Genomic DNA, 108,518 nt, shown 5'->3' on the forward strand with positions numbered 1-108,518 from the left:
CGTCTTTCAGCGCGGACTTCGCCACGTTCCGGGCCACGGTCGCCGTTCCGTTCACCTCCGACCGAGGCGGCCCCGCTACGCCCTGCCGGACCGATTCGACCGCCAACTCGGTCCGAACCCGCACCCAGTCGCGCCGGTCGGGTCGCCGAAGAGTCGACCGACGACGAACTGCGGCCGCCGCGATGGCCTCCGCGGCAGAGCCGTTCGCCACCGCCAACGCTCGCCCGGCGGTCGTGTTCCACCGCGCCAGCCCCGACGCGACGGCCGCCCGTCGCTCCGCCTCGGTCGTGTCGAAGCGCGGCATCGCCAACTCCGCGACCAGACCGTCTCGCACCTCCCGCATCGACCGCGCGAGCGAGGCCTGGAGGGCGTCCCGACGACGCGCGAGACTCCGGTTTTCCTCCTCGGCGAGCGTCCGGTTCGCGGCCCGGAGCGCCAGCGCCGCGGTCCGGAGGTCGGCGTGTCCGGACTCGCTCTCCCCGACGAGCTCCGAGGCCACCGTCTCCGCGGCGTCGCCGTAGGGCACCGCGAAGACGTTCCGGTTCCGGGCCGAGAGCGGATGGGTTTGCTCACCCTCGGGTATCGCGGCCACCTGCTCGTGGTCGAGCGCCGCCAGCGTGAGATACGGCGGCGCACCCGCCACGCTCAGGTCGACCGCGCGTCCGGGGCCGTCGGCGGGCATCGGCCGCGGCGGTGTGGTCCGTGGCGTCGTCCGAGCGCGCAGAATCCGGCGCACCCGTTCGAGGGAACTCCCGGCGTCGTCGAGCGCCTGCTCGACGCCGGTCCGGGTCGCCGTCTCCCGGTCGGCACGCGAACCCAGTCGCGCCACCACGCGGTCCACGTACGCGGCCCGCGCCGCGACGCGCGCCCGGTCGGCCGCGCCGTCGTACCGACCGGGCGCCCCGACGAGTTCGGCGCGCCGACTCCGAATCGCCCGGGCCAACTCTGCGGCGGGCGGGTCGCCATCGACGGCCCGCGTTCGGGAGACTTCCACCGAGAGGTTCCGGACGCGCTCGCGGAGCGCCGCGAGGTCCCGGTAGACCCACGGCCGGAGGTCCGACGGACGCCGACCCGCGACCTGTTCGGTCCGGGTGTCGACCGTGCCAGCGACCGCCCGCCGGGCCAGCGCGTCGAATCCGCCGCGGTCCGTTACCAGTCGCTCGGTCGCCGCTCCGGCGAGGTCTCGCAGATTCGGACCGCCGAGTGCCCCGCCGCGCTCGTGGACTTCCGCGACTGGCCGTGCTGGTGCGAACCTGTTCTCGGTGCTACCGGCCGACCCGGCGCTGTGGTCGCCAGCGACACCGACGCGCACGTCGAACGTCTCGGTCCACTGCTGGACGGTCTGGCGAGTCTCGTCGCCGCCATTCACATCGCGGCGATTCCCATCGTCGCGGGTCCACTCGGAGACGAGCGAATGCGTCCGGACGACCCGGCGAGACTCGTGGCGAAGCAGATGCGACCCCTGTGGCGTCCCCGGAGGCGACCCCGTCGTGGCTTCGACCGCCGTCGTCGTCCGGACCTCGCTCGACTGCAAGGTCCAGTTCGCGCCGGGCGAATCGGGCGACGGACGTGGCTCGCTCTCGGATTGCACCTTCCGTACGGCGGCCACGAGGCGCACGTCGGCGGTGTAGGCCGACCGAAGGATTCCGTCGAGACCCGGTCCGTTTTCGCTGGCGACGACATCGGAGAAGGCCCGGTCCGCAGTCCGATTGACGCCGACGCGAAGCGTGGATCGCGAGGCGTCGGTGTCGCTCGTCACGCCGCCGGGCATGGGGTTCTCGCGCTGGTAGCGTCGGGCGACCGCCAGCAGTTGCTCGGTCCGTCTCGTCCCGCGATGCTCGTTGGCGGCCACGAGCATGTCCGTCGCGCCGACTCTGGCGGTCGCCCAGCCGAGCGCGCGCCGACCGCGCGGGTCGCTTCGCCCGAAGGCGACGCGTTGCTCCCGCAGAATTGCACCGTTCGCGGCGAGTTCGACGTGGCGGTTCGCCACCACGTTCTGAATCGGCGCTCGACCGTACTGGGCGTACCCCCGCGCCCACGCCACGGCGTACAGGCGGCCCGTGAGTCGACGACCCAGACCCGATGCGAGCGGTCCGCGATTCAACCGCGACTCGAATCGCTGGACTCGCTCGTGAAGCGCCAGTGCGGGCGTCGCCACGACCAGTTCGGGCGAGAACTGCTCGCGCTCGACGACGCGTCCACCGCGTGTCGCGGTGACGGTGACGTTCTCGATTCGGACGCGGAGACCCGCGTTCTCGGCGCGGTCGGCCCCGCCCGCCGGTTCGATTTCGACTCGGCGCTTGGCGGCCCGGAGGTCCGAGGCGTTCCGAATCGGCGGGAGCGAGACCGAGGCGCGGACGCCGTCGGTCCGGGTGACTCGGGTCCTGGCGTCCACCGAATCGAGGGCGTCACGGGCCGCGAGGTAGACCCGGATTCGGAGGGCGTCTCGGAAGGGCGTCGACTCGTTCAGAACCCGGCCCGCGGTGGTGTTCGCGGTGTCGGTGACTGGTGCGCGCGCCGCCTGCCGTCCGGCGCGAGCGACTGCTCCGCGGAGGGCGGTGTTCGTGGCGGCGGTGGCCCGGTCCACGGCGAGGCCGACCGACTCGTCGGTCGTGGGCGTCGGACCGCCCGCGAGAGTCGCGCTGAGTCCCGCGCTTCCGACCAGCAGGAGGACGCCGACGAGCGCGAAGGGGACCCGCGCCCGGCGGTCTTCCGCGAGGTTCACTTCGACCACGTCCTGACGGTCAGTTCGACTCCCCGGACCTCGAAGGTCGCCGCGTGAACGTCGGCGGCCGGAGGCGGGGTGTCGCCCGCGACGACTCGACCGCGCGTAGTCGAGTTCGCTGTCGAGGAACTGCGGCGGGCGACGACCTGCACCCCGACCGCAGGGTTTCGGACCGCGGCGTGTTGGGTTGCGGCCTGTCGGACTGCTCGACGCCGAACAGCACGGCCGACTCTCGTCGTGGCGGCCTGTACGAAACCCGTGCGAGCAGTCCGCCGAGCGTCTGCGACTGCCGCGCTGGCGAGCAGACCCGCGAGGGTATCGTGGGCGGTCCGGGTACGATTCCCGGCGTCGTAGGTCACGCGGGCGGTACTCGCCGCCAGTTGTTCCGCGATCTCGTCGGCGGTGTCCGGACCGAGAGTCGCGCCCGACTCGCTGGCGAGAGGGGTTCCCGCGGACGGCGTGCCCGCGAGCGTCAGTGCGCTCGCGGAGACGAGCAGGAGACAGAGCGAGACGTCGAGGACGGTGCTGATGGCCCTCACGACCACACCTCCGCGCGGAGTCGACCGGGGCGTATCCGGCCCGGCCCGACTCGGACGCTCACCGCGAGGTCGGCGGCGTCGGCGCTCGGCGGCGGGGTCGGTCCGGCGTGCCACGTTCGCCCGGCCGACCGGAGCGTGAGATTCAGGTCGTAGCCGTCGGGTCCGGCGTGTAGACCCGCGGGGAGTGCTTCGGGGTCCGCGACGCCCGTATCTCCGACTGCGCGCTCGGCGCGCTCGACGGTGGGACCCGCGAGATTCCGGTCGGGCGTCGGGAGCGTGGCGTCGAGGACTCCGGTGTAGGTCGTCAGTGCGACTCCCACCGCGAAGACGGCGACGAGCGCGGCCAGCGGTTCGACCTGCGCTCGGTCTCGTAGTGGGAGTCTACCCGACCAGCGTGACATCGACGCCCTCCCACGTGACTCGCCGGGCGGTCAGTTCGTCGTGCGAGCGCCACGCTGGCGTCCGGTCGCGCGCGTCGGCCGCGACCTGCCGGAAGTCGGTCGGAGTTCCGAAGACGCTCTCGGGCGGCGCGCCCCGCAACACGTCCCAGAGCGCGGTGTCCCGGCGGACCGGAGTTACGGGACCGTAGGCGAACGTCGCGTGCCCGGTCACGCCGCCGTCTCGGAGCCAGATTCGATACGGGCCGACTCTCACGGCGTCGGCCGACAGCGGGTGGACGCCGGTCGTCGGGTGGGCGCTCGCCGCGACGGAATCGACGGTCTCGGCCGCGCTCGCGGCGTCCGGCGGGGGTGAGCGCGGGAGCGTCGCGGCGAGACCGACCGCGGCGGTACTCGCCACTGCGAGGCCGACCCAGAGATACCACGTCTCGACTGGTGCGTCGAACATGGCCCGGGTTCGTCCCGTCCTCGGATTTAAACCTTCGTGGGGAAAGTCGTCGTCTCGTATCTCCCTCGGCGCGCTGGTCGTGACCGCTCCAGTCCGGCGTGTGCTGGCGCGCGCAGTTCGGCGCGCGCCAACCGCGCGAGGGACGAGTAGCGCAGCGAAGCGAGCAACGCAGGCGGTTGGGGTGGTGTGAGGCTGTCGCGGTGCGGTGCTGTTGCGGTGTGGTCGCGCTGCGGTGCAGGGCGGTGCGGTCTTCCGAGACTCAAGGAGTAGGTAGCTACTCGTGTCCTCTCCTGTTGCTCGAACTGAGGGCTTCGTGTCCAGATTGTTCTTCGATCCCAGAGCTTCGGGCCAACCTCGAGAAGCCGTAAACCGGACGCACAAACCGAATACACGAACCGGAGCCACTTCGTCGATCCATCCGAAAACAAAAGTCGAAATCGCCGATCGCTCAGACCAGACTCTGACCGTCGAACTCGGCCGCGTCGTACTCCATCTCCATCAGGTCCAGAATCGTGGGTGTGATGTCGAAGAGGTCCACGTCGCGGACGGTCGCCTCGGGGTCGTCCACAAACAGCGAGGCGTTGTCGAAGCTGTGCATCCCGTTGCGGGGACCGTGGCCGAACACGTCGTCGTGGCCCTTGAACCCGGCCTTGAGGTCGAAGCCGTAGTTCGGGATGGCGACGAGGTCGGGCGCGATGTCGTCGTGGTCGCCGTGGAAGGCCTCCTCCTTCTCGACCACGCGGTCACAGACCTTCCGGCCGTCCGGCCCTTCGAGGTTTTCGAGGGCTTCCTTGAGTTGGTCGCGCTTGGCCTCGTACTCGCTCTCGGGGACGCTCCCGCGCGGTTCGCGGCCTTCGAGGTTGATGTAGAACCGGCCGGGGATGAGCGAGTAGGCTTCGGTGTCCTCGCTGATGTCGCCGAGTTCGTCGTGGTCGTCGTCCTCGTAGGAGAGCCAGCCCTCGTCGGCGAGCCACTGGTTGAAGTGGACCTCGTAGTCGAGGCTGGTGAACCCGTGGTCCGAGGCGACCATCATCGTCACGTCGTCCGGGAGGTTCTTGCGGATTTCGCCGAGGTAGCGGTCGACCTTCCGGTAGAAGTCGAGGAACTCCTCCTTGTACTCCATGTCCTCCTCGTAGTGCTTGTAGAGGAAGTGGTTCACGCGGTCGGTCGTCATGAAGACGCCGAAGAAGAGGTCCCAGTCGTCCTCCTGGAGGTAGTGCTTGAACGCCTCGTAGCGGGCGTCGAGGGTCTCGTGGGCGTTCTCGATGAACTCCGACTTGTCCTCGTCGTGGCCCAACTTGGCGTTGGCGTCGATGCGGTAGTCGGTCGACTGGAGGTACTCGCGCATCTCGTCGGGATAAGCGGCCTTGTCGACGCCGGGAGAGAGGAATCCCGAGACCATCCGCTGGACGTTGCGCTGCGGCGGGAACGTGACGGGGACGTTCATCACGGTGGCGTCCCGGCCCGCGTCCTGCACGCGGTCCCAGAGTCGGGTCGCCTGCACGTCGCGGCCCATCGGGACGTAGGTGTCGTAGGAGCCGACTTCGCGGTCTTGGAAGCCGTAGACGCCGGTCTGGCCCGGGTTCACGCCGGTCGTCAGGGCGGGCCAGCAGGCCGACGACTCGGGCGGGACGATGCTGTCTATCGCGCCCGACGACCCCTCGTCGGCGAGCGCGCCGAGATGTTCGAACTCGTCGAAGTTGTCCTCGAGAAAACTATACGGTACGCCGTCGATTCCGAAGAAGGCAACACGCGGCTTGTCGTCACCACGGAGCCTATCGAAGAGACCCATGTACCACGATACGAGAACGGCCTACAAGAAATTTCTTTTCGTAGGGGCCGCCTTCGACGTGAACGATAATGAAGGATTCGGAGGTCGGGATACGTCGTCGGTGGTCGGGGCACTGGCAGGTGTTTCGGCCGGTGGAACAGTCCACAGGCTTCGACCGGTGGAACGTCCGGCAGGATTCGGCCGCTGACACGAGTCGTCGGCTTCGGGGATAGCCTCATCGTCATCCCCGTCGGTTCTTCGCCTGCCATTCCATCCGAAACTTTCGCACCGAGGAACGGAAACAGTATACTAAAGAAATAAAAATAATGCTTAAACATTCCTATATATTCCTCAATCGACTACGAACTCTCGAACGCCTCGAACAACGCCTTCCGGGTGCTGGCGTCGATGAGCATGTCGAGCGTCTCCTCGTGGTCGCCGTCGACCTGCGCGAACAGGCCGAGGGGGACGCGCGCGGTCGCGGCGTCGGTGTTCCCTCCGGTCGTCTCGCTGGTGCCGAAGGCGGAGTCGAGGATGTCGAAGGCGTTGGTTCGCACGTCCTCGGCCCGGCAGGAGACCACGATGGTCTCCTCGTGGATGCCGAACACCGCGGCGGTCGAGACGCCCTCCAGTCGGAGCATGGTGTCGGCGGCCTCCTCCAGCGACGACACCGAGGGGACCGCCCCGACGTTCGTCACGGCGAAACTCGCGCGGCGCTCGCGGTTGGCGATGGCGTCGCTGATGACGTCGAAGGTGTCGCCGCTCATGCCCGGCGACCGGAGGTCCTCGATGCGCCCGAGGTCGGCGTAAGTGTGGAGGAATCCGGCGGCCTCGTAGTCGTGGGTCCCGTTCGCCCGGCGGAACTCGTAGGTTCCGGCCCGAATCCCGTGGAGGAGCGCGGTTGCGACCCGCTGGTCGGGGACCACGCCCTCCGCTTCGAGCAGGCGCGTGACCGTGGTCGAAGTCGCGCCGTCGTCGGTCGGCGTCACCGTGAGGATGTTCTCCTCGGCGGTCGGTCGGTGGCGCACGACCGCGACCACGGGCGGATTGTTCGAGAGTTTGGGGACGCCGCCGCCGCCACCGACCGCGACTGCGGCGTCGGAGTCGGTCAGTTTCTCGGCCCCGTCGCCGATGACCTCGAGTTCGAGGTCGAAGATGTTGCAGAACGTCTTGCTGTCCTCGCCCGTGACCGGGCCCTCTGCGAACAGTTGGGCCGTGACGCCCCACTCCGTGCAGAGCGCCTGGAGACCGATCGCCGCGGCCAGCGCGTCGATACTCGGCCCTTCCGGAATCACCAGCGCGACGCGATTCTGTCCCGCAACCGTGGTCCGAAGTGCGTCTACCGGTTCCTCTCTATCGTCTCGCCGCCAACCGTTGACCGACTGGGCGGCGTAGAAGACCAATCCACCCGAGAGCAAGAGCGTCGCTGCTACGACGACCATCTCAGCACTGCTGAACGCGGACCCGAGAGCCATCGATTCGGCTTTGTTCAGGCCAACTTCAAATAGTTTCGGGGAGGTATCCTACGGCTGAGACTGTCAGAAAAAGTTCGTAGAGAGGCTAGGCGAAGTTCTCTTCGTAGAGGTCCATCGCGTGTTCGACGGCGTCCATCGCGGACTGCTTGTCCTCCCAACCGAGGGTCTCGGTCTCTTTGCCCGCTTCGAGGTTCTTGTAGGTCTCGAAGAACTCCGAGATTTCGGCTTTCTGCTGGTCGGTAAGGTCGTCCACGTCTTGGACGTCGTCGTACCGGGGGTCCTCCGAGGGGACGGCGATGACTTTGTCGTCCTGCTCGCCGTCGTCGTCCATCTTCATCAGCGCGACCGGACGGGCCTCGATGACACAGCCGGGGAACGTCTGGTCCTCCACGAGGACCAGCACGTCGAAGGGGTCTTCGTCGTCGTAGTAGGACTGCGGAATAAAGCCGTAGTCGCTCGGGTAGTGAACGTTGCTGTGGAGGACGCGGTCGAGCACGACGCCCGGAATGTCCTTGTCGTACTCGTACTTGTTACGCTCGCCTTTGAGACACTCCACGACCGCGTAGATCTCCTCGGGCGGGTTCGGTCCAGTCTCTAAATCTTCCCAGAGGTTCGCCATGTTGCAGTCCGAGAATCCGTCCGAAGTCCGGAAAGTCCTTTCGGCATCGGTTTGTGGATTCTACCGGAATAAAGAGGAAGTTCGCGTGACACCTAGAAGCGATTTCGGGCCCTCACTTTAAGTTTCGTAACAAGTAGTGGTACAACCGGCGGATGAACCGTGGACCCTCCGACCGAGTGAGGAAGGATTAAATACCATCGTGACAAATCGCAGGGTGTCAGAGTCTATGTCAGAGGCACAGACACTCACAGAGACGAGTACCGCACGCAATCTTACCGCTTTCCAGAAAAACATCTTGACCATCCTCTCGGAAGAGGCGATGTACGGCCTCGCCATCAAGCGAGAACTGGAAGACTACTACGGGGAAGAGGTCAACCACGGCCGTCTGTACCCCAACCTCGACACGCTGGTCGAAAAGGGGTACGTCGAGAAGAGCGAACTCGACAAGCGAACTAACCAGTACGAACTGACCGACGAGGGACTTGCTGTGGTCGTAGACGTTCTTCAGTGGACCCTCTCCAAGTTCGTGAACGACGACGAGCGTGCCGAGCAGATTCGAGAACTCGTCGCAGACAACGAGTAACCTCGACTCTCGAGGACGAAGTGACGATTACTCGTCGGCAGCCTCGAAGACGAGGTCGATAGACTCCTCGACGACCGCACGTTGTTTTTCGGTCGGCCACGCGTTCCGTGGGAAATACTCCGCGAGGAACTCCTCTATCTCCCCGCTACTCGCCGACTCCATCGGCCGGGCGTAGTGATTTCCCATGAAGTCGGCGAACGCGGCCGCGTTGTCGCCGTGGACTGAACCGTGTTCGCGTCGCACCTTCTCGGCGAGTTCGCGGTTGTGTTGCTCGACCGTCTCCCAGTCGTCGGGGTCGCCCGGCCCGGACAGGGATATCTCGACTGCGCGGTCGGTGTCCTCGATTCGGTCGGTCCGAATCGTACCGTCTTCGGTCCACTCGTCGGGATGGAGGACGAGCGTCGAACCCGCGTCCTCGTTCCGGACGCGAGCCGTGAAGTCGTGGTCGGCGAGCAGTTCGGCCCGCTCTTCGCGGTAGGCGTCGGCCTCCGCGTCGTCCACGGCCTCGCGCGCGAGACGAGTCAGTCGCTCGGCGCGTTCTACCGTCGCTTCGGGGAGTTCGGTACCGGCCTCAGGAGCATCGTCTGAACTGTCGGTATCAGGCATCGTCGAGGGCCTCGTTGGCCAGTTTGTCGGCGCGTTCGTTTATCTCTCGCGGAACGTGGCTGAGTTCCCAGTCGTCGAACTCGGTCAGCAGTTCCCGGACCGTGACCCGCCGTTCGCGCAACTCGGGGTCGTTGGTCTGCCACGCGCCAGTGACCTGCTTGACGATGAGTTGGGAGTCGCCTTTCACCTCCACGGAGTCGAAGCCGTAGTCACGGGCCGCCCGGAGCGCCCGAATCAGCGCCTCGTACTCGGCCTGGTTGTTCGTCGCGCGCCCGATGGTCTCGCTCCCCTCGGCGGCGATGCCGTCGCTGGTGACGATGACCCAACCGACGGCGGCAGGACCGGGGTTGCCGCGACTGCCACCGTCGAAGTAGACGTAGGCGTGGCCGCCTTCCTCGCGCAATAGAGACTCGATATCTTGGGGATTGGCCCCCTGAACCACGACTTTCTCGTCGTACGCGACGGCGTTCGCGTCGCCGTACTCCGCGCGCCACTCCTCGTGTTCGGAGTTGCCCGCCGACACGTCGGCACCCGCGTCGACTAGCTTCTGGCGCGCGGCGTCCACGTCGCATTCGATGACGGGCATGAACGTTCCTCCTCGATAGCCGCATAAACGCTTTCCGATGGTGGTTTCCGGTAATCAGTTTAAGTATCGCCGGGATTCGGAACGAAGGCCGCGCGACGCGTTTTCTGACCTTCGAGTAAGGTGTTATTATCGCCCAAGGGTTTAAGTGCGTCGACGCTACTACTATAAAAGTGCGATGACACGGTCCACTCGCCAGCGGGAGCGCCAAGCCGAGGCGGAGCAAACGGAGGACGAGTCAGAGGGTGTACGGGAATGTCCCGAGTGCAACTCTGATAACCTCGTTAAGAGTTCCGACAGGGCGGAACTCGTGTGTGAAGACTGCGGGCTCGTCGTGGAGGAGGAGCAAATCGACCCCGGTCCTGAGTGGCGCGCGTTCAACCATCAGGAGCGCCAGGAGAAGTCGCGCGTCGGTGCCCCGACCACGCAGACGATGCACGACAAGGGCCTGACGACGACCATCGACTGGAAAGACAAAGACGCCTACGGTCGATCCATCTCCTCGAAGAAACGAAGCCAGATGCACCGCCTGCGCAAGTGGCAGGAACGCATCCGGACCAAGGACGCAGGCGAGCGCAATCTCCAGTTCGCACTCAGTGAAATCGACCGCATGGCCTCGGCACTCGGCGTCCCGCGGTCGGTCCGCGAGGTGGCGAGCGTCATCTACAGGCGTGCGCTCAAGGAGGACCTGATTCGGGGACGCTCCATCGAGGGCGTCGCCACCTCCGCGCTCTACGCCGCCTGTCGAAAAGAGGGCATCCCGCGAAGCCTCGAAGAAATCTCGGAAGTATCGCGCGTCGAACGAAAGGAAATCGGTCGAACCTACCGCTACATCTCTCAAGAACTCGGCTTGGAGATGAAGCCGGTGGACCCGAAGAAGTACGTCCCGCGATTCTGTTCCGAACTCGAACTCAGCGAAGAAGTCCAGACCAAGGCCAACGAAATCATCGAGACCACCGCCGAGGAAGGACTGCTCTCCGGCAAGTCGCCTACGGGGTACGCGGCCGCGGCAATCTACGCCGCCTCCCTGCTCTGTAACGAGAAGAAGACCCAGCGCGAAGTCGCCGACGTGGCGCAGGTGACGGAGGTCACCATCCGGAACCGATATCAGGAACAGATCGAAGCGATGGGCATCCACAGCTAACCCGCGCGTTCCTCGACCGACTCCCTGCGGTTTCTGACAGTAGTGGCGACCAGCGTCGGATACGGTAGTCGCTCGACAACGACGAGTAACGATACTGACTCTTTCTAGACTTCGAGGAGAACGGAATCGAAGAGTCGGACTCGTTAAATCAGGTCTTCGAGTTCGTCGCTTCGGAACTGTTCGGCCGGGTCTTCGTCGGGTTCGTCGGCCTGCTGATTCGCTCGCTTGGCGCGTTCGAGGAACTCGTCGATTCTCTCCGAGCGTTCGACGCCGCCGAGCAGGATGAGCGACGCGAGACGACCGCTGTCGAGCGGGAAGTCTCCGCCGCGGACCTGCAAGCTATCGGTCTCGTCTTCGACCCACTTCCGGGCGCGTTCGACTCCTTTCCGCGGAATCGCTTCGGGGCGGCCAGCCACGACCAGTAGTCCCGAGTCGGCTTCGACGGCGTTCGGGAGGCTGAGGTTGCTGAGGAGGGCGCGGCGGGTCGTGGAGGTCACGGTGTTGATGTTCTCCTCGGCGTCCTCGGCGGCCTCGGCACTGGCGAACCCGAGGGTGGCGATGCCACCCGAGCGGAGGGTGTTGATGACTTCGCTGGAGTCCACGACGCTCTCGCCGACGCCTTCGACGGCCTCGCCCGAGGCGAACAGCAGGCCGACGCGCTGGGCGATGTTCTGGTTTATCTTGTCGAACGCCTCTCCCATGCTCTCGCCCGAGGTGTGCCACGCGTCGTTGTCGATGAGGAGGGTCGCGTCGGCCTCTCGAACGAGGGTCTTGAGCGAGCGTCCGGCGTTGGCCTGATACATCGCGCCCTCGCCGCGGCCCGGCAGGATACCGAGACCGTAGACAGGAATCTCGTAGACGCGGTTGAGTTCACGCGCGAGGACGGGCGCGCCGCCCGACCCAGTGCCACCGCCGAGACCGGCGACGACGAAGATGGCTTCGGCCTGCGCGGTGATGCGACCGTCGAGGGCGTCCATCACCTCCGTCGCGTCGCTCTGCATCACCTCCGCGCCGAGTTCGTTGTCGCCGCCGACGCCGTGACCTTTCACGCGGTCCTGTCCCACGAGGACGGTATCGAGGTCGAGTTCGCGGAGGTCTGCCTCCGCCGAATTGACCGCGAGAGCTCCCTGTACTGCTCCGAATCCCATCTGCTGGTCGTACTCGGCCAGTCGCTGGGTGAGTTTACCCCCGGCCTGTCCGACACCAATCAGGACGACTTTCATGCACGTTGGGTCTAATTGATGGTTAATCAACCTTCCGGCGTACGAGCCGTCTCGTGGTTGTCACCTCCGAGATCAGGTATTTCGCTCGGTTCACCGTCTCGAACTGCAGTTGTCGTTTAGAACGCCGTCTCGCGAATCGACCGTACGCTTAAGTACGAGAACGCGACGAATTCGGGCCATGTCCGACCCGGACGCACTCGACCAGCGACTCCGCGCCGTGGAGCGCGCCCTGACCGACGACGAGAGCGACCTGACCGACCTCGCCGACGCCGCGGAACTGACGCGCGAAGTCGAACGACTCTCCGCTCGACTCGACGACGTGGAGGGCCGCCTCGACGAACTCGACGCCGCGACGCAGGCGCTCCGAGGCTACGTCGGCAACGTCAGAGGCGTCAACGAGACCGTCGAGCGCCGCGCCGACGCTGCGCTGGCGAAGGCCGAAGCGCTGGAAGCCGAACTCGACGTCGACGGTCGACGGGGCGACCACGGTGAACGGCGAGGGGGTCCCGGCGAACGCCGAGGAACCCTCGACGAGCAACCGCCTCGGTCGACCCGACCGTGCGATTGCGGATCGCCGCGATCTGCCGGGTCGAACCGGACGGAAACCGAGTTCGAGGCTGGCGACGATGGCTCTGTCACCGACGACGACTCCCACTCCGACGACTCCGGCCTCCTCGCCCGCATCGGAGAGGCGTTGTAGTGTTGCGGGTGGTCCTCGGCGTCGCGCTCGCGGTGGCGGTGGTCGCGGCCGCGACGCCCGCGCTCGAAGACGCGCGAACGACCCGGACCGAACGCCTCACCGAGCGCGAACTCGGACGCGTCGAGACGGCCGCGGCGACCCTCGCCCGCGAGGAGGCCCCCGGCGCGCGCCGGACGCTCACGCTGTCGCTCCCCGACGATTCGCCGACTGCGGCCGGGTTAGCGTTCGTCGCGCTCGGTGGACTGCCGAGCGGGGAACCGACCGCGACCGACACCGCCGACCGCGACGTGTTCGCCTTCCGGGTACGGGGTGGCCGCCGCCACGTCCACCGCGTCGGGACCGACCTGCGCGTGATTCGAGACGGCGCGATAGCCGAGTCGGATTCGGAGGCGTCGATTCTCCGCGGCGGTGAGACCTACGCAGTGACGCTCCGGGTCGTTCGCTCGGCCGAGCGTCGGACGGTGGTCGTGTCGGTCCGGAGAGCTGAACTAAATAGATGATTCTTTTGGCGGTGGTTTTAATTATTCTGTAACTATATGCATTGTTATTAACAATCACTAGCCATGTTCAGTCACTTGTTGATGTATTGAGCGAGCGTGCTACTTCTTGAGCCACTGAAGACCGTAACCACACCGTACTGCACAGCACCACGACCGCCTCCACACAGCACCACAACCGCCTCCGCACAGCACCACGACTGCCTCCACACCGCCACCGCGAGGACCTCACACCTCCCCAACCGCCTGCGGTCCTCGGTCGCAAAGCTCCCTTCGGTCCTCACCCCTCGCGCGCCGTGGTGCGACCCAAACCGCGAGTCGCACCAGCACGCGCCGAAATGAAAGCGTTACCGGTCCGAGCAGGGTGAAAACGGCATCCCCGAGCCAATCTATCTACCCACGCGAGGGTTTAAACCCGAGGACGGGACGAACCCGGCCCATGCGAAACCCACTGGCGCGTTTCCGCGACCCCGACCCGGACTGCGCCTGCCACCCCACCTTCGAGTGCGACCGCCTCCTGCTCGACGCCACGGACTGCCCGGGCGCGGGCGACCTCGCCGCCGAACCGGCCTGCCGCGGGACGGCGATTAGCGCCCTGGCCGACCGCGAGGCCGAGGCGGTCGTGACCCGGACCGACCACCTCGAACGCGCCTACGAGGGCGAGTCGGCCGCGCTCCTCGTCGCTGCCGGACGGTTCGCCGAGCGCGCGGCGTTCTACGACCGGCACCTCGCGGACCGCGCCGAAGGCGACCCGCTCGGTGCCGCCCGCGCCGCGGTCGGGCGCGCGGGGCCGGTCGGCGAACTCGCCGCCGAGACCGGACTCGCGGAGTGTGCTCACCGGGTCGAGGGCTACGCCGACGCACTCCGGCCCTTCGTCGGTCCGCCGATTGCGAAGGCTCGCGTGGCCGCCGAACCCCCACCGGACGCGACCCTCGCCGAGACGCGCAACCTCGCCACGGACGCGACGGTCCGAGTCTACGAGGACGAGAGTGCGCTCCGGACCTACCACCTCGAACCCGTCGAGCACGCCTTCGGGGAGTCCGCTCTCGCGGCCCTCGCGCGGGCCTACGAACTGCTCGCCGAGGGGAACGTCGCCGCTGGCGAGAGCGCGCCCGGTCGGGCGGTCCGGCAGGTCGCCGACTCCGACGCGCCGGTCGAAGCCCTCGCGGCGGCGCTCCACAAGCACACCCGCGGCTACGGCGTGCTGGCAGACTTCTTCGCCGACCCCGAGGTCTCGGACGTGTTCGCCACCGCGCCCGTCGGCGAGAATCCGATTCGCGTGACCGTCGACGGCGAGCGCATGCGGACCAACGTCCGCCTCACCGATTCCGGCGCGGAGGCACTCGCCTCGCGCTTCCGCCGGTCCAGCGGCCGAGCCTTCTCGCGCGCGTCTCCGACCCTCGACGCGATCGCAGCGATGGAGGAAGGCACGGTCCGCGTCGCGGGCGTCACCGACCCCGTGAGCGACGGGCCGGGGTTCGCTTTCCGCGCCCACGACGCGACCCCGTGGACCCTGCCCGCGCTCGTCGCCAACCGAACTCTGCCCCCGACGCCGGCGCGCTACTCTCGCTCGCCGTCGAGCGCGCCGGGGCCGGACTCGTCGCCGGACCTCGCGGTGCGGGAAAGACCACCCTGCTGGGCGCGCTCTGCTGGGAACTCCCGGCCGCCACGAGAACCGTAATCATCGAGGACACGCCCGAACTCCCCGTCTCGGCGCTCCAGCGCGGCGGCCGGGACGTGCAACCGCTCCGCACGGAATCCGGCGACGGGCCGGGTCTCGCACCGCCGGAAGCACTCCGAACCGCGCTCCGCCTCGGCGAAGGGGCCCTGGTCGTCGGCGAAGTCCGCGGCGATGAGGCCGCGGTCCTCTACGAAGCCATGCGGGTCGGCGCGAGCGGAGATGCGGTCCTCGGCACCATCCACGGCGACGGCGGCGCGGGCGTCCGCGAGCGCGTCGTCTCGGACCTCGGCGTCCCTACCTCGTCGTTCGCCACGACCGACTTCGTGGTGACGCTCGAAGCAGTCCAGACGCCCGCGGGAAAGCGCCGCCGGGTGAAGACCGTCGAAGAAGTCGTGGACGGCGACCGGTTCGAGACGCTCTTCGAGGTTGGCGAGGCGCAACGCACCTCGAAAGCGAGCGGTACAACCGCGAGCAAGACCGGCGAAATCACGGCCACGGGTTGCATCGACCGCGGGAACAGCGCGCCCGTCGCCGCGCTCGCCGAGGCCGACGAAACATACGCCGACGTCCGCGAGGCACTCGCCGAGCGCGCGAATCTGCTCGCGGACCTGGCGCGCGAGGGGCGAACGAGTCCGGACGACGTGGTGTCGGCCTACGCCGACCGGAGGGAGCCGTGAGATGCCGGCGCGACGCGCGACTTTCGTCGGCATCGCGCGACTCCTCGCGCGATGTTACCCGTGGCCGGTCGAGACCGTCGACGATGCCGACCTCCGCCGGGCGCTCGCCTATCTCGACGCCGAGGTGGACGCCGAGACCACGGTCCGGGCGGGCCGCGGGACCGCCACACTCGTCGCGGTCTCCGGACTACTCGCGGTAGTGGTCGCACCTGGCCGACTTCGCCTCCCGGTCGCGGTCGCCGTCCTCGCGCTGGCGCTCGGCGTCGTCCACGCCGCCCGCCGTGGGCCGATTGCGGTGGCGACCGCTCGGCGTACCGCCGCGCTTGGGGCCGCGCCCGCGCTCGTCGCGCGAGCAGTTCTGCGAATGCGCGTCGAACCCGCGAGCGAGCGCGCGGCGGCGTTCGCGGCGCGCGGTCAGGGCCGACTCGCGGCCGACCTCTCCGAACACGTCCGGCAGGCCGCCGGAACCCCTCGGTCGGGACTCGCGGCCTTCGGCGCGGCGTGGGCCGACTGGAACCCGCCGCTCCGGCGGGCCGCCCTGCTCGTGGAGTCGGCGGCCGACGCTCCCGCAGGCGAGCGTGGGGCGACCTTGGACCGGGCGATGGAGGCGATGTTGGACGGGACCCGCGACCGGATGGCCGCGTTCGCCGAGCAGGTCCGGGGACCGACCACGGCGCTCTACGCCTTCGGCGTCCTGCTTCCGCTCGCGCTGGTCGCGGTCTTGCCTGCCGCGAGGGTGGCCGGACTTCCGCTCTCGATTCCGGTGCTAGTGGTGCTCTACGACCTGCTCCTGCCGGCAATGCTGGTCGGTGCAGGCGCGTGGTTGCTCGTGCGGAGACCCGCCGCGTTCCCGCCGCCCGAGGTGTCGCGCGACCATCCCGACGTTCCGGACCGGCGCTGGCCGACCGCCGCGGTGGGCGCTGGTGCGGGACTGGTCGCAGTCGTCGCGACCGGGCCGTTCCCGGCGTGGACGCGCTGGCCCGCAGTGGTCGGCGCGGTGGTCGGTTCGGCCCTCGTCGTCCGATTCCGGCCGGTCAAGCGCGTCCGTGACGACGCTCGCGCGGTGGAGGCGAACCTGACCGACGCGCTCTACCTCGTCGGCAGGCGCGTGAGTGACGGCGCGGCAGTGGAGTCGGCAATCGAAGAGGCCGCGCCCGAGGTCGCCGGACGCACGGGCGAGATGCTGGCGGAGGCCGCGGGCGTTCAGCGGCGACTTCGGGTGAGCGTCTGCGAGGCGTTTCTGGGCGATTACGGCGCGCTCGCCGACGTGCCGAGTCCGCAGGCCCGGAGCGTGGCCGCCCTGCTGGCGATCGTGGCCCGCGAGGGTCGGCCCGCGGGACGCGCGGTCGTCTCGATGGCCGACCACGTGGACGACCTCCAGCGCGTCGAGCGCGAGGCCCGGCGCGAACCCGCCAGCGTGACCGGGACGCTCCGGAACACCGCGGGCGTCTTCGGTCCGCTGGTCGGCGGGGCCACGGTCGCGCTGGCCGACGGGATGGCCGCCGGAACGCTCGGAGAACCGCTCCCGACTGCGGCGCTCGGTCTCGCGGTCGGCGGGTACGTCCTCCTGCTAGCGGCGATTCTGCCTGCGCTGGCGACCGGACTGGAACGGGGCTTCGACCGCGCGCTGGTCGGCTACCGGGTCGGACTCGCGCTCCTGTCGGCGGTCGGGGCGTTCTTCGCGGGGTTCGTCGGAGCCGGATTCGCGGCGTGAATCGGCGCTACGGCGGGTTTCGTGGGTCGCCAGCGGCGACTGTAACGTGCTCGGTGAATCAGTCCACCGGGACGCGCTCGGTGCCACACGAACCTCCGGCGCGCGCTGGCGCGATCTAGGGGTTTTGAGGTCGCGCCCATGCGCGCGAGGGCTGAGGACCGAAGGGAGCTTTGCGACCGAGGACCGCAGGCGGTTGGGGAGGTGTGAGGCCCGCGGTTACGGTCGCGGTGCTGTGCGGTTAGGGTGCGGTCGCGATGCTGTGCGGTTGCGGTCGCAGTGCGGTCGCGGGAGATTCCGCGACTCGAGCAGTCGCTGGCCACGTTGCTTCTCTCCTTCTGCTGATGGCGAGAGTCACGTGAACCGGAAAATACGTTCTAAAGAAACGGATAGGAACGCAGAGGCAACGATTTCAGTTACTTAAGAAATGTTTAGATTGTCGAACCGTTCGATGCCGAACTGATCGATGGTATGGTCAGTCTCGCCGTCCGTCACCAAGTCCGCGACGACCGACCCGACGACGCTCGAAAACTTGAAGCCGTGGCCGGAGAAGCCAGCGGCGACGGTCACTTGCGGATGCTCGGGATGCGTGTCGATGACGAACCGCTCGTCCGGCGTGTTGGTGAACATGCAGGTCTCCAACCGCATGGTCGGTCCCGCGGCGTCCGTGAAGTAGTCGTCGGCGTACTCCCGAAGGATTCGCTCGTCCGTCGCCGTCGGTTCGCGGTTCATCTCGTCGGGGTCCACCGTCTCGTGGCGGTGGTTGTACTTGCCGACCTTGAACCCGGGGACGCCGTGAATCGGGAAGCCGTAGAAGTACCCCTCGTCACACCGCATCGAGAACACGGGAAACTCGCCGGGTGCGAACTGGTCGGGCGAATCGGGCTGGAACCAGCCGAGGACCTGCCGTTCGGGTTCCAGCACCGGCGCGAGTTCCGGCAGAAGCTTGCCGGTCCACGCACCCGCCGCGAAGACGAGCGAGTCGGCCTCGTAGGTCGTAGTCTCGTCGGAGTCGGCGATAGCCGACGCGGCTTCGACTTCGACGCCGCCGTCGTCGAGCGCCCGCCAGTCTCGGACCTGCGTCCGGGCGCGAATCTCGGCTCCACGGGCCTGCGCGCCCTCGACGTGTGCGACGATGCACTCCTCGGGCACCAGAAACCCACCGCGGGGCTGGAACACGGCCTGGAACTCCCCGGGTACGTCGTAGCCCGGAAACCGCTCGTTCAACTCCGCGCCCGACAGCACGTCGTGTTCGAGGTCGTGTTCCCGGCAGGCCCGGCGCGCGCCCTCGAAGATGTCGCTGTCCGGCGGGCCGACCGCGACCGACCCGGTTTCGTGGACGAGTCGCTCTCCGTAGTCGTCGCCGAGCGCGTCCCATTCGTCGTAGGCCGACCGGAGGAGCGGGACGTACGAGGGATGCTCGTAGTACGCCAACCGGACGATTCGCGTGTAGCCGTGCGACGAGCCCTGCGTGTGGGGCACGTCGTGGCGTTCCAAGCCCAGTACGTCCGCGCCGCGGTCCGCGAGGTGGTACGCGGCGGCGCTTCCCATCCCGCCGACGCCCACGACGATGGCGTCGTAGCGGTAGTTATCGGGATTCGTGTCGTCGCCCATGTCGAACGCCACGCCCGGCCCGAACCTAAGTTCCGCCGATTCGGGCAATATCCGAACGCGAGACGTGAGACAAGGCCTCCGATCGGTGGCGTCGAGAGGAGCACGTACGGCGGTCGTGGCTGATGGAACTGGACTGATTTCGGAAGTCCACCTGACGAGGGTCGGTTGGCTTGCCACCGCGTCTCCGAACACTCTGTCGCCCGTAGGTTCAAGTACAAAGACGGGACGAACCCCGTCCATGCTCTGAGAGTCGCCGCGGGGGAGGTAAGCGAAATCGGCGGTGCGGCTTCCCCGCGACCGGACAGCACCACCTGTACGCCACAGCGCGAGTAAGGTTCAAATCGCTCGGGTTCCAAGGAGCGACGAATGCGTCTCGACGAGTACATCGAGGGCCTCGGCCCGGACGAAACCGACCGCAAACGTCGCCTCGCCGAGGAGAAGTCCTACGAGATTCTCGACTACGTTGACGACTTCCAGGACCGCTTCTCCGAAGTCACGCAGGGCGACTCGCTGGTCGGCAGCACCTCTCCGTCGGTGTTCGTCGGACGGTCGAACTACCCCGACGTCTCGACCGGCATCCTCTCGCCCGTCGGCGAGGAGGACCGCGCCTCCGAGTTCACCACGAGTAGCGAGTGGTACGAGCGCGGCCTCGACATCGACAACGTGCTCCAGTACCGGACCGGCCTGCTGAACTCCAACCACTCGGCGAACGTGGACAACGTCGACGACGTGTGGGACGGGTTCGTCGGCACCCAGCGCGAGGTCGCCATCGCCGACCGCCCGGTAGACGTGGAAATCGGCCTCTCGGACTCCATCGACCTCGACGTGGACGTGGACGAGATTACGACCCCGACCGGCCCCTCGGCCCGCGCTACCTCGGCGGATCTCACCGAGAACCCCCACGTACCGCGCCCGGTGAAGAAGACCCTCGAAGACGACGACTGGCAGGCACAGGGCGCGATGACCTATCTCTACCGGCGGGGGTTCGACGTGTACGAGATAAACGACATCCTCTCGGCGGGCGCGCTCGGCCGGGGTCAGAACCGGCGACTCGTCCCGACGCGGTGGTCCATCACCGCGGTCGACGACACCATCGGAAAGTTCCTGCGCGGCCAGATTCAGACCCGCCCCAGCATCGATCAAACGCAGGTCTGGGTCAACGAGTACATCGGCAACCGCTACTGGGTCGTACTCACGCCCGGCCAGTGGGAGTACGAACTCGTCGAGATGAAGGCACCGGGGAGCATCTGGAACCAGGACCCGAACGGCGAGACGTGGATGGGGAGCGCCCACGAGGGGTTCGAGGGCCGAACCGGATACGTCGACGAGACGGCGGGCGCGTACTACGCCTCTCGACTCGCGGTCCTCGAACACCTCGAATCGGTCGGACGGCAGGCCAAGTGTCTCGTCCTCAGGGAAGTCTCGGACGACTACTGGGCACCGGTCGGCGTCTGGCAGATCCGCGAGAGCGTCCGCAACGCCTTCGAGGGCGAGCACGGCGAGGCTGAGACGTTCCACGGCGCGGTCCGCGAAATCGCGCCACAGCTTCCGGTCTCGCTGGCCGCACTCCGGCGCAAATCCCACATGCTCTCGGGATTGCAGGCGAACCTCGCGGACTTCTCCTGAGCGTCGTCCGGAGGGCGAGTCGTCGTTCGCGTGAGAAGGCTTATGATGCTACTCGAACCAGTTCCGAACGTGATTCCCCTGCAGGTCGGCGTCCCCGGCGGTATCGAGTTGCTGATAATCCTCCTCGTCGCGCTCCTCGTGTTCGGTCTCCCGGTAGTGTTGATCGGCGGCGGTCTCTACCTCTATCGTCAGTCCCAGTCCGACCGACCCGCCAGCGAGGAAGTCGAGGCGCTCCGACGGGAAGTCGAGCGCCTCCGCGAAGACATCGACCAGTTAAACGACGAGAAGTAGCTACGCGGTGTCGAGGTTCGACCACGCCTCGTCGACGAACTCGCCGGTCTCGTTCACGATCGACTCCCACTCGTCGTCGTCGGGAGCCATCCCGGCGAGTCGCGCGACCTTCATGATGCTGACGTGGTAGACGGTCTGTCTTCCGGGTTCTTCCTCCCAGACGACCACGTTACACGGGAACAGCGCGCCGATTCGGTTGTCGCTCGCGTCGAGCGCCCGGTTCGCCATGTTGGGATTGCACGCACCCAACACGTAGTAGTGGTCGCGGTCCGCGCCGATTTTCTCGGCCAGCATGTCGGAGGCCGAGAACTCGGTGGCGACGCCGAAACCGGCGTCGGTGAACGCCTCGCGGACGTGTTCGACCGCTTCCTCGTGGTCCATTTCGAGCGTCGCTCGCTTCTCGCCGATGTCTTCGCCGCCGAGTTGCGTAGGGTCTATTGGAAGACTCATGCAATACTACCTTCGCGTCGGAGAGTAAAAAGCCCGCGCCCGCCGGCCGTCGTTGCGAGGTAGTCACACCGGAATCGGAAGCCACTGAAGCCACCGGACGACCTGCTCGGGTGGCAACAGCGGCGGGTGAAGTACCAACCAGTCCAACAGGCCCAGTCCGAGGCCGTGGGCCACTACCGAGGGGAGTATCGAGTTGCTCTTGTAGTCCACCGCGCCGAACAGCACGTCGGTCGGTCCCGACAGCATCAGTTCTATCGGGGGTTTGTACATGTGGTGGAAGGCGTACACTACGGGGCTGATGAACACGCTCTTGAACCCGATTTCGCGCACGCCGACGCAGAGCAGGCCCCGGTAGTAGGTCTCGGCCGCCAGCGCGATGAGAAACTGCATGACGGCGTGGGGGAGGAACTGCCCGAGCGCGGAACTCGTCTCCCACATCGGGTAGTAGGTCCGAATCGTCGGTAGCGACGACCCCACGACGTAGAACGGGAGGACGAACAGCGACAACAGGACGGTGTTGCGAATCGCGGTCCGGTCGACCCTGTATCCGAGGTGACGACCGTGCCGAACGCCGAGCGCGAGGGGTGCGAGAATGTAGACGACGGTGTCTCGGACGAGTCGCTCGTTGAGTCCGCGCACCTCCCACGCCATCCAGACCCCGGTCAGGACTGCTCCGGCGAGGAGCGCGCGCTGGACCCAACTCAGCCGGGCGAACCCCCGGCGGACCGACCGAGCGACCGACACGCTACTCGTCGGCCGTCGGGACCGGTCCCGTGCCGGTCACCCCGCGGACCAGTTCGAGAAACTCCTGACGGCTCTCGAAGTAGGACTCGTCGACTTGTTCCAGGAGGTCGGCCAGCTCACGCGGGCCGTCGGGCGTCCGAATGGTCGCCTCCTCCTTCCGGAGGATTTCGCTCTTCTGTACCGGCCAGTGGAGCCGCGAGGCGACGCGCACGAGCGGCGCACCCTCGACAGTTTCGCCTTCGCCGAGTTCGACGGCAGGCTCTGCTTCTTCCTCGTTGTCGTCAGCCATACGCCGCGATTCGAATCCCTCGGGATTAGAGCTTTCGGAACGACCCTTTCGTGCGCTCTATCTCGGCGGGTCGTCGATTCGACGTGACGTGGGCCTCATAGTGGCCACGTCGAGTGCGGTCTGTTCCAGTATCGCAGTCGTCGTGGAGCGTTCGAGCGTCGATCACTCACGGACGACGACGTAGCCGTCACTATAGACGGTAACTTCGTAATCGAGGAGACTGAATACGACGTGCCCGCTTCCGCGGGGCATCCCGTTGTGTTTATCGCTGAAAAGATTATCGAGGGCGTCGGGGTCTATCTGGTCGTAGAGCGGCGTCCCGAGTTCGGCGGGGTCCACGTCGGCGGCGTCAGCGACCGCGTGGATAACCGCGGTGCTGAGCGGCTCGTCTCGGTCGTACATCGCGCTTCCGGTGATATCGTCGGTCTCGTTCGGGTTCTCGGCGGCATTTTCACTCATTTGTCATCTCCCTCGGTTCGATTGACGATACCCAACGTTGGCGTAGCAATCTATAAAAAATCACCGCATCAAATTGAAGAGGTTGCTTTATTGATATCAGCGGCTCGACTACTCTAATCCGTAGTCTCCGCCGTACTTCAAGAAGAAGCAGGCCAACAATACGTTTCGTCGCCAGCGACTTCCCCTTCCGGATAGGCGTCCCGAGCGGCCTGCTCGCTATCGAATCCGGCGGACGCGAAGTGCTCGGCCTCGTCCGGAATCTCGTCCTCGTAGCCGATCACCGAGTGGCCGACGCTCCCGACGTTCTTCCAGACGACGGTCGACCCCGGCGGTATCGTCGTCTCGTCGGGGTCGAACACGAGTCCGTCGGTCACGTCTATCGTGGTTCGGTTCTCCTGCGCTCGCGTTGCCGCTTTGCCCGAGGCGTACGAGGATGCCCCAGTCCCTACGGCCGCGCCGAGGAACTGCCGTCGAGATATCGCGGTCGGACTGTTTCCTCCCATCGATACGTTACTCGGTACCGGCCATCGAATGGGTTACTCTACTCAGGGTCGCTTTGCGGAGATCTCCCGGATTGCTCCCGCGAGCAGTCCGATACCGACGGGAAGAGAGTCCTCGTCTACGTCGAAGGTCGCAGTGTGGTGGCCGCCGGGGTGGTCGGTGCCGACGCCGACGTAGGCCGCCTTGCCGCCGTTTTGCTGGACCGCCCGCATCAGGTAGGTCGCGTCCTCGCTTCCGCCGAGTTCGTCGCGCTCGACCACGTTCTCGACGCCTTCGGTGTCGTCCGCCACGTCGTCGACGACGGAGACGAGTGCCTGGTCGCTCTCGGCGCTCGGGGCCTCGCCGTTGGTCGTTATCTCGACCTCACAGCCGTGCATTTCGGCGGCGGATTCGACGACGCGCTCGGCGCGCTCTTTCATGTAGTCCTTGAGTTCGGTCGTCTCGCCGCGGACCTCGCCCTCCACGAAGGCCTCCTCGGGGACGATGTTGGTCGCGGTCCCGCCGCCGACCTTGCCCGCGTTCACGCGGGTCGCGCCGTCTTCGTGGCGGGCGATAGCGTAGAGGTTCTGGACCGCGGTCGCCATCGCCTGCACCGCGTTCTCGCCCCGGTTGGGTCGGCCGCCCGCGTGGGACGGTTCGCCGGAGAACTCGGCCCGAAAGTGGCTCACCGCGAGGAAGCCGTCCATGCCCGCGACGACTTCGCCGGTCGGGTGGTCGAGACCGATGTGGGCCGCGAGCAGGTAGTCCACGTCGGCGAGGTGGTCGCTCTCGGCCATCGACTTCCCGCCTGCTATCATCTCTTCGCCGGGTTGGAAGAAGACCTTCAGGGTGCCCTCGAAGTCGCCGTCCTTCACGGCCTCGACGACCCCGAGGCCGATGGTCGCGTGGGCGTCGTGACCGCAGGCGTGCATCGCGCCCTCGTGTTCGGAGCGGAAGCCCTCCGCGGCCGGTTCGTGGTCGACGTCGGTCGATTCCCCGCGGAGGAGTCCGTCGATGTCCACGCGGAGGCCGACGGTCGGGCCGTCGCCTTCTTCGAGGACTGCAACTGCGCCCGTGTAACCGCCTTCCAACTGCTCGAGAACGTCGTCGTCCGCGCCCGCCTCGCGGGCCTGCTGGTACCACTCGTCGAGTTCGTCGTCGTCGGGGACCGCCATGCGCTCGTCCTCGGCGATGGCGTCGGGGCCGACGTAGAGGTCGTCTACGCCGATTCGTTCGAGTTCCTCGACGATTCGGGCGGTGGTGTAGAACTCCCGCCACGCGGGTTCGGGGTGGCGGTGGAGGTCGCGTCGAATCTCGACCAGTCGGTCGCGTTCGGCCTGTTGACTCATGTGGGTTCGGAGGAACGCAGAGACCTTAAGTGCTTGAGGGGCGGCAAACCCCGCTTCCGTTCACGTTCGGGTTGCGAAAGTGACGGTTCTCTCATCAAGTGGCTTCTTATACCCAGGTTCGGTAGAACGTACCGAGAGCATGGTAGACACGGGAGACGAAGAGTCACCGGAAGAGTCCGTCGCAGAGGAATTGGCAGACGCCAGAGAGGCCCGGAGCGGACCGCGAATCGAGTTCTATGGCGGACCCGCGGCCAGCACCATCCCCATCGCGCTGTTCATCGGGTGGGCCATCTTCCAGAGCGGGGTACTGCGAATCGGCGACACGACGGGACTGGTCGCCGGGATGCTGGTCTCGCTCGTCGTCGGGATGTTCTTCGCCAAGGGCAACTGGAAGACCTACGCCAACACCATCTTCGAGGGGATGACCCAGCGCGTGGCCGCCACCGCCATCGTGGCGTGGCTCTGGGCGGGCATGTTCGCCAACACGATACAGGCGGGTGAGTTCGTCAGTGGCCTCGTCTGGGCCGCAGACGTGCTCTCGGTCGGTGCAACGCTGTTCCCGGCTATCACGTTCGTCCTCGCGGCCCTGTTGGCGACCGGTATCGGCACTGGCTACGGGACGGTCATCGCGTTCACGGGACTGTTCTTCCCGGCGGGCGTCCTCATCGGTGCGAACCCGATCCTGCTGTTCGGAGCCATCCTGTCGGGCGCGGTGTTCGGCGACAACCTCGCGCCGGTCTCGGACACGACCATCGTGAGCGCGGTCACGCAGGACGCCGACATCGGCGGCGTGGTCGCCTCGCGGTTCAAGTACGCCATCGTCGCGGCCGTCCTCGCGTTCACGGGCTATCTCGTCGCGGGGTCGGTGATGCCCGGCGCGGACGTGGCCGGGAGCGCGGACATCCTCGGCGCACAGACCGAGGCGCTCGGACTGGTCCACCTCGCGTCTATCGGCGTCGTCATCGCCACCGCAATCAGCGGTCGCCACATCGTGGAGGCCATCTCGTGGGGTCTCGTCGTCGCAATCGCGGCGAATCTCCTGTTCGACCTCGCGCCGGTCTCGGAGATGCTGTTGTTCACGGCTCCCGAGAGCGTCGCAATCGCTCGGTCGCTCGACGTGTTGCCGTTCGTGGCGACCGTCCCGGCCACGTCGGACCAGATCGGCGTCTCGGGCACCATCTACTCGGGCGCGGCCGGGTTCTTCCCCCTCATCGTCCTGACCCTGCTCATCGTGGCGGGAGCGCGAATCATGATCCAGGGCGGCGGGTTCGAGGCGATTCAGAACTGGTTGCTCGAACGGGTCGCAACCAACGTCCGGCGGGCCGAGACCACGATGGTCCTCGGCACGGCGTCGGTCAACGCGATGATCACCATCAACACCGCCGCGGAAATCGCCATCGCGCCGTACATCGCGCGCATCGGCGAGCGGTTCAACATCAACGCCTATCGCCGGGCGAACATCCTCGACGCCAACACCGCCGCACTCGGGTACATCTTCCCGTGGGCGGGCGGCGTCCTCGTAGGCTACACCGAGATGCGCGGTCTGGTCGGCGAGTTCGACTGGTTCACGCAGGCCATGCTGGTCAATCCCGCGGAGGTCTGGCCGTTCGTGTTCCACGGCTGGTTCCTCTTCGCGGTGTTCATCATCTCGGCGCTGACCGGGTTCGGTCTGGAGTACACTACCGACCGCGAGTCCGAGGAGGTGGCGCGCGTATGAGTCTCAGAAAGAAGTACTTCGCTGGTCTGGGCTTCCGGACGAACAAGCCCAGCTTCGAACCGGGCGAGGAGATTTCGGCGTTCGTGACGGGCTACCACGGCGGCACGGCGGTCGTGCGCGTCGGCGACACCGTCCTCCGCATCGAGGACGCACCGGAGAACGCGCTCGACACCCGCGTCAGACTCCGAGTCGAGGAGTTCGACGACAACGACCACCAGGGGACGGCGACGTACCTGGAGACGGTCGGCGAGTCGTCGTTCTGACTCCGAGACCATTTTTCCTGTTTTTAGAACACAAATATAACTTCTTGAGAAAGGGGTAGCTATCTCAAGAGCGCTTATCTATTGGCTTCGGCGCGCGGTTGGCGCGGTCTCGAAGTTCGAGACCGCGCCAACCGCGCGAGGTCTGCCAAATCTCAGGAGAGAAGTGACTGAAGGTCTCAGAGCGTGCCTCTGACGGTGGATGTCCGAGCGACTGAAAGGAGCGAAGGAAGAGGGTGAGGAGGCGTGAGGCCCCGGTCGCGGTGTCTGCGCGAGCGAACGCGAGTGCAGTCTCGGAAGGCGCGGGTCGTCTTCCGTCGCGGTGGGGTGCCGTGCGGTACGATTGGCTCACGGAGTAGTTAGCGTCCTCGTTACCCTCCAGCACTTCCGTCAGCGTGTCGTAAGATATCGGTTCGACCAGTAGCCACCGAAGAAGTCGAGACGAATCCGAAACCCATCGAAAGCGACGGGAGGTGGAGAGAGAAAGAGACGATTAGGCCATCTGCTCGACCTGTTTCAGTTCCACTTCGATGTGGACGCCGTCCGGGAAGTCGAATTGAGTGACCTGCCGGGCCAGGTCGTTGTGGCCGACGATTTCCATCTGGCGGGTGTACACCGTGTAGTCCCACGAGCGGAACTGTCGGGTTTCGTCGCCCGCCGTCGATTTGTACTGCGGAACTTCGAGTCGCTCCGGCGGTGCCGAGTGCGGCCCGCGGAGTTCCGCGCCTTTTCGTTCTGCTGTCGAGCGAATCTCGTCTACGACCTGCTCCAGCGCGGGGCGGTTCCCACTCTGAAGCCGGATTTTGGTTACGAAGGTCATGGCTGGGGAGTTCGGTGTCGAACGTCTTCAGCATCGAGGTACGTAAAACGTCTGTTCTTCGCGCGGGCGTTCCGGACGACGACCGGGCCGTCGGGAAGAACTACAGGGGTCAGTTAGTGACCCGACCACCTCGGTTCGGTCGCCCTCGCCCGACAGTTCGCACCGCCGTTCGTCCCCGGTCGCACCGACCACGAACGTGACAACTGCCATCGAGTTCCTCGACAACTGTTAATAAGTTTCGAACTATCTCCCGAAAACCATCCTCCGACATTCTCTTAACGCACCGCCGTATATACTCCAGTAAATGACGGTTGAAGCTACGAGCGCGGGTGCAATCCTCTACCGGGATACCCGCGGTCGCCGGGAATACCTCCTCCTCAAGTCGCGTCCAGGCGACTGGGAGTTCCCCAAAGGCGGCGTGGAGGGGGACGAAGAGCTACAGCAAACGGCTATACGGGAAGTGAAAGAAGAGGCGGGCATTCAGGACTTCCGCCTCCTCGACGGCTTCCGCGACGACTACGACTACGTCTTCGAGGCCAACGGAAACACCATTCACAAGACGGTCCACCTGTTCGTGGCCAAGTCCTACGAGGCGAGTGCGGAACTCTCCCACGAACACCGCGACCATCAGTGGCGCGACTACGAGCAGGCCATCAACACCATCACGCAGGACGGCCCGCGACAAATCCTCGAAGACGCCCACGAGTTCCTGAACGAGAAAGAGGAGAACGGCGACGTGTAATCGCCGCGTCGACCGCACTTTTCGAGACGCTACCGGCGACCAGTCAGCAGTGCCGCCGCGCGGAACAGGGCCACGCGAGCGACGACCGGTCGATTACCGAACTACTTAGGCCGACCCACTTCGAACGCCGACCGTGAGCAACGCGGACGCCGACGCGATCGCCGAGCAGGACCCCGAGTTCGTCTTCGAGTTGCGGGCCTGCCGGTGGGCCGAGCGCAACTGGCCGCCCGGCGTGAACGCCGACGACGCGGACGGAGCAGGTGACGACTGCCCCGCCATCGTCGCCCGCCAACTCGGCACCAAACGCAGGCGATGGGACACCATCGTCATGGAGGTAGACCCCGACGCCCTGCGCCAGCGAGCGAACTTCGGTCCCCGGCGACTCGACTCGGACCTGCTCGACGTGATTCCCCACGCGCCGCCGGACTGGCAGTGGTATCAGGACGCGCTTCCGGACCCCGGTTACCCGTGGCGCTACGTCCGAGAGTCCATCCATCGCGCCGCCGACCGCGGCATCCTCGACACCCGAAAGCGGAACAACCGCATCGAAATCCGCCGGAAGTGGGCCTATCCCGACTGGATGGACCGCATCGTCGCCGTCGAGAACAAGCCCGACCTGGACGCCAGCGCGGCCCGTCACCTCGCCGCGCAACTGGAGTACGACGTGGCGCTCGCGCTGGCCGACGAGGTGTGGGTCGCCACGCGCGCGACCGGCGAGAGCGTCGAACCCGCCCTCCTCGAAAGCGTCCCCGTCGAAGCAGGCATCCTCACGCTCGACCCCGACTCCCGGGGAACCGGCGATGGGCGAAGCGCCGCGGTGGAGTGGTTCCCCCGAAGTCTCGACGCCGACGCCCCCGGCACTCGGATTCTGGAACGCGGCGAGGAGACGAAGTACGGCCAGTCGGCCGCGCGGTTCGAGTACGCCGACCCCGAGTGGAAGGCCCACAAGCGCCTCGAAATCGCCGAGCGCGCCTACGAGAAGGGGTGGCGGGCCTACGCCGAGACGATGCGCCCGGACTGTCGCCACTTCCAGTTGCGCCGGGAAGGTCGGACGCTCCTACCCTACTGCGCCGCCAAGGACTGCCACCAGACGAGTTCGGAGTGTTCGGGGTCGTGCCCCGACTTCTCGCCGGAACCTCCGCAGTGGCGGACGCAGGGCTGGCCGATCGAGGGCGGGCCGGGCAAGGGGATTCGGGAGTTGTTAGAGGATAGGCGGGAGCGGAATCGGCCGGGGTAGTCGTCGGTCTGGCGAGTCGTCAGGCGGAGTCGTCGGCCGGACTACTCCGAGACCGACACCTCGACCGAATCTCGCTCGACGGCCAGTTTGAACGTCGGTACGGTCCGGTAGACGACTTCTACGACGCCCTTGCGCTTGAGGGCTTGCAGGGCACTCCGCACGTCCTCGGCCGCGGGGTTCACGCCGTACTCGTCGCGGAGTTTGTTCAGCACCGAAACCACGCTCTCGGACTCGTCGTCGGGGCCGGCCACGACCGAGAACACCTGTTGCTGGAGTTCCGGCACCCGGATGGCCTCGGGGACGCCTCCGCCCTCGTCGTCCACGACGCCGGGTTCCACGTCCACCATCTCCGCGGCCTCGGAGGTCGCGCGGATGAGGCTGTTGTCGTCCCGGTAGTAGTAGTCTCCGAGTTCGTTCTCGAGATACTGATGGACCTCGCTCCCGCTTTCGAGACCCCATCGCTCCTGTAGTTCCGCGTTCTTGGTCGGCTGTAGCTCCACGAGGTCGGCGAGTCGCTCGCGGGCCTCCTCCGAGAGAGTCATCGGTCGGCGCTACGGCGGGGTGATATTTCCGCTTTCCGGAAGTGAGAAAGTGGTTCGGTGTCGCTGGGACGGGTGGAGTTCGGTGAGTCGGGATGATTGGGGTGGTCTGTCTTTGTGGGACGTGGCGAAGAAGTTCTATCTCTGTTGAAAGTGGTGAAGAAGCTAGCTACTGCCGACGCCAATTAGACCGCAACCGCACTGCACGACGCCGCACAGCACCGCAACCGCGACCGCGACAGCCTCACGCCTCCCCAACCGCCTGCGTTGCTCGGCCACGGGCCTGCGCTACTCGTCCCTCGCGCGGATGGGCGCGGCGCGCAGTTCTGCGCGCCGCGCCCGCACGCGCCGGGATGGAAAGCGAAACTATCGCGTCGAGGTAGAGAGCCAAGAAACGCGCACCCGAGCCTCGGAAAGATTATTCCGCGCGGCGGGTGTCGTGTTCCGTATGTCCGATTGGGAGACCATCACGCTCGACCACGAGAACGGCGTCGCGACCCTGACCGTAGACCGGCCCGACAGACTCAACGCCCTGAACGTCGATACCCTCGAAGCCCTCGACGAGGCGCTCGACGAGGCGGAGGCCGAGGGCGCGGGCGCGCTCGTCCTCACGGGCGCGGGCGACGACGCCTTCGTCGCTGGCGCGGACATCAGCTACATGCAGGACCTCTCGACGCCCGAGGCCCAGGCCTACGCCGAGTTGGGCCACCGGGTCGCCGACAAGATAGAGCAGTTCCCCGCGCCCGCCATCGCGGCCATCAACGGCTACGCCTTCGGCGGGGGTTGCGAACTCGCGCTGGCCTGCGACCTCCGGGTCGCCAGCGAGGACGCCGTCATCGGCCAGACCGAAATCGACCTCGGCATCATCCCCGGCTGGGGCGGCAGCCAGCGACTCCCGCGACTCGTCGGCGACGAAATCGCGCGCCGCCTGATATTCTTCGGCGAGCGCATCGACGCCCAAGACGCCCACGAACACGGTCTCGTCGGCGAAGTCGTCGCGGGCGACCAGATTGACGACCACGTGGCCGAACTCGCCGCCGACCTCGCGGCCAAGCCGACCTACGCGCTGGCCGCCGCGAAGGAGGCCCTGAACCAGGCTCACGAGACCTCCCAGGAGGCTGGCCTGCGCTACGAGCGCCGCCTCTGGAGCGGCCTGTTCGGCACGCACGACCAGCGCGAAGGCATGCAGGCGTTCCTCGAAGACCGCGCGCCCGACTTCGAGTAATCCCCGGAGGCACGGCTGAGGAACCGATACGCGCCACATACTTTTGCCGCCGAGCGTCGTGGACCCCGGAGATGTCCGTCTCCGCGGCGCGTCTCTCGTGGACTGTCGGCCCGGCCGACTCCCGGGCGATTCGAGGCCTGTTCTACCTCGCCGAGGGACTGCTCGGCGGTGCGCTCGTCTCGGCACTCTTCTCGACGGCCGACGACCTGCTCCCGTCCGCAACCGTCGTCGAGCCTTGGACGTCCGGACTCGTCGCGGTGTTCGTCCTCCTCGTACTCGGCCGCCTCGTCTGGTTCTACGCCATCGTCAGGGTCACAGCCGACCAGTCCCGCGATTCGGCGGCGCGGACCCACCAGTCGGCGATGGCGACGTGGACCCGCGACCAGCAGTGGCGGTGGCCTCTGGCGGTCGTAGCCGTCGTCGGGACAGGACTCGCCGCGGTCGTTCCCGACGCGGGGCGACACTCACCGACCATCCGCTCTGGTTCGGCGCGTTACTCCTCGCGGTCGGTTGCTCCGCACTCGGCGAACTGCTGAGTTCCGAGGGCCGAATCGACGCCGACTCGCTGACGCTCGCCACTCCTCGATACCGCGACTGGCGCGAGGTAGACCTCCGGACGCTCACGTCGGTCCGGCAGGTCTCGGCCGGTTCGTTCACGATTTGCTGGCTCTCGGTCGCGCCGGGCGTCGAGAAACGAACTGCGATACAGGGGTTCTACGCGATTCCGACTCGGGTGTTCGAGACGGCGTGGTCGGCCTTCGAGGTGGGACTGGCCGCCGACCCGCCAATCGACGCCGAAACCGCCGAGCGCGCCGCGTTCTTCCGGCGGGTGAATCGGGTCGTCGCTGGCGGCGTCCTCCTGTTCGCGGTCGGCGGTCTGGTCGGTCTCGTCTGGCTCGGCGGCCCGGTCTGGAACGTTCTCGTGTTCGCGTGGCTGATACTCGGTAGGGGTCTCTTCTTCCTGAAACTGGTGGCCTGACGCGCTCGCGGACGACGCCCATTCAGTCCTGCGGTGTCGGCGAGACGAGTTCGTCGGCGTCGGAAACCGTCTCTTCGACCTGCGTGTACACCAGCACGAGTCCCACGGCCGCCAGCGCGCCGCCGAACGCGAAGGGCCAGACGAACCCGAAGATCACGAGGAACCCGGACGCCAGCGGGCCGACGGCGGTCCCCAGACCGAACGCCATCGTGAGAATCGAGAGCTTCGTTCCCGACTCGCCCTCCTCGGCGAGGTCCCCCGCCAGCGCGAGCGACGGCGCGAACACCATCGCCACCGCGACTCCCTGCACGAACCGGGCCGCGACCATCCCGGTCGGCGTGGTGACGACTCCCTGCGTGAGGAGTGCGGGGACGAGCAGTGCGAATCCGGCGACGAGGAAGGGTCGTCGGCCGTAGGTGTCGCTGGCCCGACCGACGGGAACCTGAAAGGCGACGTTGGCGATGACGACCGCCGCGAACTCGACACTGAACAGGACCGACCCCTGCGAGAGTCGGTCCGAGAGTTGCGGTTCCAAGGTCGCAAACAGTCCGATGCCGATGGCCATGAACAGGGTCGCCACGCCGAGGGTGAACACGGGGTCGAGACCGCTGTCCTCGGGGTCGCTGACCGACACGGCGAGTTCGTCGCCCGCCCGGGCCTGCGTCCGTTCGGGGTCCGAGACGAAGACGGCCACGAGCGCGAAACTCGTCGCCGCGCCGAGCAAGGCGACCCCGAAGGCGGCCACGAACCCCGAGACGGTGCCCGCCGGCGTCGAGTAGGGGCCGAGTTCGAGGAGGACGCCCGCCGCGAGCGGGCCGAAGCCGAAGCCGATCAGCCGGAAGGTGTTGAACACGCCGAAGTTACCCCCGCGGGTCGCGTCGGTCGCCAGTTCGTTCACCAGCGCGACCGTCGCGGGGATGGCGAGTGCCGCGCCGACGCCCTGCAACATCCGGAGCAGAAGGACCGCGGCGTAGCTCTCTGCGAAGACGTAGGCCCCGCTGGCGACCCCGAGCAGCGCGAGACCGGCGAGGATGAACGCCCTGCGCCTGCCGGTCCGGTCCGAGAGACGCCCGGTAAACGGCTGGCCGAAGCTGTTGAGGAAACCGAACAGCGAGAGCGCGACGCCGATGAGAATCGACTGAGCGACCGAGATGCCCAGAAATTCGGCCCCACCGCCCGGTGCGTCGAGAATCACCTCGTCCAGAAACTGCGGCAGAACTACGATGAGAAAGGAGTTGCCCACCGCGTCTATCATCCGGGCGAACGCGAGGGTCAACACTCGCCGGTCGGTTCCGAACAGCGCCATTCGCCGGAACGAGGACACGTACGGCCAAGACGGTTGTGGCACCAGCGGTGAGCGTCGGTCGCGTGGACTCGACGCGAAAGGGCGCGTTCCGGACCGTGCGTAAGTTTATCATGCCCGGGGTCGTACGGTGTGATATTCTACACTCGGTCGCGGCGCGGGCCGCCGACCACGGGGACGTGAACGATGACGAAAATAGAATGCGAGAACTGCGGGCGGAAGGCCACCGTCGATAGCGAAGAGCGAGCGTCGAGCGCACCGATGCGGTACTGTCGGCGGTGTGGCGAAGAACTCCCGCCGCGCGATGAGTGGTGAGTTATCCGTCCACTGGATAACCGAAGTCTCGTGCGCACCTGGTTCACCTGAATAGCCGTGGGAGGACGCCTACCGATTCCCTGTGGAACCGACTCGGAGCACTGGTGAGACGGTGGCGGGACTCGTCTTCTGGACCCTGGTCGTGCTGGCGACGGTGACGGGACTGTTCACCGCGTGGGCGCTCGGCGCGAACAGCAACTCCCCGCCCTTCGCTCCGGCCATCGGCGCGAACGCCATCTCGACGATGCGGGCCGCGTTCCTCATCGGCATCCTCGCCGCGCTGGGCGCACTGACGCAGGGCGGAAGTATCTCGGACACCGTCGGGGCGGGACTCATCGACGGCGTGGCTATCACGTCGCTGGCGGCGACGGCGGGCCTGTTGACCGCCACCGCGTTCATGGCGTTCGGCGTCTACACCGGCTACCCGGTTCCGGCCGCGTTCGCCACGACGGGCGCGATGGTCGGCGTCGGACTGTCGCTCGGCGGCACGCCCGCGTTCGACACGTATCGACGCATCGTGACGTTCTGGGCGCTCGTCCCGCCGATATCCGGCGGGTTGGCGTACCTCACCGCCACGGTTCTCCGGCGCGACGACATCCCCGAGACGGTCAGCGTCCCGCTACTGGCGGGGTTGGTCGGCGCTATCGTGGCGAACGTCGAGTTGAGCATCATCCCCGCGCCGCCCGGCGAAGAGCAGGGGTCCGTCGCCGGGTTCCTCGCGGGAGTCGTGAACACCCCGGTCGTCGCGGGGTTCGACGTCGCCGCGGGCGTTGTGACGCTCCTCGTCGCGGCCGCGAGCTTTCGGTTCATCCGGCGACGGACGGAGGTCTCGGTCGACGCGGGCGTCAAGACGTTTCTGGTCGCCCTCGGGAGCGTCGTCGCGTTCTCCAGCGGCGGGAGTCAGGTGGGACTGGCGACGGGACCGCTGGAGAACCTCTACCGGGCCGAACTCGGCCTACCGGGAGTCGTCCTGCTCGCAATCGGTGCGACCGGCATCCTCGCCGGCGCGTGGATGGGCGCGCCGCGTCTGCTGCAGGCGACCTCGCGGGAGTACGCCCAACTCGGGATTCGGCGGTCTATCGCCGCGCTGGTCCCCGGATTCGTCATCGCGCAACTCGCCATCGCGCTCGGCATCCCCATCTCGTTCAACAACATCATCATCTCCGGAGTCATCGGCGGCGGTCTCGCCGGCGGGTCGGCCGGCGTCTCCCGGCGGAAGATCGGGGTGACGCTGGCGTTCTGGCTCGTCACGCTGGTCACGTCGGTCGCGGTCGGATACGGGGTGTACTGGGCGTTCGCGCAGGTCCTCGGTGGGTAGTCCCCGGCGACCGAAACGATTTGTCACCGGTGGCCGAACCGTCGGGCATGGAGAGAGTCACTATCGGCGAGGTCGAACCGGCCGACTTCGGGGACGGCGTGGACCGCCGGAGGCTCTCGGACCCCCTCGGCGCGACCGGCCTCGCGGTCGTCCACTACCGAATCCCGCCCGACGAAGGGTTCCCGAGCGGCCTCCACGCCCACGGGGACCAAGCGGAGATTTTCGTCGTCCTCGACGGCGAGGCGACCTTCGAGACGCTCGCGCCGGAGCGAGACGACGCCGACGAAATCACCCTTACCGAAGGCGAGGCAGTCAGATTCGCGCCCGGCGAGTACCAGTCGGGCCGGAACGACGCCGACTGCGACCTCGTGGCGCTCGCGCTCGGGGCACCCCGCGACAGCGACGACGTGCGGATTCCCCTCGACTGTCCGGAGTGCGGCCACGACTACCTGCGCCCGGAGGCGGACGAGGACGGACCGCTCCTCGTCTGCCCGGACTGCGGAACGGCGAACGTCCCCGGAGGCTGTCCCGACTGCGGAACCGAGATGCGAGTCACGCTCGGCGAGTCCGACGCCGCGGCGTCGGACTCGCCGAGCGAAGACCCTGAAACGCTAGTCGTCTGTCCCGACTGCGGTACCGAGGCCGAGAGTCCGTTCGGAACGTAAGAACGGCACTGTCCGGATGCGCGGTGGCAGGCCGACCGGCCGGACGCGCTCGAACGACCGAACCACGGCACGCGCTCGAACGACCAAATCTCTTGTCTGGGTGGACTGAAAGGGGCCGCCCGGTCGTGCCCGAAGGGCGTGGTCGCCTCAGCGACCGCCGGAAGACCACCCGCGTCTTCCGAGGTCACACTCGCTTCGCTCGCGGTTGTACCGCTCGCATCGCGGCGCGCCGTCCACCGCTCGCGTGACCGCGACCGGGCGGGGCTTTCGAAGCCAACGTCACTCCGATCGTCCCGTCGCTGCTGTCGATTGCTCCGACGTGTAACGACCCCGGACTACCGCACCACCGTCACCGACACGGGGGCCTCGCCGACGACCTTCGTCGCAACCGTCCCGAGAAGCCGACGCGCGAGTTCGTTGCGCTCGCCGCCGTGGCCGCCCATGACGACGTGGTCCACGTCGCGGGCCTCGACGTAGTCGAGGATGGTCTCGGCGGGGTCGCCGGTCTCGACCGCCGTCTCGACGCTCCGGTCGGCCTCCGCGGCGCGGCGCTTGGCGCGGTCCACGAGGTCGGCGGCGCGTTCGCGCGCCGCCTCGCGGCGCTCCTCGCCGGATTCGAGGACGCCGCCCTCGCTCATCGCCGCGTCGAGCGGCGTCACCACGTTCAGTACCGTAATTTTGCAGTCGAAGGTGTCGAGGGCGAAGACCAGCGCGTCGTCGGCCAGCGGCGACCCGTCCAGCGGGACGAGGACGTGCGAGGGTGTCATATCGGTACTTCGACGGCCAGTCCCAAGTAGTTCACAGGGGTCGCGCGGGTGCCGTCGGGCGGTCGAACCGGGAGACGAAGAAATGTGATTGCCTGGCAATCGTATTCGATTGTAAAGGAATTGAATACCTGTCTACACTGCCCCGTCCTCGATTTCGACCACCTCGGCGTCCCCGTCGAGGACGACCCGCATCTCGTCGCCCTCGCAGGTGATGGTCACGACGAGTTCCCACGGGTCTTCCGAGCGGACCTCGACCGCGTCGTCGCTCACGACGAACTCCAGTTCCCAGAGGGGCCGACTCGTCACGTCCACGCCGCGCTCGTAGAAGAACGAGACGACCGCGGGGTGGTAGAGGACGGTCTCACCGGGCGTGGTCCACATGAACCCGCCGCAGTGTTCGCAGTTGCGCGCCACGTAGGGCGCCTCGTCGTCGTCCCGGTAGCGGAGTTCGCCGGGCATCGGTCCCGCACACCAGACGCACACGTCCCGGTTCATCAGCAGGACGTGGTGGCGAACCCACTGGTCGAACGTCTCCAGGCAATCGTCGCCGCGAGATTCGACCGCGCTCGGCGGGAACTCCACGCTCATGTACTCCCGGTCGCAGTCCGAACAGACGATGCGGAGGACCGCCTCGTCGTACGCCATTTCGAGCGGTGCCCCGCAGTCGAGGCACTCGCTGTCGACGTCGCGGGACTCCAGTTCGGTTCGACGGGTGAACAGTCCCGCGACGATGGTCCGGTAGAGCAGTTCTCCGGGGTAGGTCAGACCGTACCCGTCGTCGGTCCGCTCGACGAACTGCCCGACGAGCGTGTCGAGGTGGTAGTTGAACTGGCCGGAGTCTCGAATCCCGGCCCGTTCCCGGAGTTCCGAGAAGGTCAGCGTCCCCTCGTACTCCTCGTAGGGGGCCTCCGCCAGCGCCCGGAGGATGGTCATCCGGGTCTCGTCGGCCACGACCCCGAACACGTCGGCGGGGTTGGGCGAGTCGGAATCGCTCACGGAATCGGTGTCGCAGTCCGCGGGCAAAAATCTACCTCACGAACTCGCGAGTCGCGGCCGAAGGGGCAACGATTAGTCGCTCGGTTCCGAACCCCCGCGCATGGAAACGACCGACGCCTTCGTCGGCCTGACGTGTGTCGATTGCGGCGAGACGTTCGACGCCGAGGAGACGACCCACCGCTGTCCCGACTGCGACGGGATTCTGGACCCCGAGTACGACTACGACGAAATCGACCTCTCCAGAGAGGACCTCCAGTCCCGACCGTTCGAGTCGATGTGGCGCTACGAGGAACTCCTGCCGTTCCCGAAGAGCGCCGCGGTGTCGATGGACGAGGGCGCGACCCAACTCGTGGAGTGCCCGACGCTCGCCGACGAGCTGGGCGTCGGCCGCGTCCTGTTCAAGGACGAGGGTCGCAACCCGACCGGGACGTTCAAGGACCGCGGGCAGACGGCGGCCGTGACCGCGGCCGCCCAACACGGCGCGACCGACGTGGCGCTCAACTCCGCGGGCAACGCCGGACAGGCCGCCTCGGCTTACGCCGCCCGTGCGGGCATCGACTCCCACGTCTTCCTGCCCTCGCGGGCCGGGTTCACCAGCAAGGCGATGGTCAACGTCCACGGCGGTGACCTGACCGTCGTGGAGGGACGAATCGGCGACGCGGGAGCGGCCTACGCCGACGCGATGGCCGAACACGACGACTGGTACTCGGTCAAGACGTTCGTGACGCCCTACCGCCACGAGGGCAAGAAGACGATGCTCTACGAAGTGGTCGAGCAGAACGACTGGGAGGTTCCCGACGCCGTGGTCTACCCGACCGGCGGCGGCGTCGGTCTCGTCGGAATGCACAAGGCCGCCAAGGAACTCCGCGAGTTGGGTCTGACTGACGAACTACCGTCGATGTACGCGGCCCAGTCGTCCGGGTGTGCGCCCGTCGTGGAGGCCTTCGAGGAAGGAAAAGACGTTCACGAGGTCTGGGAGACGCCCGACACCATCTGTGGCGGCATCGAGATTCCCGACCCCGGCGCGAGTCCGCTGATTCTCGACGCCCTCCGTGAGAGCGACGGCGGTGCGGTCGCCACCAGCGACGAAGACATCCTGGACAGCGCCGTCACGGTAGCCCAACACGAAGGGTTGGAGATGGGTGCGACCTGCGCCGCGGCCGCCAGCGGGGCGTGGGAACTCGCCCGACGCGGCGAGTTCGACGACGACGACACCGTGGTCCTGCTCAACACCGGCGCGGGCAACAAGGACGACGACGTGCTCCGAAGCCACCTGATGAGCAAGGGAATCTGATTACCGTTCGACGCTCACCGGGTCTTCGGCGATAATCCACGCGTCGGGCGATTCCTTCGACCGGAGTTCGAGACTCCCGTCGTGGAAGTGGGCGGTGATCCGTTCGCTCGTCTCGGTCTCTGACATCGTGTCGGTCGCTACGCGAGACCCGGCCATTACTATACGGCGTCTACGCGGGCCGTACAGGCGGTCTACACGTCGATACGTCCGGTCTACTCGTCCGTAAGCCCGAACTGGCCTGCGAAAACGGGGCGTCGAAAATCAGTAGTAGTACACTTCGAACTCGTCGCCACAGTTAGTACAGTCCACCGTCGTTCCCGTGAGTCGATCGGCGTCTCGGAACGTCGAGTCGGGGTCGCCGCCGTCGGTGGCGACTTCGACGACTTGACCGTCGCAGTTCGGACACCCGATGCTCATCTCTGCGTTCGACATGGTCTGTCATAGGGCGGCCCGGTGGTTAGTTATAAACCCGCTAGTCGGCCTGTAGACCGGGCGTTTCCGCGAGCAGACGCGACGTAGCCACCGAGTGATTCCCGGGTATCCACCGAGTAATTCTCGGGTAGCTACCGGATGCTTCCGGCTTTCGACCGATTTCAGAGCCTGTACTCCGATACGAGGTTCCTAATCGGGACCGGCGTCGAACCAGCGACGCGTACCGGGACAAATATAAGTTTTAGACGCGGCTAATTCCGAACACGAAATGTTGAGCGACGTGATGGAAGACTACCTGAAGTCGATCTACGCCCTCCAGAAGGAGGACGGCGGGCCGGTCTCGACTTCGGCTATCGCCGACTACCTCGACGTGACGCCGCCGACGGTGACGAGCATGGTCGAGAAACTCGAAGACAGAGGGCTAGTCGAGCGCGAGAAGTACAAGGGAGTCGAACTCACCGCCGAGGGGGAGACGGTGGCGCTCGAAGTGCTACGCCACCATCGCCTGCTGGAGTCGTACCTGACCGAACACTTGGACTACTCGTGGAGCGAGGTCCACGAGGAGGCCGACACCCTCGAACATCACATCAGCGAGGAGTTCGAGGAGCGTGTCGCCGAAGTGCTGGGCGACCCCGAGGTGGACCCCCACGGTGACCCCATCCCGAGCGCCGACCTCACGCCGCCCGAGGAGGACGACACCACGCCGCTCTCGGAGTACGACCCCGGGGACCGACTCGTGGTCGCGCGGGTGAGCGACCGAGACGAGGAGGAACTGCGCTACCTCGCGGACGCGGGCGTCGCGCCCGAGACGGAACTCGAAGTCGTGGACGTGGCCCCGTTCGGGATGGTGACGGTGCGACTCCACGACGAGGACGGTCCCGAACAGAGCCTCCCCGAGAACGTCGCCCGCTCCATTCGGGTCCGACCCGCGGGCGAGTACGACGAAACAGGCGACGACGACGCCGAACCCGGACCGAACGGGAGCGCGCAGGGCGTCGAACCCTGAGACTCCCCTGCGGTCCCGATAACGACCCGCCCACCGCGGTCCTATCGGAGAGATAGCTTTTTCTCGGCCCGAGTCCCTACCTTCGAGCGATGCTTCAGGAAGTCGCCTCGGCGCTGGCCGGGGTCGCCCTCGGCCTCTCGCTGGCGGCCCCGCCGGGACCGATGAACGCCATCATCGCCGAAGAGAGCGTCCTCCGCGGGTGGGGGTCGGGCTTCCGAGCGGGCCTCGGCGCGATGTCGGCCGACGCCTGCTTCTTCGTCCTCGCGCTCCTCGGCGTCGTCACGGTCGTCCGCGACGTACCCGTCGTCCAGCAGGTGCTGTTCGGTCTCGGCGGCCTGCTGATGCTCTACTTCGCCTACGGCGCGGCCAGCGACGCCAACGCCGCGTTCGGCGGCGACGCCGCGACGGACGGGGCCGGCGAAGCGACCGACGAGGAGAGCAAGGGCTTCCGGAAGGCGTTCGTGCTGGCGCTCACCAACCCCTACCAGATTCTCTGGTGGCTCACGGCCGGCGTGGGTCTGCTCGACCCCGGCACGTTCGCCCTCGACGCGCTCGGCGGCCTGACCGTCTCGACGGGAAGCCCGGTCATCGTCGTCGGCTTTTTCGCGGGTATCGCGCTCTGGATTACCGGATTCCCGGCCGCGCTGGTGACGGTCGGGCGGCGCGTGGACGCCTTCGCACCGGTCGTCGCCTACCTCAGCGCTATCGTGTTGGCGCTGGCCGGTCTCTCCTTCCTCTCGAAGGCGACCGAGATTCTGGCGTAGAACGTAACTCCGCGTGACGTACTCCTGCGGCGACTGAGTGGCTACGGGGCGCTCGTCGGGACAGAGCTGTCCCTGTTCGCACCGCGAGGTCACTCCGAGCCCCGCTCGGAGCGTCGTCAGGGTCGTCGTTGCGTTCGGCGGTCCGGCGACTCCTCGCGGTCCATCTCCGGCACCTCGCTTTCGAGCCACTCTCGGAACCACTTGACGCGCTTGAGACGCTTGTGGGCGATGCCCTCGGCGGTCTCGCTCTGGACGCGCTTGGTGGCGTCCTTGCCGCGCTCCATCACCCGGTCGATCATCTCGGCGGCGTCCATGTGGGTGCGGGCCTCGTAGCCCATCCGGAGGAGCATCAGCGCGGTGCCGTTCGCGCCCACCTTGTCGAGCAGGTCGGCCTCGATGAGACACTGGGTCTCTTTCGGCAGGTCGGTGAGGTCGCCCTGATACGAGTGGTTCTCGACCGCCTTGCAGACTTCCTCGATGAACGACTCGGGGAAGTCGCCGTGAGTTTCGAGGTACTTCCGGGCGATGCGCGCGCCCTCTTCGGCGTGGACCTCCTGGTCGGCGTCGAGTTTGGCGATGTCGTGGAACAGCGCTGCCACCCGGGCCACGTCCTCGTTCGCGCCCTCGCGCTCGGCGATGGTGCCCGCGAGGTCCACCACGTTGAGGATGTGGTTGAACCGATACTCCGCGGAGTGCCACGGGTACCATCGCATCCGGCCGCCGCCGTCCTCGTTCTCGACGCTGGCGGCGAGATACTCGTACACGAAGTCTTTCATCTCCTCGAACTCGGTCTCAGAGACGGGCGACTCCTTAATTTCGACTCCCACAGAACCACCTCGATTCGCAAATGTCCGTGTTCATTCTTACTCGTATAAACGAATGATTGACTCTTTAGACTTACGACGAAGAGACTCCCGGCGACTCGGCGGTTTTCCCGCGTACGTTCGAAACACGGTTCGTGTTTCTCGTCCCGACGGTCCCCGCCTCGGCGTGTTTTTTCCACGACAGTTGGTCGGTGATTTCGGAACCGACCCGCCGCTTCGCGGGCCGATCGCCTTACGTCTCGTTCAGGACGAACTCGACGCGCTCGGTCGCCTCGCCCTTCGATTCGCGGCCGGTTATCTCGACGCGCCCGAGTTCGCCGAGGCTGTCGACGTGGGTACCGCCGCAGGGGCAGTAGTCGAACCCCTCGATTTCGACCACCCGGAGCGGGTCGACGTGGTCGGGGATGAGGTCGAGCAGGGCGCGGCCCTCCTCGGTGCGCTCTTCGACCTCCTCGCGCGGGCGTTCGTCCTTGGTAACCGCGAGGTCGCGCTCGATGGCCTCGTTCGACAGGCGCTCGATTTTCTCCACGTCCTCCTCCGAGAAGTCGACTGGCTCGAAGTCGATGCGCGACCGGTCGGCGTGAATCTGGTTGCCCGCGGTCTCCGCGCCGTACTCGTCCAGCACCACGCGCGAGACGACGTGCTGGGCGGTGTGCATCCGGCGGTGGGCCTCCCGGCGCTCGGCGTCGATTTCGCCTTGCACCTCGTCGCCAGGTTCGGGCAGGTTCCCCTCGACCTCCGCGACGTAGTGGCGCACGTCGCCGTGGTTCTTCCGAACCTTCGTCACCGCGGCCCGGCCGCCGTCCCACGACAGTTCGCCGCGGTCGGCCGGTTGGCCGCCGCCCTCCGGGTAGAAGTACGTCCCGTCGAGGACGACGTACTCGTCGGTCGCCTCGGTCACGCTGGCTTCGAACTCGGTCACGTCGTCGGCGTCGGGGAGGTAGCGTTGCTCGGTCACAGTCGGCCAAAGGCGACCGAGCGGCTTAATCGATTGGCTGGCGGAAAAGGCCGAAGTCGAATCGCGTGCGCTCGAGGAAACCAACCACTGGGACGCGCTCGGCGATGCTGCAGGTCTGGGTGGACTGAAAGAGGCCGCCCGGTCGCGCAACGCTTGGTCGTCTCAGCGACCCCTATCCGCAAGGGAACGCGAGCGAAGCGAGCGTGACTGCTGCCGATAGGGGTCGCTGAGCGACCGCGAACGGGCGGGGCCTTCAACTCTGCTTTCCAATATCGTCGCTTACATCGACTCCAGCGATTCGTAGCGAGTGCCGGGGCTTTTCGACCGTTCGCCGTTACAGTTCTGGTCGCACCAGTAACATCAGTTACGTCTCGAATCCTCTTACGTCTCCAACTCAGTCGAGCCACCCGGCAACTCGTCGTCGGAGTCGCCCGAAGAGCGGTGTCCGTCGTCGCTCGTCGTCGGTCTGCGTTCGGTCGGTTCGCGGTCGGTCTGGGGGCCGGGTCGGGGAGTCGTTGGCCGGTTTCGCCACGGGCCGACCCTGTTCGCGCGACCGGAAGAGATCGCGGGTGGCGAGAGCGAACAGCGACGCGCCAAGGAGGGTCCAACCCACGGCGCGAGTTCGCTGGGCGCGCTGGACGAAGCCGTACCCGACGCCGACGAAGAGTATCGAGGAGGCTACCAGCCAGGTCAGTTCCATCGCTCTCCGGGTTCGGAGCGGTCGACGAATCGATACGTACGAGTGGGGACCATACACACGAAACCGCGGTGCGTAATGGCTTTGTTATGTACCGCCTGATTAAATTTCGCAACTTCCCCACTTCCATCTGGAAACGATTGTGCGGGCGGTAAAGAGTGTCTGTACCCGGTTAGGAACCCTCAACCGAGCGCAGTGACGACGACTATCACGCCCGCGAGGATACAGACGAGTCCGACCCGGCGCTTGTGCCGAGCGAGACCCTCCTCGGGTTCGGGCGGGACGTTCAGGAGGTTCGATTGGGTCCGGAGGACGGTCTGTGGAAACAGGTAGTCCGCGAACCCCCACGTAAGCAGGACGAGTCCGATGCCGAGTTTCACGGGGAGGGACATGGAGTGATACTAGTCAACGTTGAGCACGAAATAGGTTACTGCGGCATGGGAATGAATCAGTCGTGTTAAAGAACGTTATATATGGGTTTAGTAGTTATATTTCGTTCTCTATCGGAGGAGGTTGTCCACGAGCATCACTCGAAAACTGACGCTGGGGAGCGGACGCGTGGGTCGAACGGTCCGTGGCGCTGGACGAACTCGGTCGTCGTCACTCGGACTGAAACTGTAGAGTGTATCGAAGATAGTCCCGGGCGGATTCGAACCGCCGTCATAGGCTCGCTTCCGTAACGGCTCGTAACCCGCTACGTCCAAAGGCCCATATGATTGGCCACTACACCACGGGACTGCACTCGCTCTTGAAATCGAGCGTATCAGGTCGTAGCCTTTCCTCGTACAATAGTGTTACTTTTCGTCCGGCGGTCGGGAAACGCTGACGTTTCCCGCTTCGACGTTTCTGTGACACCTTCGGCGGAGGGTAATCACGTTTTTCAACGTATGGGCTTCTTCGGGTTTATCGAAGTCGCGGACGCGCTCGATGTGGTGTACGTCCGGATTTCGCCCAGTATCGACCCTCGTTCTACCGCAATTTTGGCACGTGTGTTCGTCACGCTCTAGTGCCTCCCGCCGAATCCGCCACCATTTCTGTCCATAACTGAGACTACCACCCTCCCACTGGTGGTGACTTTCACCAGACCTCTATGGTCGTCTCACAGTACGAACACGGCGTAGCGATGCGGTTTTCTGTGGCGGGATTTTCGGGAAGTAAACCGTCTGCGGATTCGACGCAGTCCGCGCAGTACTTACCCACTTTATTGGACGGGTAATACGGAAACTCCGCCCCACAGAATTGACACGTCCCGATTTCTTTCGCTCCTTTCCAGTTCCCATTGTTCTTGCCCGCGTTCGGGTCACAGTCGTCGCAGTAGTTCAGCCGTGATTTCGGGTCGTAAAACTCCACTCCACAGTCGTGCAGGTGCGGTTCGGGAGATTACCGTCGTGTTCGTGCCCGCGATGAATTCGCGCTCCCTGCTCGGAGTCGAACGACTTCCCGCACGTTGGACAGTCCATTAGGTGGGATTTGTGACTATTTCGCCTTCAAGTTTCGTATTATCGAGTGGAAAAAGCAGAGAGAGGACAGCAAGAAAGACTCCGCAAACCTAGTCCGCTTCGCCTTCCTGAATCAACTCGGCGCACATGTCCGCTTCGGCGTCGAAGCAGTCCGGACACTGGGGTTCGCGGTCGATGATAGTGTCGAGTCGTTCCGCGACGGTCTCGTCGATGACGCTTTCGAGCGCCTTCGCCTCGCTCGGGAACTCCTCGACTTCGAGGACGTTGTGGAGGAAGCGCTCGATGATGCAGTAGGTCTGGAGCGCCTCGCGGGCCCGTTCGATGCCGTCGTCGGTCAGCGAGACGCCCTTGTACTTCTCGTGGTCGGCGAGGCCCCGGTCCTGTAGCTTGCCGATCATCTCGTTGACGCTGGCCGGACTCACGTTGAGGCGGTCGGCCAGCGCGCCGGTCGAAGCCGGACCGTTTTCCATCCGCTGTACGAGGTAGATCGCCTTCAGATACTGGTCAGCAGTGTTCATTCTCGGGCCTCCATGACTTCGGTCACTTCCTCGACACCTTCGGCCTCTTCCTCCCGAATCGACTTCAACGTAGCGAGCAACTCCTCGCGGTCGAGCGCGAACGCCGTGTCGCTGGCTTCGATGGCGCCGATGAGGTCGTCGTAGAACTTGTACGCGGTCTCCTCGCCGTGGAGTTGGTCGTAGAGAACGCCGTCGAAGTCCTCCGGACCGGTCTGAGCGTAGGTTGCTTCGACCAGCGCCTCGACCTCTTCGAGCGGCACCGCCTCGGCGTCCAACTGGTCGATGAGCGCCTCGAGTCGCTGTCGGTGGTCGGCCGACTCCTCGCGGGCGTCTTCGAGCAACTCCTCGATGTCGTCGTCGCGCTCGTCGGGCGACAGCGTTTCGTAGTGGCGCGCCGCTCGGACTTCGACGACCTCCTCCAGCACGATGCCGATCTGGAGCAGGCGCGCGAGTTGGGTGTCGGTCGATACCCGGTCGTTGACGGTCATTCCGACCACCCGTGGCTGTACTTCGATACAACGGTCATTACAACACTGTCGGGAGTTGGGCGACTTAACAGGTTTGGTCCGGTAGCTATCGCTGTCCGACGAACGAAAAAGAAAGAAGCGAGATCTACTCGTGCAGTCGGTCCCGAATCCGCGTTTCGAGGTCGTCCCGCAACTCCTCAACCTCGACCTCTTCGAGAACGGGCACGAAGAAGCCCTCGACCAGCATGTTCCGGGCGGACTCGTCGTCCACACCGCGAGAGGTCATGTAGAACATGTCCTCCTCGTCGATCTGGCCGACCGTGGCCGAGTGGCTCGCCTCGGTGTCGTGGTTGTTGATGATGAGTTTCGGGGAGGCGTCGGCCTCGCTCTCGTCACTCAGCATCAGGGTGTTCTCGCGCTGGTAGGAGTTGGTGTCCCACGCGTCGCGCCCGACGTCTTGGACGCCCTCGTAGACCGAGCGCGCGTCGTCGTCCAGCACGCCGCGGGTCACGAGGTCTGCGGTGGTGTGAGCCGTGTTGTGCCAGACGCGGGCCGCGATGTCGAAGTGCTGGTCGTTGTGACCGAAGAACGCGCCGACGGTCTTGGTCTCCGAACCCTCGCCGTCGAGGTTCGTCTCGACCGAGGACTTCGTCAGCCGCGAACCGAGATTGCCCTCGACCCAGTTGACCGTGGCGTAGTCGTCGGCCTCGCCGCGCTTGAGCGTGTAGTTGTACGTCTGCTCGTCGAGGTCCTGCAACGACCCGTACTGGACGTGGCTGTTCTCGCCGGCCGCGACCTCTACGATGCCGCTGTAGTACTGCTCGTCCTCGACGGCCTGGCCCGTGTCCTGGCGCTCCAGAATCGTTACCGAACTCGACTGCTCGGTGACGACCAGCGTGTAGTTGAACAGCGACTGGGAGTTCTGCGTGGTCCGGATGGTCACGTCCTCGGCGTCCACGTTCTTCGGGACGTAGACGAGCGTGCCCGTGCTGAACAGGGCGGTCGAGAGCGCGGTCAGGTAGTTCTCCTGCGGGTCGACGACCGACCCGAAGTGTTCTTTCAGGAGGTCCTCGCGCTCCTCGACTGCGTCCGAGATGGGCAGGACTTCTGCCTCTTCCGGACCGACCTGGTCCTTCTCCTCGGCGGCGTTCAACGGGTCCACGAAGTTCTCGTAATCGAGCGCGTCGAGGTTGGTCCAGTCCCGACCAGGCGTCCGAATCACGTCGGGCATCTCCAACTCGCCGAGCGCGTCGAGCGCGTCGAGGCGGGTTTCGAGCAGCCAGTCGGGTTCCCCGAGGTCGTCGGATATCTGTCGAACCGTCTCCTCCGAGATGGTCTCGTGTACCTGCGTCGCAGTCATCCGAGACTCCCCTCCATTTCGAGTTCGATGAGTCGGTTGAGTTCGACCGCGTACTCGATTGGCAGTTCCTCCGTGATCGGTTCGATGAAGCCCGAGACGATCATCTGCTTGGCGTCGTCGTCGTCGAGTCCCCGCGACTGGAGGTAGAAGACGTCCTCGTCGCCGATTTTGCCGACGGTCGCCTCGTGAGCCACGTCGACCTTCGACTCGTCGATTTCCATGTAGGGCATCGTGTCGGAGGTCGACTCGTTGTCGAACATCAGCGCGTCACACTCCACGCTGGTCGAGGAGTGTTCGGCTCCCTCCGAGATGTGGACGAGACCGCGGTAGTTGGTGCGGCCGCCGTCCTTCGAGATGGACTTCGACTCGATGGTCGACTTGGTGTGGGGCGCGTTGTGGTAGACCTTCGCGCCCGTGTCGATGTTCTGTCCCTCGCCAGCGAACGCGATGGTGATGTTGTTCGCGCTCGCGTTGCGACCCTTCAGGATGGTGCAGGGGTAGAGCATCGTCGCCTTCGAGCCCATGCTCCCGGAGACCCACTCCATGCGGCCACCTTTCTCGACGATGGCGCGCTTGGTGTTGAGGTTGTAGGTGTTCTTCGACCAGTTCTGGACGGTCGAGTACTGAACGTGGGCGTCTTCACCGACGAACACTTCCACACCTCCGCTGTGGAGGTTGTGGCTGCCGTACTTGGGCGCACTGCATCCCTCGATGTAGTGGACTTCCGAGCCTTCCTCGGCGATGATGAGGGTGTGTTCGAACTGGCCCATCCCTTCGGAGTTCATCCGGAAGTAGGCCTGAACCGGCATTTCGACCGTCACGTCCTCGGGGACGTAGACGAACGAGCCACCGGACCAGACTGCGCCGTGAAGTGCGGCGAACTTGTTGTCGCTCGGGGGAACGCAGGAGGTCATGAAGTACTCCTTCACGAGTTCGGGATGTTCCCGAACGGCCTCGTCCATGTTACAGAAGACGACGCCTTTCTCCTCCCACTGCTCCTGCATGTTCTGATAGACGACCTCCGACTCGTACTGGGCGCCGACGCCCGACAGTGCCTTGCGCTCGGCTTCCGGAATTCCGAGTTTCTCGAAGGTGTCTTGAATCTCGTCTGGGAGGTCGTCCCAGTCGTCGGCTCCCGCACGCTTGTCCACGTCGGGCCGGATGTACGGGACGATTTCGCCGACGTCCAGTTCGGTCAGGTCGGGTTGGCCGGGCCAGTCGGTCGGCATCGGCATGTTCTGCCAATGTTCGAGCGCCCGGAGGCGTCGGTCGAGCATCCAGTCGGGTTCGTCCTTGTCGTCGCTGATGAGACGGACGACCTCTTCGGTCAGCCCCTTGTCGGACTTGACCGCCGCGCTCTCCTCTTTCTTGAACGCGAAGCGCTCTTCCGTGTTTGTCTCTTTTAGTTGATCTTGTTCGGAACTCATGCTATCACCTTACGCAGCCTCGTACACTTCGTCGCGGACCCAGTCGTACCCCTTGTCTTCGAGTTTCTCGGCGAGTTCCGCGCCACCGCTCATCGCAATTTCGCCGTCGAGCATGACGTGGACGTGGTCGGGCTCGACGTAGTCGAGAATCCGCTGGTAGTGGGTAATCTGGAGGACGCCGGTGCCCTGCTCGTCGCGCAGGGCGTTGATGCCGTTCGACACGTCCTGTAGTCGGTCGATGTCCAGACCGGAGTCGATCTCGTCCAGGACCGCGATGGACGGTTCGAGGATGGCGGCCTGCAGCACCTCGTTCTGCTTCTTCTCGCCGCCGGAGAAGCCAGCGTTGAGGTAGCGCTGTGCGAACTTCTCGTCCATGTCGAGCAGTTCCATCTTCTCGGAGAGAATCTGCTGGAACTCGGCCACGCCGACCTCGCCCTCGTCGGCGGGACCTTCCATGGGGCTGGTCTCGTAGCCAGCGTCGTCTTCTTCTTCGGTCTCGGCTTCTTCGTCCTCGAAGAGCTCCTCACGCTCTTCGAGCTTGGCGTTCAGTGCCTGTCGGAGGAAGTTGACCATCGTGACGCCTTCGATTTCGGCCGGGTACTGGAACCCGAGGAAGACGCCGAGCGCCGCGCGCTCGTTCGGTTCGAGGTCCAGCAAGTTCCACGACCGCTTGTCTTCCGGGACGTCTTCGTCGTCGAGGTGAAGCAGTACTTCACCCTCCGTCACCTCGTAGGCCGGGTGGCCAGCGATTACCTTCGCCGTGGTGGACTTCCCGCTTCCGTTGGGGCCCATCAGGGCGTGAATTTCGCCGGTGTTGACTTCGAGGTCGACGCCGTTGAGAATCTTCTCGTCGGCCTCAACGACCTCAGCATGTAGATTTTTGAGTTCGAGCGTTGCCATTGTTAGGTTCACCTAAGACGTTCGCAAAAAGGGGTGTCCGACGCATAATGCTTTCGCATTCTCACGTAAATGGCTTCGTAGAACGTGAAAAATACTTTTTGGAATGCGAAACACCACCACGAAAGATACGGGCGTCCGGAGTCGACGCTACCCGACTCCGGTCAGACGAAACTCCCGAGTCCGGTCTGCTCCTGGCCGGATTTCACTTCGTCCCACGAGATGTCGAGCGCTTCGAGGATGCGCTCGATGGGACCCTGGAGCGTCTTGTCGAGCATCTTGTCCCAATCGACCTCGAACTCCTCGGGTACCTGGTCGGCGAACTCGAAGCAGATTACGTCCGGGTCCTTCTTGAACTCTCGATAGAGGCGGTCCTCGCGGGAGTTCCCGCTCGGGTCGAACCCCTCCTCGTTCTCCATCCGTTGCCAGAAGTCCGGGTGAACTCCTTCGAGGTAGAGACGCTTGGGCTTGCTCCCGCGCTGGAAGTTGGTCCCGAACAGGAGGTTGGCGTACTTCGCGCCGCGGACCTGTGCGGTGTCGGTGTCGTATCCGTCGAGGCGCTTGCCGATGCCGCCGGGAATGCCCACGTCGTCCAGATTCACGTTTCCGGCTTGGTAGTCCTCGATGACGTCGTGGACGTAGTCTTTCACGTCGTCCAACTCCTCGCCGTGGACGATCATGTCGATGACCTGCTTTTGAACGTCCTTCGTGATGGGCGCGATGTCCGACCGCTTGTACTCGAAGCCCGTGATGTCGATGTCGTCTACGTCCTTGCCCTCCTTCCAGACGATGTGGCCCGCGTATCGCTTCTTCTTGCCCGCTTGGAAGAACCGCCGGTAGAGCTTCTCGAACTCGATCTGGAAGCGATGTTCCGCGGCGTTGAGTTCGTCGAGCGCGAAGTCGTCGTAGGCGTCGTTGATGTACTCCTCGATTTCGAAGGACTGCTCGAGCGCCTGCTCTTTGTTTTCGACCTGCCCGAGTTCCAACATGACGCTGTCGGTGTCTCCGTACGCCACGTCGTAGCCCATCTCCTTCGCCGTCTCCTGAGTGTAGTCGATGACGTCCCGACCGGTGGCCGTAATCGCGGCGGCCGCCTCTTTGTCGTACAGGCGGAACCGGTCCCAGCCCGACACGCCGTAGAGGCTGTTCATGATGACCTTCACCGCCGCCTGCTGGCGGTCGAACCGCTCGTACTCGCGGGTTTCGGGGTCGTGTTCGTTGCGCAGGGCCTTCTTCTCCTCGCGCTCGTCCAGCGTCTCGTCAATGATTTCCCGGATGATACCGTCGGGTTCCTTCCGGAAATGGGTGCCCGTCGGCGCGACGTACGTCTCGCCGTCGAACTCGTCGGGGTCCACCTTGGTCTCTGGCGAGGCGTTGATGGTGGTCATCGACATGGGGTAGAGGCTCTTGAGGTCCAGCACCGTCACGTTCTCCTTGACCCCGGTAATCGGCTCGAACACCGCGCCGCCCTCGAAGTCTTCGCTCTCCTGTTTGCCCTTCGAGGGGAGCGCGAACCGGCCGTGGGCCTTGTGGAGGACGTACACGTCCACCGCGTCGCCGGGCGTCGTGGCGTCTTCGAGTTTACACCCGACGAAGGAGGCGACCTCCTCCCAGAACGAGACGATGTCCTGCTTTCGGTCGAGTTCGACGCAGAGTTCCACGTCCCTGACGTTGTACTCCAGCAGTCGCTCGGGGTCGTTCTCCCAGAGGTCGCCGATGTCGCCCGAGTAGCGTTCCTTGCCCACGCCGAGTTCGACCTCGCCCACCGCGTCGAGGCGGTAGGATTCGAGTTCGGTGCGCTGGGTGCGCTTGTAGGCGTACAGCAGGTCGAAGACGACCCGGCCCTTTATCGAGGGGCCACCCCAGTCCGAGCGCCAGACCTCGTTCACCCGCGAGAGGCGGTCGGAGTCGAGGTCGTACTCGTGGGGACCGGCGAGTTCGTCGAGTCGGTCGAGGAGGTACGGCGCGTCGAAGTCGTCGGCGTTCCACCCCGTGACGATGTCGGCGTCGGTCTCCACGACGTAGTCGAGGTAAGCTTCGAGCATCGCGCGCTCGTCGTCGAAGGTCCGCACGTCGATGTCGACCTCCTCGATGGGGTCGTACCCCGTGAGGTCGTTCGGAGTATCGGCGTCGCCCTCGGGAGCGTCGTAGAGCCACGCGACGTACTCGTCGTCGTAGGAGTCGAAGGTAGTCAGACAGATGATCGGTTCTTCGCCCTCTTCGGGGAAACCCGAGCGGTCGTCTACCTCGATGTCGAAGTAGTGGACGCGGGGGTCGGCCTCGACTTCGACCGGGTCGAGTTCGTCTATCTGGTCGTGGAAGTAGAGGTCGCCGTCGTCGTCTCTGCGCTCGGGAATCCGAATCCCGCTCTTGACGTCCTTGTCGATGAGAAAGCGGTTGGGGAACAGGATGTCGGCCTCGTAGTGGTCGAACTCGTCGCGGACGTTCCCCACGTCGCGCGGCGTTCGACCGAATATCTTGGTCAGTTTCTCGCCGCGGATGCTCTCGTAGAGGTCGCCGTTCTCGTCGGTGGTCTCGCTTCCCGTGAGACTGTCGTACTCCTCTTCGGGCGGCGCGTCCAGCGAGTCGGTCGGCGCGTAGAAGTAGGGACGAAAGCCGACGACGCGGACGTGTTCGAGTTCGTTGTCGGGCGTGCGGCCGAAGACGTGGACGATCGGTTCCTCGTCGTCGCCCGAGCCTTCGATGGTGTAGTCGACCTGCACGACCGAGAGTTCGACCTCGCCGTCAGGGTCGGGCAGCCAGTCGTCGTCGCCGACGACCGAGTCGGCGCGCTGGTGGTCGCCTCCGGCGACCGCGCGGGCCTCGGCCTCGGCGTCGCGCTGGTCGTCACCAGCGTCGGAGAAGTCGGTTAGTGTCGTAGACCCCGAATCGCTCATGTATTCGGAATTTGGCGCTTCCGGCTAAAAACCCTCGCTTTCGCCGGACCACGGTGGGTCTCGGCCACCGGGAATCGTTTCCTGAATGGAAAGACATATAATGTGTTAACACTTACCACAGTGGTAGGTGACGCCAATGTCCGACCACGTCAACCCCGACGACGAGCTGGACCGTGCGGAAGCGGCGCTTCCGGAGACCGCCGAGACGGAAGCGACTGTCGAGTCCTACCAGACCGAGGACGGCGTCGTATTTTACGACGCGGACAATCCGTTGGCGTGGTTGAAGACGGGCGAACCGCTTACGCTCAAGGAACAAATCTGAGGACGTCCGGGACGAAGCGCTTTTGCTCGTTCCGTTTCGACTTTCGAACAGTGGCTCCCGACGATTCGAAGCGCGAGGACAGCGACGACCCGGTAGCCGAGTTGCTCCCCGAAGACCCACCGGAGGCGGAGGCCGAACTCCTTCCCGACGACCCCTCCGAAGGTCTCGCTCCGGATCCGCCGCGAGTACCCGACACCGCGACCAACGACGCCAGTCCCGAGCTCAAAAAGCAGTTCTGGTCGCTGGTCCTGATATTCAACGTCGCGCTGTTCGGAATGAGTTTCGGCGTGATGATACTCGGCTTCCAAGGCCGCTGGAAGGTCGGCGGCGCGATCTTCGCCGTGGGCGCGTTCGCGTTCGCCCGCGGGTGGCGGCGCTATCGGAAGGTGACTAGCGACTCCGGCGGTCCCGACGAAGAAGTCGGCGGAGAAGACGCCGACGAAACCCCCGATAAGACGACTCCTGACGACGAATCCACCGTGGACGACGAAACTCCCGCCGACGAATCCGCCGACGCGGACGAAGAACTCCAGAAGGACTAACCCCGCGCCGCGCCTACGACCGGCCATGCGAACCGTTCGGGACGATTCGGGAGCTCTCTATCTGCTCGTCAAGGAGTCGAGCGACTCCTGCAAGGTCCGCGACCCGGAGACCGGCGAGGAGACCTACCGCGACCGAGACGAACTCGAACTCGCCTCCGGCGAGTCGGCGTTGGCGACGACTGCGCGGGCCGTCCCCGATCCGGCCCGGCGCGTCCTGACCGCGACCCCCGACGAGCGCGCACTCGGCCTGCTCGTGGAACTCCGCGAGCGCGGCCCCCACTCGGTCCGACACCTCCTCGACGCCACCGACCTCTGCGAGAGCGACTTGCTCGGCGTCTTGACCGAGTTTCGAGCCGCCGGACTGGTCGAGGAGACCCGCGTGCTGGGCGAGCGCGGCTACGCGACCACGGACCGCGCCGACGACGGACTCGCGCTCCTCACCGACGAGTAGCAATATTTCTGAGTCTCGAAGACAGATATCTGGTTCTCGAAGAAACGTTTACCGTTCTCTTCAGTCGGCGGCCTCCAACAGCGTCTCCCGGCGCTCGACCGTCGAGCGGTTCGACACCGAGTCCTTCTCGACCCACACCACGTCGTCGGCCGCCGCGACTAGTTCGTCGTCGTGGCTCACGACCACGATCTGCTCGACGCCGAGTTCGCGCATCGAGTTGACGAGTTCCGCGAGTTGAGAGACGTGGCCCGAATCGAGGAAGACGGTCGGTTCGTCCAAGATGAGCGGCGGCATCGGCGCGGTGCCCTCGATGCCCTCCGAGAGCAGTCGGTAGATGGCACACCGAAGGCTGAGGTTGAACAGCGCGCGCTCGCCGCCGGACAACTGCTCGGGGTCGAGCGGTTCGCCGTCCTTCTGGTAGACGGTCAACTCGTACTCGCCGTCGAGTTCGATGCGTGCGTACGAATCGTTCTGGTACACGAGGTCGAACACCTCGTTCAGCATCTCCTCCAAGTGTTCGACGTTGCGCTGGCGGAGTTCCGCCCGGAGGTCGCCGTACATCTCCTGCAGGTCGGCGGTCTCGTCGCGGAGTGACTCCAGCGACTCGACGCGCTCGGCGAGGTTCTCCCGGCGGTCGCGCAGGTGTTCGAGTTCCTCGATTTCGCTCTGGATACCGCCGATCGTACTCTGGAGGTCGTCGCGCCGGTCTCGCAGTTCCTCCAACTTCACTTCGACTTTCTCCAGGTACTCCTCGGCCTCCCGCTTGTCCTCGCGGGCGGTCTCGACTTTCTGCTCGTCGTAGCTCTCCCGGAGGTCGCTCCGGCGCTCGCGTTTGTCTTCGAGTCGCTCCCGGCGGAGGTCGTTCTTCTCTTCGAGGCTCGCGCGCTTCTCGCGGTGGCGTTCTACGTCGTCCTCGGCGTCCGAAATCTCCTCGCGTACCGACAGAATCTCCTCGAGACGCTCGCGCCTGGCGTCGATCGCCTCCCGCTCGGCTTCGAGGTCTTCGACCGTCTCTTGGCGACCGTCGGCCTTCTCCCGGAGTTCGTCGGCGTCGGCGCGCTTGTCCTCGGCGTCGGTTTCGAGTTCGTCGGCCTCCTCGCGTAACTCGTCGGCTTCCTCACGCTTCTCGGCGACTGCGTCCTCCTTGTCGGCGACCAACTGCTCGAAGTTCTCGCGGCGATCTCGGAGGTTCTGGACCTCGCGTTCGGCCTCGCGCAATCGCTCGGCTTCCTCGACTTCCTCGGCGACGGCTTCCCGCTTTTCGCGCAGGTCGGCCAGTTCGGATTCCAGTCGTGCGACGCGCTCGCGGTCCTCGGCCAGCGAATCGACGTGCGGTGAGTCCTCGACCGGTTGGCCGCACTCGGGACACTTGCCCTCTTCGAGCAGTTCCTCGGCCTCGGCCACGCTGTCGCGGGCGCTCTGGAGGTCGGCTTTCGCGTCCTCGATGCGACTCTGAACGTCGGTCTGGGCCTCGCGGCGGTCTTCGAGGTGGGCGTCGGCGTCGCCGAACTCCACGGGCGCGTCCTCGAACGCCGCCTTCTCGGCCTCGACGTCGTCGCCCAACTGCTCGAGTTTATCTCGGCGTGCATCGAGGTCGCTGGCCGCCTCGTCGGCCTCGGTTTCCAACTTCTCGGCGCGCTCGCGCTTCTCTCCGGCGCGCGCTTCGAGGTCGTCGGCCTTCTCGGCCAACTTGTCGGCCTGATTGCCGAACATCATCGCCTGCTTCTCGGCGTCGTTGAGGGCCGACTGGAGGTCGTCGTCCTCGGCGTCGAGTTCGTCCAACCGACTCTCGATGGCGTCCTCGTCGGCCGAATCGAGGTCGGTCTCGGCCAGCAGGTCCGAGACCGTCGCTTCGAGGTCGTCGATTCGCTCGCGGCGTTCCCGGACGCGCTCGCCGTGTTCGGAACGCTCCTGCTCGGTCTGGCTGATTTCGCGTTCGAGGTCCTCGATGTCGTCGGCGAGTGACTCCAACTCCTCGCGCTTCTCCTCGTAGGTCTCCAGAATCTCGACGGCCTGCTGGCGGGTCTTCTCGGCGGTCTCCTCGTTGTCCTCGAATCGTTCGATTTCGCTCTGGGTCTCCTTGAGGACGGACTTGCGGTCGTTCAGACGCGCGTGGAGGTCCTTCTCCTCCTTCTGCTCGATCTGGGAATCGAGTTCCGAGAGACTCCCTCGCTTGTCGTCCAGGACGGATTTGACCCCGAGACGGGCGTCGCTGGCGCGCTCGCGGTACTCCTCCAGTTTTCCGAGTTGGAGGAGGTCGTCTATCATGTCCTGGCGCTGGCCCGGGGTCGCGTTGATGAGTTTGTTGACCTCGCCCTGCCGGACGTACGCGCAGTTGACGAACGCCTCCGAGTCCATCCGGAAGAGGTTGGTCACCGCCCGGCGCACGTCTCGCGCTCCCTCGATAGTGTCGTCGGGCGTTTCGAGGACGCAATCGGCGGTCGTCGCGCGCTCGCCGGTCGCTCGAATCCGACGCCGGACGTGGTAGTCGCCGCCGTCGTGGGTGAACCAGAGTTCGATTTCGGTCTCCTCCTCGCCGATAGTCACCACGTCGTCCAGCGTGCGGTCTAACGCCTTCGCGCCGTAGAGCGCGAAGAAGCAGGCCTCCAGCAGCGAGGACTTGCCGCTCCCGTTCAGGCCGTGGATGACGGTCACGCCGCGGTCGAGACGCAGGTCGGCGTCGGCGTAGCACTTGAAGTTCCGGAGGCGAACGCGGTCGAACTTCATAGGAACTCCTCCAGACTCCCGTCGCTCCCGGCGTCCGCCGTCGTCTCGGCCTCGACGGGTTCCGCCTCGTCGGTCGCTCGTTCGTCGGACTCGGCGGTGTCGGTCTCGGTGACTTCGGTCTCGGCAGTCGCCGAGTCCGGGGGTTCGGCAGCGGACTCGGAGTCGGAACCGGATTCGGCGTCGGAGTCGGACTCGGCGTCCGGCGCGGACTCGAACGCCGAGAGGTCGCCGTCCTCGACCAGTTCGCCGACCCGGTTCTGGACCGATTGGCGGACGTTCGAGTCGGCTATCTTGCTCGCGCGGACGGTCTCGTCGATGCCGCGGGCGGCCTCGCTCAAGCCGAGGTCGCGGACGCGCTTGCGCACGGCGTCGTCGGGGTCGGCGAACGAAACTTCGACCTCGTCCTCGTCGTCCTCGACCTCGCGGCGGTCCAGAACGCGGGCGACCAGTGCGCCTCGGTCCAGCGCGAACTCCTCGACGCGGGCGGGCGTGACCTGCTCGCCGTCGCCGTCGATTTCCACGATGGCCACGGCGTCTTCGAGGTCTCGCTCCCGAATTTTCTCGCGGACGCGGTCGATGCCCTCGCTCTCGGCGAGAGTCGCTTCGACGTACTCGAAGTCGCGGGTCGCGTCGAGTCCCCGGCGGGTGATGGTCGCGTCGCCGTCGAACTCCACGATGTTGTAGCCCCGGTCCTCGCGCTCGTCGGAACTGCATCGCTCGGTCGAACCGCAGTACGTGACCCACGTGTCGGCGACCTCCTTGGTGTCGGGTTTGTGGTTGTCGCCGAGCAGCATCGCGTCGAAATCGACGTTGGCCTCGGTCAACACCTCCTCGGCGTCCCAGTCGCCGATGTCGAAAGGCTCGAACAGACCGTGGCTCACGAGGGCGGCGTGGTTCCGGTCGTGGTCCGCGAACTGGTAGTCCAAGTCGTCGCGCTTGGACTTGGGTACGTGGTCGAGACCGTAGAACGCGGTCTCGCCGACGACTTCGGGGTCGTCGCCGAGTCGCGTGGCGAGACCGAGCATCTCGAAGAGGTCGAGCCACTGGCGGCCCCGGGTCCCCTCGTGGTTGCCGACGATAGCGAGAAAGGGGATGTCGGCGTCCCGGAGTTTGCCCAGAATCGAGATGGTTCCGTGGAGGGCGTCGAGGTCGGGGCGACGGTCGTGAAACAGGTCGCCGGCGTGAACCACGGCGTCTACGTTCTCGGCGATCGCGTCGTCGATTACCTGCTCGAAGGCCCGGAGGAAGTCCTCCCGTCGCTCGGGGGAGTGGTACTGTCGATACCCGAGGTGGGTGTCCCCCGTGTGTATCACCCGTGTCATCGATTCGTCGTTTGCGTCCGGGGCCTAAAGGCATTCCGTGACTCGTCGATCCGGAGCGGGCTTCCCGAAGTCGGTTTGCAGTGGTCCTGCTCGGCGCTGGTCATACCCCGGAGTGGTGCGCTCTGTCACATAAACGTTGGTCTGCGCGACTGGGTGTCCGAGACGTGCGCAGGTAGTCTCGCCGTCGGCATTTTCCATGTTGCTAAGGAAAATTGAAATGCATCTAAAGGAAACGAATATCTATCCGAGGACCTTACGACCAGTTGTCTAACCCGGTCTGGACGACCGACTCCTCTATGCGCTCGAACCCGCGCTCGACCTCGTCGGCGTGGACGCCCCACTCGTCCACGACGTACTCCCGGGCCGCGTCCAAGTCCGGGTCCATCGTGGCGTCGAACTCGTAGTCGTCGCTGACGGTCGGGTTCAGGAACAGTTCCCGAATCACGTCCACGTCCTTGTCGATGCTCGCGCCGCGGGCCTCCAGCACGGCCCAGATGTCGCCGCGCTCTTTGACCTCCTTCAGGGCGGTCTTCGGGCCGACGCCCGAGATGCCCTCGTTGAAGTCCGTGCCACAGAGGATGGCGATGTCCACCAGTTGCTCCCACGTCACGTCGTGTTCCTCGAGGGTGGCCTCGAAGTCCATAAGTTCGGGGTTGCCCTTGCTGGTCAGTTGGCGGAGCGTCAGCGGTGCCCCGAGCAGGAGGGCGTCGTAGTCCTCGGTGCCGCAGTAATCGACCGCACCGGTTCGGTTCATGTGCGCGGCCTGCGATTCGCCCTCCGCGGGGGCCTCGATGTAGGGCACGTCGAGTCGGTCGAACAGGTCGCGCGTGGTCTGCTGAATCGTGTCGGTCAGGCGCTGTGTGTGGGCGTCGAGTCGCGCGATTTCCACCGCGTCACCCTCCTCGCGGGCCTCCTCCAACTTCTCCTCTCGCTTCTCGCGCTCCTCGCGGCGCTGTTCGATTTCGGCGGTCTTGTGGTCGGTGACCGCGCCGTCGAAGACGAACACGGGCGTCAGGTCGTTCTCGAAGAACTTCGGTAGGCCTTGCACCACGCCGACGAGGTTGGCGACTTCGGTTCCGTCGTCGGTGGTGTATATCTCGTCCCGGGTCCACTTGACGGTCGTCGTGAGGTACTTGTACAGCCAGTTGTGAGCGTCTACGGCGACGACGCTCCCCTCCAGTTCGTCGAAGGGGACCTCCTCCAAGACCGCGAGTTGGCGTAAATCGGAGTTTCCCATTACCCGACGGTAGGTATCGTGGGGGTTTGAAAGCTACTGCTCGCGGTCGCCGACGCGAACCGAGACGATTACCGTCCCGTACGAACGCTCCGGCGGAGGTCCCGACGCTTTTCTACGAAGGTGAACGACATCGAGGTCGTAATCGGTAATGAACGACACCGAGGTCGTAAACGGTAACGTACCAGCATCCGACGACGTTCGACTAGGACTTTACTTTCGCGTACTGTTGTTCAGCGTAGGTATGTCTGACGCCGGGGCGGGAAGCGATTCGGACGAGAGCGACCAGAGCGGGAGACTCCCCCAACTGAACCAGTACTTCGACGCGCTGGCGAACGAACGTCGGCGCTACGCGCTGTACTATCTAAGCCGACACGGAACCGCGAGCGAGGAGGAACTCGCGCGTCACGTCGTCGCGCGAGAGACCGGACGGTCGCCGTCTGCCCTCTCGGAAGCCGAGTACGAGCGCGCGATATCGGACCTCCACCACAAGCACCTGCCGCGACTCGCCGACTACGGACTCGTGGAGTTCGACCCTCGAAGCCGGATGGTCCGCTTCCGAGAGCCGACACGGACGCTCGCGACGTTACTCTGGTTGAGCCAACTCGTGGAGGGCGAACGGCGGTCCTGACACCGACGCTTCTCTCTGACTCGCCTTCTCCCTGCTCCCTCTCTCCTCAGTCGCCTCCTTTCTACTCTCCCTCTCCTCAGTCGCCCTCTCTCCTACTCCCCGCGCTTCGGTAGGTCCTCCACCGCGGGGCCGTCCAACACCTCGCCGTCCATCGAGAACCGCGACCCGTGGCAGGGACAGTCCCACGACTGCTCGGCGTCGTTCCAGTGGACGATGCAGTCCATGTGAGTACAGACCGCGGACGTGACGTGGAGGTCGCCCTCCTCGTCGCGGGCGACCGCGAGTTGCTTGCCGCCGCGCCGGACCACCTCGCCTTCGCCGGGTGCCACCTCGGGGTCTTTCCCCCGGAAGGGCGACTTGGCCCAGTCGCGGGTGAACTCCCGGCCCACGTCGAGGTTCTCCGAGAGGAGGTCTCTCCCCGAGGCTTCGAGGTCGATTCGGTTCGGGTCGAACGCCTCGGCCCACTGCGGCGACTCGCCGCGCGCGAACGCCGCGAGCATCCGGCCTGCCGCGGTGCCGTTGGTCATGCCCCATCCGCCGAAGCCCGTGGCGACGTAGACGCCATCGGTGGTCGGGCCGAGTTCGCCCACGAAGGGGATGCGGTCGACCGACACGTAGTCCTGCGTGGACCACCGGTATTCGACCGACTCCACGTCGAAGTGGTCGCGGGCCTGTCGCTCCAGTTTGCGATACCGGTCGGCGGTCGAACCGCCCTGCCCGGTCTTGTGATTCTGGCCGCCGACGAGCGTCAGACTGCCGTCGTCGGTCGGATGCGGCCGGACCGAGAAGTAGGGCGACTCGTCGCGGTAGAACATCCCCTCCGGAGGGTCTCCGACGAGTCTGACCGCCAGCACGTACGACCGCTTCGGGTACTGGCGCGCGAAGTAGAACGCCGGGTCCTCGATGGGGAAGTGAGTCGTCAGGAGAACCGAGTCGGCGGTCACGGGCCCGCGCTCGGTCTCCACCCGGCAGGGCGTTCCCTCGTCGCGGTCCTCGACTCCCGTCACTTTCGTCTGCTCGAAGATGGACCCCCCGTCGCTCTCGCCGGAAAGCACGTCGGCGAGCGCAAGCAGGTACTTCCGCGGGTGGAACTGGGCCTGCGCCTCGAACTCGACCGCGCCGTGGGTCTCCTCGGGGAACGGCGGGTCCGTGACGAAGGTCGCGGGCAGGTCCAGCCCCTCGGCGACCGTGGCCTCGCGCCCGACCTTGGCGCGCTGGTCCTCGCTCGCGGCGTAGGTGTACGCCGGGAGCCGCTGGAAGTCGCAGTCGATATCGTGGCGCTCCACACGGTCGGCGACCTCCTCTATGGCGGCCGCGTTGGCCGCGGCGTACTGCCGGGCGGCGGTCCGGCCGTGCTTGTCGAGCAGGTCGTCGTAGATCAGACCGTGCTGGGCGGTGACTTTCGCGGTCGTCTTGCCGGTGATTCCCTCCACGATGCGGTCGGATTCGAGCAACGCGACCTCTTGCCCGGCCTCCGCGCAGTGGAGCGCGGCGGTCACGCCCGTGATTCCTCCGCCGACGACCGCGGTGTCGACTCGGCGGTCACCGTCGAGCGCCGGATAGTCGGTCCGTTCGGTCGTCTCCAGCCATAGCGATGCGTCCGTCCCCGGTAACGTGTCCCTGTCGCCCATTCTGAACCCCCGAATCGCATTCGGATTCGACCGCACCGCGCTTAACCCCGGTGGCCCTTCGGAGTGGATTTCGAAGCAGACCGCGGGACAGGTCGTCGGAATCGACGCCGACCGCCACCGAGCTACTCGGGGACGGAAATCACGTCGGGTGGCCCTTCACCCGCCTTCGCCGATAGAAACTCGCGCTCCTCGGGTGCGAGGTCGTCTCGCTCCCGGTAGACGTCGAGACCGGCCCGGTACTCCGCCGCGGTGCGCTCGGCGGGAACGACGAGGACCAACTCCGCGAGGCCGGTCTGATCGCCGGTGTAGCCGAACCCGGCCTTGTGGAGCGCGTGGTACGCGAAGGCGTTGTTCACCGCGATTTTCACCCGGTCGTAGCCGCGTTCGCGGAGCCTCCGGGTCGCAAATCCGGAGAGTCGCGCACCGATACCCTCTCCGCGGCGGTCGTTCCGCACCGTCACGTACCGGAGCCACGCCGTCGCCGCGTCGGTCCGGTCCTCGTTGAACGCGACGGCGGCGGCGATTCGGTCGTCTTCGATCCAGTCGCGGTCCCCGCTATCGTCGTCGCCACCGAGTTCGTCGCGCGGCGGGGCGTCGGTTCCGTCGCGCGCCACGGCCTTCCCGGTGTTCGACATCACGAACTTCCCGGCGTAGCTGAACTCGCGGTGGTCGAGTCGTATCTGCGGACCGTCCTCGGGCCACCCGACCAGCGCGTACTCCATGACGCCGATTTCGGTCTCGCGCGATAACTGTGCTTCGCTCGGGGTCGCAATGACGCGGTGAGAACCCGACGCGCGGAGGTGCGGCCTTTTTGCTTCGTCGTACCGTCGTCGTAGCCATGAGCCACGCCTTGGGCGACACCGCCACCTTCGACCGGGTGGCCCGGTTCTACGACTGGTTCGCGCCGACGCCCGACTCCGACGAGTTCCGGGAGGCGCTCGCCTTCGCCGACCGGGAGGTCGAGCGCGCACTCGACGTAGGCGGCGGCACCGGCCGCGGGTCGTCGGCGCTCGGCGTCCGCGAGCGAATCGTCGCCGACGCCGCCGAGGGAATGACCCGACAGGCCCGCCGAAACGGATTCGAGGCGGTCCGTGCAGACGCGGCCCGGTTGCCGTTCGCCGACGAGAGCGTGGACGCCGTCCTGGTCGTGGACGCGCTCCACCACTTCGGCGACCCCGAGCGAGCGGTCGAAGAGGCGGCCCGCGTCCTCCGACCCGGCGGCGTCCTCGTGATTCGGGAGATAGACCCGACGGCGCTGGTCGGCCGACTCGTCGAGGTCGGCGAACACCTCTACGGCTTCGATTCGACGTTCTTCCCGCCCGAAATCCTCGCCCGGCAGGTCGCCGACGCGGGGTTGGACGCCAAGTTCCGGTCGGCGGGGTTCGAGTACACCGTCGTCGGACGGGTACCGGACGGCGAGTAGCGACCCCGGGTCAGTCGAGCACCTGCTCGCCGTCGGGCGTGACGACCCCGGCGTCTCCGCGACGGCCGCCCTCGGACCGGTCCAGTAGGGCCCGCCACAGGCCGGGAAGGAATCCGAGCCACGCCAGACCGACGAGCGCGTACCCGCCGAGCGTCAGCGCGCCCTCGACTCCTCCGAACGTCGGGAACGCGGTCAGCCAGAGCGCGACCATCCCGGCGTTGACGGCACCGACGCCCAGCCACGACGGTCGGTGGGCGCTCTCTCCGATGGACGACCGCAGGTCGGCCGGTGTTTCGCGGAGAGCCACGACGACGCTCGGGAGCAGGCCCATCGCCAACTGGAGCATCCAGCCGAAGACCAGCCCTTCGATAGCGGCCGCCTCGATGCCGGTCGCGGGAACCGCCTCGGGGACGAGCAACACCAGCGGTGCCCACGGCACGGGGAACACCAGCCAGACGTACGCGCCGATTACGTGGGCGAATCGGGCGTCAGTAGTGCAACCGCCCAGTCGCCACGTTCCGACGAGATTCGCCAGTAGCGCGAGCGTCCCGACCACGTACACCCCGAGACCGGCCATCGTCAGCGCGTTCACCGCCAGCCACGGCCCGGCGACCAGTCCGGTCGCCCCGAGGGTCACCCCCCAGAACGTGACGGGTTTCAGCCGCGGGTAGCGCAACTCCGACCCGGCCATCTTCGGTACGATAGCCAGTAGCGTCCCGGCAGCCACGAGCGCGAGAAATCCCCAGACGTTCGCGTGGACGTGGGCTTCGATGCTCCCGAAGTAGCCGCCGGGACCGTGGACGCCCAACAGCATCCCGAACGCCGCGAAGATGCCGACGACGAGGAACCACGGCGCGACCGCGTAGTACCGGACCAGCCCCTCGTTCCGCCCGGCGGCCGACTCGAGGTTGGTCCGATAGACCGAGACGACGAGGAGTGCGAGCGCGACCAGTACGCCCGTGGCACCGGCCACGGCCGTCGTGGACGAACCGGTCGCCATTCCGACGAGGACGAACGGATAGCTCGCGTTCAGCGTCACCCACTGTATCCAGCGCCCCCGCGAGGGGACCGGTTGGCCGTCACCGACCGAGGCAACGAGGTTCGGGAGCGCGCCGAACAGCGCCTGCGTCATCGCGCCGATGGTGACGAAGTGGATAGTCAGCCACCGAAGTCGCGGGAGTGCGTCCACCGCACCAGTTTCGACGGCGAGCTTTCCGGCAACCGCCAGCAGGCCGACCGTCAGGTACAGGCCCGCCATCAGGAAGAACGGGTTGGTCCGAGTGCGCATTGTCTCTGTCACGGGCGTCACTTCGGGCGAGCGTCGGGTAGCACTTCGTGCGAACCAGACAGCCGCCTTCTAACATGTTAGACTGTGTTCTTAATCGCCCGCGGAGTAACCTCCAAACGGAGACCGACCAGATGCCACAGGCCAAACTCACGGTGACGCTCCCCGAGGAGACGTGGATGTACTCGCTGTCGAAAGCACACCCCGACGCCACCTTCCGGGTCGTGGCCACGCTCGCTGGCGAGGGAACCGGCGTCGCGCTCGTCGAACTGGTCACTGCCGACCCGGTCCCGGTCGTGACCGACATCGAGCGACAGGACGACGCCGACATCGCGCTCCTCTGGAAACACGACGACGAGGCGCTCCTCCAGATAGAGACCGCCGACCCCCTACTGCTTGCGCCGGTCTGGCAGGCGGGCGTTCCGCTCCGGACCCCGTTCGAGATTCGGGACGGCCGGACGACCTGGGAGACGACGACCACCGACGAGCGGTTGTCGGCGTTCGGCGAGGCGCTGGCCGACCTCGACGTCGAGTTCGACGTGGAGTACGTCCGCGGCGTCGAGTCGGGACCGGCGGACACACTTCTGACCGACCGGCAACTGGAGGTACTTCGCGCCGCGGCCGACCACGGATACTACGAACGGCCGCGGACCGCGACCCTCACCGAAGTCGCCGAGTCGCTCGGCGTCTCGAAGGCGACGGCGAGCGACGTCCTCCAGCGGGCCGAGGGAAAGATCATCGACTGGTTCCTCGGGGAGTACGCGGTCGAGGGCCACTGACTCGCCGAGCGTGCATCGCGGGAATCATAATCACGCAGTTCCTATCCGACGGCATGAGCAACGCCGAAGGGTTCCTTCGTTCGCGGGTGGACCGCTCGCCGGGCACCGCGCGCCTCGCGCTCGGCGACCTGCTAGTGCTCGCGAGCTTTCTCACGGCCGGGTCGCTCAGCCACGGATACGACCCCATCACGATGCCGGGTCGCGTCGCGGGCACGATAGCTCCGTTCCTCGTGGGATGGGTCGTCGCCGCGCTCGTCGTGGGCGCGTACGCGCCCGGTGCGACGCGCACGGTCCAGACCGCGGTCACGCGAGTGACCGGGACGTGGGTCCTCGCGTCCGCAATCGGACTGGCGCTTCGCTCGACTGCGTTCTTCCACGGCGACGCGCCGCTCTCGTTCGCGCTCGTCGTGACCGGGATCGGGACCGTCTCCTTCTCGGCGTGGCGTGCGCTCGTGGCGTCGCTGCGCTGACGGCGCGGAGGACGGTTCAGTTCGATGGTGCCTACGCGGTGACTCGACGGTACTCCAGGTAGGAGAAGACCGTGGTGTAGAGCGCGACTGCTGCGACGGGGGCCGCGACGAGCAACTCGGCGTAGGTCGGGACGAGCGCGGCCAGTGCGGCCACGACGCCCGCGAGTTTGAACAGCGGGGCGGCGCGCTCGTGGGTCCGGTCCCAGACCTCGTCGCTGGAGATGGTCCACGGGGTTCGGATGCCGACGAACCAGTTTCGCTCGGCGTGTTTCGAGAGGACGCCGACGTAGTAGTACAGCGCGCCGATGGCGGGTGCGACCGCCTGAATCATCTCGAACTCGTAGCCAGCGTTGGCGGCGACGACCAGCAGGTGGAGGTACGCGAGGAACGCGAGCAGGAGGACGACGAACGTGTCGTACTGGTCGCGGAACTCGGCGACGTTCTCGCCGAGCGGGTCGATTCGCGAGAGGACGGCGAACGCGGCGAGCAACCCAGCCGAGAGCGCCGGGAACGACGCGAGCGCGACGAGTCTCGGCGTCTGGCCGTCTATCTCGCCCGCGGCGTTCCAGTGGGTCGCCATCTCTGCGGGCATCTCGGGGTACGCGAGGGCGCTGAGGGCCGCCGAGGCCACTACGAGAGCGAAACCGACGACGTAGCTCCGGCGAATAGTCATATTACGGAGTTGTTCGCCGTCCGGTATAAAGCTGAGGTACAGCGGGCCAGCGGAGGTTTCCCCTACCTCAACCCTTTTGGACGCAGACGGCCTCGCATAGGGTATGCCCGTAGAGAGCGACGCCGAACTGCGCGAAATCCTCGGGATGGAGCGCGTCGCGGTCGTCGGGTGTTCGGCCACGCCCGGCAAGGACGCCCACGAGATTCCGAAGTACCTGCTCGACAACGGTTACGAGGTGATTCCGGTCAACCCCACCGCCGACGAGATCTTCGGGCGGGAGGCTTACGACTCGCTCTCGGAGGTCGAGGAGGAGGTCGAAATCGTGGACGTGTTCCGGCCGAGCGACGAGGTGTCGGGCATCGTCGACGAGGCGCTCGACCGGGACGACGCGGCGGTTATCTGGACCCAACTCGGCATCGCCGACGCCGAGGCCGCCGAACGCGCCGAGGACGCCGGGCGGCGGGTTGTACAGGACAAGTGCATCAAGGTCGAATACCAGCGTCTCGTGAAACGAGAGGAGTAGCGACTCGTAGCCCGACGAACCACTTTTCCCGACCGAGAGCGTAGAAACCGACGATGAACGATGCGGAACCCTCCACCGTCTTCCTCGATTTGGACGACACCATCTGCGAGCATCCCCGCTCTACGGCCGACCGACTCGCCGACGCCTTCGACAGCGCGGGCGTCGAACCCTTCTTCGACGTGGGCGACTTCCGGCGGTGGCTGGCGAACGTCAGCGCCGACACGACGCTGGAACTCCGCGAGCGGTGTTTCACCGGCATCGCGGACGAGCAGAACCGCGACCCCGACGACGCGCTCGCGGTGGCACGCGCCTACGAGGACCCCGACCCGACCACGGTCGAGTTCCTGCCCGGCGCGGAGTCGGCGCTCGAAACGCTCGGCGCGCGCTACGACCTCGCGCTGGTGACGAACGGCGACCGGGAGACTCAGACCGCGAAACTCGCCACGCTGGACATCGCCGACCGCTTCGACGCGGCGACGTTCACGGAACCCGGTGGCCCGGTCAAGCCCGACCCGGACCACTTCCATCGCACCCTCTCCGCGATGGGGGTTTCGGCCGACGAGGCGGTCCACGTCGGCAACTCCCTGCGCGCGGACGTAGCCGGCGCGCACGCCGCGGGAGTGGCGTCGGTGTGGCTCGAACAGTCGAGCGCGACGGCGGACCCCTCGCCGCACTACACCATCGACTCGATGCACGACCTGCACGAACCGCCGTGGGCGTGAACGGCAGTCGTCCGCGACTCGCGTGCTCGTGACGTTTCTCCAGCGGTGACTCCACCGGCGGTACGGAGACTCCTCTGCTCAAGCCTGACGTAGCGTTGCCGTCGGCCTCCGTCGTCTGCGCTAAAATACGAGAACAGCCACCTACCGCTCGTACCACTCGTTCCGCAATCTCCGCTTCGCTCCCGCAGACACCGGCAGACAACCCGCATCTTCCGAGCCTGCGGTCACGTCCGTTCCCGCAGACATCGACAGACGAACCGTGTCCGCCGAGCAGTCGCGCCGACGGCGCAACGACGCCAGCACGCGCCGAGTCGAAGGTGGCCGCCGTACACGCCATATATCGTTACAAATTGTCCTAAGAAATGTATATGAGGTTCGAATGTGGATATAAGTAATCCTACTGTAGAATTATCCTTCCCACTCCTCGAACGAGCGGTAGATGCCCTTCGAGAGATAGCGTTCGCTGGAGTCGGGGAATATCGTCACCACCGAATCGTGAGGAGCGTCGATTTCGCCGTCCCGAATCCGCTCGGCGACGTGCCGGGCCGCCGCGCTGGCCGCACCCGCGCTGGACGCGACGAGGTGGCCCTCCTCGCGCGCGAGACGTTTGAGTTCGTCGTGGGCACGGCGGTCCGAGACCTGTAGCACCTCGTCTACGAGGTCGGGGTCGAACAGTTCGTTCGTGGCGGGGTCGTGGGTGCCGATGCCCTCGATTTTGTACTCGGCTTCCGCCACGTCCTCGCCCTTGGTCGCGGAGTAGAGCGACCCCTCGGGTTCGACCGCCGTGACGTGAGTGTCGGGGTCCTGCTCCAGCGCGTACTCCGCGATGCCCATCAGCGTGCCCGCGGTGCCGCATCCCGCGACGACCGCGCCGACCTCGCCGTCGAGCGCCTCGAATATCTCCGGTCCCGTCGTCTCGTAGTGGGCCTCGACGTTCAGGGGGTTCGAGAACTGCTGTGGCACCACGGCGTCGTCCATCTCCTCGGCGAGTTGGTGGGCGCGGTCGATGGCACCGCCCATCCCGTCTTCGGTCGGGGTGTTGATGACCTCCGCGCCGAGCGCGTCCATCAACTGCTGTTTCTCGACGCTGAACCGCTCGGGGACGACGAAGACCGCGTCGACGCCCAACTGCCCCGCGGCGATGGCGAACCCGATGCCGGTGTTGCCCGCGGTCGGTTCGATTACGGTGCCGCCTCGCTCCAGCTCGCCGCGTTCGAGCATCCGTTCGACCATGTACTTGCCGATGCGGTCTTTGACGCTCGCGCCGGGGTTGAACGACTCCAGTTTGGCGTACACCGGCACCTCGTCAGGTGCCGCCTCCACGCCGACGAGTGGGGTCTCGCCCACCGCGTCCAGCACGGAACCGAGTGGCGTCCGGTGGTCTGTCATCGGGTAGGCAAAAGTTGGGAAGGCGGTTAATCTTTTTTGTGTGGCGCTCGGCGCGCTGGCGAAACTGTCACCTCGCTACGCATCGACGTCGGTTTCCGCGACGCTACGCCTGTGCTTCCTCGGTCTCGGCGTCTTCGACGCTCTCGGCCTCGTCACCGTCGACGCTCTCGACCTCGATTTCTTCGGGGTCGATGCCTTGCTCCTCGGCGATCGCTTCGAGGAGCGCGCGCTGTCGGGCGTTCTCCCGCTCCAGTCGCTCGACGCGCTCGCTGGTCGAATCCAGTTGCTCGCGCATCTCGGCGACCTGCTCGCGGAGTTCGTTGAGTTTGCTGTACAGTTTCTCGGCGGTGTCGGCCAACTTCTGGACTTTCTTGGCCGTGCTTCCGAATCCCATGGACGATGGTTATGTCGCCCGATACGTGACTTTTCCGACTCGACCGCTGGCCTTTTTGACTCCCCGTGGAAAGTACCCGGCATGTCGCAGGAACGGTTGCCCGAGACGCCAGCGCCGACGGTCGGCGTCGTCGCCGCGCTCGCGGTCCTCGCCGCCGTCGTCGCACCGTACTTCCTCATCGGGGCCACGGAGGTCGGCGTCTACTACAGCGCGCCGACGTTCGTTCCGGTCCACCTCGTCGCTGGCCTGTTCGCCACGATTGCGATCATCGTGTTCGCCGCCGGGCGTAACGGCCGGACCGACCCCCAGACCGCGGCGGGAGCGGCGGTCGTCCTCGGCGGGTTCGTCGCGCTCCTCGTCCTCTGGTGGACCGTCGCGGTCGGCGGTCTCGTCGGGAGTCTGACCGAAGTCGCGGCGTTCGACTACCACCGCTGGCTACTGCTCGCGGCGTCGGTCGCGCTCGCGGCCAGTGCTGGCTGGTTCGCCCGAGACGTGCTGTAGTAGGTGCTGTGTCGATGCCGTCGCGGTATCGACCGATTACTCGGCCACAGACGGCGCGTGAAGAGCTATCAGCCGATGCATAACAAAGCCCGAAGCGCCGGTACTCCGGAGCGTGTCCGAGAACGACGCGTCCGGAACCGAGACGCCCGCGACCGCCGCGGCCGGAGACGGCGGCTTGGGCGACCTCGCGGAGTCGGAGGACGCGAGAGAGCGCTGGATGCTCCGGGACGACGAGTTCCTGCTGGAGGAGGACCGCGAGTACGTCCTCCGCGACGAGGGCCGGTCGTGGACCGACTACGTCTCGCCGCTCCTGTTCGGCGCAGTCGTCGCGGTGATGGTCGGGGACGTGATAACCACGGGCGTCGGAATGGCGATGGGACTCGACGAGGCGAACCCGGTCGCCGCGGCGGTCATCGCGGAAGCGGGTCTCGGCGGTCTCGTCCTGCTGAAGGCGATGGCCGCAGTCGTCCTTCTCGTCCTGCCGGGCGTGACGGGCGACGCCCGCCGGACGTTCCGCGCCGGGAGCGCGGTCTACCTCCTCGTCGGCCTGCTCGTCGTCGCGGCGAACGCGTGGGCCATCGTCGCCGTCGCGTGATTCTTCGTCGTCGAACGATTCCCCGCTGTCGCGCGATTTGCGAAAAACCCTTAAGTCCGTGGCCGCTTACTTAGAGATGGACTAGGTCGGGCAGTTAGGCCCTGCTCGTCACCCGCACTATGGTCTTCAGCGGGGGCCGAACCCCGGAGGAGTCCGGTCAGACCGTGCCGGGCCCCGGAAGCCGACTTCGAAGCCTCGTCCTACGGGGATAGCGGTCTCCGGCGGGCACTCGCAGGAGTGCCGCAGTCGGAGTTAGCCGGTGGTAATCCGTCAGGCGCGGAAGCGAGCAGCGGACCACTGGACAGCTATCGCTCGCAGGGTCGCGGGGTGGAGGACGCGCCCGGGATTCCCCGGCACGGAACGCCGGGCAATTCCGGCTGTCCACCCATTCATAACAAACTTTTACCGCGCTCGAGATCGACGAGCCAGTGGCTCGCCGGTCGTTCGCTCGTAAAACTTCGATGAAAAACGCGGCACTCCTCCCTGCGGTCGTCGCTTGGTCCGCTCGCTCACGTTCGTTCGCTCGCGGTACAGTATCTGGTGTTCGACAGCACCGCAGAAAGGGGTCGTCGTCAGTCGTCGCCGGTCGCTTCGACCATCCGCTCGACGTTGGTCAACTCCAGACCGCCGCCGAGCGTCTGGTTCGGGTAGGGGATGTCGATGTCCTCCTCGTCGAATCGCTCTTTGACCGCGGTGACGTACTCGCCGCGGGTCTTCACGTAGTCGCTCCGACTCGGGTTTGCAATCCAGATGCGCGACTGGAGACCGACCGAGGAGTCACCCAGTTCCGTGAGTCGGACCGAGGGTGCAGGGTCGTCCAGCACGTCGGGATGGGCCTCGGCCTCCTCTACGATAATCTCGGTGGCGCGGTCGATGTCGTCGTCGTAGCCGATGCCGAACAGGAACTTCAGGCGGAGTCTGTCGCCCTCGACCGGGTTCTTGATGACGCCGTCGGTCAGCGCGGAGTTGGGCACCGTCAGCAGTTCGTTGTCGAAGGTTCGCACCCGGGTCACGCGCAGGCCGATGTCCTCCACGATACCCGAGTAGCTTCCGCCGTCCCACTCTATCCAGTCGCCGATTTTGAACGGCTTGTCGGTGTAGATAAACACGCCCGACACGAAGTTCTTGATGACGTCCTGCATGGCGAACCCGATGGCGAGGGTGGCCGCGGCCGCGATGGTCGCCAGCGAGGTCAGGAAGTTCCCGTAGTCGGCGAATCCGAACGCTACCGAGATGGCGACGAACAGGACGCCGAACTTCGTGAGCTTCAGAAGCGGCGTCTTGGCGTGTCTGTCGAGGTCTCGGCGGTCGAGAAACCGTCCAGCGAGCGGGACCAGCGTCGCTCGGCCGACGAGGTAGACGGCCAAGAACGAGACCAGGAAGTACAGCGCCTGCGTGACGGCTATCGCGTAACCGGAATCACCGAGCAAGCGCTCCAAAATCGGAAGCGGTTCGACCATCAGTGCAGTACCGCGGTGTTCCCTCGCGTCTCCACGAGGTCGGCGTCGACTCGCTCGGCGAGTTCCTCGGCGAGTTCCTCGGTGGTGGTGCCACCGCGGGCGGCCCGGAGGAACTTGATTTTCACGAGTTCGCGGTCGGCCAACTGGTCTGCGAGTTCGTCGGTGACGGAATCGATACCGGCTTTGCCGACCCAGACGGTCACGTCGAGGTCGTGGGCCTGTTTGCGCAGGTCTTCGTCGGTCATACTCCGTCTGGGGAGCGAATAGCCTTAAAACGCATGAACCGGAGCTGTCGGCGGGCTTTTTCCCGCTGATGGCCCAATCGTCGCTCGATGCGTGTGACGAGTCTCGTCGACGACCACCTGTTCGGGTGGGTCCTGGTGTCGGTCGCCCTCGGGGTCGCGGTTCCCGAACTGGCCGCAATCGTCCGATTCTCGACGGTCATCCTCGCAATCATGGTCGGTAGCGTCTCGCTGACCCTCTCGGCGTCGCGGTTCCTGTCGGTGGACCGGTCGGCACTCGGCCGCATCCTCCTCGGCCACGCCGCCATGCCGGTCGTCGCGCTCGGAGTCGCGCGCGCTCTGGGACTCTCACCCGATCTGACCGCGGGGTTCGTCCTCCTCGGCGCGGTCACGCCCGAACTGGTGACGCCGACGATGACCGCGCTCGCGGACGGCGACACCGCCCTCGCCTCGGCCGCGCTCGTCGTCATCGGGGTCGGAAGCACCGTCTTCACGCCGTTCGCGGTCACACTTCTACTCGGTTCCGGCATCGAAATCGACGGGTGGCGCATCGCCGAGAGTCTGGTGGTCGCGGTCGTCGTCCCGATGGCGCTCGCGGTCGGTGCGCGAACGCGGTACGGCGAGCACGTCGGAAAGTACGAAACCTACTACACGTCCGTCTCGGCGGTGATGGTCGTCCTCATCATCGGCGGCGTCACCGCGGCCAACGCCTCGCTGATTCGTGCGGAAACCGACCTTCTGGTCGGCATCGGTGCGGGCACGCTCGCGGTCAACCTCGCGGGGTACGCGCTCGGCTGGATGGGAACGAGGTCGGCCGCGAACCCGGTGCGAGTCGCCGGGGCGCTCTCGGTCGGAATGCGGGACTTCGCGGTCGCGGCCGCGCTGGTGACTGCGGCCGGGTTCCCGGCGAGCGCGTCGCTCCCGGCGGTACTGTTCGGTATCGTGGAGATGGCGACGAGCGCGTTTCTCGCCCGCCAGTTCGCCAGCTAGGTCGCGGGAGAATCCTCACTCGTAGGGGTATCGCTTCTGCTCGCCGCAGTCGCAGGTAACGACCACGTGGTCGTTCTGAAGTCTGACCCGGGCGTTCTTGCCCGGGCGGAGGTAGCTATCGCAGGCGTCACAGGTGAATCGCTTGAACCGCGTGGGGAGCGAGACCCGGTTGCGCTCGGCGAGTCTGCGGGCGAGACGGACGTACTCGCGGGCGCGCTGGTCGTGACACTCGGCGGCGGCTTCGCGGGCGAGCGATGCGAGACGCTCGATGCGCTCTTCGGCGATGTTCATTATGGGAATGGGGGGGTGGGGGTTTCCGGGGCGAGACAGGACAAGGATAGAAAGTGCCTGTGTTGCCCCATCGGGGTGATTCTCCGAATGGGTAAAATAGTTTTTGGTTTATTCCGGGCGAAACCGACTATGTTCCGAGGACCCGCCGACCGCGTTCCGGTAGGGTTTTGTCACGCCCGCGTTTTCCGTCCGACAGTGAGCGCGCGCAACGACCCCGGAATCGGCGCTTTCGGGCCTGCACTCGGACTCCAACGATGAAGGTGAGCCACTACTTCGAGTGGGAGGAGTACATCACGGGCGGCCACGCCCAATCGGTGGACAACCAGCGCAAGATTATGGACCGGCGCGGTGTCGAGTACACGACGAAGCCGACCCTAAACGCCGACCTGCTCCACCTCAACAACATGGGGCCAAAGTCGATTTACTACGCCAAGAAGGCCCAGCGGGCCGACGTGCCGGTCCTGGTCCACGCCCACCAGACCGCCGAGGACTTCCGGGAGAGTTTCGCGCTCTCGAACGCCCTCGCCAAGCCGATGAAGCCGTATCTCCGGTACGCCTACTCGCTGGCCGACCACCTCGTCTGTCCCTCCGAGCACAACCGGAACGTCGTCGAGGAGTACGCCGACGCGCCCAAGACGGTCATCAGCAACGGGTTCGACCCCGAGAAGGTCGAGGGGTTCGACGACGACGGCCTCCGGGAGGAGTATCTCGACCGCTACGACCTCGAACCGCCGGTCGTGTTCAACGTCGGCCACGTCATCAAGCGCAAGGGACTGGAAGCCTTCGTCGAGACCGCCCGGGAGATGCCCGACCTCGACTTCGTGTGGTTCGGCTACCTCAACCCCGCGGGCGGCGAACTCGACCGATTCCTCAAGAGCAGGGACACCAAGCGACTCGTGGAGAGCGCGCCAGACAACTGCCAGTTCACGGGCTACGTCGAAGACGTTCGGGGGGCCTTCGCGGCCGGAGACGTGTTCTTCTGGCCGTCCAAGAACGAGAACGAGGGCATCGCGCTTCTGGAGGCCATGTCCTGCGGGAAACCGCTCGTCATTCGGGACATCCCGACCTACGATTGGCTCGAAGACGGCACCCACTGCCTGAAGGCGAGCGGCGCGGTCGGGGACTTCGCGTCGGAGTTGGACCGACTCCGCGACCCGGACCTGCGCGAGCGACTCGGCGCGAACGCGACGGAGAAGAGTCATGACTTCGAACTGAACGCGGTGGGCGACGACCTCGTGATTCTGTACCGTGATTTGGCCGGGTGAAATCCGCGATTTCGACTGTTCCGTGGCGGCCGAACTTCACAAGGTCTTAAGTATCGCTTCCCAAAGGGGCCAACAATGGAACAGGTCGCCGCGTTCACCGACACCTACCTGCCGACCGTCAACGGCGTGACCTACACCATCGCGTCGTGGCGCGACCGCTGGGAACGAGCAGGCGGGCGGATGGACGTGGTCTACCCCGGTGCCGACGGCCACCGACCGGGCGACGGCGAACACCCGGTCGGAAGCCTCCCGTTTCCGTTCTACGACGGGTTCCGACTCGGGACGCCGAAGATTCCGACCGCAGTCCGGGACGCGGAGGTCGTCCACGCCCACACGCCCTTCAGCATCGGTCTCGGCGGTCTCCGACTCGCTCGCGACCGAGATATCCCGCTGGTCGCCTCGTACCACACGCCGACCAGCGAGTACGCCGCCTACGTCTCGCCCACCGACTCCATCGCCTCGCTGGTCGGCCGGGTGTCGGAGGCGTACGAACGCTGGTTCTTCGGGCGCGCCGACGCGGTGCTGGCACCCTCCGCGGCGACCCGCGACCACCTGACCGAGGAGGTCGGTATAGACACGCCCGTCGAGGTGGTGCCGAACGGCATCGACACCGAGCGGTTCCAACCGGTCGAGACCGACGACTTTCTGGACCGTCACGACCTTCGCGGCGACCGGCCGCTAATCGGCTACACCGGGCGTCACGGCTACGAGAAACGCCTCTCGGAACTCGTCGCGGCCGCCGCCGAGATGGACGTGACGCTGGTGTTCGGTGGCGACGGTCCGGCCCGCGACGGCCTCGAAGCGCAGGTCGAGGAACTCGGCGCGGACGCCCGTTTCCTCGGCTTTCTGGACCGCGATGAGATGGCGGCGTTCTACTCGGCGCTCGACGTGTTCGCGTTCCCGAGTCCGGTCGAGACCCAGGGCCTCGTCGCGCTGGAGGCCAACGCCTGCGGGACGCCGGTCGTGGGTGCGAACGCGGGCGCGCTCTCGAACACCATCGTCGACGGCGAGACGGGGTACCACTACGAGAGCGGCGACGTGGAGGACTTCCGGGACGCGATTCGCCGGACGCTGGCCGAGCGCGAACAACTCCGAGAGGCGTGTCTCGCCCGCCGTGACGCGGTCAGCGTCGAACACGCTATCGAAAAACTCCGGGACGTGTACGACTCGATTCGTTAGAGTTCCACGCGCTCGACCAGATTGTTCTCGCCGTCGCGGATGTTGACCGCGACGATGCGGATGTCGTCTTCGAGTCCCGAGTCGCGGAGTTTCGCCTTCAGGAGGTTATCGACCTGATAGACGCCCGCGGCGTTCAACATCTCGATCTCCACGAGGACCGGGGCCGTGTCGCCCTGCATCAGCGAGACGCCCTTGATGGCCTGACTCGACACGGTGTCGATGCCCCGACCACCCTTCTGGTAGGGCATCCGCGAGCGACCCTTCTCCATGTCGAGGGCGTCGGCGATCCGGACGACGCCCGCCTCCGTCGTGAGGGGGTCCTCCTCGGTGTGATGGCAGAGGATAGCGTGGAGGACCTCGCCCTTGACGCGGACGACCTCCTCGGTGCCGTAGAAGTCGAACTGGGGGAGGATGCGGTCGAGAACGTCGGCCGCGAGCGGAATCGACCAGTAGGCGTGTTCGTCGCGGTGGACGACGTGACCGATGTCGTGGATGGTCGCCGCCAGCGCGATGATGACGCTCTCGTCGGCCTCGTCGAGTCCCTGCTCGGACGCGCCGTTGAACTCAACGCCGCCCTGCTTGAGCAGTTCGTACAGCGACAGCGCGCGATTCCGGACGATTTCGATGTGCTTGCTCCCGTGGTCGTTGTACCCCTTCCGGACGACCGGGTTGACGTTCTGGGCGTCGAGGTAGGTCTGAATCTCGACGTCGTCGTGGATGACTTCCAGCACCTCGTTGAGTCGATGGTCGGGGAAGGCGTGGTCGGCCTGCGGGTCGTACTCACGACCCTCGTCGTCGGACTGCTCGGTCTCTTCGATATCGCTCATACCGGATACCTCGTGGCCCAGCGGAAAAAGCCCTCGGCCAGAACGTTCGTGGAAGATTCGGAAAACCGCGGGCAGGAAACGTCGGGGAATCGTGGATACAGTGTGAGGGCCGTGAACGAACCGAGAGCCCGCACGGTCGCAGTCGGCCGTACGAAACCGCGGGCCGTGACAGACCACGGGACGCGCCGCGTCTGCGCTCGCACAGTTCTGTGCGAGCGCAGACCACGCAGGGAGGAACGGGAGCGCGGTACGGGGCCGTGCAGCGCAGTAGCGGGCGGCCCCGAGTAACGCGAACCGTCACCAACCTCTGTCGCTCTCAAGAATAGCAATACATTTCCAAGACAATCAAAGACGCTTCTCTAGCGAATATAAATAAATTCCAAGACCACCCTCCGACCTCACGAGGCGAGAGACCGACGGGTACACAAGTCCCGACTCACAACCCTCCCGCAATGACCGAACTCGACGTGGAGGCAGTCGAGCAAATCGACGAGAGCGACGTACCCGAGGGCATCGACGCGCCCGAGTACGTCCTCTACGGGGGCAAAGGCGGCGTCGGCAAGACCACGATGGCGGCCGCGACGGGGATGGCCAGCGCCCGGGACGGGACTCCGACGCTCGTGGTCTCGACCGACCCGGCCCACTCGCTGTCGGACACCTACGAGACCGACATTCCGGCGAATCCCGAGCGCATCCGGGAGGACGTGCCGCTCTACGCCGCCGAAATAGACCCCGAGGCCGCGCTCGAAGAGGGGAAGGCCGTCTTCGGCGGTGCCGCCGGAGGCGAGGACGGAAGCGAGAGCGCGGACGACACCGCGACTGCCGACCCGATGGGCGCTGGCGCGGACGACCAGTCCGGTCCGCTCGGCGGTCTCGGCGGGATGCTCGGCGGCGAGAACCCGATGGACGCTATGCTCGGCGGGCCGATGCCGGGGTCGGACGAGGCCGCCGCGATGCAGAAACTGCTGGAGTTCATGGACGACCCGCGCTTCGAGCGCGTGGTCGTGGACACCGCGCCGACCGGCCACACCCTCCGACTCCTCGAACTCCCGGAACTCATGGACTCGATGGTCGGCCGCATCATGAAGCTCAAACAGAAGTTTCAGGGCATGATGGAGGGAATGAAGGGGATGTTCGGCGGCGAGGACGCCGACCCCGAGCAGGGACTGGACGACCTCGAAGAGCTCAGCGACCGCATCGAACGTCTCCGGACGACTCTGCGGGACCCGAGCCAGACCGACTTCCGGGTCGTGATGGTTCCCGAAGAGATGAGCGTCTTCGAGTCCAAGCGCCTGCTCGACCAACTGTCGGAGTTCGAGGTCCCGGTCGGGACCGTCGTGGTCAACAAGGTGATGGAAGACCTCGCTGACGTCGCGCGCGGTGACACCGACACCGACGCCTTCGTCTCGCCCGACCTCGACACCTGCGAGTTCTGCCAGCGGCGGTGGGAGGTCCAGCAGAGCGCTCTCGCGGAGGCACAGGAGGTCTTCCGGGGCCACGACGTCAAGCGCGTCCCCCTGCTGGCCGACGAGGTGCGCGGCGACCGCATGCTGGCGCTCGTGGCGAACTGTCTGGAGTGACGCTCCTCGCTGTCCGAGCCGCTGGCCGCTATCGATTGTTCGACACAGTTAAGAAAATTAACCAAATGTGTAGAAATATCTGTAGTAATTTCCTAAACGATTAATATTACATCGTGAAATTGCGTCTGCGGCTGATGTATGCTAGATGGTATACCGCTCGTGCTGTTGCTGGCGGCGGCGGTCGGGTTCATCATCGTCGCCACGGCGAAGCTGGATCTGCACGCGTTCCTGACGCTGCTGCTCGCAGCGTACGGGACGGCGCTGTTCGCCGGTATCGACCCGAAGAAAGCGGCGTCGCTCGTCACCGACGGATTCGGTAGCGTCCTCGGATACATCGGTATCGTAATCCTCGCGGGGACCATCATCGGGACCGCGCTGGAGCGGTCCGGCGCGGCCATCGTCATCGCCGAGACCATCCTCGACCTCGTGGGCGAGGAGCACACGACCGAGGTAATGGCTATCACCGGGAGCGTCGTGAGCATCCCGGTCTTCTGCGACTCCGGATTCATCATCCTGTCTGGCCTCAACCGGTCGCTCGCCGAGCGGTCGTCGCTGTCGCTGGCGACGCTCGGCGTCGCGCTCGCCGGCGGACTGTACGTGACCCACGTCTTCGTCCCGCCGACGCCGGGTCCCATCGCCGCGGCCGCCATCGTCGGGGCCGACGTCGGCCTCGTCATGCTCGCGGGCATCGTTGTGAGCGTGCCGGTCGTCTTCGTCGCGGCGAAGTGGGCCGACACGGTTGCGTCCAAGTACCACATCGACCCCGCGCCCGAGACGACGATGGAGGACATCAAGGAAGAGTACGGAACGCTCCCGTCGCGGGCGGCCTCGTTCGCGCCGCTGCTGGTCCCCATCGCGCTGATAACGCTCGGGAGCATCGCCTCCTACCCCGAGGCGGAGGACCCGGCGTTCGTCACCGGCGCGCTCCAGCGCTGGCTGCTGTTCTTCGGCGACCCGGCGGTCGCGCTCGTCATCGGGTCGTTCGTCGCGTTCGCGGCCGTTCCCGAGTTCACCGACGAGATAACCGAGGAGTGGGTGACCGACGGCATCGAGAGCGCGGCAGTCATCATCGCCGTGACCGGCGCAGGCGGCGCGTTCGGCAACGTCCTCGGAGCGCTCCCGCTGAAGGACTTCGTCAGTAACGCGTTCGGCGGCCTCGGCATCGGACTGTTCGCGGCGTTCGTCATCGCCGCGGCGATGAAGACCGCACTCGGTTCGTCGACGGTCTCCATCCTGACCACCGCCAGCCTCATCGCGCCGCTGCTCGGACCGCTCGGCCTCGCCACGCAGTGGGGCAAGGTGTTCGCGGTCCTCGCCATCGGTGCGGGGAGCATGACCGTCAGCCACGCCAACGACTCCTACTTCTGGATCATCACCGAGTTCACCGACATGGAAGCGGCAACGGCCTATCAGGCGTGGACGCTCGCGACGCTCGCACTCGGCGTCACGAGCATCCTCTGGATCAGCGTCGTCCAGAGCGCGGTTCAGATGCTGGTCTAGGGCGCTCGCTCGACGACCAGCACTCTGAGGTCGTTGACGTTCGTCCCCGTCGCCCCCGTGGTTATCAGTTCGCCGCGCTCGTCCAGATACGGGTACACGTCGTTCTTCGCGAGCGCCTCGCGGGCGTCGTCCTCGTCGGTGACGGTGTCGGCGTCGACGATCGCGCCCGCGGCGTCGGTCGCCCCGTCGATGCCGTCGGTGTCGACGCAGGCGAGTGCGACGCGGTCGGCGTCGAGTTCGAGCGCGGCGCTTACCGCGAACTCCTGGTTCGGACCGCCCCGGCCGTCGCCGCGGACGGTCACGGTCGTCTCACCACCCGAGAGGACGACCGCAGGGGGTTCGACGGGGTTGCCCGTGGCGCGGACCTCCTCGGCGACCGCGACGTGGGTCTTGGCGGCCTCGCGGGCTTCGCCACGCACCCGCGAGGAGAGTACCAGCGTCTCGTACCCGCGGTCGGCGGCGACCTCGCGGGCGGCGTCGAGCGCGGCGAATCCGTCCGCGAGGACGTAGTTCGAGACGTGCTCGAAGACCGGAGCGTCCGCACTCGGAGTCTCTCGAACGTCCCCGTCGGCCCCTCGCCGGAGTCGGGTCCGAACGCTCTCGGGAGCGTCGATTCCGTATCGGTCGAGCACCGAGCGCGCCTCGGCGAACGTGGACCCGTCCGGAGCGGTCGGCCCGCTGGCGATGACGTCGAGGTCGTTGCCGACCACGTCGCTCAGGACCAGTCCCGCGACCGTCGCTGGAGCGGCCGCGCGAGCGAGTTGCCCGCCCTTCAGCGCGGAGAGGTGCTTGCGGACGGCGTTTATCTCGTGGATGTCCGCGCCGCTCTCGAGCAGGGCGTCGGTCACGGACTGGAGGTCCGACAGGGTCACGTCCGCCGCCGGCGCTGGCAACAGGGCGCTTCCGCCGCCGGTAACGACTGCGAGCACGAGCGTCTCCCGGTCGGCCGACTCGGCGAGGTCGAGGACGTCCCGTGCCCCCGCCGCGCCGCGCTCGCTCGGGACCGGGTGGTCGCCCTCGCGCACTGCGACGCGCTCGGTTTCGACCGGGTCGTCGGTGACGACGACGCCCCGCGCGATGCGGTCGCCGAGGACGGATTCGAGCGCCGCGGCGACGTGTCCGGCGGCGTTCCCACCCCCGACCACGACGACCTCCTCGTACTCCGTGAGGTCGTATTCGGCGTCGCGAACTCGGAGCGTCTCTCCGTCGAGGGTGACCGAGTCGCGGACGACTTCTCGCGGATGGGCGGCCCGGACGCCCGCCTCGACGCACGAGAGCGCCGTCTCCCTCGGTTTCGACCCCGCCAACTCGTCGTAGTTCTCGATCATTGGGTTCGTGTGAGAGCAGTTCACTCGACGTGAAGTTAATTCTGTTTCCCGTCGGACGACCGACCGCCCTACCGAGGTGGGTCAGTCCCCGAGCGGATTCTTCGCTACCAGCGAGAGCGCGAGTCCGTAGAACTTGTCGCGCAACTTCGCCGGGACGAACCGGCCGAGCATCGCCACCTTCGCCACCTGTCCCACCGGATAGCGCGCGGCGGGGTCGGTGAGATTCGCGGCGTCCAGAATCGTCTCGGCCACGCGCCGCGGCGACACCGCTCCGGGACCGCCGCCGCCGACGGTCTCGGTGTCGTCCAGAATCGAGTAGAGGGTCTCGTAGGCGTCCGACCGCTCGATACCCTCGACTTCGTCGTTCGCGCGCTCCACGAAGGCCGTATCGACGGGACCGGGTTCGACCAGCACCACGTCGATGCCGAACTCCGAGACCTCGGGCCGGAGCGCGTCGCTGATACCCTCCATGGCGAACTTCGAACCGTTGTAGATACCCATTCCGGGCGTAGCGATTCGGCCGCCGACGCTGGAGACGTTGACGATGGTGCCGGTCTGACGCTGGCGCATGTGGGGTAGGACTTCGCGGGCGAGACGGTGCGGGCCGAAGACGTTGACGGCGAACTGGTCTTCGACGCTCTCGACGGTCACGTCCTCGACCGGGCCGAGTTGGGCGTACCCCGCGTTGTTTACGAGGCAGTCGATGCGGCCCTCCTCGTCTATCACGCGTTCGACCACTCGCTCCACGTCGTCGTCTTCGGTCACGTCGAGCGTGGCGATGTTGGCACCCGCGTCGCCGAGCGACTGCACGTCGGCCGGGTTGCGGGCCGTCGCGTACACTTCCCACCCGTCTTCGAGGAAGGCGTGGGCCGTCTCGCGTCCGATGCCCGACGAGCAACCAGTGATGAGAACGGTTTCGGTCACACTCCCACTGTCACGGCGAGGATAGTTAAATTTCGTCGCTCCGGAGTTCGATAGTCGAAACCGTCCGCTCCCGTAGTCGTCCGTCGCCCGAACTGGCGAACAGGCAGAGGCCGAGAGCCGCCGAGACCGGAATCGCCAGTCGTCTACGCGGTTCAGAGCGACCGTTTCACTTCGTCGGCGTAGCTGTCAGCTAGCCGAGTCGGTTCCGGGAGTTTGTAGCCCGCGCAGAGTCGGCCAACGAGGTCGGTCGTGGTCTCGGCGCTCACGCGATGACCGGGGCTGACGAACAGCGGGTTGACGTGGCGGGTCTTCGGGTCGTCGTACTGCCGAGACTGGTAGGCGTGGCCGATGACGGTTCCCTCCGGCGCGGTCACGCTGTCGTCGGCTTCGATGGCGACTCGCGCGCCCTGGGGCAGGTGGCCGTCCAGCGACTCGCGGGGCCGCCCGCAGAGCAGGTTCTTGGCGACCCCGACGGCGGGCACGTCGAGCGTGACGCCGACGTGGGTGGCGATGCCCGCCTGCCGGAAGTGGATGCGCCCGCTCCCGTCGAAGACCGCGAGGTCCGGTTCGACCGAGAGTTTCTCGAACGCCGAGAGGATGGCCCCGCCCTCGCGGAACGAGAGCAGGCCGGGAATGTAGGGGATGTCGGTCGGTTCGACGGCGTGGGCGCGCTCTACGACCTCGCCGTCGCGGGCCGCGACGATGGCGCTGACGGCCTGCTCGCCGTCGGCGGTGAACGCTTGGTCCACGCCCGCGACGACCGGGGACTCGCCCGCGCGCTGCTCGCCGAGCGTCGTCTGCTCGGCCTCACCGGACCCCGCCGAGACCGCGGTGGGGTCGAAGTCGAACCGGTCTTCGAAGACCGCGACCTCGGCGATGTCGCGCTGGAGTTGCTCCATCTCCTCGCGGGACAGCGACGCGTCGGGGACGAACTCGGGATGAACTGGCGTCGTGGGCATGGAAAGAGAAACGAGTTCGAGGCGTTAGAATCGTCCGCCCGGGCCGCCGGGACCGCCCGGCCCCCTTCCGGGGCCGCCGCCACCGCCGAGTTGGAGTTCCTGTGGCGCGCGCTCGCCCTCCCGCTTGAGTTTCGCGCCGTAGGCGAGACCGATCGCGACGCCCGCGAGGTGGGCCAACTGGGCGACACCGCCAGCGCCGATGCCACCGGTCGCACTGACGAACACCGAGTAACCGACGAACAGCGTGGTCGCCAGCCAGAGCGGCATGGGCAGGATGAAGTAGAGGTAGATGGTCAGGTTGGGGTTCAGCACGGTCAGCACGCCCAGAATCGCGGCAATCGCACCGCTCGCGCCGACGACGCCGCTCGCCACGCCGGGCGACATGACTGCCGAGACGCCCGCCTGCGCGAGACCCGCGGCCATCCCGGAGACGAGGAACAGCGCGACGAACTTCTTCGACCCGATTCGGCGCTCGACCACCGGCCCGAAGAAGTAGAGGACGATGGAGTTCAGCGCGATGTGGCCGAAGCCACCGTGAGCGAAGATGGACGTGACCCACGTCCAGACTCGGAAGAGGTGAGTGGACTGGAGGACGAATATCGGCCCGACGAGCCGCGGAGCCGTGAGTTGGACCACGAGTTGCGCGGCGAAGGTGAGCCACATCAGGCCCAGGAACACGAACGTCATGTTCTCCCGGAAGTAGCCCAGCGGGCCACCCGGACCCGTGTTGACGCCGATTCGGTCGGTGACGCCGCCCGAGGAACGGCCGCGGTCGTTCACGCTGTCGTCGAACCCGCTGTCGAACACGCCCTCGGGGTCGTTCCATTCGTTCATGCCCGGACAGTCGTGACTCTCCGGGAGTCGATGGGTCGAACAGTAAGTACCGCCGCATCTCCGGCAGTTGTACGGCATATTCTCGTGCTCGCCACACTCGTCGCACTGCGCCATTGTCGGTCACTTGGGGGTCGGACCTGAAAGGGATTTGGGTCGTCACGCGTCGTGCCGGAACGACGGGACCGGAAATCGGACCTGTCAGTTTCCTAGGATGGGCTCGAACTCGGGACTCACTCCGGCTTCTTTCCGCCGTACACCGCGAAGTTGTAGTACTGCCAGATGGACGTGACCGATTCGAATCCGGTCTCCCGAAGCCAGACGAGTTGGTCGGTCAGCGTCGAGGGGTCGTCGTAGTCGTCGCTGGCCTGCCACTCGTCCATGAAGTCCTCCTCCTGCCACCCCTTCGAGCGCACCCAGTTCTCTATCATCTCGCCCGACAGCGTTTCGAGGTGCGGGGCGTCGAACCGAATCACGTCGCCGTTGATGAACCACCCGCCGGGGGTCAGCGACTCGTAGATGGCGTCGAAGAGGGTCTGCTTCTGGGTCACGTCGAGGTGGTGAACCGCCAGCGACGAGACCACGAGGTCGTACTCGTCTTCCGCCGCCGGGTAGTCGTCCGGGAAGGCTCCGCAGTCGAGGGTCGCCCGGTCGCCGAACGTCTCCAACTTTCGCTCGGCCTCGTCGAGCATCTGCTCGCTGTGGTCCACCGCGAAGACGGTACTCTTCGGGAATCGCGTCAGGAGTTTGGTCGTGAGTTCGCCCGTCCCCGCGCCGAGTTCGAGGACGTTGACGGGGTCGTTGCGGTCGTTCGGAGGGGAGTTGAGAATCGCGTCGTGGAGTTCGTCGTACCGCGGCACGATGGCCTCGATGCCGGGGTCGTAGACGCTCGCGTCCTCGAACACTTCGCCGGGCTTCTTCATGACCTCCCGTATTCACTCCACGCATGTATGCTTTGAACCGAGTCATAGCGCCGCCCTGCGATTATTTCCCGAGCGCATGCTCCGGCAGTACCCGCCCGCATCTGTGACGCGACTGCGCTCGGGGTCGGGTTGGCTCGGAGTCCCGCCTCGATTGGTCCCCGAGGCGTCTTCCCGGCGAATTTTTGACGCTGGCGCACCGACGTGGAGACGTGAAGGAGTACGAGCGAAAACAACTGCTGGAGCGCGTCGAGCGCGAGGGCGCGACGGTCGGCGCGGACATCCCCGAGACCATCGACGTGCAGGGCGAGTCGCTGGACCTCCGGGAGTTCGTCTTCGAAATCAAGCGCCGAGACACCGTGCCCGCGGGCGAGCGCGACCGGGTGGACGAGGCCAAGAAGAACCTCCGGCGCGAGCGACTGCAGCGGAAGCAACTGCTCGAAGAAGGCGACATCACGAGGGAGGAAGGCCAGGAGTTGGTCTCGGCCATCGTGGGCATCGACCGCGCGCTGAACGCCCTCGAAAGCCTCGGGCCGACCGACCTCGAACGCGAGAGTCAGGCCAAGGAGGCCGCCGACCAGAAACGCTGGATGTCGTTCCTCAAGCAGGCGCTCGGCCGCGAAGACGCGAGCAACCGCGGACGACTCTGACCGCAGACGACTCCAACCCAGACGACCCAAAACATGAGACGAAACGCCGAAATCGCCGACCTACTCGAAGAGTACGCCGACCTCCTCGAAGCCCAGGGCGTGGACTACAAACACAGGACCTACCGCCGGGCGGCCGAGAGCATCCGGGACTCCCCCGAGGACATCGAGGTGTTGGCCGCCGAGGGTCCAGAAGCGGTCCAGCGGATTCAGGACGTGGGCGAGTCCATCTCGAAGAAAGTCGTGGAAGCGGTCGAGACCGGTACCTTCGAGCAACTGGAAGACGAGCGCGCCGAGATGCCGGTCGAGATGGCCGAACTCACCAGCGTCGAGGGCGTCGGCCCGAAGACCGTGGGAGACCTCTACCGGGCGCTCGACGTGAAGAATCTGGACGACCTCGAAAACGCCGCCCGCGAGGGCGAAATCCGGGACGTGTCCGGGTTCGGTGAGAAGACCGAGCAGAACATCCTGGCGGGCATCGAGTTCGCCCGCGACTCGCAGGGCCGCGAGTTGCTCGGAGACGCCAGACCCGTGGGCGAGGCCGCCCTCGACTTCTTCGAGGCCATCCCGGAGGCGGGCCGGTGCGAACTCGCGGGGTCGCTCCGCAGATGGAAGCCGACCATCGGCGACATCGACGTGCTGGTCGGGAGCGACGACCGGCAGGCGGTCATCGACGCCTTCACCGACTGGAGCGAGGCCGACGAGGTCATCGAGGCCGGAACCGACAAGGCCAGCGTGCGCTCGGACGGCCAGCGCGTGGACTTGCGAGTCGTGGTTCCCGACGAGTTCGGAAGCGCGCTCCAGTACTTCACCGGCAGCAAGGAACACAACATCCGACTCCGGAACTACGCCATCGACCGCGATTTCAAAATCAACGAGTACGGCGTGTTCGACGTGAGCGAAGTCGAGGACCAGGACGCGGGCCAGCGAGTCGGCGAGCGAGTCGCGGGCAGGACCGAGGAGGGGATGTACGAGGCGCTCGACCTCCCCTTCATCGAACCCGAGATGCGCGAGGACCGCGGGGAGATCGACGCCGCCGCGGCCGGAGAACTCCCGGAATTGATAGAGGAGGGCGACGTTCGCGGCGACCTCCACCTCCACACCGAGTGGTCCGACGGCGAGTACAGTATCGAGGAGATGGCCGAGGCCGCCGCCGAGTTCGGCCACGAGTACATCTGCGTCTCCGACCACGCTACCGGCCCGGGGATGGTCGGTGGCGTGGGACTGGACGACGCCGAGTTGCGCGAGCAGTTGGCCGAGATTCGAGAACTGGCCGACGTCCTGCCCGTAACCGTCTTCGCGGGCGTCGAGGCGAACATCGACGTGGACGGGGCCATCAGCGTCTGCGACGACCTGCTGGCCGACCTCGACTGCGTAGTCGCGTCGCCGCACAGCGCGCTGGAGGGCGACGCGACCGACCGCATCGTGGCGGCCATCGAACACCCGAGCGTGGACGTCATCGGCCACCCGAGCGGTCGGCTGATTCACCAGCGGCCCGGCGTGGAGTTGGATATCGACGTGGTGGCCCGCGCCGCGGCCGACCACGACACCGCGCTCGAAATCAACAGCAGTCCCTACCGCCTCGACCTCTGGGGGAGCGCGGTCAAACAGGCCGTCGAACAGGGCGCGACCGTCGCCATCGACACCGACGCCCACTCCCCGCCGGAGTACGGGTACGTCCGGTACGGCGTCCACACCGCCCGGCGCGGGTGGGCGCAAGCCGACGACGTCCTGAACACCCGTGACGCCGAGGGCGTGCGAGAGTTCTTCCACTGAGATGCCACCGCACTCGCCCGCGAACTCGGCGCTCCTGCTCGACGCGATGCTCGGAAAGCTGGCGACCTACCTCCGGATGTGCGGGTACGATACCGCCTACGCGCTGGACCGCGAGGCACGGAGCGCCTCGGAACGGCCGGGCGAGGAGGAGCGGAGCGACGACCCGCGAGGAATCGAAGACGACGACGCCTTGCTGGACCTCGCAGAGTCGGAGGGTCGCCTGCTGGTCACGCGAGACGCGGAGTTAGCCAGGCGCGCCGACGGTCTCCTGCTGGAGACGAAGGCCGTGACCGACCAACTCGCGGAGTTGGCGGCCGCGGGGTTCGCGCTGGAACTCTCTGAGCCAGCGAGGTGCGCCGAGTGCAACGCGGAGTTGGAAGTGGTCGCGGACGGAGCAGCGACGCCGGAGTACGCGCCCGACACCGACGAAAGGCGGGTCTGGCGGTGTCCGGTGTGCGGGCAACACTTCTGGAAGGGAAGCCACTGGGAGTCGGTCGAGGAGACGCTGGCGAGGCTCTAATTCTCGGTTTCACTCTGATTGTAGGTTCAGATACGTCGCGTCAGTGAGAACCGAGAGCGATGGTATGCTGGTTTCAAAAGCCCCCGGTCGCTCGCGGTCGCTCAGCGACATATCCGGCCTCTCCGCACCGCCCGGCCGGATAGAGGTCGCTGAGACGACTGAACTGAACGCGACCGACCGGCCCCTTTCAGTCCCGCCCGAGGTGGTTTGGTCGGACGGCAATCGCGTATCTGAGTATCGCCTCGATTTGCATTCCCTAGAATTATCACGCTCCGATTGGATTCGAGTCGATATGAAAGAAGACCGTATAAAAGTAACAGCCGAGGTATGGGGTCTTCGCGTTCGGAATCTCTTTTACACCGTCGTCCAACTCACCGGGTTCGCTCTCGTTGCTTACGGAATCTACTCTTTCTTCAGTCCATTCCTCAGACTGTACGGGTATTCGGTCTCGTTACCGACGGAAATCTCCGGCGTCCTCCCAGGACTTGGCTTGTTCGAAGGTGTGGCAGTGATGTTTGCAGGATTCGTCGTTGTTTGGCTAAGTACCGCTAGCTGGTTTTGAGCGGTCTTACTGTCACCTTCCCCGGAGTATGCTTTTGAGCAGGACTCAGGGCCTCAACTGAGCAAAATCGAGATATACAACCTACTCGACAGCTAGCTGTTCGGGTCCCACTCCTCGCAGGCGTCCATGTCGTCCATCTGCCGGCCGTAGAAGCCGCAGTGAGGCTGCATCCCTTCGTTTGTCTGGACGTACTGGAAGTACCGACAGTTGCCGCAGTAGGCGTCGGTGGTCTGCTGGCGGGGTTGGCCGGGTGCGTCGGGGTCGTCGAGCGGCGACCGGATGTCGCCGTCCGTCGCAGTACCCCCGTCGCTGGTCGCCGGGCCTCGGCCCGGCGCTCCCCGACCCGAGGTTCCCTGCCCCGGTTGGTTCGTCTGGGTCGGCGTCTCGCCGTCGGGCGTGTCGCCGAAGAAGCCGACGCCGCCGAGTCCGGTCTCGACGGGGTCGGGGTCGTTGTCCGGGTCCCCCGCGGCCGAGTCGACCAGTCCGGTCCGGAGCGCGCGCACCTCGTCCAGTTCGTCGAACTCCTCCAGTTGGCCCTTTTGGACTTCGACGGTCCGGACCTCGCCCTCGTGGCTCACTTCGAGCGTGACGGTCCCGCCGGGGTCGTTGCGCGTCTTGAAGTTGACGACGGCGACGAACAGGCACCCGAACGTGACCAGCGCGCCGAAGAAGTAGATGGCGACGACCGGAAGGGTGTAGTCTACCGGCCCGGACGCGCCAGCCCACTTGTAGGGATAGGCGTAGGTGAACAGCGCGACGCCCAGCACCGAGACGCCCGCGCCGATCGCGGCCGCGGCCCGAACGCGCGGGCTGGCCGGCAGGACGCTGAAGATGCCGACGAACACCGCCGGGACGCCGAGGCCGGCGAGTACCCCGGCGGCTTCGCGTCCCTGCCACCATTCGAGTCCGAACGCCGATTCGACGCCCGTCGTGGACAACACGATAGCCAGCACGACGAGCAGCGCCCCGGCGGCGAACAGGCCGACCCCGAGGTAGAGGAGTCGGACGTTCCCGACTTCGCCGACGTTCCTCTCGTAGGCGTCCGCGAGGCTTGTCATGCCCGGGTAATTGTACGCTATCAAGTAAACGTTGCGTCAGACGCTCGTCGTCCGTTCTGACGTGTTTCGGAGGCGGTACCTCAGGCGGGTGTGGCGCGCCGGGAATTGCAAGGACGAAGAACGACCCGCGTCCGCCGAGCGACGCGCGGACGGCGCGACGGCGGCGTGGTGACAGCGCGGCGACAGCTCGACGGCGCCAGTTTAGACAACTACACAAAGCCCAAAGATAACTCGTTGTTTCTTTCGGAAACGATATCGTTTCCCACTCCACCGTTCGTCCCGCGTAGACGCCCGACCGCTCCGACGCTCCGCCGAGACACCACGTTTTTGCCCGTCGGACCCGAACCCCGACGCATGGCAGACGACGATCCCAACGAGAACTCACCTGACGAGACTGCATCCGAAGACGGCGAGGGCGAGGAGAAGTCCTTCCGCGAGCGAGTCGAAGAGATTCGAGAGAAGCGCGCCGAGGAAGGCGAGGGCGACGAGGGCGACCGACGCGAGAAGATGGAAGAGATGATGGGCGGCGGTGGCGGCCCCGGCGGCATGGGCGGGGGCAACCCCTTCGCGCAGATGATGGGCGGCATGATGGGCGGCGGCCCCGGTGCGGGACCGGGCGGCGCCGGGCCCGGCGGCCGACCCGGCGAGAGCGAGAGCGGCGGAAACGAGGAACTCGTCCGTGAGGTTCGACAGCTCCGCGACGAGGTCCGCGACGCGACCCGACAGCTCCAGCGCATCGCCGACGCCGTCGAAGACCTCGACGACTGACGTCCCGGGCGTTCCGCGCCGACTCGACTTTTACTTACTTCGGAGATTCCGGCGAGCGACGGGTTCGACCAGTTGGTCGGCGAAACGAGGCGTTCATCGGCCTTCCCGAACTCGTTTTTCCATGACGATCTCGTCGTACTCCCGATACTCCAGCGGGTGCGTTCCCGTCTTTTCGTAGCCGCGCCGACGATACAGGTCGGGAAGGTACGGGTGATCCTCGGGCGTGGTCAGCCAGATCGTCGCGTACCCCCAGTCTCGTACCGCTCGCTCTGCGCGGTCCAGCAGGCGACTCCCGACGCCCTCCCCTTTCCGGTTCTCGTGAACCCCGAGACGGCTGAGTTTGACGCGCTCGGAGTCCGTCGCTTCGAGTCGCACGCCACCGACGACTTCGTCTCCTGCCTCGGCGACGTAGACGCGGGACTTTCGAATCCATTCCGAGACGTCGCGCTCCGTCGCGGACTCCGCTTTGGCCGGAAATCCGAGTCGGCGGTTCTCCTCGTAGGCGCTTCGGTACGCTCGGGCGAGCGCTTCGGCGTCGGCGTCGGTCGCCCGCCGAATCTCCACCTCGGTCATTGGGGATTCGTAACTCGGAGTTCCGTATAGGTTTTCGGTCCCAGACGCGTCTCTCGGACGTGACCGTCTCGGTGGCTCTCGGCCCGCGTCCCGGGTACGAGGCCCGTCTTCCGGTCGAATCTCCGCAGCTGTTTCCGGGAGCCATGGATTTATTACCGGCCCATCTGCTATTTCGATTCGTAACAGTGGCCGAGTCGAGCAGCGGGTCGCTCCGCCTCTTCGGGAACCGCGAGTTCGTGGCGCTCGCCAGCACCGCGTTCGCCCGGAGTCAGGCCTACTCGACGATTCTCATTGCGCTGGCGCTGTACGCCGACATGTTCGACACCTCGGGCACGGTCGAGGGGCTGTTCGGCACCGCGTTCGCCGCGGTCCAGTTGCTCATCGTCCTGCCGCTCGGCCGGTACATCGACCTGAAGGACTCCAAGAAGTTCCTGCTCGTGGGCCTCGCGCTCAACGTCGCGGTCTTCGTCGGGTTCGCGTTCGCCAACACGGTCGAACACGTCATCCTGCTCCGCGCAGTGCAGGGGTTGGGCGCGAGCATCCTCTGGCTGACCGGCACGACCGTCGTCGGCGAGATAAGCCCCGACGAGTCACGGGGGCTCTGGATCGGCTCGTACAATCAGGTCGGGGCGTTCTCCAGTCTGTTCGGCGACGTGTTCGGCGGCCTCTTGCTCTTCCTCTACGACTTCGAGCTCACCTACGCCGTCCTCAGCTTCTTCACCATCGCGGCGTTCGTCTCGGTCTACGTCTTCCTCCGCGACGACCCCGGTGGAACCGCCGACCCCGAGGAGGCGTCGGGAATGGAGACGCTCGGGGACCTGCTCGGGCGGCGCGCGATTCAGGCGCTCGTCTTCTTCCGCGGGTCGTTCAGCGTCGGCAAGATGGCGGTCATCATCTTCCTGCCCATCTACGCCCGCACCGGGTTCGGCATCAACGCCTTCCTCATCGGCGGTATCATGGCTGGCGGCAAACTCACCAAGTCGCTCACGCAGGGCTGGGTCGGCGACTTGACCGACCGGTTTGGGAACAAGTCCCGGTTCATCCTCGCGGGCGCGCTGGTCTACGCGCTCGGGACCGCGCTCATCCCGATGGCAGGTTTCGCGGCGGGCGTCGTCCCGAGCGTGACCATCGCGGGGTTGGGCCACGAGATGGTCCTGCCGGGCGCGTTCTTCGTGCTGTTCGCGGCCTACAGCGTCCTCGGCATCGGCGACAGCCTCCGACTTCCCGCGAGCATGGCGCTGTTCGTCGAGGAGGGCGAGTACTTCGACGCGGTAGGGTCTAGCCTCTCGCTACGCTCCATCGCGTGGAAGGTCGGGCAGGTCGGCGGCCCGGTCCTCGTCGGGGCCATCTGGGACGCGACCTCGTTCCTCGTCGCGTTCTGGACCGCCGCGGCCTTCATCGTCGTCTCGACGGGCGTGTTCGCGTGGCTGTTCACCGCAGAGGCCGCGCCCGAACAGGTGGCCGCTTTCACGGACGACTGACGGGAAACCGAACTATCGCAGAACCCGGACTGCCGCGAACGCCGAAGCCACGCGGTCGGCGACCACGTATTTCCCGGCGGTCGTCGTACCGCCGCCCATGAATGTCGCAATCACAGGCGCGGCGGGCAACGTGGGCCGACAGGCGTTGCTGGCGCTCTGTGGCCACGAGGTGACGCCTATCACCCACCACGAACACGACGAGTTGGAGGGGCCGACGCTCGACGTGACCGACCGAGACGCCTTCGCCGACGCGCTCGTCGGACAGGACGTACTGGTCCACCTCGCGGGCAACCCCTCGCCCGACGCCGAGTGGGAGGGCGTCTTCGAACCGAACGTCGGCGGGACCTACAACGCCTACGAGGCCGCCCGCGCGAACGGCGTCGACCGAGTCGTGTTCGCCTCGTCGAACCACGCGGTCCAGATGCACAACGTCGCCGACCCCGCCGAACCCGAGTCGATGCGCGAGGACGCCGAGACGGTGCGTCCCGACGACCCGACTCGGCCCGACTCCTACTACGGCGTGAGCAAGGTCGCGGCAGAAGCCATCGGCGACTTCTACGCCGACTGCCACGGCATCGAGGTCGTGAATCTCAGAATCGGCTGGCTGATGGACGAGGACGAACTCCGCGAGACGCAGGACGACGCGGGCGGAGACGGAACCGGCGAGGCCCGCGCCCGGTTCGCTCGTGCCATGTGGCTGAGTCCCGGCGACTGCCGCGAGGCCATCGAGTCGGCGGTCGAGGCAGACCTGCCGGAGTCGTCCGTGACCGCCCACGCCGTCTCCCGAAACGACGACCGGTACCTCTCGCTGACCGAGACGACGCGGAAACTGGGTTATCGACCGCGGGACGACTCGGCGGAGGTACTGGAGTGACTCACTCCTCGTCTTCCGGAACCGCCGAGGACTCCTGCACGCCCTTCGGTTCCGGTCCCTTCTGCTCGCGGCCAGCGGTCCGGCCGAGGTAGAGCGCGCTGTTGACGAGTCCGATGTGACTGAACGCCTGTGGCGTGTTACCGAGGTGGCTCCCGGTCCTCGGGTCGACCTCCTCCGCGAGCAGACCGACGGAACTCGCGTACTCCAGCACGCTCTCGAACCGGTCGCGGGCCTCGCCGGTCCGCCCCGAGAGCGCCAGCGCGTCCACCAGCCAGAACGAACACAGCAGAAAGGCCCCCTCGTCGCCCGGAAGCCCGTCCTCGCCCTCGTAGCGATGCACGAGTCCGCGGTCGGTCACGAGTCGGTCGATAGTCGCGTCGATGGTCCCCTGCACCCGGTCGTCGTCGAACGGGAGGAATCCGATAATCGGTAGTAACAGGCCCGTAGCGTCGAGGTTCTCGCCGTCGAAACTCCTGGCGAAGCTTCCGATTTCCTCGTCGTACCCGCGGTCGAGGACGGTCTCGCGGATCTCCTCGCGGACGCTCGCCCACTTCTCGCGCGGCCCGTCGAACCCGCCGTTGTCCAGCATCTCGATACCTCTATCGAGCCCGACCCAGCACATCACCTTCGAGTAGACGAACTGCTGGGGATCACACCGGACCTCCCAGATGCCCTCGTCCGGCCGGTCCCAGACCTCGCAGACGTAGTCCACGACCGCTCGGACCGCCTCCCAGTCGTCCTCGTCCACGTCGAGTCCGTAGCGTGAAATCTCGTATACGGCGTCCAGAATCTCGCCGTAGATGTCGAGTTGGAGCTGATCCTCGGCCGCGTTTCCCACCCGAACCGGCGCGGAGTCGCGGTACCCCGAGAGGTGTTCGAGGAGACGCTCGTCGAGGTCCGAGTCGCCGTGGAGACCGTAGAGGGGTTGGAGGTTCTCGGGGTCGGTGGCGTCACAGAGCTCCAAGAACCACGACAAGTACACCTTCGCCTCGTCCTCGTGCCCGAGGTTGTAGAACGCCTGGGCGGTGAACGCCGCGTCCCGAATCCAGCTATACCGGTAGTCCCAGTTGCGGACGCCGCCAATATCCTCCGGAAGCGAGGTCGTTGGGGCCGCCGCGATGGCCCCCGTCTCGTCGTGCGCGAGCAGTTTCAGGGTGAGGCCCGACCGGACTACCTCGTCGTGCCACGGGCCGCCGAAGACGCAGGCCGACTCGTCGGGGCAGTCGTGGGCCCACCTGCGCCAGTAGTCGTCGGTCTCCGCGAGGACGGTTTCGAGGTCCGCTGGCCGAACGGGGGTCGGCGAGGCGTCGTCCGGGGGACCGTCGCCGCTCAGAATCAACCACTTCGTCTCACCCGCCGCGACGGTCGCAGTCCCCCGGACTTCGTCGTCCCGAATCTCGAACTCCCACGCGTCCGTCCTCGTCCCATCCGTCGCTCCCGAAAGTAACAGGGTCGGGTCGTTCTCCGTGCCCGTCGCTCGAACCGTTAGGTCGACTCGCCCGTCCGCGTCGGTTCGCTCGAACGACGGACTCGTCCGAGCGTAGTCGAACGCGGGCGCGAACGAGACCCGAACGGAGACTTCGCCCGCGTCGCCGGAGACGCGGCGGTACATCGCCCGCCTCGGCGTCCGAACCGAGTAGTCGTGGCTCACGACCGGCATGAAGTCGGTGACGGTCGCGCGACCTCCGGCGGTCCGGACCGTGGTTTCGAGGACGTTGCTTCGCTCGCGGTAGCGCTGTTCGGACTCGAAACCGACGGTCGGTCGGACCGCGAAGCGGCCGCCCCGGTCGGCGTCCAGTATCGCGGCGAAGACGCTGGGCGATTCGACGTGCGGGAACGGGAACCAGTCGATGCTTCCGTCGTCGGCGACCAGTGCGGCCGTCTCCAGATTCCCCACCACACCGTAGGATTCGAGCGGGGCGTACGACCCGCCCGGACGTAACTCACCTGCGGTCATTCACAGTGGGTTAGTGAGTCATCCACATAGGGCTACTGACGACGTGGCGGAGAGCGACAAAACCAGCCAGCGAGTTCTGGACCCCGATTATGAGACCGCGATGTCGTCGGCGCGCTTCACGATGTCGACGTCTTCGGCGTCGGTGGATTCGGTTTCGAGCCAGTGGGGGACGTAGTTCCGCTTCTCGAAGTCCTCGCGCTCGTCCTCTGTACCGATGACGCACCACAACTGGGGTTCGTCCGGACCGTGCCAGTCGCCTTGTCGACTGATGGCGAAACAGACGCGCTCACCGCCGTCGTAGTTGATGATGGCGTTCTTCCGGATGCCGGGGTTCCCGTGGATGATGAGTCGCTTCATGCGCGGCGATTCGGAAGGCGCGGGGTTAAACGCTTCGGGAATACTTCGGCGAAGGGTCTCGGGGGTTACGGTCGGTCTTTCCACGAACTCCCGAGGAGACGACCACCGACTCCGAGAAAGGCGTACGCATTTCTAAGGTGGAAAATTGATTTTGAAAGCCGTAGATAGATGTCTTTCTCCATTCGCTCGAACGGATTCGCCGTACAGGAAACCGACGCCAGCGAGAGGCGAAGCGGGTTCAGACGTACGCGTCGACGTGGTTCATGTGGTAGACGATTTCGTCCGAGAGATTCGACAGGTAGCCTGAGTGGTCGTCGCCGACCTGGGAGGTGGCGTCGAACTCGGTGTAGTTCGGCGCGGGCGTGTTGCCGTCCTCGTAGCCCGTCTCGCCGAGGGCTTGGTCGAACTCGTAGGAGTTGTAGATCCACTGCAACACGTCGTCCTCGTGGCTGTGGTAGTCGAACGACCCCGTGGTCTGGTCGGTGATGGCTCCGTAGGTGTCCCACGACCCCTCGACGGACTCCTTGGTGGGCGCTTCGTTGTCCTGTGCGGCACCGAGCAGGTGGGTCGAGGTTATCTCGTAGCCGCCGTCGTTCCACCACGACGACTCGTCGAGCGACCGGAGCGAACTCAGCAGGACCTGCGCGCCGAGCGAGTGACTGACGAATCGAAGGTCCGCGTCGGGACAGTCGTACGCGAAGTCGACCGCGAACTGGGCGAGTTTCGGACCGTTGCCCTGTGCGGCGTCCTTGGCCTCGCTCCACCCGTAGTCCAACCCACCGCCCACGTCGTTGTCCCACGTGTAGCCGACGACCGTACCGTCGTATCCGGCCGCGGCGAGTTCGCTCTGGGCGTGGCTGATCTTGTCGTGGGCCGCCTGTTCGGGGTCGTCGCTGTTCTTGTCCCAACCGTGGACGAAGACGGTCAGGTCGCCGACGCAACTCGTGTCGACGCCCGGTACGTCGCCGCTGGTGTCGTAGGTGAACGTCCCCTTGCCGGAGACGAGATTCCCGTCGTCGTCGAAGTGGCCACGAGTCGAGACGAGCGGTACGTCCGAGGCCGCCGCGGTGCCGGCGGAACCGACGAGCGCGGCCAGCCCGGTGGTGGTCACTGCACTACGCTTCAGGAACGTTCGCCGATTGAACGCCATAATATCCATAACTAACTGGGTTTACTTACCTTTATCTAATAACGAAACAAAAATGAGACGGACTATCCAACGGAATCGGTCATCGCACGAAGTCCTCGATGACGTCGGCCATCGAATCGTCGCGTTTCTCGACCCGGCGCTCGTAGCAGGCGGTACAGACGAGACCGGCGTCACCGACCGGCGCGCGCTCGGAGTCGTCTCGGCCGAAGTAGTAGCCACAGTCGGCACACACCAGCAGTTCGTCGGCAGGTACGAGCCAACCCCTGAGCGACCCGTAGGCCGCCTCGCCGGCGAGTAGTTCCGCGGGCGTGAGTTCGTCGGGCCAGTGGGTCGAGCGCACGAGTCGGTCGGCGTGGACCGCGTTGACGTGGTCGACCGCCTGCTCGCGGGCGCTCTGCCGGGCGGCGGCGCTGTCTTCGCCGGTCGCGTGGACGCGGTAGTCGCAGTGGACGCACTCGAAGCGATGTTCGACCATTATGCTGACTCGGGTGTCTCGCCCCGTTCGGCGTTCAGTACCGCTCCCTCGGCGAGTTCGTAGACGCACGCCTCCCTCTTCGGAACCCAACAGCTACGGCGGTCCTGCCGGACGTAGTAGGCCCGGTCGGTCTCGCGCTCCGGGACCGCCTCGGCGGCGAACACGCAGTCGCTTCCGGCGACCGATTCGAGGACCGACTCCTCGGCCAGCACCAGCGGAAGTCGGAAGACGGCTTCGCGCGGCGCGGCCGGGAGTGCGGCCGCGAGCGCGTCCGCGTCGTGCCTGTCCAGCGCCGGGTCGGCGAGCAGGTCGGCGTACCCCTCGACGCTGACCGTCCCGCCAGCGACCGAACCGCCGTCCGCGGCGACCGTGCCGGTTCCGGACGTGGCGTCCCCGTTCGGCGGTGACGCCTCGAACGAACCACGAACCTCGGCGTAGCTGACCAGTTCCGGGCGACTGTTCCGTAGCCACTCTCGCACCTGCGCGCGGTCGGCCGTCTCGACCGTCGTTCGGCCGCGCAAGCGGTCGTGCTCGGCGCACTGCCAGCCGGGGTCCGCGTACCGGACGACGCAGTCGCCGGGCGGGCAGGCCCATCGAACGCAGACCGCACCCTCGGTCCGCTTCATCGCGGTCAGGAAGTCCCGAGTGCGGGGACTCGCCTCGCGGTCGGTCAGGTAGTAGTTCCGGACGCGCTGGACCGGCGCGCTCGCCCCGGCCGACGCCAGCAGTTCGGCGACGCCGGTCATCGGGCACCTCCTCGCCGACGCCTCGGACGCTGGCGCGAGTGCGACCCCGCACCGTCCATTCCATATCGCACGAGTCGATTCGCGTAACAGGTTTGCATAGTCTCCTCCGGGGACCGCGAGTCGGGGGACAGGACCGTCGAGGCACACCACGTCCCGCCGTTCCGCGGTCGTTACCTAATCGTTCGGAGGATAGAGACTTAAAATCGCTCCACGCGCGGCGAAAGTAAAAGTGGCGCGGGTCGCCGGCGCAGGACGATTGGTCGGGGCCGGACCCGCCGACGGCGAATGTGAACCAAACGGGTTTTAAGCCCCGTGGCCCTACACCACGACAAGGTAGATATCTATGCAGATGCCACGACGGTTCAATACGTACTGCCCGCACTGTAAGGCACACGAAGAGCACGAAGTCCAGAAAGTCCGAACCGGTCGCTCGACCGGTATGAAGTGGGACCAGCGCAAACAACGGGAAGGTTCGAAGGGTATCGGGAACCGCGGTCGGTTCTCCAAGGTGCCCGGTGGCGACAAGCCTACCAAGAAGACCGACCTGAAGTACCTCTGCAGCGAGTGTGGCAAGGCCCACCTCCGCGAGGGATGGCGCGCCGGCCGACTGGAACTCGAGGACTGATACCATGGCAGGAAACTTCTACACGGTCCAATGCCCGGACTGCGACAACGAACAGACCGTCTTCGGTAAGGCCGCGACCGAGGTCGCCTGCGCCGTCTGCGGCGCGACCCTCGCCCGGCCGACCGGCGGCGACGCCGAATTCGAAGGCGAAGTCACCGAGACGGTACAGGCCCGATGAAATACAGCGGCTGGCCCGAACCCGGCGAACTCGTCGTCGGCAAGATCGACGAGATCGAGGACTTCGGCGTCTTCGTGGACCTCTCGGAATACGAGGACAAGCGAGGCCTCATCCACGTCAGCGAAGTCGCCAGCGGATGGATCAAGAACCTGCGCGACCACGTCAACGAGGGCCAGACGGTCGTCTGCAAAGTGCTGGACGTAGACGAGAGCGCACAGCAGATCGACCTCTCGCTGAAGGACGTCAACGACCACCAGCACTCCGAGAAGATTCAGGAGTGGAAGAACGAGCAGAAGGCGGACAACTGGATGGAGCTGGCCTTCGGCGAGGACGTGGACGACGAGAAGTACTCGCACGTCGCCAACGAGATGCTCGCGGAGTTCGGCGGTCTCTACGGCGGTTTCGAGCAGGCCGCGATTCACGGTCCCGAAGCGCTCGAATCGACCGACCTCACCGACGAGGAAGTCGAGCGAATCGTGGACACCGCCCGCGAGAACGTCTCGGTGCCCTACGTCACGGTCACGGGCTACGTGGACCTCGAAAGCCCGTCGAGCGACGGCGTGGACGACATCAAGGAGGCCCTGCAAGCCGCGGAAGGCAACGGCGACATCCCCGACGAAATCGAACTCGAAGTGACCTACGTGGGTGCGCCCGAGTACCGCATCCGGGTGAAAGCGCCCAACTACAAGACCGCCGAGTCCCAGCTCGAGGAGAGCGCCGCCCGCGCCGAGTCCGCCATCGAGTCGATCGGCGGCACGGGGTCGTTCCACCGCGAGCGCCAGACCGAAGACGAGTGAACCGACGAACGCCGAGGTCGAACGGACCATGAAATCGGACATTCGCGTCTGCTCGGCGTGGCGCGACCGCCACGCCCGTCCGGTTTACACCCTTTCTTCGAACTGTCCCGAGTGCGGAGCCGACGCCGTCAACAGCGCGCCCGCACCGTTCAACCCCGAGGATCCGCATGGAGAATACCGACGGGCACTTAAGGAGCGCGCCCGGGAATAAGCCATATGGACGAACTCGACATCGAGGCAGTCGCCGACCCGGACCTGCGGGACCCGGTTCTCGTCGAGGGACTGCCGGGCGTCGGTCACGTCGGAAAACTCGCGGCCGACCACCTCGTCGAAGAGAAAGACAGCGAGTTGGTGCGCCGAATCTACTCCGAACACCTCCCGCCACAGGTGTCGGTCTCCGACGACGGCACGGCCGAACTGGTCTGTTCGGAGATACACGCGGTCGAACTCGACGACCGAGACCTGCTCGTCCTCGTGGGCGACCATCAGGCCAGCGACAACGCGGGCCACTACCGACTGACCGAGGCGTTCCTCGACGTGGCCGAGGCGTTCGAGGTAGAGACCGTCTACGCGCTCGGCGGCGTCCCGACGGGCGAACTCATGGACGAGTACGCGGTCGTCGGTGCGGCCACCGACGCCGACCTCATCGAGGAACTGGAGGACGTCGGCGTCGAGTTCCGCGAGGACCAACCCGCGGGCGGCATCGTCGGCACCAGCGGCCTCCTGCTCGGTCTCGGCGAGCGCCGGGGATTCCGAGCGACCTGTCTGATGGGCGAGACCAGCGGTTACCTCGTAGACCCCAAGAGCGCACGGGCCGTCCTCGAAGTGCTGGAGGACGCGCTCGGTTTCGAGGTCAACTTCGACTCGCTGGAGGAGCGCGCCGACGAGATGGAAGACGTGGCGAACAAGATTCAGGAGATGGAGAACCAGCAGTCTGGGATGCCGAGCGACGAGAACCTGCGGTACATCGGCTGAAGCGTCCGACTCTCACTACCCGAACACGCGCTGTTTTTGCTCCAGGTAGTAGTGGTACGTCGCCGAGAGCGCGAAGAACACCACGAAGTACCACGACCAGAACTCGATACCGAACTGCGAGACGAAGAGAAGGTCGAACCGCACCGCGAGGAGCGTGACGACACCGAGGGCGCTTACGCCGAGGTAGTACGTCGCCCACGATATGTCGTCTTCCGATACCACCTCCATGTACACCTCGACCTCCTCGGCCCGGTCCCGGAGCTCGAGAACCTGCTCGCGCTGGTCGTAGTCGACTATCCCGAGGTCGTCGAGTTTCGGCAGATGCGTCTGGTGGAGCGAAACGTAGACGCTCTTGCGGACGTCGCGCGGCGGCGGCGACTCTCCAGTCTCGACCGTGGCGATGTGTTCCGCCAGCGAGTCCACCGAAAGCGGCCCGTCGGCGTCCCTCAGATGCTGTATCGTGTGCCGACGTCGGTCGTTCCGGAGGACGTTGTGTATCTCGCTCGGTTCGAGCTCGCCCTCTGGGTTCTGGTCCTGTACTGTCATGCTGTTAGAGACGATACCGACGCGACATACCGTTCGGTCAATCTAAGGCAACGGACATTAATGTTATCCCCATTCCGAGGCGAAGTGGTCCGAGATGGCCGGCGGGAGATTCTTTACCGTACGGACCCAACACCCTCGCGTGTTGCCCGAATGGCTGGTCGTCGGCCTCTGGCTCTCGGTCGCGGTCGGGGTCCTCATCGGAGTCATCTTCGTCGCCGGAGCGCGACTCTACCCCGACCGATCCTCGAACGCGACCTACACCACGGGCGAGGGCCGACGCCGCATCGAGATTCGGCAGTATCTCTCGGCCATCGGCGAGGAGTTCGCCGAAGAACACTTCGTGGAGGGCCAGCACGTCGCGTTCTACCTGCCCGAGCGCGACGTGGCCATCACCTTCGACGCGCGGGCCTACTTCCGCATCGAGCGGTCGCCGACCTACGCGGTCCTCGTGGAACACGAGATGCCCGGCATGCATCTGGGCGACCGTCTGCCGTTCGAGACGCCCGATATCTCCGAAGACGAGGACGACGAGCGCATGGACCCGACCGATGCCGCCTTCGCGATTCTGGGGGTGCCCCGCGGCGCGACCCTCCCGGAGGTCAAGCGCGCCTACCGCGAGAAAATCAAGGAGGTCCACCCGGACCACGGCGGTGACCGCGAAGAGTTCCAGCAGGTCCGCGAGGCCTACACCGCGGCGAAGAACCGCGCGAGTTAGCGAGTGGCAGCCACGTTTACCCGACTCGGGAATCATAGCCACGGCCATGGTGGCCATATATCCGATTCTCTCGCTGTTGGTCATCTTCGCACTCTCGTTGCTCATCATCCGAATCGGGTCGGTCGCGCTCCAGATGACCGGTCTCTCGCCGGAGGTCGCCTCGTTTCAAGCCACGTCGGCGTTCTCCGGGGCCGGATACACGACACAGGAGGCCGAGCAGGCGGTTTCGACCGCTGGACGACGGAAAATCGTGAAGGCGCTCATTCGCCTCGGCAGTCTGGGCCTCATCAGTGCCATGGCGTCGCTCATCGTCTCGTTCGTCAACACCGGTGGCGAGGACTTCCGGAGTTTGGTCTACGTCGTCGTCGGAGTCACCGCCATCCTCCTCGTCGCACGCAGTTCGTGGTTCAACCGAGTCGTCACGCCGGTCATCGAGCGGTCGCTGAGTCGCGCGACGGACCTCGACGTTCGGGACTGCGCTCAGTTGCTCGGTCTCCAGAGCGAGTATCGCGTCGCCGAAATCGACGTGCGAGAAGGGGACTGGCTCGCCGACGAGACGCTCGACAGGTTGAATCTCGGTGCAGAAGGCGTGTTGGTCCTCGGAATCAGGCGAGACGGCACGTACGTCGGTGCCCCCGGTCCCGATAACGAACTGCGGCCCGAAGACACCGTGATACTCTACGGAAAGGAAGACCGATTACGGGAACTCTCGGAGCGCGACGCCAGCGACGTTCGCGCCCACGAGGACGCTGTCGTGGCCCACGAAGCGGTTCTCGAAGAGCAGGCGGAACTCGTCGAGGAGTAGGTCACTCCAGTTCCGAGACTTCGTACGCGACGTTGGCGTCGCGGAGCGCGTCGGTGACCCTACCCGCGAGGTCGGTGGTGGTGACGACCACCGCGTCGAGACCCCGGCCCGCCGCCTCGGCGGCCACCTCGCCCGCGGCGAACGTCGTCGCGGGGTCGCAGTCGGCCCGCCGGAGCGCCACGACGGCTTCGACGCCCGCGGCGGCCACGAGGTCGGCCGACTCGCAGGCGTCGGCCAGCGCGTCTGTGTCGGCCGACGACGCGCCGCCCGAGCGCACTGGCGGCACCTGAAACACGGTGACGGTGCCGGGGTCGAAGTCGATGATGCCCTCGAAACCGGTGACGCCCACGTCCGCGCCCGCGTCCGCGTCGGTGGTGGCGACGCCGGTCGCTGGCCCCGCTTCGCCCGGCGTCGCGTGGAGGAGACCGTCTCGGAGCGAGAGCGTGACCGGGTCGCCCTCCGTCACGTCGTCTGTGGCGATGGCGGCCTCTTCCTGGACGTTCCCGAGGACGTCGTCGGTGACGTGGTCGGCGTACCGGCGCACGTCGGTCGCCTCCTGGAGGAGCCAATCGACGCCCTCCTTGGTGACGCTGTACCGCGAGCGACCCTCCTTCTCGACCAGTCCGTCCTCGACCAGCGCCCGGATGTACTCGCTGACGGCCTGACTGGTCACGCCGACCGCGTCTGCGATTTCGCCCTGACTCACCGCAGGTTGGCGCTCCGCGATTTCGGCGAGGATGCGAAACCGGGTCGCGGCGCGCTTGTTCTCCAGTACGTCGGCCATGTGTACGGAGTTTCACCACGACGACCATAAATCCCCGGCGGTTGTCCGTCCCGCGACGGGTTAAATCGCTCAGTAGGCCGGCTAGTGACAGCTTCAGGCCCCCGAGATGCAGTTGGTTCGGAAATGTCGGAGGAAAAGCAGAACGCACAGCCGAGACGTTTTTCGCGGGCGAGTGCCAGTCTCCGCCGTGCCCCGTCGGACAGTCGTATTCGACAACAACGTCCTCGTGGCTGAACTCGCCTTCCCCGACGAGCCACTGGCTTGCGTGGCGTTGGCCGAGTCCGGCGCGGTCGAAGTCGCCGTCTCGCCCGCACTCCTCCGAGAGTTCGCCGCGGTCCTCCGGTACGACCACCTGCCGCTCGCCGCGCTCGCACCCGAGCGCCGCGCGGAGGCGGTCGAGCGCGTGGTCGGATTCGCCCGCGTAGTCGAACCCGCGGTCCGAATCGACGCCGCCGACGACCCCGACGACGACGCCGTTCTCGAATGCGCAGTCGCGGCCGCCGCGGACGCAGTGGTCTCCGACGACTACCACCTCCGAAACCTCGACGGTATCGCTGGCGTGGACGTTCTCTCCCGGAAGACGTTTCTCGACCGTCGCGCCGACCGCGAGTGAGTGCGCTGGACTCGAGCCACAAATACAATTTCTTTAGCATTGCATCTATCCTTTTAGCTATTATTTAGTTATCCGGAGTGGTCGCCGACCGACCAAACCGCCGGACGCTCGATACCACGACCGCAATCCCGAAGACCGACGGGCCCCAACCACGGGCCGATGGACGCGCAGTTCCGCGACCGGGCGGTGTATCTCCCCGACGAGGACGTACTCGTGGTCGCCGACCTCCACGTCGGCCGGGACGCCGCCTCCGCGGTCGAACTCCCGCTCGGCGAGCGCGAGGACCTGACCGAGCGACTGGCCGACCTGCTCGCGGCGTTCTCCCCCGCGGAGGTCGTGGTCGCGGGCGACCTGCTCCACGCCTTCGACCGGGTGCCAGAGGGCACCGCCGAGACCGTCGCGGCACTCCGCGAGACGGTCGAAGCGGCGGGCGCGACGTTCGTGGTCGTGCGCGGGAACCACGACTCGATGCTGGAGTCGGTGTTGGACGCCCGACGTTTCGACTCACGCGACGAGTACCGCGTCGGCGACACGCTCGTCCACCACGGCCACGCGGAACCCGAGGGCGAGGCGGCCCGCTACGTCGTCGGCCACGACCACCCGACCATCGAAATCGAGGGGACGCGCCACCCCTGCCTGCTGTTCGGGCCGGAGACGTTCCGCGGCGCGGACGTGCTGGTGCTTCCCGCCTTCAATCGACTCGCGCCCGGCACGACCGTCAACGGGATGTCGGCGCGGGACTTCCAGACGCCGGTCGTCGGGGACGCGGACGCCCTCCGGCCGGTCGTGTGGGACGCCGACGGCGAGGAGATGCTGTCGTTTCCGCCGCTGGGTGAGTTCCGGCGGTTGCTTTGAGTTGGTAGTGTTCGATTTCCTTCGGAACTCGTCGAGGGACCTACTGCGTCGTCGGGAGTAGGGCGGAGTTAGCTACCGATCATCAGAAGCAGAGGCGAAGCCAGCTACTCCTCGAACGGAGGAGTCTACCGCACAGCACCGCAACTGCACCGCGACCGCACCGCGACCGCGGGCCTCACGCCTCCCCAACCGCCTGCGCTTCGCGGCCTCTTTCGAGAGACGAAACCGAAGCTTCGCGGCGCTCAGAACGCCAAGTCGAAGTCGTCGGCGACTCGCTTGGCGGCCGTCCGGCCGCTCCCAATCGCGGCGTTCAGCGACGAGGCGTCGGTGTACTCGCCCGCGAGGTAGACCGGGCCGTCGGGCGCGCGCACGTCGGGCAGTCGGTCGTGGACGCCCGGCGGTTGGGCGAACTGGGCGAACTCGATTCGGTCTGTGTGGAGCGTTTCGAGGTCGAGTCGGCGCTCGGGATACCACGAGTCGAGGGCTCGGGCCGTCTTCGCGGCGAGGTCCTCGTCGGGGTCGTCGGGCACCCCGAGGTATGTCGCGCTCAGCAGGTTCCGGTCCTCGGGCGCGTACTCCGGCGCGACCGCCGAGAGTTGGGCGATCTGGTTCGGCGCGGGCGAGTCGGCGTTGAGCAGAAGTCGCTTGCCGGCGTCGAGTTCCGGCCCGTCGAATGCGTAGTACTGGGTGACGCAGCCCTTCGCGTCGGTGGGAATCGACTCGACGCCGGTCAACTCGCGGGCCTGCTCGGGGTCGGTGGCGACCACCACGGCGTCGGCGGTCACGGACTCGCGCCCGAGTTCGATTTCGGGAGTGTCGGAGGCGTCGAGGTCGGTCACGGTCTCGTCGGTCACGAGTTCGACCTCTGCCTCGCGGGCCGACTCGGCCAGTTGCTCGGTTATCGCGGCCATCCCGCGGGCCGGGACCGCGATGCGACCGGTCGTCAGCATCTTGAACGTGAACTCGAACACCTTCTTCGAGGTTGCGAGGCTACGGTCTAACGTGATGCCGCCGTAGAACGGCGCGGCGAAGTTCTCGACGAACCGGTCGGAGAACCCCCGGCCGCGGAGGTACTCGCGGGTCGATTCGTCCGGGCCCGCAGATATCTCGCGGTCGGATTTCTCGGCGAGTTCCCGCCGGAGTTCGAACACCCGGAGTTTGTCTCGAAGCGTCACGTCTCGATTGAGAATCGTCTCCAGCGCGCCGTCCACGTCTCGGAAGGGGTCAGAGAGGGTCGAACGCTCGCCGGGTCGGGCGACGACCGCGCCGGGTTTGAAGTACCGGAGGTCGAGCGAGTCGTAGTCGAGTTCCCGTCGGGCCGCCGGGTAGGCCGTGAAGAACACCTGAAACCCGCGGTCGAAGACGAACCCGTCGCGCCGGAGCGACCGCACCCGCCCGCCGAGGTCGTGGTGGCGCTCGAAGAGTCGTACGTCCGCGCCCGCTTCGGCGAGGTGACGGGCCGCAACCAGTCCGGCGAGTCCACCGCCAGCGACGACGACGTCGGTCATGGCCGGACGTTCGGCCGCGCGCCACAAAGTTTCTCTGCTCGGAGAGGAATCGACCCGGCGGAGCTTTCACCGACGCCGAATGCGGAAACTGCCGACAACACTGAAGGTGCGACCAGACGTATCGAACGCCATGGCACGGGAAGTCAAACTCAGCCACGTCGAATCGGTCCTCGGCGAACTCTCCTACCCGACCACTCGGGACGAGGCCGCCAGCGAGTTCGAGGACGTGACGTTGCTGCTCGCCGACGGGGAGCGAAACTTGGGGGAGGTAATCTCGGAGGTTCCGGCCGACGAGTTCGATTCGAACGACGAACTCCAGTCCGAAATCAACAACGCCCTGCCGCGAGAGGCGGTGGGCGAACCGTATCAGTCCGAAGGCGAAGGATAAAACACGCCGCTTAACTTACCGCGTCAGCTACGGCGTAACAACAATGGAGTTCTGTGACGAGTGCGGTTCGATGATGAAGGCCGAGGACGGAATGTGGGTCTGTGGAAGCTGTGGCTACGAGGAGCCGAAAGGCGACAGCGACAGCTACACCGTGACCGAAGGCCAAGAGGACAGCGAGGTCATCGAGACCAGCAAAGCCGACGAGGAGAGCGCGCTTCCGACCACCGACGCCCACTGTCCGAAGTGTGGCAACGACCGCGCCCGGTGGTACCTGCAACAGATTCGCGCGGCCGACGAGAGCGAGACGCGATTCTTCATCTGTACCGAGTGCGAGCACAAGTGGCGCGAAGACGACAACTAGAAACCACTCTCCGCTGACTCGCGCCGCGCTACCCCACGACCTGCCGGACTCGGCCCTTCCCTTCCTTGACGACGTACTTCAGCACGTCGCCGCCTTCGGGGAGCGAGTAGAGGTCGCCGAGGTCGTCGGGCGACTGGGGTTCGACGCCCTGCGAGACGTTCCGGATGCCCTTCACCAGCACGTCGTCGGAGACCGCGAACAGTCGTCTCCGGACGTCGGGCCACGTCGGAGCGTCGGCGATGTCTACCGGTTCGTAGGCCGCAATCTCCCCGCCGTCGAGGGTCTCCGAGAGCTTCTGGAGGGTCACGCCGGCAGTGTCCTCGTCGTGGAGGTACTCCCAGAATCCCGAGGGCATCCCGCGGTACTTCCGGAGGTCGCCGTGGTGAAAGCTCAGGACGCCGTGTTCCGGCGCGTCGAGCACGTCGCCTTTCAGGATGCCGAATCCGAACCGAATCGCCGTGTCGGCCTCGCCGACCGTCTCGACCGCGTGGTCCGGGAGAACGTTGCCGAAGTCGGGTGCCGGTTCGGGTTCGACCGCCAACGTCTCCGGGTCGCCCAGTCCCGCGATGCCGGCCACGTCACGGGGTTCGCGGTACTCCGGCAGGTCGGTGAATCGGTACGCCGCGCCGACCGGCGTCCAGAGCGGGTACTCGCGCACCCGGTCGATGTAGTGGCCGAGTCCGCCGTCGCTTCCGGCGACCGACCCGGTGCTTCGGATGACGTGACTCACCTCGGCGTCGGTTCGGGCGACCATCGCCTCGACGGCGTTGGCCTGCCACGCAGGAACGTCGGTCCCGCGGACTAACAACGCGACTTCGAGCGTGTCTGACATAGGGTCGTCGTCGGTCAGGACGCCCGCGGTCGGCTTTGTTATGCGGCGACTGACTGGCGAAGGTGCCGCTTACGGAAGAACAGACCGCGTCTGCTCCGGTCGCAGTCGCCCGGCTGGACAGGTGGTCGGGCGGGCGAGTGGCCGGCGATTCGTCGGTGATTTTCGGCGGTTCGTCGGCGACCTACCGGACTACGGCCGACGAGCGAACGTCAGATACCCGGTGTGACCGACGCCAGCGGTCGAGGGACGGGACCCTCGGTCGTCGAAGTCCATCCGACGCTGGATGGTTTCGAGGGTCTCCACGTCGGCGAGACCGACCTCGCGTGCCGACTCCACCACCTCGCGGGTGTGTTCCACGAACGGGGAGTAGACCGCGACGAATCCACCCCGGACAAGTAGGTCGGGCGCGTGAGAGACGACTTCCGGCGCGTCTTCGGTGTCGAGCGTCAGCACGTCGAACTCGCCGAGGGTGTCGTCTTCGCCCTCGCTCGCGTCGGCAATCTCTTCGGTCACGTCGCCGACGCGCACGTCCACGGCGTCGGCCACGTCGGCCAGTTCCATGTTCTCGCGGGCCACCTCGGCGAAGTCGGGGTCGCGCTCGTAGGTGGTCACGTCCGCGCCCATCCGGCCGAGGTAGGCCGAGAGGACGCCGGTTCCGGTCCCGGCGTCCAGCACGCGGTCGCCGCGCGCGATGCCGGTGTGGCCGACGATGAGACCGACGTCGCGGGGCATCATCGGTGCGCCGGTGCGGTCGAAGTGGTTGAACAGGTCCGGGCCGCGAAGCCCCCGGACCTCGAACGGTTCGCCCAGATGGGTCTGTAGGGTCTGACCCGGCTCTACGTCCTCGGGAACGTCGAGGACTCCGAGGTCGGTCTGGAGTTCCTCGCCGGGTTCGCGCAGGTACTCCCGATCGCCGTGAACCAGCAGGACCGTCACTCTAGGCGCTCGACTGCGGCCGCGAGGTCGCCGTCGGTCGCTTCGAGGGCCTCGCGGGCGTCGTCCTCGGTCACGCCGGTTCGCTGGGCGACGATCTCGACGTCCTCGTCGGGAATGGCCGCGCCGGAACTCTCGTCGCCGGACGTTCCGGCCTCGCCGGACTCGACCGCGGTGACCCCG

At 66.1% G+C, this 108,518-nt stretch carries 119 protein-coding genes, 1 tRNA gene, 1 other RNA gene and 1 pseudogene (2 of these 122 only partly in view); 55 read left to right on the forward strand and 67 right to left on the reverse strand.

Translation table 11 applies throughout. From position 1 onward, the window contains the following. From E2484_RS00890 to E2484_RS00920, 7 genes are all read right to left on the reverse strand, one after another. A protein-coding gene (locus E2484_RS00890) for a DUF7286 family protein (protein ID WP_137283344.1) crosses the window boundary here: on the reverse strand, positions 1–2,725 show its 5' portion. The gene continues 401 nt to the left of window position 1, outside the view; only the first 2,725 of its 3,126 coding nucleotides appear in the window; it begins with the start codon at positions 2,723–2,725; its stop codon lies off the left edge, out of view. Next, positions 2,722–3,264, reverse strand: a complete 543-nt coding sequence (locus tag E2484_RS00895) for a DUF7284 family protein (RefSeq protein ID WP_137283345.1) — start codon at positions 3,262–3,264, stop codon at positions 2,722–2,724. The genes E2484_RS00890 and E2484_RS00895 overlap by 4 nt, the downstream gene beginning before the upstream one ends. Continuing rightward, positions 3,261–3,665 (reverse strand): DUF7285 family protein, encoded by a 405-nt coding sequence (locus E2484_RS00900; RefSeq protein ID WP_137283346.1) that lies wholly within the window; start codon positions 3,663–3,665, stop codon positions 3,261–3,263. The genes E2484_RS00895 and E2484_RS00900 overlap by 4 nt, the downstream gene beginning before the upstream one ends. After that, positions 3,646–4,110 carry a DUF7283 family protein gene (locus E2484_RS00905; protein WP_137283347.1) on the reverse strand — a complete coding sequence of 155 codons (465 nt, stop codon included), beginning with the start codon at positions 4,108–4,110 and terminating at the stop codon, positions 3,646–3,648. The genes E2484_RS00900 and E2484_RS00905 overlap by 20 nt, the downstream gene beginning before the upstream one ends. A 448-nt stretch (positions 4,111–4,558) precedes the next feature. After that, the gene (locus tag E2484_RS00910; RefSeq protein WP_137283348.1) at positions 4,559–5,902 is read right to left on the reverse strand and encodes an alkaline phosphatase family protein; all 1,344 of its coding nucleotides are present in this window, start codon (positions 5,900–5,902) and stop codon (positions 4,559–4,561) included. 338 nt (positions 5,903–6,240) lie between these two features. Next, on the reverse strand, positions 6,241–7,356 hold the full coding sequence (locus E2484_RS00915) for a DHH family phosphoesterase (RefSeq protein ID WP_321111322.1): 1,116 nt from the start codon (positions 7,354–7,356) through the stop codon (positions 6,241–6,243). Positions 7,357–7,441: 85 nt separating this feature from the next. Next, on the reverse strand, positions 7,442–7,975 hold the full coding sequence (locus tag E2484_RS00920; protein WP_137283349.1) for an inorganic diphosphatase: 534 nt from the start codon (positions 7,973–7,975) through the stop codon (positions 7,442–7,444). Positions 7,976–8,201: 226 nt separating this feature from the next. Here E2484_RS00920 and E2484_RS00925 point away from each other — a divergent pair, with 226 nt between their 5' ends. Then, positions 8,202–8,558, forward strand: a complete 357-nt coding sequence (locus tag E2484_RS00925; RefSeq protein WP_137283350.1) for a PadR family transcriptional regulator — start codon at positions 8,202–8,204, stop codon at positions 8,556–8,558. Positions 8,559–8,585: 27 nt separating this feature from the next. Here the strand turns inward: E2484_RS00925 and E2484_RS00930 are convergent, their stop codons facing one another. Beyond that, positions 8,586–9,164, reverse strand: a complete 579-nt coding sequence (locus E2484_RS00930) for a DUF7108 family protein (RefSeq protein ID WP_137283351.1) — start codon at positions 9,162–9,164, stop codon at positions 8,586–8,588. Then, positions 9,157–9,750: a ribonuclease HI gene (rnhA, locus tag E2484_RS00935; protein ID WP_137283352.1), complete on the reverse strand. Its 594-nt coding sequence runs from the start codon at positions 9,748–9,750 to the stop codon at positions 9,157–9,159. Before rnhA ends, E2484_RS00930 begins: the two co-directional genes overlap by 8 nt. A 175-nt stretch (positions 9,751–9,925) precedes the next feature. Between rnhA and E2484_RS00940 the strand changes: the two genes are divergently transcribed. Further along, entirely contained in the window at positions 9,926–10,891 is a 966-nt protein-coding gene (locus E2484_RS00940; protein WP_115795304.1) for a transcription initiation factor IIB, read from the forward strand. Positions 10,892–11,034: 143 nt separating this feature from the next. Here the strand turns inward: E2484_RS00940 and E2484_RS00945 are convergent, their stop codons facing one another. Continuing rightward, entirely contained in the window at positions 11,035–12,114 is a 1,080-nt protein-coding gene (locus E2484_RS00945) for a tubulin/FtsZ family protein (protein ID WP_137283353.1), read from the reverse strand. 178 nt (positions 12,115–12,292) lie between these two features. Between E2484_RS00945 and E2484_RS00950 the strand changes: the two genes are divergently transcribed. From E2484_RS00950 to E2484_RS00965, 4 genes and pseudogenes are all read left to right on the forward strand, one after another. Then, a complete protein-coding gene (locus E2484_RS00950) occupies positions 12,293–12,814 on the forward strand; it encodes a DUF7310 family coiled-coil domain-containing protein (protein ID WP_137283354.1) in 522 nt (173 codons plus the stop codon). Further along, positions 12,814–13,314, forward strand: a complete 501-nt coding sequence (locus E2484_RS00955) for a DUF7311 family protein (RefSeq protein WP_137283355.1) — start codon at positions 12,814–12,816, stop codon at positions 13,312–13,314. Before E2484_RS00950 ends, E2484_RS00955 begins: the two co-directional genes overlap by 1 nt. Before the next feature lie 436 nt (positions 13,315–13,750). Continuing rightward, positions 13,751–15,669 (forward strand): annotated as a pseudogene (locus E2484_RS25905) (ATPase, T2SS/T4P/T4SS family). Position 15,670: 1 nt separating this feature from the next. Further along, entirely contained in the window at positions 15,671–17,383 is a 1,713-nt protein-coding gene (locus E2484_RS00965) for a type II secretion system protein (protein WP_137283356.1), read from the forward strand. A 417-nt stretch (positions 17,384–17,800) separates the two neighbouring features. Here E2484_RS00965 and solA read toward each other — a convergent pair whose 3' ends face one another. After that, positions 17,801–18,994: an N-methyl-L-tryptophan oxidase gene (gene solA, locus E2484_RS00970; protein WP_137283357.1), complete on the reverse strand. Its 1,194-nt coding sequence runs from the start codon at positions 18,992–18,994 to the stop codon at positions 17,801–17,803. 366 nt (positions 18,995–19,360) lie between these two features. On the opposite strand from solA, the gene nreA reads away from it, so the two are divergent. Together nreA and E2484_RS00980 are read left to right on the forward strand one after the other, a co-directional pair. After that, positions 19,361–20,620 carry a DNA repair protein NreA gene (gene nreA, locus E2484_RS00975; protein ID WP_137283358.1) on the forward strand — a complete coding sequence of 420 codons (1,260 nt, stop codon included), beginning with the start codon at positions 19,361–19,363 and terminating at the stop codon, positions 20,618–20,620. A 42-nt stretch (positions 20,621–20,662) separates the two neighbouring features. After that, on the forward strand, positions 20,663–20,911 hold the full coding sequence (locus tag E2484_RS00980) for a coiled-coil domain-containing protein (protein WP_170977195.1): 249 nt from the start codon (positions 20,663–20,665) through the stop codon (positions 20,909–20,911). Here E2484_RS00980 and E2484_RS00985 read toward each other — a convergent pair whose 3' ends face one another. The 6 genes from E2484_RS00985 to E2484_RS01010 form a co-directional block, all read right to left on the reverse strand. Next, positions 20,912–21,361: a DUF302 domain-containing protein gene (locus E2484_RS00985; protein WP_137283360.1), complete on the reverse strand. Its 450-nt coding sequence runs from the start codon at positions 21,359–21,361 to the stop codon at positions 20,912–20,914. A gap of 63 nt (positions 21,362–21,424) precedes the next feature. Further along, the gene (locus E2484_RS00990) at positions 21,425–22,012 is read right to left on the reverse strand and encodes a CPBP family intramembrane glutamic endopeptidase (RefSeq protein ID WP_137284030.1); all 588 of its coding nucleotides are present in this window, start codon (positions 22,010–22,012) and stop codon (positions 21,425–21,427) included. Positions 22,013–22,106: 94 nt separating this feature from the next. Beyond that, positions 22,107–22,394: a DUF5789 family protein gene (locus E2484_RS00995; RefSeq protein WP_137283361.1), complete on the reverse strand. Its 288-nt coding sequence runs from the start codon at positions 22,392–22,394 to the stop codon at positions 22,107–22,109. Between the two features lie 162 nt (positions 22,395–22,556). Next, positions 22,557–22,853 carry a HalOD1 output domain-containing protein gene (locus tag E2484_RS01000; RefSeq protein WP_137283362.1) on the reverse strand — a complete coding sequence of 99 codons (297 nt, stop codon included), beginning with the start codon at positions 22,851–22,853 and terminating at the stop codon, positions 22,557–22,559. A 137-nt stretch (positions 22,854–22,990) separates the two neighbouring features. Beyond that, positions 22,991–23,356, reverse strand: coding sequence for a plastocyanin/azurin family copper-binding protein (locus E2484_RS01005; protein WP_137283363.1), 366 nt, complete (start codon positions 23,354–23,356; stop codon positions 22,991–22,993). 42 nt (positions 23,357–23,398) lie between these two features. Next, positions 23,399–24,682 (reverse strand): amidohydrolase, encoded by a 1,284-nt coding sequence (locus E2484_RS01010; protein WP_137283364.1) that lies wholly within the window; start codon positions 24,680–24,682, stop codon positions 23,399–23,401. A gap of 139 nt (positions 24,683–24,821) precedes the next feature. Between E2484_RS01010 and E2484_RS01015 the strand changes: the two genes are divergently transcribed. Together E2484_RS01015 and E2484_RS01020 are read left to right on the forward strand one after the other, a co-directional pair. Continuing rightward, positions 24,822–26,399, forward strand: a complete 1,578-nt coding sequence (locus tag E2484_RS01015; RefSeq protein ID WP_137283365.1) for a Na+/H+ antiporter NhaC family protein — start codon at positions 24,822–24,824, stop codon at positions 26,397–26,399. Further along, positions 26,396–26,662 carry a DUF7513 family protein gene (locus E2484_RS01020; protein ID WP_137283366.1) on the forward strand — a complete coding sequence of 89 codons (267 nt, stop codon included), beginning with the start codon at positions 26,396–26,398 and terminating at the stop codon, positions 26,660–26,662. The genes E2484_RS01015 and E2484_RS01020 overlap by 4 nt, the downstream gene beginning before the upstream one ends. A 490-nt stretch (positions 26,663–27,152) precedes the next feature. Here the strand turns inward: E2484_RS01020 and E2484_RS01025 are convergent, their stop codons facing one another. Further along, positions 27,153–27,479, reverse strand: a complete 327-nt coding sequence (locus E2484_RS01025; protein ID WP_137283367.1) for a 30S ribosomal protein S10 — start codon at positions 27,477–27,479, stop codon at positions 27,153–27,155. Between the two features lie 304 nt (positions 27,480–27,783). On the opposite strand from E2484_RS01025, the gene E2484_RS01030 reads away from it, so the two are divergent. Together E2484_RS01030 and E2484_RS01035 are read left to right on the forward strand one after the other, a co-directional pair. After that, positions 27,784–28,221 (forward strand): bis(5'-nucleosyl)-tetraphosphatase, encoded by a 438-nt coding sequence (locus E2484_RS01030; RefSeq protein WP_137283368.1) that lies wholly within the window; start codon positions 27,784–27,786, stop codon positions 28,219–28,221. Between the two features lie 133 nt (positions 28,222–28,354). Next, a complete protein-coding gene (locus E2484_RS01035; RefSeq protein WP_321111359.1) occupies positions 28,355–29,458 on the forward strand; it encodes a DUF5787 family protein in 1,104 nt (367 codons plus the stop codon). Positions 29,459–29,499: 41 nt separating this feature from the next. On the opposite strand, the gene E2484_RS01040 is transcribed toward E2484_RS01035, so the two are convergent. Beyond that, positions 29,500–30,000, reverse strand: coding sequence for a DUF5797 family protein (locus E2484_RS01040; protein WP_137283369.1), 501 nt, complete (start codon positions 29,998–30,000; stop codon positions 29,500–29,502). A gap of 445 nt (positions 30,001–30,445) precedes the next feature. On the opposite strand from E2484_RS01040, the gene E2484_RS01045 reads away from it, so the two are divergent. After that, complete coding sequence (locus tag E2484_RS01045) at positions 30,446–31,222, forward strand: enoyl-CoA hydratase/isomerase family protein (protein ID WP_137283370.1); 777 nt, start codon at positions 30,446–30,448, stop codon at positions 31,220–31,222. 388 nt (positions 31,223–31,610) lie between these two features. Next, positions 31,611–32,201 (forward strand): hypothetical protein, encoded by a 591-nt coding sequence (locus E2484_RS01050; RefSeq protein WP_170977196.1) that lies wholly within the window; start codon positions 31,611–31,613, stop codon positions 32,199–32,201. A 22-nt stretch (positions 32,202–32,223) separates the two neighbouring features. Here the strand turns inward: E2484_RS01050 and E2484_RS01055 are convergent, their stop codons facing one another. After that, complete coding sequence (locus tag E2484_RS01055) at positions 32,224–33,507, reverse strand: MFS transporter (RefSeq protein ID WP_137283372.1); 1,284 nt, start codon at positions 33,505–33,507, stop codon at positions 32,224–32,226. Between the two features lie 183 nt (positions 33,508–33,690). Between E2484_RS01055 and E2484_RS25345 the strand changes: the two genes are divergently transcribed. From E2484_RS25345 to E2484_RS01065, 3 genes are all read left to right on the forward strand, one after another. Next, on the forward strand, positions 33,691–33,819 hold the full coding sequence (locus tag E2484_RS25345) for a hypothetical protein (protein ID WP_321111365.1): 129 nt from the start codon (positions 33,691–33,693) through the stop codon (positions 33,817–33,819). 112 nt (positions 33,820–33,931) lie between these two features. Continuing rightward, positions 33,932–35,137 (forward strand): inorganic phosphate transporter, encoded by a 1,206-nt coding sequence (locus E2484_RS01060; RefSeq protein WP_137283373.1) that lies wholly within the window; start codon positions 33,932–33,934, stop codon positions 35,135–35,137. Positions 35,138–35,184: 47 nt separating this feature from the next. Beyond that, complete coding sequence (locus tag E2484_RS01065) at positions 35,185–35,802, forward strand: cupin domain-containing protein (RefSeq protein WP_137283374.1); 618 nt, start codon at positions 35,185–35,187, stop codon at positions 35,800–35,802. 335 nt (positions 35,803–36,137) lie between these two features. Here the strand turns inward: E2484_RS01065 and E2484_RS01070 are convergent, their stop codons facing one another. Further along, positions 36,138–36,569 (reverse strand): universal stress protein, encoded by a 432-nt coding sequence (locus E2484_RS01070; protein ID WP_137283375.1) that lies wholly within the window; start codon positions 36,567–36,569, stop codon positions 36,138–36,140. A gap of 132 nt (positions 36,570–36,701) precedes the next feature. Beyond that, the gene (locus E2484_RS01075; protein ID WP_137283376.1) at positions 36,702–37,565 is read right to left on the reverse strand and encodes a winged helix-turn-helix domain-containing protein; all 864 of its coding nucleotides are present in this window, start codon (positions 37,563–37,565) and stop codon (positions 36,702–36,704) included. Positions 37,566–37,665: 100 nt separating this feature from the next. On the opposite strand from E2484_RS01075, the gene E2484_RS01080 reads away from it, so the two are divergent. Further along, complete coding sequence (locus tag E2484_RS01080; protein WP_137283377.1) at positions 37,666–38,859, forward strand: threonine synthase; 1,194 nt, start codon at positions 37,666–37,668, stop codon at positions 38,857–38,859. On the opposite strand, the gene E2484_RS24635 is transcribed toward E2484_RS01080, so the two are convergent. Together E2484_RS24635 and E2484_RS24640 are read right to left on the reverse strand one after the other, a co-directional pair. Further along, positions 38,860–39,015 (reverse strand): hypothetical protein, encoded by a 156-nt coding sequence (locus tag E2484_RS24635; protein ID WP_170977190.1) that lies wholly within the window; start codon positions 39,013–39,015, stop codon positions 38,860–38,862. It abuts the gene before it with no gap. Positions 39,016–39,120: 105 nt separating this feature from the next. Beyond that, entirely contained in the window at positions 39,121–39,291 is a 171-nt protein-coding gene (locus tag E2484_RS24640) for a hypothetical protein (RefSeq protein WP_170977197.1), read from the reverse strand. Positions 39,292–39,559: 268 nt separating this feature from the next. On the opposite strand from E2484_RS24640, the gene E2484_RS01085 reads away from it, so the two are divergent. Both E2484_RS01085 and E2484_RS01090 read left to right on the forward strand, forming a co-directional pair. Further along, complete coding sequence (locus E2484_RS01085) at positions 39,560–40,297, forward strand: metal-dependent transcriptional regulator (RefSeq protein WP_137283378.1); 738 nt, start codon at positions 39,560–39,562, stop codon at positions 40,295–40,297. Positions 40,298–40,386: 89 nt separating this feature from the next. Next, positions 40,387–41,061, forward strand: a complete 675-nt coding sequence (locus E2484_RS01090; protein WP_137283379.1) for a LysE family translocator — start codon at positions 40,387–40,389, stop codon at positions 41,059–41,061. Between the two features lie 116 nt (positions 41,062–41,177). Here E2484_RS01090 and E2484_RS01095 read toward each other — a convergent pair whose 3' ends face one another. The 12 genes from E2484_RS01095 to E2484_RS01150 form a co-directional block, all read right to left on the reverse strand. Next, on the reverse strand, positions 41,178–41,888 hold the full coding sequence (locus tag E2484_RS01095; RefSeq protein WP_137283380.1) for an HD domain-containing protein: 711 nt from the start codon (positions 41,886–41,888) through the stop codon (positions 41,178–41,180). A gap of 229 nt (positions 41,889–42,117) precedes the next feature. After that, a complete protein-coding gene (locus E2484_RS01100; RefSeq protein WP_137283381.1) occupies positions 42,118–42,843 on the reverse strand; it encodes an alanyl-tRNA editing protein in 726 nt (241 codons plus the stop codon). 394 nt (positions 42,844–43,237) lie between these two features. Then, positions 43,238–43,543 (reverse strand): hypothetical protein, encoded by a 306-nt coding sequence (locus E2484_RS01105; RefSeq protein ID WP_137283382.1) that lies wholly within the window; start codon positions 43,541–43,543, stop codon positions 43,238–43,240. Between the two features lie 179 nt (positions 43,544–43,722). Continuing rightward, complete coding sequence (locus E2484_RS01110; protein WP_137283383.1) at positions 43,723–43,932, reverse strand: DUF2065 domain-containing protein; 210 nt, start codon at positions 43,930–43,932, stop codon at positions 43,723–43,725. A 242-nt stretch (positions 43,933–44,174) separates the two neighbouring features. Continuing rightward, positions 44,175–44,278, reverse strand: a tRNA-Gln gene (locus tag E2484_RS01115). 56 nt (positions 44,279–44,334) lie between these two features. Beyond that, the gene (locus tag E2484_RS26245) at positions 44,335–44,562 is read right to left on the reverse strand and encodes an HNH endonuclease (protein ID WP_321111798.1); all 228 of its coding nucleotides are present in this window, start codon (positions 44,560–44,562) and stop codon (positions 44,335–44,337) included. A gap of 527 nt (positions 44,563–45,089) precedes the next feature. Beyond that, entirely contained in the window at positions 45,090–45,518 is a 429-nt protein-coding gene (locus E2484_RS01125) for a metal-dependent transcriptional regulator (RefSeq protein WP_137283384.1), read from the reverse strand. Next, positions 45,515–46,006 (reverse strand): ferritin-like domain-containing protein, encoded by a 492-nt coding sequence (locus E2484_RS01130; RefSeq protein ID WP_137283385.1) that lies wholly within the window; start codon positions 46,004–46,006, stop codon positions 45,515–45,517. The genes E2484_RS01125 and E2484_RS01130 overlap by 4 nt, the downstream gene beginning before the upstream one ends. A 124-nt stretch (positions 46,007–46,130) precedes the next feature. Then, positions 46,131–47,345: a Fe-S cluster assembly protein SufD gene (gene sufD / locus E2484_RS01135; RefSeq protein WP_137283386.1), complete on the reverse strand. Its 1,215-nt coding sequence runs from the start codon at positions 47,343–47,345 to the stop codon at positions 46,131–46,133. Further along, positions 47,342–48,772 (reverse strand): Fe-S cluster assembly protein SufB, encoded by a 1,431-nt coding sequence (gene sufB, locus E2484_RS01140; protein WP_137283387.1) that lies wholly within the window; start codon positions 48,770–48,772, stop codon positions 47,342–47,344. Before sufB ends, sufD begins: the two co-directional genes overlap by 4 nt. 9 nt (positions 48,773–48,781) lie before the next feature. Continuing rightward, positions 48,782–49,672: an ABC transporter ATP-binding protein gene (locus tag E2484_RS01145; protein WP_137283388.1), complete on the reverse strand. Its 891-nt coding sequence runs from the start codon at positions 49,670–49,672 to the stop codon at positions 48,782–48,784. Between the two features lie 161 nt (positions 49,673–49,833). Further along, positions 49,834–52,566: a DNA-directed DNA polymerase gene (locus E2484_RS01150; protein WP_137283389.1), complete on the reverse strand. Its 2,733-nt coding sequence runs from the start codon at positions 52,564–52,566 to the stop codon at positions 49,834–49,836. Positions 52,567–52,702: 136 nt separating this feature from the next. On the opposite strand from E2484_RS01150, the gene E2484_RS01155 reads away from it, so the two are divergent. The 3 genes from E2484_RS01155 to E2484_RS01165 are packed head-to-tail and all read left to right on the forward strand — an operon-like array spanning position 52,703 to position 53,881. Continuing rightward, positions 52,703–52,888, forward strand: coding sequence for a DUF7331 family protein (locus E2484_RS01155; RefSeq protein ID WP_137283390.1), 186 nt, complete (start codon positions 52,703–52,705; stop codon positions 52,886–52,888). Positions 52,889–52,938: 50 nt separating this feature from the next. Further along, on the forward strand, positions 52,939–53,430 hold the full coding sequence (locus tag E2484_RS01160; protein WP_137283391.1) for a DUF7322 domain-containing protein: 492 nt from the start codon (positions 52,939–52,941) through the stop codon (positions 53,428–53,430). A gap of 25 nt (positions 53,431–53,455) precedes the next feature. Then, positions 53,456–53,881 carry a DUF7346 family protein gene (locus tag E2484_RS01165; RefSeq protein WP_137283392.1) on the forward strand — a complete coding sequence of 142 codons (426 nt, stop codon included), beginning with the start codon at positions 53,456–53,458 and terminating at the stop codon, positions 53,879–53,881. Between the two features lie 60 nt (positions 53,882–53,941). Here the strand turns inward: E2484_RS01165 and rad50 are convergent, their stop codons facing one another. From rad50 to fen, 3 genes are all read right to left on the reverse strand, one after another. Continuing rightward, the gene (rad50, locus tag E2484_RS01170) at positions 53,942–56,608 is read right to left on the reverse strand and encodes a DNA double-strand break repair ATPase Rad50 (protein WP_137283393.1); all 2,667 of its coding nucleotides are present in this window, start codon (positions 56,606–56,608) and stop codon (positions 53,942–53,944) included. Next, a complete protein-coding gene (gene mre11 / locus E2484_RS01175) occupies positions 56,605–57,930 on the reverse strand; it encodes a DNA double-strand break repair protein Mre11 (protein ID WP_137283394.1) in 1,326 nt (441 codons plus the stop codon). Before mre11 ends, rad50 begins: the two co-directional genes overlap by 4 nt. Before the next feature lie 253 nt (positions 57,931–58,183). After that, positions 58,184–59,167: a flap endonuclease-1 gene (gene fen, locus E2484_RS01180; RefSeq protein WP_137283395.1), complete on the reverse strand. Its 984-nt coding sequence runs from the start codon at positions 59,165–59,167 to the stop codon at positions 58,184–58,186. A gap of 241 nt (positions 59,168–59,408) precedes the next feature. Here fen and E2484_RS01185 point away from each other — a divergent pair, with 241 nt between their 5' ends. Next, the gene (locus E2484_RS01185; RefSeq protein ID WP_137283396.1) at positions 59,409–59,795 is read left to right on the forward strand and encodes a DUF7344 domain-containing protein; all 387 of its coding nucleotides are present in this window, start codon (positions 59,409–59,411) and stop codon (positions 59,793–59,795) included. Positions 59,796–59,887: 92 nt separating this feature from the next. Here E2484_RS01185 and E2484_RS01190 read toward each other — a convergent pair whose 3' ends face one another. Next, positions 59,888–61,426 (reverse strand): FAD-dependent oxidoreductase, encoded by a 1,539-nt coding sequence (locus tag E2484_RS01190; protein WP_137283397.1) that lies wholly within the window; start codon positions 61,424–61,426, stop codon positions 59,888–59,890. Between the two features lie 122 nt (positions 61,427–61,548). Further along, the gene (locus tag E2484_RS01195) at positions 61,549–62,148 is read right to left on the reverse strand and encodes a GNAT family N-acetyltransferase (RefSeq protein WP_137283398.1); all 600 of its coding nucleotides are present in this window, start codon (positions 62,146–62,148) and stop codon (positions 61,549–61,551) included. Positions 62,149–62,264: 116 nt separating this feature from the next. Here E2484_RS01195 and E2484_RS01200 point away from each other — a divergent pair, with 116 nt between their 5' ends. Beyond that, the gene (locus E2484_RS01200) at positions 62,265–62,849 is read left to right on the forward strand and encodes a class I SAM-dependent methyltransferase (RefSeq protein WP_137283399.1); all 585 of its coding nucleotides are present in this window, start codon (positions 62,265–62,267) and stop codon (positions 62,847–62,849) included. A gap of 10 nt (positions 62,850–62,859) precedes the next feature. Here the strand turns inward: E2484_RS01200 and E2484_RS01205 are convergent, their stop codons facing one another. Then, positions 62,860–64,149 (reverse strand): hypothetical protein, encoded by a 1,290-nt coding sequence (locus E2484_RS01205; RefSeq protein ID WP_321111388.1) that lies wholly within the window; start codon positions 64,147–64,149, stop codon positions 62,860–62,862. Between the two features lie 119 nt (positions 64,150–64,268). Here E2484_RS01205 and E2484_RS01210 point away from each other — a divergent pair, with 119 nt between their 5' ends. After that, positions 64,269–64,913 carry a helix-turn-helix domain-containing protein gene (locus E2484_RS01210; RefSeq protein WP_137283400.1) on the forward strand — a complete coding sequence of 215 codons (645 nt, stop codon included), beginning with the start codon at positions 64,269–64,271 and terminating at the stop codon, positions 64,911–64,913. Between the two features lie 53 nt (positions 64,914–64,966). Next, on the forward strand, positions 64,967–65,383 hold the full coding sequence (locus tag E2484_RS01215) for a DUF3054 domain-containing protein (RefSeq protein ID WP_137283401.1): 417 nt from the start codon (positions 64,967–64,969) through the stop codon (positions 65,381–65,383). 31 nt (positions 65,384–65,414) lie between these two features. Here E2484_RS01215 and E2484_RS01220 read toward each other — a convergent pair whose 3' ends face one another. Then, positions 65,415–66,056 (reverse strand): SdpI family protein, encoded by a 642-nt coding sequence (locus E2484_RS01220; RefSeq protein ID WP_137283402.1) that lies wholly within the window; start codon positions 66,054–66,056, stop codon positions 65,415–65,417. 103 nt (positions 66,057–66,159) lie between these two features. On the opposite strand from E2484_RS01220, the gene E2484_RS01225 reads away from it, so the two are divergent. Then, a complete protein-coding gene (locus tag E2484_RS01225) occupies positions 66,160–66,579 on the forward strand; it encodes a CoA-binding protein (RefSeq protein ID WP_137283403.1) in 420 nt (139 codons plus the stop codon). Between the two features lie 53 nt (positions 66,580–66,632). Next, entirely contained in the window at positions 66,633–67,301 is a 669-nt protein-coding gene (locus E2484_RS01230) for an HAD family hydrolase (protein ID WP_137283404.1), read from the forward strand. 408 nt (positions 67,302–67,709) lie between these two features. Here E2484_RS01230 and E2484_RS01235 read toward each other — a convergent pair whose 3' ends face one another. Continuing rightward, positions 67,710–68,690, reverse strand: a complete 981-nt coding sequence (locus E2484_RS01235) for a PLP-dependent cysteine synthase family protein (RefSeq protein ID WP_137283405.1) — start codon at positions 68,688–68,690, stop codon at positions 67,710–67,712. A 103-nt stretch (positions 68,691–68,793) separates the two neighbouring features. Next, positions 68,794–69,084, reverse strand: coding sequence for a DUF5798 family protein (locus tag E2484_RS01240; RefSeq protein ID WP_137283406.1), 291 nt, complete (start codon positions 69,082–69,084; stop codon positions 68,794–68,796). A gap of 81 nt (positions 69,085–69,165) precedes the next feature. On the opposite strand from E2484_RS01240, the gene E2484_RS01245 reads away from it, so the two are divergent. From E2484_RS01245 to ffs, 3 genes are all read left to right on the forward strand, one after another. Continuing rightward, a complete protein-coding gene (locus tag E2484_RS01245; protein WP_137283407.1) occupies positions 69,166–69,585 on the forward strand; it encodes a DUF7548 family protein in 420 nt (139 codons plus the stop codon). A gap of 112 nt (positions 69,586–69,697) precedes the next feature. Then, complete coding sequence (locus E2484_RS25355) at positions 69,698–70,180, forward strand: DUF5658 family protein (protein WP_321111401.1); 483 nt, start codon at positions 69,698–69,700, stop codon at positions 70,178–70,180. A gap of 74 nt (positions 70,181–70,254) precedes the next feature. Then, positions 70,255–70,567, forward strand: an RNA gene (gene ffs / locus E2484_RS01255) — signal recognition particle sRNA. A 185-nt stretch (positions 70,568–70,752) separates the two neighbouring features. Here ffs and E2484_RS01260 read toward each other — a convergent pair. Both E2484_RS01260 and E2484_RS01265 read right to left on the reverse strand, forming a co-directional pair. After that, positions 70,753–71,643 (reverse strand): mechanosensitive ion channel family protein, encoded by an 891-nt coding sequence (locus E2484_RS01260; protein WP_394347897.1) that lies wholly within the window; start codon positions 71,641–71,643, stop codon positions 70,753–70,755. Beyond that, positions 71,640–71,885 carry a YhbY family RNA-binding protein gene (locus E2484_RS01265; RefSeq protein ID WP_137283409.1) on the reverse strand — a complete coding sequence of 82 codons (246 nt, stop codon included), beginning with the start codon at positions 71,883–71,885 and terminating at the stop codon, positions 71,640–71,642. Before E2484_RS01265 ends, E2484_RS01260 begins: the two co-directional genes overlap by 4 nt. A gap of 87 nt (positions 71,886–71,972) precedes the next feature. On the opposite strand from E2484_RS01265, the gene E2484_RS01270 reads away from it, so the two are divergent. Further along, entirely contained in the window at positions 71,973–72,872 is a 900-nt protein-coding gene (locus E2484_RS01270; RefSeq protein ID WP_137283410.1) for a bile acid:sodium symporter family protein, read from the forward strand. A gap of 15 nt (positions 72,873–72,887) precedes the next feature. Here the strand turns inward: E2484_RS01270 and E2484_RS01275 are convergent, their stop codons facing one another. Beyond that, a complete protein-coding gene (locus E2484_RS01275) occupies positions 72,888–73,163 on the reverse strand; it encodes a ribonuclease P protein component 4 (RefSeq protein ID WP_137283411.1) in 276 nt (91 codons plus the stop codon). 254 nt (positions 73,164–73,417) lie between these two features. Between E2484_RS01275 and E2484_RS01280 the strand changes: the two genes are divergently transcribed. Together E2484_RS01280 and E2484_RS01285 are read left to right on the forward strand one after the other, a co-directional pair. Continuing rightward, positions 73,418–74,428 carry a glycosyltransferase family 4 protein gene (locus E2484_RS01280; RefSeq protein ID WP_137283412.1) on the forward strand — a complete coding sequence of 337 codons (1,011 nt, stop codon included), beginning with the start codon at positions 73,418–73,420 and terminating at the stop codon, positions 74,426–74,428. 75 nt (positions 74,429–74,503) lie between these two features. Then, on the forward strand, positions 74,504–75,607 hold the full coding sequence (locus tag E2484_RS01285) for a glycosyltransferase (protein ID WP_137283413.1): 1,104 nt from the start codon (positions 74,504–74,506) through the stop codon (positions 75,605–75,607). On the opposite strand, the gene E2484_RS01290 is transcribed toward E2484_RS01285, so the two are convergent. Further along, positions 75,604–76,434: an HD domain-containing protein gene (locus E2484_RS01290; RefSeq protein ID WP_137283414.1), complete on the reverse strand. Its 831-nt coding sequence runs from the start codon at positions 76,432–76,434 to the stop codon at positions 75,604–75,606. The genes E2484_RS01285 and E2484_RS01290 overlap by 4 nt on opposite strands. A gap of 452 nt (positions 76,435–76,886) precedes the next feature. Here E2484_RS01290 and E2484_RS01295 point away from each other — a divergent pair, with 452 nt between their 5' ends. Together E2484_RS01295 and E2484_RS01300 are read left to right on the forward strand one after the other, a co-directional pair. After that, positions 76,887–78,014 carry an ArsA family ATPase gene (locus tag E2484_RS01295; RefSeq protein ID WP_137283415.1) on the forward strand — a complete coding sequence of 376 codons (1,128 nt, stop codon included), beginning with the start codon at positions 76,887–76,889 and terminating at the stop codon, positions 78,012–78,014. Between the two features lie 138 nt (positions 78,015–78,152). Next, positions 78,153–79,514: a GntP family permease gene (locus E2484_RS01300; RefSeq protein WP_137283416.1), complete on the forward strand. Its 1,362-nt coding sequence runs from the start codon at positions 78,153–78,155 to the stop codon at positions 79,512–79,514. Here the strand turns inward: E2484_RS01300 and E2484_RS01305 are convergent. The 5 genes from E2484_RS01305 to E2484_RS01325 all read right to left on the reverse strand — a co-directional run bounded on the left by E2484_RS01305 (position 79,511) and on the right by E2484_RS01325 (position 84,479). Then, complete coding sequence (locus E2484_RS01305; RefSeq protein WP_137283417.1) at positions 79,511–80,842, reverse strand: glycerate kinase type-2 family protein; 1,332 nt, start codon at positions 80,840–80,842, stop codon at positions 79,511–79,513. The genes E2484_RS01300 and E2484_RS01305 overlap by 4 nt on opposite strands. Positions 80,843–80,923: 81 nt before the next feature. Next, the gene (locus tag E2484_RS01310) at positions 80,924–81,766 is read right to left on the reverse strand and encodes an SDR family oxidoreductase (RefSeq protein WP_137283418.1); all 843 of its coding nucleotides are present in this window, start codon (positions 81,764–81,766) and stop codon (positions 80,924–80,926) included. Positions 81,767–81,918: 152 nt separating this feature from the next. Continuing rightward, a complete protein-coding gene (locus tag E2484_RS01315) occupies positions 81,919–82,725 on the reverse strand; it encodes an endonuclease V (RefSeq protein ID WP_137283419.1) in 807 nt (268 codons plus the stop codon). Positions 82,726–82,749: 24 nt separating this feature from the next. Continuing rightward, positions 82,750–83,673 carry a rhomboid family intramembrane serine protease gene (locus E2484_RS01320; RefSeq protein ID WP_137283420.1) on the reverse strand — a complete coding sequence of 308 codons (924 nt, stop codon included), beginning with the start codon at positions 83,671–83,673 and terminating at the stop codon, positions 82,750–82,752. Between the two features lie 116 nt (positions 83,674–83,789). After that, positions 83,790–84,479, reverse strand: a complete 690-nt coding sequence (locus E2484_RS01325; RefSeq protein WP_137283421.1) for a class I SAM-dependent methyltransferase — start codon at positions 84,477–84,479, stop codon at positions 83,790–83,792. Between the two features lie 209 nt (positions 84,480–84,688). Between E2484_RS01325 and E2484_RS01330 the strand changes: the two genes are divergently transcribed. The 4 genes from E2484_RS01330 to E2484_RS01345 all read left to right on the forward strand — a co-directional run bounded on the left by E2484_RS01330 (position 84,689) and on the right by E2484_RS01345 (position 87,981). Beyond that, positions 84,689–85,126, forward strand: coding sequence for a DUF5788 family protein (locus E2484_RS01330; protein ID WP_137283422.1), 438 nt, complete (start codon positions 84,689–84,691; stop codon positions 85,124–85,126). A 33-nt stretch (positions 85,127–85,159) separates the two neighbouring features. Continuing rightward, positions 85,160–86,899: a helix-hairpin-helix domain-containing protein gene (locus E2484_RS01335; protein WP_137283423.1), complete on the forward strand. Its 1,740-nt coding sequence runs from the start codon at positions 85,160–85,162 to the stop codon at positions 86,897–86,899. A gap of 1 nt (position 86,900) precedes the next feature. Beyond that, complete coding sequence (locus tag E2484_RS01340; RefSeq protein WP_137283424.1) at positions 86,901–87,419, forward strand: Mut7-C RNAse domain-containing protein; 519 nt, start codon at positions 86,901–86,903, stop codon at positions 87,417–87,419. Positions 87,420–87,711: 292 nt separating this feature from the next. Next, positions 87,712–87,981: a hypothetical protein gene (locus E2484_RS01345; protein ID WP_137283425.1), complete on the forward strand. Its 270-nt coding sequence runs from the start codon at positions 87,712–87,714 to the stop codon at positions 87,979–87,981. Positions 87,982–88,073: 92 nt separating this feature from the next. Here the strand turns inward: E2484_RS01345 and E2484_RS01350 are convergent, their stop codons facing one another. Beyond that, positions 88,074–89,039: a cell division protein CdpA domain-containing protein gene (locus E2484_RS01350; RefSeq protein WP_137283426.1), complete on the reverse strand. Its 966-nt coding sequence runs from the start codon at positions 89,037–89,039 to the stop codon at positions 88,074–88,076. A 354-nt stretch (positions 89,040–89,393) separates the two neighbouring features. Here E2484_RS01350 and E2484_RS01355 point away from each other — a divergent pair, with 354 nt between their 5' ends. Continuing rightward, positions 89,394–89,807, forward strand: coding sequence for a hypothetical protein (locus E2484_RS01355; RefSeq protein ID WP_137283427.1), 414 nt, complete (start codon positions 89,394–89,396; stop codon positions 89,805–89,807). A 93-nt stretch (positions 89,808–89,900) separates the two neighbouring features. Here the strand turns inward: E2484_RS01355 and E2484_RS01360 are convergent, their stop codons facing one another. Then, entirely contained in the window at positions 89,901–90,380 is a 480-nt protein-coding gene (locus E2484_RS01360; RefSeq protein WP_321111427.1) for a GNAT family N-acetyltransferase, read from the reverse strand. Between the two features lie 185 nt (positions 90,381–90,565). Here E2484_RS01360 and E2484_RS01365 point away from each other — a divergent pair, with 185 nt between their 5' ends. Beyond that, complete coding sequence (locus tag E2484_RS01365) at positions 90,566–91,861, forward strand: MFS transporter (RefSeq protein ID WP_321111430.1); 1,296 nt, start codon at positions 90,566–90,568, stop codon at positions 91,859–91,861. Positions 91,862–91,958: 97 nt separating this feature from the next. After that, positions 91,959–92,735 carry an NAD-dependent epimerase/dehydratase family protein gene (locus tag E2484_RS01370; RefSeq protein WP_137283429.1) on the forward strand — a complete coding sequence of 259 codons (777 nt, stop codon included), beginning with the start codon at positions 91,959–91,961 and terminating at the stop codon, positions 92,733–92,735. A gap of 1 nt (position 92,736) precedes the next feature. On the opposite strand, the gene E2484_RS01375 is transcribed toward E2484_RS01370, so the two are convergent. The 5 genes from E2484_RS01375 to E2484_RS01395 form a co-directional block, all read right to left on the reverse strand. Next, the gene (locus tag E2484_RS01375) at positions 92,737–94,692 is read right to left on the reverse strand and encodes a glycoside hydrolase family 15 protein (protein ID WP_137283430.1); all 1,956 of its coding nucleotides are present in this window, start codon (positions 94,690–94,692) and stop codon (positions 92,737–92,739) included. A gap of 87 nt (positions 94,693–94,779) precedes the next feature. Then, positions 94,780–95,049, reverse strand: coding sequence for an HAH_0734 family protein (locus E2484_RS01380; RefSeq protein ID WP_137283431.1), 270 nt, complete (start codon positions 95,047–95,049; stop codon positions 94,780–94,782). Positions 95,050–95,287: 238 nt separating this feature from the next. Beyond that, on the reverse strand, positions 95,288–96,199 hold the full coding sequence (locus E2484_RS01385; RefSeq protein ID WP_137283432.1) for an alpha/beta hydrolase: 912 nt from the start codon (positions 96,197–96,199) through the stop codon (positions 95,288–95,290). 79 nt (positions 96,200–96,278) lie between these two features. Continuing rightward, positions 96,279–96,674, reverse strand: coding sequence for a hypothetical protein (locus tag E2484_RS01390; protein WP_137283433.1), 396 nt, complete (start codon positions 96,672–96,674; stop codon positions 96,279–96,281). After that, complete coding sequence (locus tag E2484_RS01395; protein ID WP_137283434.1) at positions 96,674–97,420, reverse strand: hypothetical protein; 747 nt, start codon at positions 97,418–97,420, stop codon at positions 96,674–96,676. Before E2484_RS01395 ends, E2484_RS01390 begins: the two co-directional genes overlap by 1 nt. A gap of 343 nt (positions 97,421–97,763) precedes the next feature. Between E2484_RS01395 and E2484_RS01400 the strand changes: the two genes are divergently transcribed. Genes E2484_RS01400 through E2484_RS01420 form a run of 5 tightly spaced genes read left to right on the forward strand, consistent with a single transcriptional unit; the run spans position 97,764 to position 99,995 of the window. After that, a complete protein-coding gene (locus E2484_RS01400) occupies positions 97,764–98,045 on the forward strand; it encodes a 50S ribosomal protein L44e (protein WP_128477830.1) in 282 nt (93 codons plus the stop codon). 4 nt (positions 98,046–98,049) lie between these two features. After that, complete coding sequence (locus E2484_RS01405; protein ID WP_137283435.1) at positions 98,050–98,223, forward strand: 30S ribosomal protein S27e; 174 nt, start codon at positions 98,050–98,052, stop codon at positions 98,221–98,223. Beyond that, the gene (locus tag E2484_RS01410; RefSeq protein ID WP_137283436.1) at positions 98,220–99,020 is read left to right on the forward strand and encodes a translation initiation factor IF-2 subunit alpha; all 801 of its coding nucleotides are present in this window, start codon (positions 98,220–98,222) and stop codon (positions 99,018–99,020) included. Before E2484_RS01405 ends, E2484_RS01410 begins: the two co-directional genes overlap by 4 nt. A 28-nt stretch (positions 99,021–99,048) precedes the next feature. Then, on the forward strand, positions 99,049–99,231 hold the full coding sequence (locus E2484_RS01415) for an RNA-protein complex protein Nop10 (protein WP_137283437.1): 183 nt from the start codon (positions 99,049–99,051) through the stop codon (positions 99,229–99,231). A 5-nt stretch (positions 99,232–99,236) separates the two neighbouring features. Then, positions 99,237–99,995: a proteasome assembly chaperone family protein gene (locus tag E2484_RS01420; RefSeq protein WP_137283438.1), complete on the forward strand. Its 759-nt coding sequence runs from the start codon at positions 99,237–99,239 to the stop codon at positions 99,993–99,995. Between the two features lie 15 nt (positions 99,996–100,010). Here E2484_RS01420 and E2484_RS01425 read toward each other — a convergent pair whose 3' ends face one another. After that, a complete protein-coding gene (locus tag E2484_RS01425; RefSeq protein WP_137283439.1) occupies positions 100,011–100,541 on the reverse strand; it encodes a DUF7344 domain-containing protein in 531 nt (176 codons plus the stop codon). A gap of 94 nt (positions 100,542–100,635) precedes the next feature. Between E2484_RS01425 and E2484_RS01430 the strand changes: the two genes are divergently transcribed. Together E2484_RS01430 and E2484_RS01435 are read left to right on the forward strand one after the other, a co-directional pair. Further along, a complete protein-coding gene (locus E2484_RS01430) occupies positions 100,636–101,256 on the forward strand; it encodes a J domain-containing protein (RefSeq protein WP_170977198.1) in 621 nt (206 codons plus the stop codon). A 46-nt stretch (positions 101,257–101,302) separates the two neighbouring features. Continuing rightward, positions 101,303–102,061 carry a TrkA C-terminal domain-containing protein gene (locus tag E2484_RS01435; RefSeq protein ID WP_137283441.1) on the forward strand — a complete coding sequence of 253 codons (759 nt, stop codon included), beginning with the start codon at positions 101,303–101,305 and terminating at the stop codon, positions 102,059–102,061. A gap of 1 nt (position 102,062) precedes the next feature. Here the strand turns inward: E2484_RS01435 and E2484_RS01440 are convergent, their stop codons facing one another. After that, positions 102,063–102,845: a DUF7839 domain-containing protein gene (locus tag E2484_RS01440; protein ID WP_137283442.1), complete on the reverse strand. Its 783-nt coding sequence runs from the start codon at positions 102,843–102,845 to the stop codon at positions 102,063–102,065. Positions 102,846–103,032: 187 nt separating this feature from the next. On the opposite strand from E2484_RS01440, the gene E2484_RS01445 reads away from it, so the two are divergent. Continuing rightward, positions 103,033–103,458, forward strand: coding sequence for a putative toxin-antitoxin system toxin component, PIN family (locus E2484_RS01445; RefSeq protein WP_170977199.1), 426 nt, complete (start codon positions 103,033–103,035; stop codon positions 103,456–103,458). Positions 103,459–103,617: 159 nt separating this feature from the next. Next, entirely contained in the window at positions 103,618–104,313 is a 696-nt protein-coding gene (locus E2484_RS01450) for a metallophosphoesterase (protein ID WP_137283444.1), read from the forward strand. A gap of 242 nt (positions 104,314–104,555) precedes the next feature. Here the strand turns inward: E2484_RS01450 and E2484_RS01455 are convergent, their stop codons facing one another. Further along, positions 104,556–105,821, reverse strand: coding sequence for an NAD(P)/FAD-dependent oxidoreductase (locus tag E2484_RS01455; RefSeq protein WP_137283445.1), 1,266 nt, complete (start codon positions 105,819–105,821; stop codon positions 104,556–104,558). 130 nt (positions 105,822–105,951) lie between these two features. Here E2484_RS01455 and E2484_RS01460 point away from each other — a divergent pair, with 130 nt between their 5' ends. Beyond that, on the forward strand, positions 105,952–106,209 hold the full coding sequence (locus E2484_RS01460; RefSeq protein ID WP_137283446.1) for a DUF5789 family protein: 258 nt from the start codon (positions 105,952–105,954) through the stop codon (positions 106,207–106,209). Between the two features lie 43 nt (positions 106,210–106,252). Beyond that, positions 106,253–106,570, forward strand: a complete 318-nt coding sequence (locus tag E2484_RS01465) for a transcription factor S (RefSeq protein ID WP_137283447.1) — start codon at positions 106,253–106,255, stop codon at positions 106,568–106,570. 28 nt (positions 106,571–106,598) lie between these two features. Here E2484_RS01465 and E2484_RS01470 read toward each other — a convergent pair whose 3' ends face one another. The 3 genes from E2484_RS01470 to E2484_RS01480 form a co-directional block, all read right to left on the reverse strand. Then, on the reverse strand, positions 106,599–107,402 hold the full coding sequence (locus E2484_RS01470) for a formyltransferase family protein (protein WP_137283448.1): 804 nt from the start codon (positions 107,400–107,402) through the stop codon (positions 106,599–106,601). Positions 107,403–107,591: 189 nt separating this feature from the next. Then, a complete protein-coding gene (locus E2484_RS01475) occupies positions 107,592–108,338 on the reverse strand; it encodes a methyltransferase domain-containing protein (protein WP_137283449.1) in 747 nt (248 codons plus the stop codon). Next, positions 108,335–108,518: the 3' portion of a nascent polypeptide-associated complex protein gene (locus tag E2484_RS01480; RefSeq protein WP_137283450.1), read on the reverse strand. It continues 224 nt past the right edge of the window; the window shows 184 of its 408 coding nt (coding positions 225–408); its start codon lies off the right edge, out of view; it ends in the stop codon at positions 108,335–108,337. The genes E2484_RS01475 and E2484_RS01480 overlap by 4 nt, the downstream gene beginning before the upstream one ends.

The organism is Halorussus salinisoli, from assembly GCA_005239435.1.
GTDB lineage: Archaea > Halobacteriota > Halobacteria > Halobacteriales > Haladaptataceae > Halorussus > Halorussus salinisoli.

Excerpts from the sequence above, each read along its gene's own strand:
- E2484_RS01225 (WP_137283403.1), top strand. The coding sequence starts at position 66,160 with ATGCCCGTAGAGAGCGACGCCGAACTGCGCGAAATCCTCGGGATGGAG.
- E2484_RS01465 (WP_137283447.1), top strand. The coding sequence starts at position 106,253 with ATGGAGTTCTGTGACGAGTGCGGTTCGATGATGAAGGCCGAGGACGGA.
- E2484_RS01390 (WP_137283433.1), bottom strand. The coding sequence starts at position 96,674 with ATGGTCGAACATCGCTTCGAGTGCGTCCACTGCGACTACCGCGTCCAC.
- E2484_RS01025 (WP_137283367.1), bottom strand. The coding sequence starts at position 27,479 with ATGACCTTCGTAACCAAAATCCGGCTTCAGAGTGGGAACCGCCCCGCG.
- E2484_RS01045 (WP_137283370.1), top strand. The coding sequence starts at position 30,446 with ATGTCCGATTGGGAGACCATCACGCTCGACCACGAGAACGGCGTCGCG.
- E2484_RS01065 (WP_137283374.1), top strand. The coding sequence starts at position 35,185 with ATGGAGAGAGTCACTATCGGCGAGGTCGAACCGGCCGACTTCGGGGAC.
- E2484_RS24635 (WP_170977190.1), bottom strand. The coding sequence starts at position 39,015 with ATGGCCGGGTCTCGCGTAGCGACCGACACGATGTCAGAGACCGAGACG.
- E2484_RS01360 (WP_321111427.1), bottom strand. The coding sequence starts at position 90,380 with ATGACCGAGGTGGAGATTCGGCGGGCGACCGACGCCGACGCCGAAGCG.
- E2484_RS01340 (WP_137283424.1), top strand. The coding sequence starts at position 86,901 with ATGCCACCGCACTCGCCCGCGAACTCGGCGCTCCTGCTCGACGCGATG.
- E2484_RS01285 (WP_137283413.1), top strand. The coding sequence starts at position 74,504 with ATGGAACAGGTCGCCGCGTTCACCGACACCTACCTGCCGACCGTCAAC.
- E2484_RS01435 (WP_137283441.1), top strand. The coding sequence starts at position 101,303 with ATGGTGGCCATATATCCGATTCTCTCGCTGTTGGTCATCTTCGCACTC.
- E2484_RS01015 (WP_137283365.1), top strand. The coding sequence starts at position 24,822 with ATGGTAGACACGGGAGACGAAGAGTCACCGGAAGAGTCCGTCGCAGAG.
- E2484_RS00950 (WP_137283354.1), top strand. The coding sequence starts at position 12,293 with ATGTCCGACCCGGACGCACTCGACCAGCGACTCCGCGCCGTGGAGCGC.
- E2484_RS01105 (WP_137283382.1), bottom strand. The coding sequence starts at position 43,543 with ATGGAACTGACCTGGCTGGTAGCCTCCTCGATACTCTTCGTCGGCGTC.
- E2484_RS01380 (WP_137283431.1), bottom strand. The coding sequence starts at position 95,049 with ATGAAGCGACTCATCATCCACGGGAACCCCGGCATCCGGAAGAACGCC.
- E2484_RS00915 (WP_321111322.1), bottom strand. The coding sequence starts at position 7,356 with ATGGCTCTCGGGTCCGCGTTCAGCAGTGCTGAGATGGTCGTCGTAGCA.
- E2484_RS00995 (WP_137283361.1), bottom strand. The coding sequence starts at position 22,394 with ATGGCTGACGACAACGAGGAAGAAGCAGAGCCTGCCGTCGAACTCGGC.
- E2484_RS01130 (WP_137283385.1), bottom strand. The coding sequence starts at position 46,006 with ATGACCGTCAACGACCGGGTATCGACCGACACCCAACTCGCGCGCCTG.
- E2484_RS01070 (WP_137283375.1), bottom strand. The coding sequence starts at position 36,569 with ATGACACCCTCGCACGTCCTCGTCCCGCTGGACGGGTCGCCGCTGGCC.
- E2484_RS00940 (WP_115795304.1), top strand. The coding sequence starts at position 9,926 with ATGACACGGTCCACTCGCCAGCGGGAGCGCCAAGCCGAGGCGGAGCAA.
- E2484_RS01270 (WP_137283410.1), top strand. The coding sequence starts at position 71,973 with ATGCGTGTGACGAGTCTCGTCGACGACCACCTGTTCGGGTGGGTCCTG.
- E2484_RS01080 (WP_137283377.1), top strand. The coding sequence starts at position 37,666 with ATGGAAACGACCGACGCCTTCGTCGGCCTGACGTGTGTCGATTGCGGC.
- E2484_RS01405 (WP_137283435.1), top strand. The coding sequence starts at position 98,050 with ATGGCAGGAAACTTCTACACGGTCCAATGCCCGGACTGCGACAACGAA.
- E2484_RS01370 (WP_137283429.1), top strand. The coding sequence starts at position 91,959 with ATGAATGTCGCAATCACAGGCGCGGCGGGCAACGTGGGCCGACAGGCG.
- E2484_RS01440 (WP_137283442.1), bottom strand. The coding sequence starts at position 102,845 with ATGGCCGACGTACTGGAGAACAAGCGCGCCGCGACCCGGTTTCGCATC.
- E2484_RS01430 (WP_170977198.1), top strand. The coding sequence starts at position 100,636 with ATGGCCGGCGGGAGATTCTTTACCGTACGGACCCAACACCCTCGCGTG.
- E2484_RS01220 (WP_137283402.1), bottom strand. The coding sequence starts at position 66,056 with ATGACTATTCGCCGGAGCTACGTCGTCGGTTTCGCTCTCGTAGTGGCC.
- E2484_RS00990 (WP_137284030.1), bottom strand. The coding sequence starts at position 22,012 with ATGGCGTGGGAGGTGCGCGGACTCAACGAGCGACTCGTCCGAGACACC.
- E2484_RS00965 (WP_137283356.1), top strand. The coding sequence starts at position 15,671 with ATGCCGGCGCGACGCGCGACTTTCGTCGGCATCGCGCGACTCCTCGCG.
- E2484_RS01300 (WP_137283416.1), top strand. The coding sequence starts at position 78,153 with ATGCTAGATGGTATACCGCTCGTGCTGTTGCTGGCGGCGGCGGTCGGG.
- E2484_RS01165 (WP_137283392.1), top strand. The coding sequence starts at position 53,456 with ATGCGAACCGTTCGGGACGATTCGGGAGCTCTCTATCTGCTCGTCAAG.
- E2484_RS01215 (WP_137283401.1), top strand. The coding sequence starts at position 64,967 with ATGAGCAACGCCGAAGGGTTCCTTCGTTCGCGGGTGGACCGCTCGCCG.
- E2484_RS01030 (WP_137283368.1), top strand. The coding sequence starts at position 27,784 with ATGACGGTTGAAGCTACGAGCGCGGGTGCAATCCTCTACCGGGATACC.
- E2484_RS01240 (WP_137283406.1), bottom strand. The coding sequence starts at position 69,084 with ATGGGATTCGGAAGCACGGCCAAGAAAGTCCAGAAGTTGGCCGACACC.
- E2484_RS01000 (WP_137283362.1), bottom strand. The coding sequence starts at position 22,853 with ATGAGTGAAAATGCCGCCGAGAACCCGAACGAGACCGACGATATCACC.
- E2484_RS01265 (WP_137283409.1), bottom strand. The coding sequence starts at position 71,885 with ATGACCGACGAAGACCTGCGCAAACAGGCCCACGACCTCGACGTGACC.
- E2484_RS01470 (WP_137283448.1), bottom strand. The coding sequence starts at position 107,402 with ATGTCAGACACGCTCGAAGTCGCGTTGTTAGTCCGCGGGACCGACGTT.
- E2484_RS01090 (WP_137283379.1), top strand. The coding sequence starts at position 40,387 with ATGCTTCAGGAAGTCGCCTCGGCGCTGGCCGGGGTCGCCCTCGGCCTC.
- E2484_RS01195 (WP_137283398.1), bottom strand. The coding sequence starts at position 62,148 with ATGGAGTACGCGCTGGTCGGGTGGCCCGAGGACGGTCCGCAGATACGA.
- E2484_RS00920 (WP_137283349.1), bottom strand. The coding sequence starts at position 7,975 with ATGGCGAACCTCTGGGAAGATTTAGAGACTGGACCGAACCCGCCCGAG.
- E2484_RS01040 (WP_137283369.1), bottom strand. The coding sequence starts at position 30,000 with ATGACTCTCTCGGAGGAGGCCCGCGAGCGACTCGCCGACCTCGTGGAG.
- fen (WP_137283395.1), bottom strand. The coding sequence starts at position 59,167 with ATGGGAAACTCCGATTTACGCCAACTCGCGGTCTTGGAGGAGGTCCCC.
- E2484_RS01200 (WP_137283399.1), top strand. The coding sequence starts at position 62,265 with ATGAGCCACGCCTTGGGCGACACCGCCACCTTCGACCGGGTGGCCCGG.
- E2484_RS01295 (WP_137283415.1), top strand. The coding sequence starts at position 76,887 with ATGACCGAACTCGACGTGGAGGCAGTCGAGCAAATCGACGAGAGCGAC.
- E2484_RS01415 (WP_137283437.1), top strand. The coding sequence starts at position 99,049 with ATGAAATCGGACATTCGCGTCTGCTCGGCGTGGCGCGACCGCCACGCC.
- E2484_RS01210 (WP_137283400.1), top strand. The coding sequence starts at position 64,269 with ATGCCACAGGCCAAACTCACGGTGACGCTCCCCGAGGAGACGTGGATG.
- E2484_RS01410 (WP_137283436.1), top strand. The coding sequence starts at position 98,220 with ATGAAATACAGCGGCTGGCCCGAACCCGGCGAACTCGTCGTCGGCAAG.
- E2484_RS01350 (WP_137283426.1), bottom strand. The coding sequence starts at position 89,039 with ATGACAAGCCTCGCGGACGCCTACGAGAGGAACGTCGGCGAAGTCGGG.
- E2484_RS01125 (WP_137283384.1), bottom strand. The coding sequence starts at position 45,518 with ATGAACACTGCTGACCAGTATCTGAAGGCGATCTACCTCGTACAGCGG.
- E2484_RS01055 (WP_137283372.1), bottom strand. The coding sequence starts at position 33,507 with ATGGCGCTGTTCGGAACCGACCGGCGAGTGTTGACCCTCGCGTTCGCC.
- E2484_RS00930 (WP_137283351.1), bottom strand. The coding sequence starts at position 9,164 with ATGCCTGATACCGACAGTTCAGACGATGCTCCTGAGGCCGGTACCGAA.
- E2484_RS01335 (WP_137283423.1), top strand. The coding sequence starts at position 85,160 with ATGAGACGAAACGCCGAAATCGCCGACCTACTCGAAGAGTACGCCGAC.
- solA (WP_137283357.1), bottom strand. The coding sequence starts at position 18,994 with ATGGGCGACGACACGAATCCCGATAACTACCGCTACGACGCCATCGTC.
- E2484_RS01375 (WP_137283430.1), bottom strand. The coding sequence starts at position 94,692 with ATGACCGCAGGTGAGTTACGTCCGGGCGGGTCGTACGCCCCGCTCGAA.
- E2484_RS01190 (WP_137283397.1), bottom strand. The coding sequence starts at position 61,426 with ATGGGCGACAGGGACACGTTACCGGGGACGGACGCATCGCTATGGCTG.
- E2484_RS24640 (WP_170977197.1), bottom strand. The coding sequence starts at position 39,291 with ATGTCGAACGCAGAGATGAGCATCGGGTGTCCGAACTGCGACGGTCAA.
- nreA (WP_137283358.1), top strand. The coding sequence starts at position 19,361 with ATGCGTCTCGACGAGTACATCGAGGGCCTCGGCCCGGACGAAACCGAC.
- E2484_RS00985 (WP_137283360.1), bottom strand. The coding sequence starts at position 21,361 with ATGAGTCTTCCAATAGACCCTACGCAACTCGGCGGCGAAGACATCGGC.
- E2484_RS01230 (WP_137283404.1), top strand. The coding sequence starts at position 66,633 with ATGAACGATGCGGAACCCTCCACCGTCTTCCTCGATTTGGACGACACC.
- E2484_RS01345 (WP_137283425.1), top strand. The coding sequence starts at position 87,712 with ATGAAAGAAGACCGTATAAAAGTAACAGCCGAGGTATGGGGTCTTCGC.
- E2484_RS01455 (WP_137283445.1), bottom strand. The coding sequence starts at position 105,821 with ATGACCGACGTCGTCGTCGCTGGCGGTGGACTCGCCGGACTGGTTGCG.
- E2484_RS01145 (WP_137283388.1), bottom strand. The coding sequence starts at position 49,672 with ATGGCAACGCTCGAACTCAAAAATCTACATGCTGAGGTCGTTGAGGCC.
- mre11 (WP_137283394.1), bottom strand. The coding sequence starts at position 57,930 with ATGACACGGGTGATACACACGGGGGACACCCACCTCGGGTATCGACAG.
- E2484_RS00905 (WP_137283347.1), bottom strand. The coding sequence starts at position 4,110 with ATGTTCGACGCACCAGTCGAGACGTGGTATCTCTGGGTCGGCCTCGCA.
- E2484_RS01085 (WP_137283378.1), top strand. The coding sequence starts at position 39,560 with ATGTTGAGCGACGTGATGGAAGACTACCTGAAGTCGATCTACGCCCTC.
- E2484_RS00945 (WP_137283353.1), bottom strand. The coding sequence starts at position 12,114 with ATGAAAGTCGTCCTGATTGGTGTCGGACAGGCCGGGGGTAAACTCACC.
- E2484_RS01245 (WP_137283407.1), top strand. The coding sequence starts at position 69,166 with ATGTCGCAGGAACGGTTGCCCGAGACGCCAGCGCCGACGGTCGGCGTC.
- rnhA (WP_137283352.1), bottom strand. The coding sequence starts at position 9,750 with ATGCCCGTCATCGAATGCGACGTGGACGCCGCGCGCCAGAAGCTAGTC.
- E2484_RS01020 (WP_137283366.1), top strand. The coding sequence starts at position 26,396 with ATGAGTCTCAGAAAGAAGTACTTCGCTGGTCTGGGCTTCCGGACGAAC.
- E2484_RS01400 (WP_128477830.1), top strand. The coding sequence starts at position 97,764 with ATGCAGATGCCACGACGGTTCAATACGTACTGCCCGCACTGTAAGGCA.
- E2484_RS01235 (WP_137283405.1), bottom strand. The coding sequence starts at position 68,690 with ATGACAGACCACCGGACGCCACTCGGTTCCGTGCTGGACGCGGTGGGC.
- E2484_RS00980 (WP_170977195.1), top strand. The coding sequence starts at position 20,663 with ATGATGCTACTCGAACCAGTTCCGAACGTGATTCCCCTGCAGGTCGGC.
- E2484_RS01315 (WP_137283419.1), bottom strand. The coding sequence starts at position 82,725 with ATGCCCACGACGCCAGTTCATCCCGAGTTCGTCCCCGACGCGTCGCTG.
- E2484_RS01155 (WP_137283390.1), top strand. The coding sequence starts at position 52,703 with ATGTCCGACCACGTCAACCCCGACGACGAGCTGGACCGTGCGGAAGCG.
- sufD (WP_137283386.1), bottom strand. The coding sequence starts at position 47,345 with ATGACTGCGACGCAGGTACACGAGACCATCTCGGAGGAGACGGTTCGA.
- E2484_RS01385 (WP_137283432.1), bottom strand. The coding sequence starts at position 96,199 with ATGGCGTTCAATCGGCGAACGTTCCTGAAGCGTAGTGCAGTGACCACC.
- E2484_RS01305 (WP_137283417.1), bottom strand. The coding sequence starts at position 80,842 with ATGATCGAGAACTACGACGAGTTGGCGGGGTCGAAACCGAGGGAGACG.
- E2484_RS00925 (WP_137283350.1), top strand. The coding sequence starts at position 8,202 with ATGTCAGAGGCACAGACACTCACAGAGACGAGTACCGCACGCAATCTT.
- E2484_RS01355 (WP_137283427.1), top strand. The coding sequence starts at position 89,394 with ATGGCAGACGACGATCCCAACGAGAACTCACCTGACGAGACTGCATCC.
- E2484_RS01110 (WP_137283383.1), bottom strand. The coding sequence starts at position 43,932 with ATGTCCCTCCCCGTGAAACTCGGCATCGGACTCGTCCTGCTTACGTGG.
- E2484_RS01275 (WP_137283411.1), bottom strand. The coding sequence starts at position 73,163 with ATGAACATCGCCGAAGAGCGCATCGAGCGTCTCGCATCGCTCGCCCGC.
- E2484_RS01450 (WP_137283444.1), top strand. The coding sequence starts at position 103,618 with ATGGACGCGCAGTTCCGCGACCGGGCGGTGTATCTCCCCGACGAGGAC.
- sufB (WP_137283387.1), bottom strand. The coding sequence starts at position 48,772 with ATGAGTTCCGAACAAGATCAACTAAAAGAGACAAACACGGAAGAGCGC.
- rad50 (WP_137283393.1), bottom strand. The coding sequence starts at position 56,608 with ATGAAGTTCGACCGCGTTCGCCTCCGGAACTTCAAGTGCTACGCCGAC.
- E2484_RS25345 (WP_321111365.1), top strand. The coding sequence starts at position 33,691 with ATGACGAAAATAGAATGCGAGAACTGCGGGCGGAAGGCCACCGTCGAT.
- E2484_RS01280 (WP_137283412.1), top strand. The coding sequence starts at position 73,418 with ATGAAGGTGAGCCACTACTTCGAGTGGGAGGAGTACATCACGGGCGGC.
- E2484_RS01150 (WP_137283389.1), bottom strand. The coding sequence starts at position 52,566 with ATGAGCGATTCGGGGTCTACGACACTAACCGACTTCTCCGACGCTGGT.
- E2484_RS01460 (WP_137283446.1), top strand. The coding sequence starts at position 105,952 with ATGGCACGGGAAGTCAAACTCAGCCACGTCGAATCGGTCCTCGGCGAA.
- E2484_RS01185 (WP_137283396.1), top strand. The coding sequence starts at position 59,409 with ATGTCTGACGCCGGGGCGGGAAGCGATTCGGACGAGAGCGACCAGAGC.
- E2484_RS01325 (WP_137283421.1), bottom strand. The coding sequence starts at position 84,479 with ATGAAGAAGCCCGGCGAAGTGTTCGAGGACGCGAGCGTCTACGACCCC.
- E2484_RS01395 (WP_137283434.1), bottom strand. The coding sequence starts at position 97,420 with ATGACCGGCGTCGCCGAACTGCTGGCGTCGGCCGGGGCGAGCGCGCCG.
- E2484_RS00910 (WP_137283348.1), bottom strand. The coding sequence starts at position 5,902 with ATGGGTCTCTTCGATAGGCTCCGTGGTGACGACAAGCCGCGTGTTGCC.
- E2484_RS01010 (WP_137283364.1), bottom strand. The coding sequence starts at position 24,682 with ATGAGTCAACAGGCCGAACGCGACCGACTGGTCGAGATTCGACGCGAC.
- E2484_RS00900 (WP_137283346.1), bottom strand. The coding sequence starts at position 3,665 with ATGTCACGCTGGTCGGGTAGACTCCCACTACGAGACCGAGCGCAGGTC.
- E2484_RS01425 (WP_137283439.1), bottom strand. The coding sequence starts at position 100,541 with ATGACAGTACAGGACCAGAACCCAGAGGGCGAGCTCGAACCGAGCGAG.
- E2484_RS01320 (WP_137283420.1), bottom strand. The coding sequence starts at position 83,673 with ATGGCGCAGTGCGACGAGTGTGGCGAGCACGAGAATATGCCGTACAAC.
- E2484_RS01290 (WP_137283414.1), bottom strand. The coding sequence starts at position 76,434 with ATGAGCGATATCGAAGAGACCGAGCAGTCCGACGACGAGGGTCGTGAG.
- E2484_RS01420 (WP_137283438.1), top strand. The coding sequence starts at position 99,237 with ATGGACGAACTCGACATCGAGGCAGTCGCCGACCCGGACCTGCGGGAC.
- E2484_RS01005 (WP_137283363.1), bottom strand. The coding sequence starts at position 23,356 with ATGGGAGGAAACAGTCCGACCGCGATATCTCGACGGCAGTTCCTCGGC.